Here is a 113,403-nt window from a genome sequence, read left to right as displayed (position 1 = left end):
CGGCCTGCGTCCAGCACGAAGCCCTGATCAACCGGGCGTTCGCGGGACGGGACGTGACGATCCTGTGCCCGTACGACGCGCGCTCCCTTCCCCAGGGGGTCATCGCCGACGCCCACGCCACGCACCCCGTCGTGATCAGCGCGGGCCGCCGGAGCGCCAGTCTCTTCTACGACCCGGACGCGGTCCTGGCCCGGTTCAACCGGCCGCTGCCCCACCCCCCGGGCGCGGCGACGCTCCGGTTCGACGCGGAACTGCTCCCGGCGGCGCGCGACTTCGCGCTGGCCGAGGCCCGGGACCGGGGGATGAGCGCGCTCCGGCTGCAGGACCTGAACCTGGTCGTCGCGGAGCTGACGACCAACAGCGTGGTGCACGGGGGTGGTTCGGGCACCGTGAGGATCTGGGCCGAGAGCGAGCAGATCGTGTGCGAGGCGCAGGACACGGGCCTGCTGAGCGATCCGCTGGCCGGCCGGCACCCGGTCCGCCCCGACCAGATCGGCGGACGGGGCCTGTTCCTCGTGCACTTCCTCTCGGACCTCGTGCGGGTGCACACCGACGGGACCGGCACGACGGTGCGCAGCTACCTCGCCCGCGCCTGAGCGATCCGGCCGAGGCGGGGCGCCGCCTGTGAACCGGTCGTCGTACCGGTCGCGGCACCGGTCTCGCCACCGTTCGTGGCGCGGGAATCCGGCAGGGGAATCGGAGCCGTCCTGAGGCCACATTGGGCCACATAGGTTGTCTGGGGCGGCTGTTGTGAATGAATCCGTGCGAACCGGGGCACAGGGACGAAAACTCGAGAGAGGAGCACTCGCCGTGCTCGTGCCCGACCCCAAGGTTGTCCGGAGGCTGCTGACGCGTTACGCGGCCCTGAAGATCGCGTACGCCGAGAAGGAGACGCCGGAGACGGCCCGCAGTCTGGAGGACGTCACCTACACGTTGTGCGTGATGACGGGAACGACCGGTGTGCGCGACGCCGTGGCCGCCGCCGACGCGCTGCTCGTGGCCGCGGAGCAGCGGCGGGACGCGCGGCAGGCCGCGTCGCTGGCGGGCGGGACCGCCCCGGCGCCCTCGCCGAAGGCGGTGTCCGCCGCGGCTCCCCGGCTCGCTCAGCCGGGCACCGAGGTGCGGACGCTGCACAGCCGGGGTCTCGGCGTTCCGGGGCCGCTCCGCTGAGCGCCGCGGGCGTGGGCCCGGGGGTGCCGACCGGTCCGGGCGGCACCCCGTACGCACACCGGGCGCCGGCCGCGTGTCATTCGCCCCGGTGCCGCCAGTACCAGACGAGGCCCGCGACGAGGGCGCCCAGGAAGACCAGGGGCAGGATCAGTCCGGGGACGCGGGCCGCCGTCATGACGGGACTCCCCGTGGAGAACAGGCCTTCGGGGTAAAGGTGTTGAGCATCGCCCTACCGCTTTCGACGTGCTGCCGGCCGCTTGGGCGCACGTCGGCCGAACCCGTCCCGACGGCGCCCGTGCCCGGATGGTGAGGGCTCCATGATGACGGGTTCCTGTCCTTCGAACGGCTGAACTACCTAGTCGACTCCCGCTCGTTGTCCTGCTGTGAGCATCGTCGAGGCGGAGATGAGGAATCGATGAGCCGACACAGCAAAGGCCGCAGGCACCGCAAGGTGAACATGACGCCCCGTCCGGCCGGACCGAGGAGATCGCCGCACGAGGCCCGGGAGCAGGCGGGCGCGCTCGCCGCGCCGCCGGCCGGGGCCAGGCCCCCCATTCCCGGGCAGGACACGGACGGCGAGAGGGCCGAGGCCGTGTCGAGGACGGTCAGCCGGAGCGGGTTGAGCCGTCATGCCGTGCGGACGTGGGAACGGCTGGCGGAAGCGGGCGCCGACGGGGTCGAGGTGGACGAACTCACCGAGGCCGTGGGCTTCACGCGTTCCACCGTCCTCGGGCATCTGAAGGGCCTGGCCGGACTGGGACTGGCCGAGGACCACGAGAGCGTGTGGCGGGCGACGGCGGGCCCGGCGGAGACGGAGGCGGCCGAGCGGGCCTCGGCCGTGAGCATCTCCTAGGCCTCCTGGGCCTCCTGGGCCTCCTGGCCCCCTGGGCCGATCCGCGGGGCCGGATCGAGGCGGCGCTCGCCGGGCGAACACCCGGGCCGAGCGCCGCCGGCGTTTCCGGCCGGCCGCGCGGGCGCCGGCAGCGCGGGCGCGAGCCGCCCGGGAGCACCGGTCGGTCGCCCCGTCGGGTGCCGTCCGGAGGGCACTGATCTGGCGGCCACTGATCGACCGCTCCGGTGAGGACCGCCGGGGGAGTACCGCTCAACCACCCCGGTGCGAGCCCGTGTTCCCCGTCACCGCCTGCGGGGCGGGCCGGGGCGAGCCCGCCGGGAGTGCGCCTCCCGGAGCGCCCCGGCGGTTCCGGGCGAGGGACTCCCGGGCGGCCTCGCGCGGATGGCGGCGCTTCCAGTACGGATTGTCGTGCGACAGCTTGCTCGACACGCGCCCGTACATCCCGAACGTCAGGATCACCAGCCCCATCACGAAGCTGAAGACGACGTTCGTCATGCCGAAACCGAGGACGTTGGCGGGCCGGTCCAGGATGAAGATGTGGACGAATCCGCTGAGCAGGAACAGCGTGCCCACCGCCATGTTGAGCGTGGAGGCCACGTTCCCGCCGACGACGGCACCCGCGATCAGGACCAGGCCCACGACGACCGAGATCAGGCTGAGGGCCCCGTTCGTGGACATGCCCGCGATGCTGTCCCCGTCCGTGTCGAACGGACTGAGCTCGTCCGCGAAGCCGAGGGCGCCGAAGACGAGCAGGACCACCCCGCAGAACGCGGAACCCCAGCGGTAGACGGCGGCCAGATGGTGGTCGAGGGGGAGTTCGTCCTGCAGCTTCATCGCCCGTCCCTTCGTGCACCGGGGAGCACGGTCACGATGTGCCCCTCATGTCCCTTTCGTCCTCCTCTTCCGTCGAAGGGTGCCCGGCGGTTGCACCCCTTCCGCCGGGCGCGGACCCGGCGGAACCGTCGCGCGGACCGGTGTCGAACCGCGGTCCCGGGGCAACCGGACCCCATCGTCCGGTCACCGGACCTTCACGAAGGAGTCATCATGCTCGGCATCGCTGCCGCCGTCCTGCTGTTCATCGCGTTCCTGATCAACGCGGGTGACGTCGCGACCAACCACGTCTTCACGTCCACCAACGTCATGCTGATAGGGCTCGCCCTGCTCGCCCTGCACCTCTCGGGGGTCGGCGGTGGCTGGACGACGCGCCGCCGCCGCTGACCGGTGCCGTCCGCCGGAACGGTCCCCTTTCGTGCGACTTCGCCCGGGCGACTTGCCTTGGCGGGGTCCGCCAGGAGATGGTTGTCGGACGGAAACAGTCTGTCGTCCGGAAAGGTGGTGGGCCCGCGGAGCGGGCCCGTGCTCGTGGATATCTCCCAGCAACCTTCCGCCGGCCCCCGTGGCGCCGGGGCGGGCGCCACATGGGGGTCCGCCCCCTGCCCCGTGGTGGTCGCCGACCCGTCCGGAGGCGTGGTCGGCACCAACGCCGCCGCGGCCGTGCTCTTCCCGGACGCGACCGCCGGCACGTGGCTGCGGGACGTGGTCCCCGCCTGGATCGCCGACGCCCACGCACGGCTGCGCGGCATCGTCCCCGCCCCCCGGACCGCCGGCCCCGGCCCCGGCACGATCGTCCACGGTACGGTCGGCGACCGTACCTTCGAGGCGCACCCGACCCCCACCGGCGACGGCGACGTCATGTGGTGGCTGCTCGACGACACCGACCGGCGCCTCGCGGAGGACGCCCTCAGGACCGAACGCGAACGCGCCGCCTTCCTGGCCGGCGCGTCCAGCGCGCTGCTGTCGTCGCTGAACCTCGAACGCTGCATGGAGGTCACGGCGGAGCTCGCCGCGCAGCACCTCGCCGACGCCGCCGTCATCGTCGCCCCTCCGCGCGGCCGGAAGGTCCGGCTGACGTTCTGCGGGCCCGACGGCGAGGTCGTGCACCGGACGGTCCAGGACGACGTACGGCACCTGCCGGGGCTCGCCGAGGCGCTGCGCGGATTCCCGCCCGTACCGTCCCGCTGGATCGATCCGGCCGCCGTTCCCGCATGGGCCGTGCCCGAGGGGTTCACCGGACCGGTCGGATCGGCGGTCGTGACCCCGCTGCCCGGCCACGGCGTGCCCGCGGGCGCCCTGATCCTGCTCCGGTCCGGCCGCCACACCGCCTTCACCGAGAGCGAGGAGATCTTCGCCCGGCTGTTCGCCTCGCGCGCCGGAGCCGCCATGTCCGCGGCCCGGATGTACGCCGAACAGGCCGCCATCACCGCGACGCTGATGCGTGAGCTGCTGCCGCCCCGGCTGCACGCGGTGCACGGCGTCGAGTTCGCCGGACGGTACCGCCCGGCAGGCATGGCCGAACGCGTCGGCGGGGATTTCTACGACGTCCACCCCGCGGCGGAGGAGGGACAGGAGACCCTCGTCGTCCTCGGCGACGTCTGCGGCAAGGGACTCGAGGCCGCCGTGCTCACCGGCAAGATCCGCAACACGGTGCAGGCGCTCCTGCCGCTCGCCGAGGACCACCAGCGGTTGCTCGGACTGCTCAACGGCGCGCTGATGAACTCCCACCACACCCGCTTCGCCACGCTCGCCATGGCCTCCGTCGTACGCCGCGCGGGCGTCGTCCGGCTGCGGGTCACCAGCGCGGGACACCCCGCGCCCCTGATCGTGCGGGCCGACGGCACCGTCGAACAGGCCCGGACCCGCGGCACGCTCATCGGCGCCTTCTGGGACGTCAGTTCCACCACCGCCCAGGTCGAACTCGCGCCGGGCGAGACCTGTCTCTTCTTCACCGACGGCATCACCGAGGCCAGGGGAGGACCGCTCGGGGACGAGTACTTCGGCCTGCCGCGCCTGGAGTCGGCGCTCGCGCGATGCGCGGGCATGCCCGCCGAGGCCGTCGTGGAGCACGTCCAGATGCTCGCCGCGCAGTGGGTCGGACGCGGCGGCCACGACGACATGGCCACGGTCGCGGTCACCGCTCCGCATCACGCGCACCTGAGCGCGGTGAACGGCCACACTCGGGGCAGGTACACAGCATGACCCCACCCGCGAAGTCCCCCGGCGCCGTGGCGCTCGGTCCCGCCCGGGACCTTCTGTGGTCGGCGGTGCGCGGGGGCGACGAGCACCGGGCCGCGACGATCGTCGTCGACGCGCTGGAGACGACGGCCGACGCCGAGACCGTCCTGCTCGACCTGATCGCGCCGGTGCAGGCGAAGGTCGGCGCCGAGTGGGCCGCCAACCGGCTCACCGTCGCGCAGGAGCACACCGCCACCGCCATCCACGAACGGGTCATCGCCGTCCTCGCCCACCGGCCCGAGTGCCGCGGCGGGACCCCGGACGGCCCCCGGGTCACGGTGGCCTGCGTCGACGGCGAATGGCACGCGCTGCCGGCCAGGCTCCTCGCCGAGGTGCTGCGGCTGCGCGGATGGCGGGTGGACTTCCTCGGCTCCCACGTGCCCACGCCCCATCTGATCGCGCACCTCCACCAGACGGGACCGCGCGCGGTCGCGCTCTCCTCCTCGATCCCCACCCATCTGCCCACCGCCCACATGGCCGTCACGGCCTGTCAGGCGGCGGGCGTGCCCGTCATCGCGGGCGGCGCAGCCTTCGGACCCGACGGCCGCTACGCCCGCGCCCTGGGCGCCGACGGCTGGGCCCCCGACGCCCGGAGCGCCGCGGCCGTCCTCGCGCGGGGCCTCGACCGCCCCGGCCCCCCGGGCGTCGACCGGGGCCTGGACGACCTGCCGCACCTGGCCGACCAGGAGTACACGATCGTCGCAGCGACGACGCACCAGCTCGTCAAGCAGACGCTGGCGGACCTCGAGGACCGGTTCGAGCCGCTGCGCGGTTACACCGAACGGCAGCGCCGGCACACCGCCGAGGACCTCGCCCACATCGTCGAGTACCTGGCGACCTCGCTGTACGTCGCGGACGAGGACCTGTTCACGCGGTTCATCCTGTGGACCGCGGACATCCTCACCGCCCGCGGAGTCCCCGCCCGCGGTCTGGACCCCGCGCTGGACCTGCTGGCCCTGCAACTCAAGGACTTCCCGCGCGCCTGCCACACCCTGGCCCGCGCGCGGGAGGCGCTCGGACACCGAACGCCGCCCCCCAAGACCCCCGGCCCCGGAAAGCCCGCATGACCACTTCGCATCCCCCCGCCTTCACCCTGACCGTCGACGTCCAGCCCGGAACCGTCGTCGTCCACGTCGCCGGAGACCTCGACCACGAGACGTGCGACGAGCTGACGAAGGCCGTCGACCGGAACCTCGCCGGCCTCCGCGGTCCTGAGGGACAGCCGCTCGAACTGCGCCTGGACTTCGCCGGTCTCGACAGCATCGACTCCATGGGCCTGGCCGCCCTGCTGATGGTCAGGCGCCGCACGGACGCCATGGGTGTCCGCCTGCACCTCGACCGGCGCACCCGCGGCCTGGACCGGCTGCTGGAGATCACGGGAACGCTGGAGCACCTCACCGCGCCCCGGGACGAGAACGGCGGCGCGTACGGTCCCGAGGCCGGCCGGGCCGGCGCCGGGCCCGGTGGTCCACCCGGGTGAACGGGGTCCCGGCGGCGTGGATCATTCCGCCGGAATCCGTCGAATGCCCGCCGGACAGCAGGGTATTGGGGGTCTGTGAGAGACGGCGAGCCGACGGAGGAACACATGACCATCGACAGAATCTGGTCCTACGCACCGCAGTTCGACCACCCCGAGGCGCACGAGCTGGCCGGCTACAGCGTCGAGGCCACCGACGGGACCATAGGGCATGTCGACCGGCAGGCCGACGACTCGGGCATGCGCCATCTGGTCGTCGACACCGGTATCTGGGTGTTCGGCAAGAGCGTCCTGGTTCCCGTGGGCGTCGTAGCCGGGATCGACACCGCGGGCCAGAAGATCACCGTCGCCTGCACCCGCGACGAGATCAAGTCGGCGCCCGTATTCCGGACCGACCGGGAGACCTCCGACCCGGCCTACCTGACCAGCGTCGGGTCCTACTACCGGAGCCTGCCCCCGAGGCAGCCCGCGTGAGGCGCCGAAGACCGGCCCACGCCAGTGGTGTCCGGCGGCCGGCCGCCGCACCCCGACCATCAGGCTCCGTGACGGGAGCGCACGAGAAAGAGTGTCCACATGTCCGACGGGGCCGAAGCCACCGTGACCCGAGGGACGGCGCGGGACGCCCTCGTCGTCCGCGTGGGCGGCGACATCGACCACGCGAGCGCGTTCCGGCTGGAGGAGGCCCTGAGCCTGGCGCACCGGACGGGCCCGGAACGCACCGTGGTCGATCTGTCGGCGACCGACTTCGCCGACTCCTCGATCCTGCACGTCCTGCTCGAGGCGCAGCGCGCGCACCGGGCCCGCGGCACGCTCATGGTGGTCTGCGGGCCGTTCAGCGACATCGTTCGGAGGCTGTTCGACGTGACAGGGACCGAGGGCTTCTTCGTCCTCGCGGACAGTGTCGGGGCGGCACTGGAACTCCCGGACCCGGCGACCGGACGATGAACCCGGCCAACAGCACCCCCGCCGCCGACCGCGGTCCGGGAACAGGTGCCGCGGTCACGAGCGCCGCGGCCGCACGCGACCACGTCCGGGCGCTGCTGCGCGCTCACGGCCGGACCGGCGGGCCGAACCCGGACGCGGTCATCGACCTGCTGCTCGTCGTCTCGGAACTCGTCACCAACGCCATCCGGCACGGCGACGGGCTCGCCGGATTCGACGCGACGCTGACCGACGCCGGCGTGCGCCTCGCCGTCCGCGACCACAGCGACGCCCTCCCCGCCCGGACCCACACCACCGGAGGGATACCGGGCACGCACCGCACCAACGGATACGGCTGGCCCCTGATCGTCCGTCTCTGCGACTCGGTCGTCGTCGAACCCCGCCCCGGCGGCGGCAAGACGATCCGGGTGTTCGTCCCCCTCGCCTGAACCGTGCCCCACCCCTCTCCGCCGTGCACAAGCGTCCCGTACGGCCGTGACCTCCCCGGTCGGCAGGCGTAGGGGCCATCGGGCGTGGAAGAAGAGCCTCGACCGGCACCGCCGGACAGCGGACCGGGAACGCCGGGGGGACCGGCGCGGAGAGGTGAGGCATGAACAGACGAATCGACGCGAGGTTCCCGCTGCCGTGGGGCATCGCCGGCCCGCGCCGAGCCGAACCCGGGTACGGGCCGGCACCCACCGGAGCGCACGACTCCAGCGGAGCCCGGAACTCTGCCGAGGCACGGAACTCCGCCGAGCCACGGGACGCCACCGCGGCGGTGCCCCCCGCCGGACCGGGGCCGGACGGGGCCGTCGGGGCCTTCCGGCCGGCCCGGCCCGGTCGCCGGTACGGACCGCGGGGGTCCGCCCACTGGTGGCCCGCACTGCGCCGCACCCCGGTGTCGATGTGGAACGACGACGTGTCCGACTGGGCGGCCGCCCTGACGTACTACGCGATCCTGGCGGTCCTGCCCGCCCTGCTCGTCATGGTCGTCGCGTTCGGCCTGATCAGTCCGGACACCGCCGAGAAGCTCGTCGCGCACGTCACCGCGTACGCGCCCGCGCAGTCCGGGGCCGAACTGCACCAGGCGCTGGGGGAGATGCTGCGCCGGCGCTCCGCCGCCTGGACGCTGCTGATCACCGGGGCGGCGAGCGCGCTGTGGTCCGCGTCGAGCTACCTCGCGGTGTTCCGCCGTGCGCTGCACCGCATGCACGACACGGCGGACCACCGCTCGGCCTGGCGCACCGCGCACCGGCTGGTGCTGACCGCGCTGGCGCTGCTCGGACTGCTCGTCGTGAGCGCGCTCGTCCTGCTGCTGACCGGCACCGTGGCCGAGGCCGCCGGCCGCGTCGTCGGGGTGGACGGCCAAGTCGCCCTGGCCTGGAACCTGCTGCGCTGGCCCGTGCTGATGTGCCTGGTGGCCCTGCTCGTGCTGGTGGTCTTCCACACGGGGCCGCCGTCCGCCCGGCGTCGCCGGCACAGCCTGCCCGGCGGCGTCCTGGCCTCCTTCCTCTGGCTGGCCGTGTCGGCCGGATTCGCCCTGTACGCCTCCGTCATCGGCGCCTACAGCCGGCTGTACGGCTCGCTCGCGGGCCTCGTCGTCTTCCTGGTGTGGCTGTGGCTGTCGAACCTCGCACTGCTGGCCGGCGCGCAGTTCACGGCCGAGCTGAACCGGGCCGCCGAGCCGGTGGACCGCCCGGTTCCGTGAGGTTCGCAGGTTTGTTCCGGCCGGGACGGCGCACACGGACTGAGGAACACCTCGTGTACGGACGGACGACGGAGGAACCGTGGGCATCATCGCTTGGATTCTGATAGGTCTGCTGGCCGGCGCCATCGCCAAGCTGCTTCTGCCCGGCAAGGACCCGGGCGGCATCATCGTCACCATGCTGATCGGCGTCGCCGGCGGCCTGCTGGGCGGCTGGCTGGGCAAGGTCCTCTTCGGCGTCGACTCGATCGACGGGTTCTTCGACCTGTCGACCTGGATCGCCGCCATCGCGGGATCGCTGATTCTCCTGGTCCTGTACCGGGTGCTGACGGGCAACAGCCGCTCGCACCGCCACGCGTGACGGGCCGGGGCCCGCACGACGCGTCACGACGTACGGCCTGGGGCCGGCGACCGGAAGCATCCGGTGCCGGTCCCAGGCCGTACGTCGTCGGTGTTTCCTCCGTCCGGGGGCGGCGCGGCCCGGGGAGCGCGCCGGGTGTCCCGTGCCGCCTTCCCCGGTGCCGGGCCTCCTGCCATGATCACCGAAGAACGCGCAGGCCCGCCCGGTCACGAGCCCTGTTCCGGGCCGGCCGGCCGGACCGCGCCGCCGCCAGTGAGGAGCCCCAGTGACGTACGACGTCGGCGCGCTGCGTGCCGAGATCCCCGCCCTGCAGTCCGGTGTCGCCCACTTCGACGGGCCCGGTGGCACCCAGACCCCGGCCCGGGTGGCCGCGGCGATCGCGGACGCGCTGACCGGCCCGCTGTCGATCCGGGGGCGGCTGACGCCGGGGGAGGTGAACGCGGAGAACCTCGTCCAGGGCTTCCGGCGGGCGGTGGCCGACCTGGTGGGCGGCGACCCCTCGGGAGTCGTCTTCGGCCGCAGCGCCACCCAGCTCACGTACGACGTCGCCCGCACCCTCGCGAAGGACTGGTCCCCCGGTGACGAGGTCGTCGTCAGCCGTCTCGACCACGACGCGAACATCCGGCCCTGGATCCAGGCGGCGGAGCGGGCCGGCGCCCGGGTGCGCTGGGCGGACTTCGACCCGCAGACGGGTGAGCTCCCGCCCTCGGCGGTCGGCGACCTGCTGACCGACCGCACCCGGCTGGTCGCGGTCACCGCCGCCTCGAACCTGCTCGGCACCGTTCCCGACGTCGCCGGGATCGCCCGCCTGGTCCACCGGCACCCCGGGGCGCTGCTGCACGTGGACGGCGTGCACTACGCGGCCCACGCCTTCGTGGACCAGCCGGGGCTCGGCGCCGACCTCTTCGTGTGCTCGCCGTACAAGTTCCTCGGCCCGCACCACGGCGTTCTCACCGCCTCCCCGGAGCTGTTGGAGCGGCTGCGCCCGGACAAGCTGCTGCCGTCCGCCGACACCGTTCCGGAGCGCTTCGAACTCGGCACGCTGCCGTACGAGTCGCTCGCCGGGACCATCGCCGCGATCGACGTCCTCGCGGGGCTCGCCGGGCTCGCGGGCGATGGTCCCGGCGGACGCAGGGACCGGCTGCGGACGGCGTTCGCGGCGATCGAGCGCCACGAGGGGGCGCTGCGGGAGCGGTTGGAGGCGGGCCTCGCCGGACTGCCCGGTGTCACGCAGCGTTCCCGGGCGACGGAGCGCACGCCCACGCTGCTGCTGACGTTCGACGGCCGGACGTCCGCCGACGCCTCGGTGTTCCTCGCGGCCCGGGGCGTGCACGCGCCCGCCGGTTCGTTCTACGCGGTGGAGGCGTCCCGGCACCTCGGCCTCGGCGACACCGGCGGCCTGCGGGTCGGGCTCTCGCCCTACAACGACGAGAACGACGTGGACCGGCTGCTGGAGGGACTCGAGGCCTTCCTGCGGTCGTAGGAGCGGGGCGGGTTCCGGCGGCCGGGCGGGACTTGGGGGGGCCGGGACGCACCTGGCGTCCGGCCGGATCTCCCGGCGCGCGGCGAGCCGTGCGGATGTGCCGTCGGTCGCGCCCGCGTGCCTCCGGTCCTTGTGACGCGCGGCCGGTCCGGTCCACGTGCCGCGGCTGCCTGAGAGGGGCGGGCGGTCTTCGCGACGAGGCGCGGCCGGTGGGCCTGATGTGCCGTGGGTCGCCCGACATGCCGCCGGTGGCGTTCGGCATCCGCGCCGTTGACGCCCGGTCAGGGGCCCGTCGGAGCGGGCGTGTCGGCCGCCGGGTCCCCGGGCGCGGTGATCAGGTGAAGTGCCTCGGCGAGATGGCGGGGGCGCAGCAGCCCGGGGACGGGCTCGGTGCCCCAGCCGGGGCCGCCCAGCAGGACCCGGCTCCGGGTGCGGGCTCCCTTCACTCCCCGACGCGTTCCTGCGATGTGCCGGGCGAGCGGGAGGTTCGCCGAGGTCCACGTCTGGGACCACAGGACCACCGCCGGGGGGCCGACGCGCCGCACCGCGGCGGTGAGCGCCTCGGGCGGGACGGACGCCCCGAGCATCAGCACCGGCACCCGCCGTTCCGCGAGCGCCGCGTTGAGCGCCTCCAGGGACAGGGTGTGCCGTTCGCCCGGAACGCAGGCCAGCAGCACCGGGGACACCGGCGAGGGCGGTTCGTGTCCGGCGGCGGACATGTACACGTGCAGCAGGGTGGCGGAGACGTGCCAGGACATGAGGTGCTCGACCTCGACGTGCCGGTCTCCCGAGGTCTCCCATCTGCGGCCCACGGCCCGCAGCGCCGGCACCATCACCTCCTCCCACGCCTTGGTCAGCCCATGGGCGCGGACCGCCGCCGCCAGCAGTTCCTGGACGGCGAGGGCGTCCAGCCGGACGGCGGCCCGGGCGAGGCCCCGGCACTCCCGGGCCACGTCTGCGGGCAGGGGCCCGAGGTCCGGCGAGGGCCCGGTCCTGGGTGATGGCCCGGCAGCCGGCGAGGGCGCGGCACCCGGCGTGGGCCCGGTCCCCGGCGATCCGCCCTGGCCCGGTTCCGTCGGGAGCACCCGCTCCGGGACCCGGACGTCGGCCCACGTACGCTCCGCGGTCCGGGGCCGGGAGGCGAGCGCCGGGGAAGCCGCGACCCGGCGGCCGGCCGCCTCCTTCGCGGCGCGGGCGGCCTCGGCGGGCGGCAGACCGGCGGCGGTGAGCCTGCACATCTCCTGGACCATGGCCACGTCTCCGGGGGACCAGCGCCGGTGCCGGCCGTCCGCGCGGACCGCGGGTCCCAGACCGTAGCGCCGGTCCCAGGAACGCAGCGTCGTGGGCGACACCCCGAGCCGGCGCGCCAGGAATCCGGTGGTGACTCCCACTTCCACGGTCCGCGTCTCCCCGCCGGCGCTCAGTTCCACGGCGCCGCTCCCGGGACGGGGTGCGTGATGGCGGCCGCGTCGCGCGTGCCGGAGACAGGGACCGATGCAGGGCTGGGGCCGAGCATGACGGGCCTCACCTCGATTCCCGAGCCGTCGTGCACCCGGCCGGTCCGCCGGGCTCACCCCTGCTTCGGCGCCGGACGGCCCCCCGGATGCAGCCCGCCCGATGCGCCTCGGGAACCCGCCCGCCGTCCCTCAGGAATCCCCGCGGGGACCGTCGAGCAGGCGGTGCAGGACCGTCTCGGGGTCGCTGAGGGACGAGACCAGCAGGGCCCGTTCGTAGCCGTCGTCGCCGAGGAGGGATCGGGCCGTGTCCTCGTAGCGTTCGCGGACCGGGCCCAGCTCGGGGGTGCCGCGCTGGGGATGGCCCACGGCGCTCCAGTACGTCTCCCCGGCGCCGTACGCGGCGACCGCCCGTTCGCCCGCCCCCTGCGCGGCCAGGGCCGAGGCCAGCAGATCGAGACCGAGCGCGATGCCGAAGCTGTCCCCGATGTGCCGCTTGCCGTCCAGCATCGACAGGGCGTGGGCGGTGGCGTCCTCGGCCCGGTCCTCGAAGAGGGCGATGAGCGCCAGCTGGTAGTCGGTGTACGAGCGGGTCCACCACTCGCCCCGCGCGACACAGCCCCGCCGCAGCTCCTCCGCCTCCCGGCGTGCCGTCTCCAGGAGTCCCTCCCCGGTCAGGGAGAACACCCGGACCAGATGGCACAGGACGTGCCCCGCGGAGGTGAACGCCGAGCCGCCCGCTCGCCGCAGAGCGGCCTCGACCTCGTTCCGGGCGGCCATGGGCCGGCCCTGCAGCAGATGGGTCAGGCCCAGGAGATAGGCGGCGTGCAGCGTTCCCTGGGCGTCGTCCTGGACGTCGGCGCGGTCGCGGCAGAACGCGGCCAGCCGGCCCGCGTGTTCGTGTTCGCCGCGCAGGACCCGGGTGATGCCCAGCGCCCACAGGGCCCGCGTCCTGACCGGGCCGGCCGCGGCGGACAGCGCCAGCGAGTCCTCCAGGTAGTCCGCGGCCTCCCGCAGATGTCCGCGGCAGCTCCACGGGAAGGCGAGCAGACCGATCAACTCGACGGCGGAGTCCGGCCGTTCGGAGAGCAGATGGTCGAGCGCCGCGCACAGGTCGGCGTGCGCCGAGCCGAGCCGCTCGTACCACGCTGCCTGCCGCTCGCCGAGCCAGCCGCGGTCGGCGTCGCGGGCCACCTCCACGAAGTGCGCCGCGTGCCGGTCCGCGAGCGCCCGGCCCTCGCCCACCTGCTCGAGCCACATGCGGCCGTACTCCCGGACGGTGTCGAGCATCCGATACCCGGAGCCGTCGCGCGAGAGCACCGACTTCCTCGACAGCCCCTCCAGGGTCCCCGGGACCTCGTCCGCGGGCAGCGGACCCCCGGCGCACACGACGCGCACGGTGTCCGCGTCCACCGGCTCCCGGAACACCGACATCCGAGCCCACAAGAGGCGTTCGGCGGGCGCGCACAGCTCGTGGCTCCAGCCGATCGTGGTGCGGACCGCCCGGTGGCGCGGCGGACCGGGGGGACTGCCCTCCGCACTGATGTCCAGACGGGGGCCGAGTTCCAGCTCGGCCTCCTCGACCGTGCGGTGCGCCAGCTGTCCCGCGATCAGCTCCACCGCCAGCGGCATGCCTTCGAGCCGCGCGCACAGACGCGCCACGGCGACCAGGTCCGCGGGGGAGGACACCGGGGTGCCCCCCGCGGCCGCGCGCAGCCGGAACATCTCCACGGCGTCCGTGGCGGCCGGCAACGGCTCCACGGCGATCACGTGTTCACCGGATACGCCGAGCGCCTCCCGGCTCGTCACGAGGACGGTCAGGCGCGGGCAGGCCGAGGTGAGCCGGGCGACGAGCCGGCGGCAGGGGGCGACCAGATGCTCGCAGGAGTCCAGGATCAGCAGGGCGTCCCGGTCGGCCAGCCAGTCGGTCAGCGAGTCCAGCGCCTGGTGCGTGGTGTGGTCCGCGAAGTCGACCGCGTCGGCCACGGAGGCGACGAGCAGCCGGTCGTCCGGCAGCGGCCACAGGTCGGCCCACGCCACGCCCCGCTCTTGCGCGCGCAGGACCCGGTCCGCCGCCTCCAGCGCCAGCCGGCTCTTGCCCACACCGCCGGCCCCGGTCAGGGTGACGACTCGCTCCTCGGTCAACGCGTCGTCCAGATGGGCGAGTTCGCCCTGGCGTCCGACGAAACCGGGAGGAACGTTCGGCAGGTTTCTCAGCACACGCACAGTCTTTCGGGCCGGGGCCCCGCTGTGTGCCGACTTCGCCCGATCGGTACCGGGTTCGTGAGCCGGTGAGGGAGGGGCGCCCCGTACGAGGAACGGTGCCCGAGGTGGTCAGGCGACCGCCTGGACCGTGCGCGCCCGCTGCGGCGCCATCGCCCAGCGCACGGCGGAGGTGAAGGCGCACCCCAGCGGCCTCACGCACACGCTGTCCACCAACGGCAGCCGGGGCAGCCGCAGTTCGGCCGCGGCCCAGGAGGGCAGCAGGGACACGGCGTTCGCGGCGAGCACCCCGTACGGCAGCCGGGCGACGAGCGGCACCGGCGGGTTCAGCAGCAGGAACCGGGCCGCTGCGCGCGCCTCCGGTGACGTGCGGACCTCGCCGCGGTAGGAGTTCAGCCGCGCCGCGAGTTCGGCGCGGTTCGTGGGCGGGTCCAGGACGCCCAGCGCGGTGGCGACGCGGGCCGTGTCCGCCACGTAGCCGTCGTATTCCGCCGCGGACAGCGGCCGCGCGCCGTACCGCCGGTGCGCGCGTAGGAAGCTGTCGACCTCCGCGACGTGGACCCAGCCGAGGAGATGCGGGTCCGCCGCGTGGTACGGGACCCCCTCGGAGGTGACGCCCCGCACCCGTTCGTGGACGGACCGGACCCGGTCGCAGGCGTCCTCGGCGCTGTCGGCCGTCCCGTACGTCGTCACGGCGAGGAACGTGCTCGTGCGCTGGAGCCGGCCCCAGGGGTCCCCGCGGAAGCCGGAGTGCGCGGAGACGGCGGCCATGGCGAGCGGGTGCAGCGACTGGAGCAGCAGCGCGGAGAGGCCGCCGATGAACATCGACGCGTCCCCGTGCACGGTGCGGATGGGGCGGTCCGGGCCGAACCAGCGGGGTCCGGGCGTGCCGTGGATACGGGCGCGGTTCTCCGGCCCGTCCGGGCCCGCGACCCGGCTGAACAGGGCGCTGCCCAGCCGTTCCCGTACCCCGCCGCCGTCCGCTCCGGTCCGTCTCATGGGGCGCCGGTCTCCCTTCGCGTCGTGTCCCGCCGGGTCCGGGCCCGTTCCCGGACCGCGTGCCCGGGGCCGCGATCCGGCCCGTGACCGGGAGGTGCGGGCCCGCACGGACCGGCGGAAGCACCTTTCAGCATGGCCGAACCGGGGGCGGAAAGTCCACGGAGCCGGCGACCCCGGCCGTCGGCTCAAAGGGCCACGCGAGTGCCCCATCCGTGCGCCCGGGCGACGGCGTCGGCGACATGGGCCGCGGCGACGTCCAGTGCGGCGTGACCGGTGGACTTGAACAGAGTGATCTCCTCGTCCCGCCGCCGGCCGGGGTGGTCACCGCCGAGGACCGAGCCGAGCAGCGTGACCCGCCGCCCGTCCGGGAGGTCCTGGAGTTCGTGGGCGCCGGAGGGCGGCGGGGTCGTGGCGGCGCCGGGCCACTCGGCGAAGAGGGAGGCGTCCCGGACCGTGTCCGCGTCCAGCTCGGGTCCGTGGGAGCCGCCCACCGAGCTGACGTGCGTGCCGGGGGCGAGCCAGGCGCGCCGGATCACCGGGCGCACCGCGCCGGTGCAGCAGAACACCGTGCCCGCCCCGCGCACGGCCTCCTCGATGCTGTTCGCGGCCCGGCCGGCGGGGTGGAGTGCGGCGGTGCTTCCGGCGCGTTCCGGATCGCGGCCGGCGACGAGGACAGGGGTGCCGGGGTCCACGGCGGCCAGCAGCGCGACCTGGGCGCGGGCCTGGGCACCGGTTCCGACGACGGCGACGGGCCCGGCGTCCGGACGGCCCAGGGCGCGGGCGCTCAGCGTGGCGGTCGCCGCGGTGCGGATCTCGGTGAGGGGCTCCGCGTCCATCAGGGCCAGCGGGCGGCCGTCCCGCTCGTCGAAGAGCGCGACGAGGCCCCGGTGGCTGCTGCGGCCGGGGCGCGCCGGGTCGGCGAACACGGAGACCAGCTTGGCCGCGAGCCCGAGACCGGGCACATGACCGGGCATCGCGCCGAGCAGGCCGTGCGGGGTGTGCGCGGCGATCCGCGGCGGCACGGACACCTGGTCGCGGGCGACGGCGACGAGGGCCGTGGCCACGGCGTCCAGGACGCGGTGCGGTTCGAGCGCGGCGCGTGTCCGCGCCCCGTCGAGGAAGAGGATCTCGCTCATGCCGGGCCTTCGGTGGAGGGGGTCGTGGACGGTGACGCGGACCCGGTTGCCGCTTCGGAGGTCCGGGCCTCGGAGGGCCCCGGGCCCAGGAGGATGCGTGCCAGGTCGTCCGTCGCCTCGCGCAGCCGCTCGCGCAGGTCCGGGAGCCGGGCCTCCTCGAAGTCCGGACCAAGGCCGACCAGGGTCAGGGCGCAGACGGGTGCCCCCTGGGGTGTGACCACGGCCCGGGCGAGCGAGGCGACCGGCTGTTCGTTGCGCCCGTACTCGACCGCGAATCCGGTGCGCTCCGCGTCCTCGATGTCGACCAGCAGTCCGTCGGGCCCCTCCAGCGGGTACCCGGCCTCCTCCGCGGCGCGCAGATAGGGGACCCGGTCCGCCGGGGTGAGGGCGGCGACGAGGGCGAGCGGGCCGGCGAACCGGTGAACGGGAAGGGCCTGCCCGGTCAGACTGCTGATCATCGCCAGCCGGTCGGGACGTACGACGTCGATCACCCGGGACCGGTCGACCTCGGGCACCTGGAGGTTGACCATCATGCCGGTGCGCTCGGACAGGGCCGCGAGGACCGGCCGGGCCAGGGCGCCGAGCGAGTTCCTGGCAGCGGAGGCCGACAGCTGCAGCACCGCGGTGCCGGGCAGATAGCGGTCGCCGGCCCGCAGCACCCAGCCGCGCCGGACCAGGTCGACCAGGACCCGGTAGGCGGTCGCGCGATGCAGGTCGACCTCCTCGGCGAGGTCGGTCAGACGCGGCGGCTGGGACGCGCGGGCCACGGCCTCGACCAGGTCCAGGGCCTTGTCCACCGCGGTACGGGGTGCCTCGGGCACGTCCGGCCCCTCCTTGTGACGTCGTGAGCGGTGCGCGTACGGTAGCGCATGTTGCGAGAGATGATACGTGTGTTACGTAGAGCGTAACAAGATCGATCGAGCGGCCCATCGGTCCGGACCGGACTGCTCCGGTCAGAGCTACTGCTGAGGTGAAGATGACGGACGAGACTTCGGGCGCACCGGCCCCGCACGCGCCCGCGGCGAAGGGAACCGTCGCGGTATACCGCGGCGCCACGCTGTTCGACGGAACCGGGGCTCCGGCCCGTGGTTCCACGTCGATCGTGATCGACGGCCCGGTGATCCGCGCCGTCGGCGACGACGTCGAGATCGCCGCGGACCTGCCCGCCGACGCCCTGGTCTTCGACCTCGACGGCCGCTTCGTCATCCCCGGTCTCATCGACTCCCACCAGCACATCGCGACGCCGCCCGACCGGCCCGTCGCCGAGGCGGTGCTGCGCCGGCTCGTCCACAGCGGGGTCACGGCCATCCGCGACATGGCCGACGACCTGCGCCAGGTCGGCGACCTCGCGCGGGCGGCGCTCGTCGGGGAGATCCCCGGCCCCGACATCCGCTACGCCGCGCTGATGGCGGGACCCGGCTTCTTCGACGACCCGCGCACCCACCAGGTGTCCCAGGGCGAGACGCCCGGCGCCGTGCCCTGGATGCAGGCGGTCACGAAGGACACCGACCTCAGGATCGCCGTCGCACTGGCCCGGGGCACCCACGCCAGTGCGATCAAGGTGTACGCGGACCTCGACCACGAGACCGTCGCCGCGATCGCGGAGGAGGCGCACCGGCAGGGCGTCCCGGTCTGGGCCCACGCCACCGTCTTTCCCGCCTCGCCCGGAGAGATCGTCGCGGCCGGCGCGGACAGCGTCTCGCATGTCACCCTGCTCGCCTTCGAGGGCACGGACGAACCGCTGACCAGCTACAAGACCAAGCCGAAGGTCGACCACGAGCGGTTCGCGGCCGGTGACGACCCCCGGATCGAGGAGCTGTTCGCCCTCATGAAGCAGCGTGGCACGGTCCTCGACGCGACCGCGGGCATGTGGGCGAGCGAGGCTCTCGCGGGCGAGGGGCCCGAGGACGCCGAGCGCGCCGCGGCCAACACCGCGCTCGCCGCCGTCCTCACCGCCCAGGCCCACCGGGCCGGTGTCGAGATCGCGACCGGCACGGACTACGAGACCGACGCCGGGGACCCCTTCCCCGCGCTCTACGACGAGCTGGCGTTCCTCGTGGAGCGCTGCGGGATGTCCCCGGCGCAGGTGCTCCGCTCGGCCACGCTGATCGGTGCCCGCAGCGCCGGCGCCGAGGACGTCATGGGCAGCGTCGAGCCGGGCAAGCTCGCCAACTTCGTCGTCCTGGAGGACGATCCGCTGCGGGACATCGCGAACCTGCGCAGCGTCACGCTGACCGTCAAGCGCGGCCGGCGCTTCGAGCGCCGGGACTTCGCTCCCGCGGCGCCCGGAGCGGCACGCCCCGAGGTCGCGAGGGAGTCCGGCGGGGACGAGCCCACCGCCGAGAGCGCCTCCGCGACCACCCTCGCCGCGACCGTCCAGGTCACGCCCCCCGCCCCGCACGCCGCCGAAGCGACCCACCCCGTCGAGGAGACCCGATGACCGACCTCCCCATGATCATCAACGCGCTCGGGCAGCTCGACAATCCGAACGCCCCCGGGTCGGCCGAGGCCGCCTCGCAGCTGAACCCCTCCAGCGAGCAGCTGACGATCGACGCCCGGACGCTGGCGGACGCCCGTGCCTCGGGCCTCACCGCCGTCAACGTCACCCTCGGCTACACGATGGGCGACATGCCGCCATACGAGCACACGCTGCACGAGATCGCCGTCTGGGACGGGATCGTCCGGGACAACGCGGCCGACCTCCTCAAGGTGCGGACGGCGGCGGACATCCGCCGGGCCCGGGAGGAGGGCCGGATCGGTGTGATCTACGGCTTCCAGAACGCCGTCGCGGTCGGCGAGGACGCCGGGCGCGTCGCCACGTTCGCCGACCTCGGCGTCCGGGTCGTCCAGCTCACGTACAACCAGGCCAACCACATCGGCGACGGCTCCATGGCGCCGGAGAACCGGGGGCTGACGGACTTCGGCCGGACCCTCGTCGAGGCCCTCGACGAACACCGCCTCATGGTCGACCTCTCCCACAGCGGTGAGCGCACCTGTCTGGAGGCCGCGAAGATCGCGCGCCGACCGGTGTCGATCAACCACACCGGCTGCCGGGCCCTGGCCGACCTGCCGCGCAACAAGACGGACGAGGAACTGCGCCTGGTCGCCTCGCGCGGCGGCTTCGTGGGCATCTACTTCATGCCCTTCCTCAACGTGTCGGGCCACGCCACGGCCGCGGACGTCGTGGAGCACATCGTCCACGCGGTCGACGTGTGCGGCGAGGACCACGTCGGCATCGGCACCGACGGGACCGTGACGTCCATCGACGACCTGGACGCCTACCGCGCGCATCTCGCCGAGCACGTGGCCCTGCGCCGCGCGGCCGGTGTCGGGGCGGCGGGGGAGCGCGACGACACCCTTCCCTTCGTGATCGACCTGCGCGGGGTCGACCAGTTCCGCGAACTCGTCCGCCTCCTGGAGCAGCGCGGCTACCGCTCTGAACGCATCGAGAAGATCCTCGGAAAGAACTTCCTGGACTACGCCGACCGCGTGTGGGCGCCGGAGGTCTCCCGGTAACCGGAGCGGCTCCCGTCCGCCCGGTCCGCCGGGACGGACGGGAGCGCCTCGCGGGCGTGCGCGGGGAGCCGGGCGGGGTGGGAGCGCCTCGCGGGGGTGCGCGGGGTGCCGGGCCGGGTGGGAGGCGGTGACCGCCGTTTCGGGCGCGGCGACAGCTGAATCGATTGTTCAGGCGACGGAATCCATCGCGTTTCCTTGCCTCGGAGACATATTCATTCGTACTCTTGCGGCATCCGCTCGTCGAACCCGGTGTCCGCCGAGCCCACCGACAGAGGAGCCTCGATGGACCGCACCCGCCTGCAGCAGCTCCTGGTGCGCGAGAGCGCCGAGGCCGAGCGCCGCAACCCGCGCTCCAGGGCCGCGTACGAGCGGGCCGAGCACCTGTTCGGCCGGGTCCCGATGACGTGGATGAACAAGACCGCCGGAGCCTTTCCGCGCTATCTGGACAGCGCGCGCGGCGCCCGGGTCACCGACATCGACGGCCACGAGTACATCGACTTCTGTCTCGGCGACACCGGCGCGATGGCCGGTCACTCGCCCGAGGTGGTGGCGGAGGCGGTGCGGACCCGGTTCGCCGTGAGCGGCGGCGCCACCGCGATGCTGCCCACCGAGGACGCCGAATGGGTGGGCGCCGAACTGACCCGCCGCTTCGGGCTCGCGCGCTGGAGCTTCTCGCTGACGGCCACCGACGCCAACCGCTGGTCCATCCGTCTGGCCCGGGCGGTCACCGGCCGCCCGAAGATCCTGGTGAACAGCTACAGCTACCACGGCAGCGTCGACGAGTCGCTGATCGTCGTCGGCCCGGACGGTCACGGCACGGCCCGCCCCGGAAACGTCGGCGCCCCCTGTGACGTCACCCTCACCAGCCGTGTCGCGGAGTTCAACGACCTGGAGCAGTTGGAGCGCGAGCTCGCCCACGGGGACGTCGCCGCCGTCCTCATGGAACCCGCGCTCACCAACATCGGCATCGTGCTGCCCGAACCGGGCTACCTGGAGGGCGTCCGCGACCTGACGCGCCGGTACGGCACCCTCCTGATCAACGACGAGACGCACACCTTCTCCGCGGGCCCCGGCGGCTGCACCGCCGCCTGGAACCTGGAGCCGGACATGCTCACCATCGGCAAGGCGATCGGCGGCGGGATCCCGGCCGGCGCCTACGGCCTCTCGGCCGAACTCGCCGACCGGCTGCTCGGCCGCGACGACCTGGACCTGATCGACATGGGTGGCGTCGGCGGCACCCTCGCCGGCAACGCCCTCTCCACCGCGGCGACGCGCGCGACCCTGGAGCACGTCCTCACCGACGCCGCGTTCGACGCGATGGCCAGGCTCTCCGAACGCTTCGAGGCCGGGGTGCGGGCGGGCATCGACGCCTTCGGCCTGCCGTGGTCCGTGAGCAGGCTCGGAGCCCGTACGGAATACCGGTTCGCCGACCCCGCGCCGCGCACCGGAACGGAATCGGCCGCGGCCGCCGACACCGAGCTGGAGGACTTCCTCCACCTGTACCTCGCCAACCGGGGCATCCTGCTGACCCCGTTCCACAACATGGCGCTCATGTGCCCGGCGACCACCGAGCAGGACGTGGACCGGCACACCGAGGTCTTCGCCGCCGCCCTGGCCGAACTGGCCGGCTGAACGGCGCCGTTAACCTGGGACCGGTCAGCCGGAGAGGAACAGCGTGGACGACATCGACCGGGCCATCCTGCGAGAACTGCAGATCGACGGCCGGATCGCCTATGCCGAACTGGGCCCGAAGGTCGGACTGTCCGCCTCGGCGGCCCGCCAGCGCCTCCAGCGGCTGCTCGACTCGCAGGCGGTCCAGGTCGTCGGCGTCACCGATCCGATGGGTATGGGCGGGCAGGCGATGGGCCTGCTCGGCATCGCCGTGGACGGGGATCCGCGAGCGGTCGCCGACCAGCTGGCCGAACGGACCGAGGTCGTCTACGCGGTGCTGACCTCGGGCGGCTTCGACCTGTTCGCCGAGGTCGTCTGCCCCGGACCGCGGGACCTGCTCGACTTCGTCAACGACGTCGTACGGCAGATCGAGGGCGTCCGGCAGGTGCAGTCCTTCCCCTACTTCGGGATCCACACCCACCGCTTCCTGTGGAACGTGGGCTGAGCCCGCTCCCGGCACCGCGAGTGGGCTGAGCCCGCTTTCGGCACCGTGAGTGGGCTGATCCCGCTCCCGGCACTGCGACGGCGGCTCGGGACCGGCTCCCGAGGGCGGCGCGCGGCGGCTACCGTGCCCCGCTCTTGGCCGGTGTCTTCTTGCCCGGCGTCGAGACCCGCACCCCCAGCGGCCGGGCCAGTCCGATCACCCCTTCGTCCAGGCGCTGCAGATGCCGCAGGACCCGGCCCGTGACCCGGTCGTGGCGGGGCGCGTCCGAGGTCCCCGGCTCCAGCATGGCGGCGAGGCTCGCCCCGGTCTCCGCCACACCGTCCGGGACGTCGTGGGCCACCCGGGCGACCAGCGCGTCGATGTTGTGGCCGATGCGGACGCCCGCCACCTTCAGCCGGGGGTCCGCGGCGACCGACTTGCTGTACGGGAGGAGTTCGGCCGTCGCCGCCAGCGACCGCGCGTGATAGGCGCACGTCTCCAGCAGGGCCACGATGTAGCGGGCGGTCTGACGGCGGGCCCGCCAGGGCGTGATCGGATGGGTCAGCGGTTTGGTCGAGCCCCGCAGCTTGTCCAGCGCCGTGTCGAGTTCGCGGGCCTTGTCCAGCAGGTCGAGGGCGATCCCGCCGCTCAGCTGCTCCACGGCCGCGCTCGTGACGTCCCCGAGCCGGACGAGCACGGCGGCCAGGAGCTCGTCCGTACGGCGGTCGGTGTGGACCGGCAGGACCAGGACGGCCGCGACCATCCCGCAGATGGCGCCCAGTGCCGTCTCCTCGATCCGCAGGACCAGCACCGCCGGGCTGTAGGTGTTGAGCACCGTGTACAGCAGCCCCAGCATCGCCGTCACGAAGAAGGACATCAGGACGTACGACACGGGGGCGGTGAAGTACATCGCGAAGATGAACAGCAGCACCAGCGCGAACGCCGTCCAGGTGTGGTTGCCGATCACACCGGCCAGGATGACGCCGGCGACCACGCCGAGGACCGTCCCCAGCAGCCGCCGGTAGCCCTTGACCAGGATCTCCCCGGTCGAGGCGGTGTTCAGGAACACGACCCAGCAGGTCAGTACCGCCCAGTACCACCGCTGGGGGGAGAGCAGTTCACCCCCGACGATGGCCAGCGTCGAGCCCACGGAGACCTGCACCGCCGCCCGCGTCGTGGGCCGGTCGAGTCCGGTGGGATCCGGCTCCTCCTGCTCCTCCCCCTCGGCGGCGATGGAGGCGTCCTCGGCCTCCAGCTCCTCGCGGGAGCGCTGCGTCTCGGGGGAGTCGTCCGCCTCGTCCTGGGGGCCGTCGAGCGCCAGCCGCAGTCCGAGGGCCGCGCGGGCCGCCTCCCCGATGCCACGGAAGACGTCCTGCACGGCCGCCGGGGCGCGCGGCAGGTTCTCCTCCTCCCGGTAGCCGAGCAGCCGGTTGCGCAGCTGGGCCACTCCGGCGCCGCGCTCACCGGAGGCCGGGCCGGCCACGAGCACTCCCAGGGCCTCGAGATCGCGGTGCAGCGTCGCGATGGTGTCGTCACGTTCCTGGAGCCGGTCCCCGGGCTCGGGCAGTGGCGCGTGCGGCAGATGCAGGGCGAGCGTGTCGGCCTGTTCGGCGCTGCGCGCGGTGAGGATGAGGACGCCGAGCCGCTCGGCGGCGATCTCGGCCTCGGCGACCCGTCGCTGGAGCAGCGAGGCGGTCGCACCGTCCGACGTACCTCCGTCCAGCCGGTCCTGGATCATCATCGCGCTCTCGTGCAACCGCGCGGTGTGCAGCCGTACGTCGTCCAGCGCCTTCTCGACGTCGTCGGGACCGGCGTCGAGCAGATCGATCTGGGCGGAGACCAACTGGGCCACGCGGGCCCGGAACGCCTTGCGCAGCCGGCGGAGGACCCGCTCGGTCGACTCGGCGACCACGCCGAAGCGCACCACGGCACTGCACGCGAAGGCGATGATGAGTGCCACGCACAGGTCGGGCAGCGTGGAGTAGGCGGCCCCGCCGAACAGGGACAGGAAGTAGATCTGGAAGGCGATCAGACCGAGCGCCGTACCGCGGTCGCCGTACCGGCGGCAGTAGACCGCGACGAAGATCAGCACGATGAAGCACACGTCGCCCGCGAGGGTGTGGGTGTTCAGCACGGCGCCCAGCGTCATCGCCATGAGGGCCACGGGCAGTCCGAGCGCGAGGGTGAGGGCCTGGGAGCGCCGGCGCCTCTCCTTGATGGAGAAGGTGGCGACCATGGCGGTCATGGCTCCGCTCACCATGAGGCTGGGACCGGCTCCGCGCAGACCGAGCACGACGAGCGTGAGGGCGATGGCGCCGACGGTCCGCAGTCCGGCCATGAGCCGCAGCAGGCCCGGGTCGGACGCCACGAACCGGTTCCAGATCGCCGCTCGATTCGGCCGTGTCACTGTCCTCACGCTGCCGTCGTTCCCTGCTTCCCAGGTCATGATCCGGTACTTCAGCATCGCACCATGCGGCTCGCCTCGCGCGTCCCGGCGCCGGGACCCGTGAGGGTGGGCGGCGACCGCGGGGCAGGCGGCCACGACCCCTTGTGGGAGCGCTCCCAAGGCGTCAGGATGCGGTCATGAAGCCATCGCCGTTCATCCGCGCCTACCGGCCCGCCGATCGCGCCGCCGTCGCCGACGTGTGCGTGAGCACCGCCGACGAGGGAGGGGACTCGCGGGCCCTCTACCCCGACGAGGAGCTGATGCCGACCCTCTTCGCCGCCCCCTACTGCCATCTGGAGCCCGGACTCGCCTTCGTCCTCGACGACGGGAGCGGACGCGCCGTCGGCTATGTGGTCGGCACCGGCGACACGGCGGAGTTCGTCGAGCGGTTCCGCGACACCTGGATCCCGCGCGTGGCGCACCGCTACCCGGCACCGACGACGGAGCCCGGCACGCCCAGCGAGGTGATGGTCGAACTCCTGCACACCCCCGAGCGCATGATCCTCCCCGAACTCGGTGACTACCCGGCCCACCTGCACATCGACCTGCTGCCGGACTTCCAGCGGCGCGGCCACGGCAGAAGGCTCATGCACACGTTCCTCGCCGCACTGGGCGCCCGCGGGGTACCGGCCGTCCACCTGGGCATGGTCACCGCGAACACGGCCGCGCGGGCGTTCTACGACCGCCTCGGCTTCCATGTGATCCCCGTCGCCGACCCGGGACCGCTCACCTATCTCGGCCGGACGACGGCGGTGGACGGTGCCGACGACCTGGCGGGAGCCTCGGCGGTGTCCGTTCCGGGAGCGCCAGGACGTCCGTAGTCAGTCCGTCCCGGGCCCGCTCCCGGGGGCGGAGGTCAGGCCCCTCCGGGCTCCGGGGGCGGCGGGCAGCGGGTAGTCGTCCACGGTCACCGAGTCGTGGAAGCGCGCGCTGCGGGTGGTGAGGCGCAGGAGGGCGCGCCCGGGCCCGGTGGGCAGGGCCGAGATCAGACGGGCGCCCTGGGCCAGCCCCCACACGCCGAGGCGGGAGGTCGGCAGCAGGGTCCCCGCCGCGCTCAGCGCGACGGCGCGGCTGCCGCGCACGTGCTCCGCCATTTCCCGTTCGTAGGCGGGGAAGGCGCGCCGGTGGTCACCACCGGCCCGCGCCAGCTCTCCGGCGAGGACGTACGCGCCGACGACGGCCAGACTGGTGCTGCCGCCGACGACGGCGCCGGGGCAGTAGCCCGCGTCGCCGACGAGCGTCACCCGTCCCCGTGACCAGGTGTCCATGCGAAGCTGGGTGATGGAGTCGAAGTAGAAGGCCGGGGTGCGGTCGAGCTCGTCGAGCCAGCGGTCCACCTGGGGGTGCAGCCCGGTGAACGCGCCGCGCAGCAACTCCTTCTGCCGGCCGACGTCGTGGTGATCGCCCTCGGGCTCGCGCTCGCTGCGGAACAGGAACAGCGCCCGCGCGTCCTGGATGTGCCGCGCGCCGTACAGCCCCGCCGTGCGGCCGACACCGACGTGCATGACGAGTTCCCTGTCGAGACCGGAGGCGTTCGGCAGGGTCAGCACCCCGAAGCAGGCCCCGATGAAGGAACCGAGGCGGGACTCCTCGCCGAAGACGAGGCGGCGCACCCGGGAGTGGAGCCCGTCCGCGCCGACGACGAGGTCGAAGCGGCGCGGCGCGGCCCTCTCGAACGTCACCTCGCCGTCGGGCGAGACCGCGGTGACCGAGTCGCCGAAGAGGTACTCGACGTCGTCGCGCGTGGCCTCGTAGTAGATCTCGCTCAGGTCGTCCCGCATGATCTCGGCGTGGCGGCCGGAGGCGTCGTCGAAGATCTTCGAGAGGTCCGCCCGGACGGGGTGCCGTGAGCCCTCCGGGTGGACGGTCAGCCGGTTCGTCCCGGTGGCCCGTTCCGCGATGCGCGGGAGCACCCCCATCCTCGCCGAGATGTCCAGGGCGGGCCGGAACAGGTCGACCGCGTGTCCGCCGGTCCGGCGCGGACCCGGCGCGCGCTCGACGACGGTGACGGAGAAGCCGTTCCTGGTGAGCCAGTAGGCCAGCACCGGACCGGCGACGCTCGCGCCGGAGACGAGGATCCGCATGGCAGCCCTGCCTTTCGTTCGGTCCGCCCGCGCGGCGTGCGCCGCGGCTGAGGGGCATGGGCCCACTGTCCGCGCCCCCGACCGCCGGTGGATTGGACGAATGTTCCCCCTCAACGGGCCTCCGTAGAATGGGAGGATGCGAACCTTCGCGCACGGTGGGGCCACGTGGGGCGTCGTGTGTCCGCCTTCGCCGGGCCGGATCGCAGGGGTCACGATGGCCGGGTTCCGGGTCGGTGATCTGGACGCGCTCCGGATCGTCCCGCACCCGGCCGTGACGCTGCTCCTGGAGTTCGGCGCCGGCTCGCCGGTCGTCGACGGGGCCGCGGGACGGTGCCGGGGAAGTGTCGTCGCCGGGCCCGGACTCGGGGCGGCGGGCGCGGTCCGGGCGCGGGGAGTGGACCTGGAGTGCGTGCAGGTGCGGCTGTCCCCGGTCGTCGCTCGGTCGGTGCTGGGCGTCTCGCCCGCCGGCCTCGCCGGATCGGTGGTGCCGCTGGAGGATCTGTGGGGCCGGGAGGTGTCACGGATCCGTGAGCGACTCGCGGAAGCCTCGTCGTGGGATCAACGCTTCGCGCTCACGGAGGCGTTGCTGGCTCGCCGCCACGGCGCGGGGCCGCCGGCGGACCCGGAGGTGGCCCGGGCCTGGCACCGGATCGTCGCCGGCCGTGGCCTGGTCCGGGTCGACGACCTCGCGGCGGAGGTCGGCTGGAGCCGCAAGCGGCTGTGGTCCCGGTTCGGGTCGCAGGTCGGTCTGCCGCCCAAGCGCGCGGTGCGGCTGGTCCGCTTCGACCACGCCGCCCACCGTCTGGTCGCGGGCGAGGGCGCGGCCCGGGTCGCGGCCGACACCGGCTACACCGACCAGTCCCATCTGCACCGCGACGTCATGGCGTTCACCGGGACGACCCCGAGGGCGGTGGCGGCCGAGCCGTTCCTCGCCGTCGACGATCTTGCGTGGCCGGGCCGCGGGGCGGCCGACGGAGCGCGAACTCCCGTGCGGGAAGGGCTCGTTCGCAACTGAGCCACGGCGCGAGTGCGCCGTCCCGGCCGTCGGCCGAAGCCTTGTCCCCGTGTCGGAGTCGCCGTGGGAAACGCGGGCGCACCGGCCCCGGCGGATGCGACCGCCGGGAACCGGTGCGGGGAGTGCGGCCTCGGCGTGTGGCCGCGGCCTTTCGTGCGGGCGTGTAGTCAGCGCGTGGCCGCTGCCGTCCCGTGGTGCGGGCGTGAAGTCAGCGCGTGGCCGCTGCCGTCTCCGGCGTGGCCGTCGGGCCCGCCTTTTCGTCACCTGCGGCGGCGCGGGCCGCCGGGATCAGGGCGGCGATGGCCGCGGCCACCAGGGCGACACAGCCGCCGATGACCAGACCGGTGCGGAAGCCGCTCTCGGAGGTGAACGTGTAGCCTCCCGCGCTGGTCGTCATCTGGGCGAGGACGACACCGACGACGGCCGAGCCGACCGAGGTGCCCAGGGAGCGCATCAGCGTGTTGAAGCCGTTCGCGGCGGCGGTCTCGGAGAGCGGGACCGAGCTCATGATCAGGGCCGGCATCGAGCCGTAGGCCAGTCCGACGCCGCTGTTGATGACCATGCCGGTGACCATGAGGCCCCAGGCCGAGCCCATGAGGACCAGCGCAAGACCGTAGCCGAGGGCGATGACGAGGACACCGCAGACCAGCGTGAACTTGGGGCCCCGGGCGTCGGTCAGCTTTCCGCCGAGCGGGGAGACGATCATCATCATGATGCCGCCGGGCGCCATCCACAGGCCCGCCGCGAGCATCTCCTGGCCCAGCCCGTAGCCCGTCGCCTCGGGGAACTGGAGCAGCTGCGGGATGATCAGCATGCTGGCGTACATGCCGAAGCCGACGAAGATCGAGGCCACGTTGGTGAGCAGGACCCGGGGGCGGGCCGTGGTGCGCAGGTCGATCAGCGGGTCCTGGGTGCGCGTCTCCCAGACGGCCCAGCCGATCAGCACCGCCACGGCGGCGGTGAACAGGCCGAGGGTGGTCGCGGAACCCCAGCCCCAGTCGGCGCCCTTGGAGACGCCGAGGAGCAGACAGACCAGTCCGGCACCGAGCCCGAGCGCGCCGAGGAGGTCGAAGCGCTGACCCTTGGCGCCGGCCGGCACGTCGGGGACCAGGAACCAGATCAGGGTGCCGATCGCCACCGCGAGCACGGCGGAGCCCCAGAACAGCACGCGCCAGTCGGCGTACTGGGCGACCGCGGCGGAGATGGGCAGGCCGAGGCCGCCGCCGATCCCCATCGAGGCGCTGACCAGGGCGATGGAGGAGCTCAGCTTCTCCGCGGGCACCACGTCGCGCAGCAGGGCGATGCCGAGGGGCACCATGCCCATGCCCATGCCCTGCAGACCCCGGCCGACGATCATCGGGACGACCGACGAGGAGAGCGCGCACACCACCGATCCGGCCACGAGCGGGACGGAACAGGCGAGCAGCATCCGCCGCTTGCCCAGCAGGTCGCCGAGGCGCCCGGACACCGGGACGCAGACGGCCGCGACCAGCAGGGTCACGGTGATCACCCAGGCGGAGTTCGCCGGCGTGGTGTGCAGGATCTGCGGCAGCTCCGCGATGAGCGGGGTGACCAGTGTCTGCATGATGGCCGCCACGGTGCCGGCGAGGGCGAGCGTGGCGACCACGCCGCCCGCTCGGGCGGAAGGCTGGGGGGCGTCCATGGGGGACTCCTCGGGTTCTGTCTTCGGGGCAAGGGATGTGCATCGTACATGTCCTGTGCATAACGCATGAGGTATGGCCCATGCATGTGATGTGGGCGGTGCATGAGGGTGTGGGACCATGGGCAGGGCCGCACCCGCGTGCGCGGGGCGCGCGGCTCACGAGGACGGCGGGAGGCGGCAGGCGGATGGTCAGGCCCACACACGAGGTCGAGTACGAGCAGATGCTGCTCAGCCGCCATGGATGGATGAACCACCGGGGCGGCCGGACCAAGGACGGTGTCCTGGAGCGCAGCGCGTACATCCTGCTCAGCCGGATCCGCATCCAGGGGCCCATGTCGATCGGCGAACTCAGCGACGCGTTCGGGCTCGACGCCTCCACCCTCAACCGGCAGACCGCCGCGGCGATGCGGGCCGGGCTCGTCGAGCGGATCCCCGACCCCGAGGGCGGCATGGCCCGTAAGTTCCGCATCACCGACGAGGGGGCGCGGCTGCTCGACGAGGAGCGGCAGGGTCTCATCAGCTCGCTGGACCGGGTCATGGCCGACTGGCCGGAGGAGGACATCGCCGCCTTCGCCGGTTATCTGCGCCGGTTCAACACCGACATCGAGCGCATCGGCGGACGTCCCTGGCCGCGCCCCTGAGGCACCGGCCGGCGGCTCGACGCCTCTCCGGCGCGTCCGGCCGTCCGCTCGACGCCTCTTGGGCGCGCGGAAAATCCGGTGACGTGTCCGCACGCCGCCCCCTACGCTCCCCCGCATGAACAGAACAGGGGGATTGATCAATGTGGTGGACGTCGAGGCGACCTGCTGGGAGGGCGCGCCTCCGCCCGGCGCGGTGAACGAGATCATCGAGATCGGCTTGACCGTCGTCGATCTGGACGAGGGCGTCCGGCTCGAGAAGCACCGCATCCTGGTGCGGCCCGCGCGCTCGACCGTCAGCGCGTTCTGCACCGAACTCACCGGGCTGACGCAGGAGGAGGTCGACGGGGGACTCGAATTCCGCGAGGCCTGCCGGGTGTTGGCCGCACAGCATGCTGCGGGGGAGCGGCCGTGGGCGAGTTGGGGTGACTACGACCGCAATCAGTTCACCCGTCAGTGCGCCGCGACGGGGACCGCGTACCCCTTCGGCCGCCGTCACACCAACGCGAAGGCCGTCTTCACCGACGCCCACCGACTGCGGCGACGGCCCGGGATGGCGCAGGCCCTGCGGGTGGCCGGACTGCCGCTGGAGGGGCGCCATCACAGCGGCGAGGACGACGCGTGGAACATCGCCGCACTCGTCCTCGGCCTGGCGAAGCGTGGTTCCTGGCCGGACGCCTGAGGACCGTCGCCGCCGGGACGCCGTCCCGACGGTTCCTCCCCGGCGGTCCCTGATTCTCTGAGGCCGTCCCGCCGCCGCCGTCCCGCCGCCGCCGTCCCGCCGCCGCCGTCCCGCCGTCCGGCCGTCCCGCCGTTTCCCGACGCCCTGAGGTCGATGCGGTCCCGGTGGCCGTCGCCCGCGCCGTCGCCCGGTGTCAGCCGTTCTTGTCGGCGTCCCGCGCGGCCCGCTCCAGCCGGGCCCGGTAGTCCTCCCACCACGCCGCGTCGCCCGGCATCACGCTGTCGTTCTCCGCGTTCATCCCGACGGCGCCGTCCATGAGTTCACGGACGATGTCGGCGTGCCCCGCGTGCCGCTGGGTGTCGGCGATCACGCGGACGACCGCGTGATGCAACGTCACCTCGTCCTTGCCGGCGGGCCACCACGGCACCCTGCCGGTCGCCTCCAGCGGCAGCGCCTCGATCGTCGCGTCCGCGTGTGCCCACGCCCGGTGGTAGAGGTCCACGACGAACGCGCGCGACTCGTCGGCGGTCGCCCACATGTCGCCGTTGGTCTCGGCCGCGTTCTCCAGCCAGGGCAGCGGTTCACCGGACGGCCGTCCGAAGACGTCGCCGAGGTAGCCCAGTTCCATCGTCGCCACGTGCTTGACCAGCCCGAGAAGGTTGGTCCCGGTCGGGGTGAACGGGCGGCGGACGTCGTACTCCGAGAGGCCGTCGAGCTTCCAGACCAGGGCGTCGCGCGCCGACTGCAGATAGCGGTGGAGATCGGCCTTGGCGTCCGGGGGAGTCATGGCGTCCAGTCTGCCGCTCCTTCACGTCCCGGCGGCCGTTTTCCCGTTTCCGGGCCGGTGCGGATCGAGTAGGGTCACGTGACATGAACACCGGACCGGCCTCGCGCCATGCACGGAACGGCGATCCGGTGGAGGGCTGATCGGGCGACGGGTGCGCCGACGGCCGCCCGCGGATCCGGCACGCGGACCTCCTGGTGCCTCGGCACCTCGAGTCCCTTTCCGTGTCGAGCAGAACCGAGGCACTCCACCATGAGCGTCAGCTTCAACCACACCATCATCGCGTCCAAGGACCGTCACGCGTCGGCCCGCTTCTTCCGGGAACTGCTGGAACTGCCGGAGGCGCCCTCCTGGGGGCCGTTCGTCAACATCCAGCTCTCCGACGGTGTCCTCTTGCAGTTCGCCGAGCCGCCGGTGGACATCCAGATGCAGCACTACGCCTTCCTGATCGACGACGAGCTGTTCGACCGTGCGTACCGGCGCCTGTGCGACGACGGCGTGGAGCACTGGGCCGATCCCCAGATGCGGCGCGCGGGCGAGACCAACACCGAGCACGGCGGCCGGGGCGTCTACTTCAAGGACCCGGCAGGTCACGCGATCGAGCTGATCACCCGCCCGTATCTCTAGGCGGTCGTTTCGCTGGTCAGTTGCTGCCCGGCCGGGGGTGCCGAGGACGGCACAACCGGCCGGGCACCGGGCTGCCGGGCCAGCGGGGCAGCCGGGCAGTGGGGACAGCCAGGCAGTCGGTGCGCGGTGCGCGGTGCGCGGGGCGCGGTGCGCGGTGTCCCGCGCGCCGGAGTGCGGCCGGTTCACCCCGAAGGGTTGTTTTGTGGCGGGTTGCGGTGAACAGGGCGTGGATGTCGGAGTCTTGGGGAGAACCTGGGCGTACGCGAATCGCCGTTGCCGAGGAGGCCCGCCGTGTCCGATGTCGTCTTCACGGCGGATTTCGCCTCGACCCGCCAATGGGTCGCGGGGCACTCCTGGGCCTATCCCGACGGCGGTCCGGTCAATCCGGACGACGGCAAGCTCGACCACCTGGTGACCGACCCGTCCTACTGCCGGACCGGCCGCTTCCGGGCCACCCGGCGGCCGGACGGCGACTGGAACGCGGGCCTCCTCACCACGGAGGGCAGCGCGGGCGGCTTCATGGTGCGTACGGGCGACGTGCTGGAGACACGGGTCAAACTGCCGACGGTGACGGGCGCCTGGCCGGCCGTCTGGACCTGGAGGGACGGCGGTCAGGAGATCGACGTCTTCGAGTACCACCCCGACAACCCCGACCTGCTCGAACTCTCCAACCATGTGCACAACACCCACCGGTACTACCGTCATCCGGACATCGCGCCGGGTGCCTGGGTCGACCTCGTGGTCGAGTTCGGCGCCCACAACGTCGTGTGGTGGGTCAACGGAGTCCGGGTCTTCGACGACCGTCGGGGAGTCGGCCGGTCCTGGCACGCCTACCTCATCGTCAACCTGTCCGTGTGTGCCGGGCGGTACCACCCGCCGCCGCCACCGGAGGCCACGGAGATGGACTTCGAGGTGGCCCGGCTGACGGTTCGCAGACCCAGGGTCGGGCTGCCCTTCCCCGCGACGGCGGAGCACGAGGCCGGCGTCCTCGACTGACGTGTGCCGGGAGCCCACGCTCCGGATTCGGACCCGGGAAGGTGCATCCGCCGGGGCGCTCGGCGCCGAAGCACGGCATCAGAAGCGACGCCGTGCTCGTGCGCGTCGCGCCGACAGGTGCCGAGGATCATGCCGAATCCGCAGCCGGGGCGGGACGCCCCCGAGACCGCCTACATCAGTCACGTCGGCAACTGCCGTACGTGCCAACGGGAGTCGGGGCGCTGCCCACAGGCCGCCCGTCTCTGGCGCCACTATCAGGAGTGGCGCAGCAGCTACCGGGCCCGGCCCGAGAGCACCGACTGAGAGCGCAGGCCGAGGGCCCCGGCCGAGGGGGCCGGTGGCCGGTGGCGGGCGGTCGGTGAGACGATCCCTCCTCACGGTCCGGTGCGCGGCGCGGAGAAGCGCCGCGAAGGTGGAGAGGTGTCATGCGAGGCTCTGCGCGGATGTCCGCCGATGACGTGTCCCGGACCGGAACGGCCGGCGCGCCGGCGGCGCTGCGGCCGTGCCGCGTTCCCCCGCCCGGTTCCGGTGCGGCGCGCGCGGCCGTGCTGGTCCTGCACGGCGGCACCGTGGACAGCAAGGCCCCGCTGCGGCCGTGGAACGTCGCACGCGCCCGGATGCAACCCTTCGTGCGGTCCGTGACCCGGGCCGTGCCCGACGCGAGCACCTTCGTCGGGCAGGTGCGCTACCGCTACCGGGGGTGGAACGGCACGGACGCCGACCCCGTCGCCGACGTCCTGCGGGCGCTGGACGAACTCACCGATCTGGTGGGGGAGGTGCCGGTCGTGCTCGTGGGCCACTCGATGGGCGGGCGCGCCGCCCTGCGGGCCGCGGCCTCGCCGCGGGTCCGGGCCGTGGTGGCGCTGGCGCCCTGGTGCCCGGACGGGGAACCGGTGGCCCATCTGCGGGACAAGCGGGTGATCGTGCTGCACGGCGACCGGGACCGGGTGACCGATCCGGCGGAGTCGTTCGCACTCGTCCGGCGGGCCGCGGAGGCGGGCTCCTCGGCCAGTGCCGTACGGGTGGAGGGCGGGGACCATGCGATGCTCCGCCGTGCGCGGACCTGGCACCGGGCCACGGGCGCGACGGTCGCCGGTCTGGTGGACCGGATCGCCGAGGGGCTCGCCCCGCTCCCCGCCGAACGGCCGGGCGGGGAGCCGGGCGTGATCTAAGGGGTGTCGAGCCGATCGTCGGGGTCGGGACTGGGGGAGAACGGGCGGCGCGATCCGGAGGGGCCGGGGGCCGGACGGGCGGCGGACGCGGGAAGCGGGGCGCCCGTCGACGGATCCCAGCTCAGGATCCACTCGAAGTCGCGTTGCAGCCGACGGGCCTCGCTGCGCACGAGCGTCGGTATGTCGCCGCGTTCGGAGATCAGTTGGGCATAGATCGGCGCATCGTGCACGTGGGGATCCTCGACTCGCTCTCGTGGTCTGACGTGCTTCGACGGTACGGCCGGGGCGCGTCCGCAGCGGTGATCCGGCCAGCTCGGCCAGAACCGGTCAAGGTGTGACCAACGGGTGCCGCCGATGCCGAACGACATGCCAGGGAAAGCCAGTTCTGTGCACACTTCCGACACATCCAGGACGCATCGAGCGTGACCGGCCGGCCGGGGCGGGCAGGGGTGGGCCGGGAGGGTTCCGGCTGCCGGGAACCCGGGCGCGCCGCCCGCTCGCACGGCGCGCGGGGGAGCAAGAGCCGTGGTCCCGGCGGGAGTCGGCGCCGGGCCACGTCAACGGGCCTGCCCGGCCGCCGTTTCGAGCACGCCCCGTGTCCTCACCGTCGCACTGCGGGACAGTGCGATGAAGGTCACGAAAATGTATCGGACATCTGGGACGTCGATCTTCACATCGGGTGCACATCATGGCTAAGTTGGCGACCTGGTCGCCCGATTCCCTCCGGCGGAGCTCGCCGGGCGGTGCGACCTCCGCCGAGTCCTGTCTGTCCTCGTGGCAGCGGGAGCCGGGGACCCACCGAACCTGGGGTGAATCGGCCAACTGCCTTACGAGGCAGAGGCCGTAGGGCATACCTTCCGGAGTCGTCCGCCCGAACCCGACAGCTAACCCGGTAGGCGGACGACGGAAGGAGCACCACTCCATGGCGCCGGAACGCACCCCGCCCAGCGGCGAAGAAGTCGCCCGACGGCTCTCGTCCCTCTACGACCAGGCGGAGCTCGCCACCGGTAACTTCAACGGGACCCGGGCCTCGGCGAACCTCAATCGCGGGCCGGCCCGCCGGGGCGCCGGTCAGGGGGGCGGGAGTTCCGATCCCGGCCAGGACGACCTGATGCGCAAGTGGTTCAACGGGGCGCGCTCCCGTTACGGACCCTCGGCTCCGGCCGCGCTTCCGGCCGACCGGCTGCCGGACCGCGGCGGTCAGGCCCCCCGCCCGAAGGAGAGCGGCCGGGGCTCCAAGGGTTCCTCGGACCTTCCCACCGTGTACGAGCTGGAGCAGATCATCCGGCCCGTCGCCGAGCTGACCGCGGCCCCGATGCGGGAGCTGACCGCTGGTCCGGCCGCGGAACCGGCCGCGCGCCCCGCCCTGGAACTGACCGCGGGAACGGGCGGCGACGCCATGACCGGTCGGACGCCGGCGGTGCAGGGGGCCGGGACGGCGGTCGCGGCGCTTCCCGCGGGGCCCGCCCCGGCCGCCACGTCCGGCAGGTCCACGCTGAACGACAGGAAGCAGACCGCACGACGCAAGATCGCCGCCGCCCAGCAGTTGATGGCGCGGCACGCGGCCCGGCAGAGCATGCCCGTCGCGTTCCAGCCGGCTCCTCAGGCACCGGCCTTCCAGACGGCGCCCATGCCCGGGGCCTTCGACACCGGGTCGATGCCCCGTGCGTACGAGGCGGCGCCTCAGGCGGCGGCGTTCCCGGCCGCCGCGATGCCCGGGCCCTTCGACACGGGGTCGATGCCCCGCGCCTACGAGCCGGCGCCCCGGGCCGCCGCGCTCCCCGCCGCGCCCATGCCCCGGACGGCCTTCGACACCGGGTCCATGCCCCGTGCATACGAGGCCGCGCCTCAGGCGGCGGCGTTCCCGGCCGCGGCGATGCCCGGGGCCTTCGACACCGGGTCGATGCCCCGTGCGTACGAGGCGGCGCCTCAGACGGCCGCATTCCCGGCCGCGCCCATGCCGCAGATGTACGAGACGGGCTCCATGCCCCAGGTCTTCGAGACAGGCTCCATACCCCAGGTCGCCCAGACGGGTTCCATGCCCCGGGTCTCCCAGACGGGTCCCATCCCGCAGGTCTCCCAGACGGGTCCCATCCCGCAGGTCTCGCAGACGGGTTCCATGCCGCGGGTGCCGGAGCAGGCGCTCCTTGTCCCGGAGTCCAAGTCGGTGGTGCTGCCCCGTTCGTACGAGGTGCCGCAGCCGGAAGCCGAGTTCAAGTCGGTGCTTCTGCCGCTCTCGTACGAGAAGCCGACCCGTCCCAGCGGCTATCAGCCGCCCCCCGCGCCCCCGGTGAGCGAACCGGCGCCCCAGATGCCCGCGTACGAGTCTGCACCCCAGATGCCCGCGTACGAGTCCGCACCCCGGGCGGCCGCGTACGCGTCGGCGCCCATGCCGCCGATGAGCGAGCCGGCGTCCCAGATGCCCGCGTACGAGTCCGCGCCGCGGGCGGCCGCCTTCCCGTCGGCACCCATGCCCCCCGCGAACGAGCCGGCGGCGGCGCCCGCCGAGGACGCCTGGCGGCAGTCGTTGCGCCAGACCGGCTCGCAGCAGGCGTGGCCGGCCGCCGGTGCCGTCGACACGAGCCCCGGGTTCGACATCGACAGTCTCGTCGCCGCCGCCCCGCCGGTCGCCGCGCTCGACAGCAGGGCCGCGCAGGCGGTCGCCTTCGCCCGCGCCCAGGTCGGCAGACCGTGCGTGTGGGGAGCCTCCGGACCGGGCTCGTACGACCCCTCCGGTCTCACCCAGGCGGCCTGGAAGAGCGCCGGGGTCATGCTTCCCCGGGCGATCCAGGACCAGGCGCAGAACGGCCCCGCGATCGACCTGGCCGCCGTCCAGCCGGGCGACCTGGTGTTCTTCCACGCCAACGTGAGCCACGTCGGCATCTACGTGGGCGACGGCATGATGGTCCACGCGCCGAGCCCCGGAGCGGTGATCACCGAGGAGTCCGTCGACCACGTCGGGCGGGCGGCCGTCCACAGCGTCGTACGCCCGGTCTGAGTCCCGCCCCGGGCATCGCAGCTGTCCGGGAAGGCGGGCGTCCTCGGAGGCGCCCGCCGGGCCGGTCCCTTTCGGAACCGCTCAGAACTCCCGGTCGATCCCGGTGACGGCGGCGGGCCCCAGGGGCGCGTCGTCGGCGGACAGCCCGCTGTCCTGGAGCGCGCCGGAGACGAGCCGTACGGCCTCGGCCTCGGCGCTGCGGCGGTCCGCCGCCTCGACCTCCAGCCGGACGGAGAACCTGTTGTCCTCGTCGACGGTCAGCAGGCTCAGCTCCTCGGTCTCGCCCAGATCCGTGTTCTGCGGGTCCTGGGGGCGGAGCCTGCGCTCCACGTCGGCACGGGAGGCGTCCGGGAGGCCGTGGACGAACGTCCCGGGAACGGTGATGACGTAGGTGGTCACAGGAACTCCTCGTGCGGATGGCGCGCGGGCCTGACGTGCGCCCGGCGGTGTGATCGCCCGTCTACCCCGCATTGTGCCGGGCATCCGGATCATCTTCGCGCCGGACACGTCCCACCGTGCGGTGACCGTCACCGACGGTGCCTGCCGCCCGGTGATCGCCTGGCGATACGGTCGCCCCATGGCTGACGCTCGGTTGACCACCGCCTCGTATCTCGTCCTCGGCATCATCGACAAGCTGGGCGAGGCCAGCGCGTACGACGTCAAGGGGGAGGCGGCGCGGACGGTCGCGCCCTTCTGGTCGGTGCCGCACGCGCAGGTGTACGCGCAGTGCGACCGACTCCTCGACGCCGGACTCCTGTCCCAGGTGCGGCAGGAGAGCGGCCGCAACCGCAGGGTGCTGGCCCTGACGGACGAGGGCAGGGCGGCCCTGCGGGGCTGGCTCGACGACTCCGAGTTCGTCCCGGTGGAGGCCCGTGAGCGCGGCATCCTCAAGCTGTGGTTCGGCGGCGAGCCCGGCGTGCTCGGCCCCGTCCAGCTCGGCGAACACCGCAGGACCCTGGCCGAGTACGAGGAACTGGCCGAGACCGTAGGGGAGTTGCTGACGCGCGGCCAACGGGACGCCCTGGAGTTCGGGATCCGGTACGAACGGATGATGGTCGACTTCTGGGGATGGGTGCAGCGCCGGGACGAGGACACGCCGGACCGTTGACCCCGGCGGTCGACGGCCCTACCGTCTCGATAGTCCAAACGAGACAGTCCAATCGAGACAGTCCAATCGAGACTATCGGTGGCCGGGTCGCGGCCACGGGCAGGGAGCCGTCGTGCGTCGTCCCGCGGGCACCACCTGGCGCCGCCTCGCCGTCATCGCCGTGACGGCGGTGTGCGTGGGCTACGCCCCGATCGCCATGACCGAGCTGTGGCCGTACGCACACCCGGGCGCCCCGGCGTTCGGCGAGTGGATCCTCGCCCACGTCGTCTCGCCGCGGTACGTGGCCGACGCGCTGGCCACCCGGATCGGGCCGTACCGCCACAGCCTCGTGCCGATGATCGTGCACTCCGTGCTCGGCGGTGTGCTCATGCTGCTCGGCCCCGCGCAGGTCCTCACCGCCGTACGCGGGCGCGTACGGCTCCACCGGGCGCTCGGGGTCCTCTTCGCGGTCACCGTGTACGCCTCGATGGCGGCCGCCGGGCTGTATCTGGCCCGCACGGCACCCGAGGACGCGTTCAGCGGCGCCGCCTTCTGGATCGTGCTCGCCACCATCCTGGTGGGCACCGTCATGAGCGTCACCTTCGGCGTGCTCGCCGCCGTCGGCCACCATCCCGACCTGCACCAGCGCTGGATGCTCCTCTGCTACGGCTTCCTGCTGACCGCCCCGCTGCTCCGGTTCGAGTGGGGCGGCCTGCCGCTGTTCCTGCCGGGGCTGTCCATGGCCGAGATCAACCAGCTCGCCACCATGCACCTGGGGTCCGTGGTCGCCTTCGGCGCCCTGATCGCCTCGCGCTCCCTCGACCCGCGCAAGACGGTCGCCGGGATGTCCGGCTCGTGGGCCCCCGTACCCGTCCTGGTCCTCGCGCACCTGGCCGGAGCCGCCGCCCTGGCCTGGATCACCCATGCCTCGCTCGGACACGGCGCCCAGGGGCGGCGGCTCCTGCTCGCCTATCTCCTGCCCTACGCCGTCACGTACGCGGTGATGGCCCTGCGCGCGCGGCGCGCCGGCCGGGAAGGGCGTCTCTGGGCGCGTGAGGAGTGGCGGTTGCACTGGTTGGCCCTGTGCCTGGCGCCGGTGCTGTCGGTCGGGGCCGCCCCGCTGTTCGAGCGTTCCCTGGGGCTCGACGGACTCACGGCGCTGGCCGCGGGGGCGGCGATCGGCTGCGGCATGACCGCGTTCGCGGCGACCGTGGCGGTGAGCGTCCGCGTCATGTACGCACGGGAGGTGCTCAAGAGGGCCGTGCCCGCCGCCGGTTCGGCCGCCCGGCTCTCGACGCCGCTCCTGTAGCCCGTCGTCCGTCGACGCCGCTCCCGTAGTCCGTCGTCCGTCGACGCCGGTCCCGTAGCCCCTTGTCCGTCGGCGCGGAGGTTCCTCGCCGCCGTCCCCGCCCGTCCCCTCGCCGCCCCTCATCGTGGACCCCGTCCGGAACGGAATCCCCATGCCGAACGCGACCGATCCGCCCCGGCCCGACGAAGCCGCTCCCGCCCCGGACGGCCGGCACCTGACCGCGGGAGTGGCGATGCTGGCCACCGCGGTCGCCGTGGTCAGCCTCCTCGTCGGCGGCCTGCTGTGGGCCGTCGCCCTCACCGGGCACGTCTTCGGCGCGTGGCACTCGGCGCAGTCGCTGACTCAGGGACTCGTCGGCGCGGCCATGCTCGGCACGGCGCCCGGACTGTTCGCGGTGGGCCGGGCCCGCGCCTGGCACGAGGTCCGCTCGCTCGTCCTTCCGCTGGCCGTGGTCCTCTGCGGGCTGTTCACGGTGAGCCTGCTCAACGCCGGCAGCCTCTACATCGCCCGCGGCGGCCCCGTCGTCCCGGTGCTGTTCAGCCTCGGCTGGCTCTTCGTGCTGGGCCTGCTGTGCGTCTTCGCCCTGATCACGCTGACCTGGCAGTACCTCACGCCCGGCCGGCCGGGCGGCCCGAGCGCCGCGCCGCTGCCCGCCTGGTCGAAACCGGCGCTGGCCGTCCTCGGCTCGGCCTGGCTCGGCATCGGTACGGGGCTGCTCGTGCGTCCCGGATTCTGGTCGGGCTTCGTGCCGTGGAGCGTCGGACGCCTCGACGCGCAGGCGCTCGGGGTGTGGGCGCTGGCCCTCGGCGTCGGCGTCCTCGCCGCGCTGGCCGAGGACGACCTCGGGCGCACCGGGCCCGCGCTGACCGCCCTGCCCGGCACGGGGGTCGCCTTCGCCGCCGTGCTGGCCTGCCGGGCCTCCGCCGTCGACTGGTCCTCGGGGCCCGCGCTGTCCCTCGTCGCCATGGTGGCCGGGCTCCTGACGGCCGGCCTCGGCGGGCGGGTGCTGCTGGCGCGGTCCGCGGCGGCCCGGCCCCTTGAGATCTCCGGAACGTGACGGCAGGGTCGACAACTCGCCCTGCACGCAACGTAAGTGATGAACCGTCATGTCGGTTCATCGGCCATACCCGTCGCTCCGTGGCGCCGGGGCTCCCGGGAAGCTGCGCGAGGGCTCCCGGGGAACGTCGCGGGGCGACGGCTTCGCTGCCGACTCCCGGAAAGGTTGTCCACCTCATCTGTTCCGGACGGAGGCAGCGCCCCGGTCCGTACCAGGGCGGCAGGATACGAGGCGCCGACAGACGGGGAACGTCGCTGGGGGTGGTACGGGTATGCGCCGGTGGGGACGTCCTCCGGCCGTGCAGGAATCGGACCTGACGGCGTATCTGCGGAGCACGGTGTGGGGGCCCGCCGAGTTCGCCGGGTGGCCGCCCCGGCGGCTGGTGGGGGAGGGGATCCTCGTCGGGGGGCTCGGGGCGGGGGCCATCGTGGGCGCCGGGGCCGTGGGGGACCGCACCGGAGTGCCCGTCCTCGTCAGCGGTGAGGCCGGGCTCGTGTGCGCCGGGGCCCTCGTCCTGCACCTGGTGTACCTGCGGGCGGGCCGGGCGCTGGTCGGGATCGTCGCCCTGCTCGGCGTCTGTCTCGCCCTCCAGGCCCCGCCGGCGGCGGCCGACGTGGTGCCGGCGGACGGCGAGCGGGTGGCACCCACGGTCGTCAGGTCCGTCGGGGGAGGCGGAACGGGTGACGGCGGCCGCGCCCGTCAGCTCTGCTCGCCGGTCGTCCGGGCCGGCGCCCCGGTCCAGGTCCGCGTCCTGCGGGGATGCGGGCGCGGCACCCGGCCGGGGGACGTGCGCGCCGCCGTCCACCCCGGAGGGCGGACGCCGCCGCGCGCCGTGGCGGCGGGGCCCGTGACGACGGGGCCGCTGCGCGAGCTGGCCGCCCTGGCCGCCGCGCTCGTCGCCGCCTGCGCCCTCGCGGTGGTCCGCTCCCACCGGCTCGGCCCGTCGCCTCCCACGGCGTGACACCGGCCCGCCCGGGCCGCGGGCCCGGGGCACTCACAGCGGGAGGACGAGCAGGGCCGTGTCGTCGGTGACGCCGCCGGGCGGGAGCAGGTCCGACAGCAGGGCGTCGGCGAGGGCCTCGTGCCCGGCCCCGCGGTGCCGGGTCAGCGCCGTGGCCAGGCGTTCCAGACTCACGTCGATGTCCTCGCGACGCCGTTCGACCAGGCCGTCGGTGTACAGGACCAGGGTGTCGCCCGGGGCGAAGTCCGTCGCGGCCTCGGGCCGGTCCACGTGCTCGGGCCGGGCCCCCAGCGGCGGGTCGGTCGCCCCGTCCAGGAATTCCACCTGCCCGTCGCCGCGCAGTAGGGCGGGCGGAAGGTGCCCTGCGCTGCTGTACCGGATGGTGTGCGCCTCCCAGTCGATCCACGCCGTCACGGCGGTGGTGGACTCGGCGCCCTCGACGGAACGCGCGTACAGCCCCAGCACCTCGAGCGCCCGGGCGGGACCGGCGGCGGCGCGGGACGCGGCGCTCAGGGCGCTGCGCAACTGGCCCATGACGCACGCCGCGGACAGCCCGTGGCCCACGACGTCGCCCACGGCGACGGCCATCCGGTCGCCGCTCAGCGCCGCCAGGTCGTACCAGTCCCCGCACACGTTCAGCGAACTCGTCGCCGGCCGGTAGCGCACGGCGGCCTGGTGCGTCCCGACCAGGTTCGGCGAGGGCAGCAGCGCGTCCTGGAGCGCGACGGCGACCTCCCGTTCGCGGGCGTGGGCGCGCCGCAGGCGCTCGTTGAGCTCCTGGAGCTCCCGGGCCCGTGTGTACAGCTCGGCCTCCAGCACCGGGTTCCGCTCCTCCTGCCCGAGGCCGCCGCGGGCGCGGATCAACTGGGTCACCTCCTCCACCCGGTGGACCACCAGCACCACGGCGCCGTCCTCGTCGAGCACCGGCACGTTGACCGGGCTCCAGTAGCGCTCCTCCCAGACACCCGGCCGTTCCAGGGACTCCACGTCGTACCGCTGAAGGGCCATGGCGTCGCGCTCCCCGGTCTCCACCACCCGGCGCAGCGAAGCCGCCAGGTTCCGCATCCCGGTGGAGGCGGGGTCGCCCGGCCGGTCGGGAAACACGTCGAAGAGGTACCGGCCGACCAACTGCTTCCGTGAGCGGCCAGAGTTGCTCAGATAGTCGTCGTTGGCGTCCAGGAAGACCATGTCCGGGGTCAGCAGCGCGACCATGCCGGGCAGGGCGTGGAAGACCTCGCCGAAGTCGATCTCCGCTCCGGTCACCCTGTTCACCCGCCTCGCGCCGCTGTCCTGGCCGTGTCCACGGGGGAAGCGGCGGAGCACCCTGCCCTGTCCCACCGGCCCGGGGCGTGACCGGGGACCGCGTCGGCCCGCGTCGGGCGTACCCGTGGTGCAGTGTTCCCATCAGGCCACCGGTCCGCGCCTCGTGCAACCGCACGGGCGGACGCGGCCCTCGAACCGACCCCCGACAGCCGGGGCGGGTGTGGCCCTGGATACTCCTTGAGGCGCCCTTGTGCCACTGCTCCATACGGGATCGCTGTGAATCCGCAAGTCGGTTGAACACAATGCGACGCGCGTGCGTATAGGGCCGGGGGATTTCCATGTCGAGCCGACCACGACGCGTAGGAGCACCACCTTGGGACGCAACAAGCGCAGACGCCCAACAGGCGCACGCCGCGCGACCTCTGCAGCTTTCGCACTCATCCTCGGCGGAGGCGGACTGGTAGCAGTCAACGTCTACGCATCGGCGAGCGAGACCGGGGCGGGCGGTGAGGCGGGCGTGCACGTGCTGTCCGCGGGATCCGCCACCATCGACTGCCCCGATGTCGGCGAACAGTTGAAGACGGTCCCCGACGCCGCGAAGCCGGACGTCGACAAGGAACTCGCGAACCTGGACCAGCAGATCGCCGAGGCCTACCGGCAACTCCAGGCGAACGCGGACCAGATGCAGCAGAGCGGTGACAGCGGCGCCGACGCCGTCATGAACCCGCTGAAGGAGAAGCGTTCCGAGTCGATCGGCCGCATCGTGGCCGCCATCGACGCCGCGGGCGACCCGCCGAGCGGGCTCGACGGGTTCGCGGCCTGCATCCTGCGGCCCTCCGGCAACCAGCCGGGCACCGGCGCGGACGCCGGCCAGAGTTCCGCGCCGCAGGACCAGCAGAGCGCCTCGCCGAGTGCGAGCGGCGCGGGCCAGAACCAGGGCGGCGGCCAGCAGCAGGGCGGCGCCGCTCCGGCCGGCAACGGTCCCGTGGCCGCGGACTTCGCGGACATCAAGTCCGTCCAGCCCAACGTGCAGAACCCGCAGCCCCAGGCCGACGCCTCCCGGGGCGAGTTCGCGTCCAGCTGCGGCGTCAACGCCAACGGCCTGTTCAACTCGGACAACGTGATCGTGGCCCCCGGCGTCAGCAACGGCGCCCACCACTTCCACGACTACGTGGGCAACCAGTCCAACACCGCCTTCGCCAGCGACGAGGACCTGGCCAAGGCCGACACCTCCTGCCAGGACAAGGGCGACAAGTCCTCGTACTACTGGCCCGTCGTGCGCCTGCAGAACGGCAAGCAGGAACGCGACGCGGGCGCGCCCGGAGGCGGCACCGAGGGCAACTCCGGCCAGATCGTCACGCCGAAGCAGGTCACGCTGACCTTCGTCGGCAACGCGAAGAGCAAGGTCGTGGCGATGCCCCGGCTGCTGCGCATCATCACCGGTGACGCCAAGGCCTTCGTCAACGGCCCCGCGAACGCCAACGCCTCCTGGAGCTGCACCGGCTTCGAGGACCGGCAGTTGAAGGACAAGTACCCGCTCTGCCCGCAGGGCAGTGACGTGGTCCGCACCTTCAAGTTCCAGAGCTGCTGGGACGGCGCGAACATCGACAGCGCCAACCACCGCACCCACGTGGCCTTCCAGGACGCGCAGGGCAACTGCCCGGCCAACTTCAAGGCCATTCCGCAGCTGGTGCAGCGCATCGTCTACGACATCGACGCGCCGAGCCTCCAGGACGGCGGCCGTACGACACCGCTGTTCGCGGTCGACTCCTTCCCGGAGAACCTCCACAAGCCGATCACCGACCACGGCGACTTCATCAACGTCTTCGACGAAGGCACGATGAACAACATGGTCGACTGCATCAACAGCGGCCGTAAGTGCGGCGCAGGCGCCGGCAACGGCGGCGGGGGCAACGGCGGCGGGAACGGCGGCGACAACGGCGGGAACGCGGGCGGCAACGGCGGGAACGGCGGCGGCAACGGCGGAGGCCAGCAGGACGACCCGCCGGCCACCGAGAAGCCGACCCAGAGCGCCGACCCGAACCCCTCCGAGGCGGACCCGAACCCGTCCGAGGCGGACCCGAACCCCTCCGAGAACCCCTCCGAGGAGCCGGCTCCCACCGCGGACCCGTCCGACGGCAAGGGTGGAACGGGCGCCGGTGACAACGGCAACGGCGGCGACGACAACGGCAACGGCGGGGGCCAGGCCACCGAGCCGGCGGGCGACGACGCGCCTCCCGCCGCGACCGTGGAGCCCAAGTCCGACGTGACGTCGTCGGCCGGCGGCGGCTCGTCCGCCGCGCAGGAGACCCCGGGCGACGACCAGGGCGGCGAGGTGGGCACCCCCGCGCAGACCGAGCCCGCGGCCGGGACCTACCCGCCAGCGACCTCGGGGATCGAGCCGCAGGCGGTCGGCACCGGCGGGCTCGCCGAGACCGGCGCGAACCTGTGGCCCGGCGTGATCGGCGGCATATGCGTGATCGCCGGTGCCTTCGTGCTCTACCGGATCCGGCGCACGTACGTGTGATCCGGACCGTCCGGACGGACCCATCCGGCGGATGAGTCCTGAGTGACGACTTCGAGGGGGCTCGTGACCTGTGAGGACAGGGCACGGGCCCCCTCGGGCGTGCGCCGGACGGCCGTCTCGAACGGCGGCGCGCGCCGATTCACAGCATGCTTGTGGAAGACGCGATCATGTCGTCCACATTGGGGAAGGCGAAGCTCCATGGACGCATCAGAGCAGGCACCGGATGACCGGCCCCTCGACCTGTACCTCGAAATGCTCCGCCTGCGTATGGCTCCGGCGGACTACGCGCTCTTGCTGCGCATGGTCGAGCCCGTACTCGAAGCGATCAGGGAGGAGAGGGTGGGAGCGATCGAACTGTGCCTCGACGGCGCGGAACCCGAGAGCGTCCCGCAGGAGGTACGTGACGAGGCGTCCCTGGTGGTCGCCGTGGCCGTCACGGGACGACTGGACAACCGGATCGTCGAGCTGGAGACCGAGGAGATCGGGGTCGTCCGGGTCGTGACGGATTCGGGCACCGCGGACGATCCCGAGCGCTGCAGGGAGATCGCCGACTTCATCGGAGAGCGGCACCGCCAGGACGAGGAACTGCGCGGCATCGCCGAGGTGAGCGGTCTGCCGACCGACGTCTGACACCCTCGGAGCGGCCCGGTCGCCCGCTCGCGGGCGATCATGGTCGTGGGCCCGGAAAAGATGACGTAGAGTTGTGTTCACCGACGCGGGGTGGAGCAGCTCGGTAGCTCGCTGGGCTCATAACCCAGAGGTCGCAGGTTCAAATCCTGTCCCCGCTACTCGAAACCGGAGGGGCCGACGCCATGCGTCGGCCCCTCCGGCGTGTGCCCCCGGCCGCGTACAGGATCCGCTGTCGTGCGCCTCCGGCCGCGTACGGGCCCTGCTGTCGTACGGTGCTCCAGAACCGCCGGGGGTCGCCGGTCATCGGAACATACGAGTGTGCGCATTCGGCGGAGCCCGGTTGGTTGATGCCGCCACAATCACCCCATGACGAAGATCGATACAGTCGCGGAGCGCGTGGTGGCAGCCGCCCGCGCCCGCGGCGACCAAGGACTGGTGCTGATCGCGGTCGACGGCATGGGCGGTTCGGGCAAGTCGACCCTGGCGTCCGCGGTGGCCCGGCTCGGTGACGCCGTGGTCGTGCACGGAGACGACTTCTACCGTCCGATGGACGCGGACGAACGCGCCGCGCTGACCCCGGCCGAGGGCTACGACCGCTATTTCGACTGGGAACGGCTGCGCGACGAGCTGCTCACCCCGCTCGCCACCGGTCATGACGCGTACTACCGGCGCTACGACTGGCCGAGCGGATCGCTGGCGACGGACGAGGTGCACTCCGTCGCCTGTGCCGGCATCGTTCTCGTCGAGGGTGTCTACACCGCCCGCCCCGAACTCGTGGACCACTACGACCTGGTGGTCTACGTCGACACCCCGCCCGAGGAGTCGATGCGCCGGCTGCGGGCCCGGGGCGACGACCACGGGCCCGTCGACTGGGAGGCCCGCTGGCGCCTGGCCGAGGAGCACTATCTGAGCACGACGCGCCCCCATGAGCGGGCGGATCTCGTGGTCCCCGGACACTGACCGGGAAGACACGCCGGCACGGCACGGGCAAGCCATCGGGAGCCGGCCGGACCGCCGGTCTCGCACCAGGGGCCGAACCCGGCGAGGCGAGGCGTCGCACCGCACGAAAAAAACACCGCCTCCGGTCGTACGACCGGAGGCGGTGCTCATGGAGCGCCGGGCAGGCCTTGCACCTGCATCTCCCCGCAGGAAGCGGGACGTCTTTCCTTGGACCACCAACGCCTGGCTCGACACCGAGTGTTCGGTGCGGGCTCGAGAGTGAGCATATCAGCAGTTCAGCGGGTCACCTGTCAGGGCCGCCGGGCGTGTCGCCGCGCTGTCGGACGTGCGACGCACTGCGGGGCCGGACCAGCGCACTACGGGGCCGGGCCGACGGGCGACCGCTGGGCCACCGGCTGTGACCCGGGCCCACTCCGTGGCGGGCGCCCGCCACGGTCACACCGCGTTCAGACCGTGCGCCGTGAAGGCGGAGCGGGCCCGGTCCACCTGGGCGGAGGTCGGGACCGGCGTGTCGGCCAGGGTGAACTCCTTGCCCAGCTCCTCCCACTTGGCCGCGCCGAGCTTGTGGAAGGGCAGGACGTCGACCCGGCTCACGTTGCCGAGGGACCCCGCGAACGCGGCCACGCCCTCCACGTTCTCCGGAGCGTCGGTCAGGCCCGGAACGAGGACGAAACGGACCCAGACCTCCTTGCGCAGCGCGGCCAGACGGTGGGCGAACGCCAGCGTGGGCTCCAACTGCCGCCCGGTCAGGCGCAGATACAGCTCGCGGTCCCAGGACTTGATGTCCAGCAGCACCAGGTCGACGTCCGCGAGGAGCGCGTCGGAGGCGCGGGCCCCGAGGAAGCCCGAGGTGTCCAGAGCGGTGTGCAGCCCCAGCTCCTCGTGGACGATCCGCAGGATCTCCCCGGTGAAGTCCGGCTGGAGCAGCGGTTCGCCGCCGCTGATGGTGAACCCGCCGCCCGCGGCACGGATGAACGGCACGTACTTGTTCACCTCGGCGACGACCGTGTCGACCGTGGTGCGTGTGCCGTTGCGCATCCGCATGGTGTCCGGGTTGTGGCAGTACAGACAGGCCAGCGGACAGCCGGCGACGAACACGACGAAGCGCGTGCCGGGCCCGTCCACCCCGGTGGACAGGTCCCAGGAGTGCACGGAGCCGCTGACCGGGCCGATGCCGCGCAAGGTGGCCGCCTGCTCGGCGGGGGTGTCGGTGCTGACGGGGACGAGCGGCAGCAGCTCGCCCGGGTGGATCAGGGTCATGACGGAGCCTCCCGGCCTCCAGACGTCCGGGGCTCGCCGCCGTCCTCCCGGGGAACGCCCAGCGCGCTCCCCGGGAGGAGTGATGGCTACAGCGAGCCGTGGAAGGTGCGGCCCAGGACGTCGAGCTGCTGTTCGCGCGTCAGCCGGACGAAGTTGACCGCGTAGCCGCTGACCCGGACGGTCAGCTGCGGGTACTTCTCCGGATGGTCCATCGCGTCGATCAGCGTGTCCCGGTTCAGCACGTTGACGTTCATGTGGAAGCCCTGGCAGGTGACGAAGCCGTCCAGGACGCCCGCCAGATTGCGGATGCGGTCCTCGGGAGTGCGCCCCAGCGCGTCCGGGGTGATCGTGTTCGTGAGCGAGACCCCGTCCTCCGCCTGCTCGTAGGGCAGCTTGGCCACCGACAGCGCGCTGGCGACGTAACCGTGGGTGTCACGGCCGTTCATCGGGTTGGCGCCCGGCGAGAACGGCTCGCCCGCGCGGCGGCCGTCGGGCGTGTTGCCGGTCTTCTTCCCGTAGACCACGTTGGAGGTGATGGTCAGCACGGACTGGGTGTGCTCGGCGCCCCGGTAGGTGGGGTGCTTGCGCACCTTGCGCATGAACTCCTCGACCAGCCACACCGCGATGGCGTCGGGGCGCTCGTCGTTGTTGCCGTACGCCGGGTACTCGCCCTCGATGCGGAAGTCGACCGCGAGCCCCGTCTCGTCCCGCACGGGAAGGACCCGGGCGTACTTGATCGCCGACAGGGAGTCCGCCGCGACCGAGAGCCCGGCGATGCCGCAGGCCATGGTGCGCCGGATGTCACGATCGTGGAGCGCCATCTCCAGCCGCTCGTAGGCGTACTTGTCGTGCATGTAGTGGATGACGTCGAGGGCGTGGACGTAGGTCTCGGCCAGCCACTCCATCTGCCGGTCCAGGCGCCCCAGCACCTCGTCGTAGTCCAGCACCTCGGCGTCGATCGCCCCGGTGTCCGGTCCGACCTGATGGCCCGACAGCTCGTCGCGGCCGCCGTTGATGGCGTACAGCAGCGTCTTGGCGAGGTTGACCCGGGCGCCGAAGAACTGCATCTGCTTGCCGACCTCCATCGCCGAGACACAGCAGGCGATGGCGGTGTCGTCGCCGAAGCGCGGACGCATCAGTTCGTCCGACTCGTACTGCAGGCTGGAGGTGTCGATCGAGACCTGTGCGCAGAACTCCTTGAACCCCTGCGGCAGCGCCGGCGACCAGAACACCGTCATGTTGGGCTCCGGCGCGGGCCCCAGGTTGTACAGGGTCTGCAGATAGCGGAAGGAGGTCCGGGTGACCAGGGTGCGGCCGTCCGAGCCGATGCCGCCGATGGACTCCGTGACCCAGGTCGGGTCGCCGGAGAACAGCTCGTCGTACTCCGGGGTGCGCAGGAACCGCACGATCCGCAGCTTGATGATGAAGTCGTCGACGATCTCCTGCGCGGCGCTCTCGTCGAGCATCCCGGCGTCGACGTCCCGCTGGAGGTAGACGTCGACGAACGTGGAGGTGCGGCCCAGCGACATCGCGGCGCCGTTCTGCTCCTTCACCGCCGCGAGGTAGGCGAAGTACAGCCACTGCACCGCTTCGCGTCCGGTGCGCGCCGGGCCCGAGACGTCGAGTCCGTAGGCGGCGGCCATCTCCTTCAGCTCGGAGAGGGCCCGGATCTGCTCGGCGACCTCCTCGCGCTCGCGGATCACCTCCTCCAGCCGCGCGGCGTCGCGGGGCAGGGCGTCCAGGGAGGCCTTCTCCTCCTCCTTGGCCTCGATCAGCCGGTCCACTCCGTACAGCGGTACCCGGCGGTAGTCGCCGATGATGCGGCCCCGCCCGTAGGCGTCGGGCAGGCCCGTGACGATGCCCGCCTTCCTGGCGGCCCGGATCGCCGGTGTGTAGGCGTCGAACACCCCCGCGTTGTGGGTCTTGCGGTACTGGGTGAAGACCTTCTCCAGTTCGGGCGAGACGGGATAGCCGTACGTCTTCAGCGCCCCGGCCACCATCCGCCAGCCGCCGAAGGGCATGATCGCCCGCTTCAGCGGGGCGTCGGTCTGGAGCCCGACGATCAGCTCGCGGTCGCGGTCGATGTAGCCCGGCGGATGCGCGGTGATGGTGGAGGGGACGTCGTAGGACACGTCCAGGACGCCCTTGGCGCGTTCCTCGGGGAACAGGTCGGTGATCTTCTTCCACACGGCCGTAGTGCGCTCGGTGGCACCGGCCAGGAAGGAGCTGTCGCCTTCGTACGGGGTGTAGTTCTGCTGGATGAAGTCCCGTACGTTGATCTCGTCCCGCCACAGACCTCCCCGGAAGCCGTCCCAGGCGCTGCGGACGGGCCGCTGCTGCTGCGTGGTCATCGGTGCCTGACTCCTTCGCGGTCGTTCGGGATCGCCCCGCGGGGGCGGGTGGTCACACCGCGTCGCCGTAGTAGGCGCGGCGCATCAGTTCCTGCATGTCGGCCAGCATCGGCAGCCTCGGGTTGGCGGGGGCGCACTGGTCCTCGTAGGCGTTCATGGCCTGCTCGGGCAGCGCGTCCAGGAACGCCGCCTCGTCGACCCCGGCGTCCTTGAACGACCGGGGGATGCCGACCTTCTCGCGCAGTTCCTCCAGCGCGTGGGCGAGGGACTCCACCCCCTCCTCCGGGGTGTCGGCCGGCAGGTCCAGCATCCGGGCGACGGTCTGGTAGCGCTCGGGGGCGATGTAGCTGTGGTACTTCGGCCAGCTCGTGACCTTGGTGGGAGGCGATCCGTTGTAGCGGACCACGTGCGGCAGGAGCAGCGCGTTGGTGCGGCCGTGGGCGACGTGGAAGGTCGCGCCCAGCGTGTGCGCCATCGCGTGGACCACGCCGAGGAACGCGGACCCGAAGGCCATGCCCGCGATCGTGCCGGCGTTGTGCATCTTCTCCCGGGCCACCGGGTCGGCCGCGCCCTCGTTGACGGCCTTCTCCAGGTTGTCGAAGATCAGCCTGATGCCCTGCAGCGCGAGTCCGTCGGTGAAGTCGTTGGCGTACACCGAGACATAGGTCTCCAGGCAGTGGGTCAGCGCGTCGAATCCCGAGTCGGCGGCGACACTCCGGGGCAGGTCCAGGGTCAGCGCCGGGTCGCAGATCGCCACGCTCGGGGTCAGCGCGTAGTCCGCGAGCGGGTACTTCTGGCCGGTGGCGGTGTCGGTGATCACCGCGAACGGGGTCACCTCGCTGCCGGTGCCCGAGGTGGTCGGGACGCACACCAGGCTGGCCTTCTCCCCCAGGTCGGGGAAGGTGAAGGCGCGCTTGCGGATGTCGAAGAACTTCTCCTTCAGATCGGCGAACTCCAGCTCCGGGTGCTCGTACATGAGCCACATCACCTTGGCGGCGTCCATCGGCGAGCCGCCGCCGAGGGCGATGATGGTGTCCGGCTCGAAGTGGCGCATCATCTCGGCGCCCTTCTGCACGGTGTCCAGGCTGGGGTTGGGCTCGACGTTGTCGATCACCCGGATCTCGGGGATCTCGGAGCGGCGGCTCAGAACGTTGCGGACCCGCTCCAGGTGCCCGATCTCCACCATCGTCTTGTCGGTGACGATGACGAACTTGCGTGAACCCCGCACATCCGCCAGGTACTTGATGGAGTCGCGCTCGAAGTAGATCTTCGGCGGCACCTTGAACCACTGCATGTTGTTGTTCCGCCGCCCGATCCGCTTGATGTTGATCAGGTTGAGCGCGGTGACGTTCCCGGAGACCGAGTTGCTGCCGTACGAACCGCAGCCCAGCGTCAGCGACGGCATGAACGCGTTGTAGACGTCACCGATCCCGCCCTGCGAGGTCGGCGCGTTCCAGATCACCCGGCAGGCCTTCACCGCATGCCCGTACTCCTCGGCGAAGGCCGCGTCCTCGGTGTGCACGGCCGCCGAGTGGCCCAGACCGTTGAACTCCACCATCTCGGTCGCCAGCCGGACGCCCTCGTCCCGGCCGTCCACCGTCAGCACGGCCAGCACCGGACAGAGCTTCTCCCGGGTCAGCGGCTCCTCGACGCCGACCTCGGAGACCTCGACCAGGAGAACCGAGGTGTCCTCGGGCACCTCGAAGCCGGCGCCCTCGGCGATGGCCACCGAGCTCTGTCCGACGATGTCGGCGTTGAGCCGGGCCCCCGCGCAGTCGCGTCCGCCCTGCTCGTCGGCGGCGACACCGAAGAGATACGCCTCCAGCAGCGCCTTCTCCCGGTCGTCGACCGTGTACGCCTTGAGTCGGCGGAACTCGGAGATCGCCTCGTCGCGGATCTCCCGGTCCAGGATCACGGCCTGCTCCGAGGCGCACACCATGCCGTAGTCGTAGGTCTTGGAGAGCACCACGTCGTTGACCGCACGCCGGATCTGCGCGGTCTTCTCGATGTACGCGGGCACGTTGCCGGCCCCGACGCCCAGCGCGGGCTTGCCGCAGCTGTAGGCGGCCCGGACCATCGCGTTGCCGCCCGTGGCCAGGATCGACGCCACTCCGGGGTGGTTCATCAGCGCGCTGGTCGCCTCTTTCGAGGGCCGCTCGATCCACTGCACGCAGTGGGCCGGAGCACCCGCCCTGACCGCCGCGTCCCGCACGATCCGGGCGGCCTCGGCGGAGCACTTCTGCGCGGCCGGATGGAAGCCGAAGATGATCGGGTTGCGGGTCTTCAGCGCCATCAGGGCCTTGAAGATGGTGGTGGACGTGGGGTTGGTGACGGGCGTGACGCCCGCGATCACCCCGACCGGCTCGGCGATCTCCACGATCCCGTCGATGTCGTCGCGACGGATCACGCCGACCGTCTTCACGCCCTTCATCGAGTGGGTGATGTTCTCGCACGCGAAGATGTTCTTGACGGCCTTGTCCTCGAAGACACCGCGCCCGGTCTCCTCGACCGCCATCATGGCGAGCCGGGTGTGCTCGGCGAGCGCGGCCAGACTGGCCTTCTTCACTATGCGGTCGATCTGTTCCTGGGTGTAGTCGGAATACTCTTCCAATGCCTCCAGGCCGCGAGCCACCAGGTCGTCCACGTCCTGCTCGACCCCGGGGGAGCCGGATCGAACTGTGGACACGGCGGCCGCGCCGGCCCCGGAGGAGTGCTGGCCGTCCTTCTTTCGGCGGCTGGTCATCGGATCACCCTTCGGTCGCGGTGTGCCGAAACAGCCGGGCTCCAGCGGCTCCGGATTACCTCCAGCCTGGCATCGCCCGCCGGATGACGCAGCCGGACGGGGCGGCGCCTGCGGGGCGTCCGCCGGGGGTGACGGACGGTGTGCGCATCTGGAGTCCGCGCAGGTGAGCGGCGTTGCCGACACCCGGACTTGACCGTCTGTGACGGGACCCACCCCGGTGCGCTCCCACGCGGTCGGCGGGTGACCGGCGGGTCAACACCCGTCGGACCGGGGCGGGTTGGGGCGGGAGGCCGGGCTCCTCGGGCCGGAGCCCGCGTCGGGGCCCGCGTCGGTGTTCGTGATGGTGCCCGGGCGGTGCCCCTGGTGGTGCTTGCGGTGGCGGCGGGCCGCGGGGCAGGGTGCGGGGTGTGCCTACTCTCCTGATCGTGCATCACACGCCCTCGCCCAACTGTCAGTCCCTGTTCGAGGCCGTGCTCTCCGGGGCGACGGCGCCCGAGATCGAGGGCGTCGAGGTGGTGCGGCGGGCCGCGCTGGCGGCGACCGCCTCGGACGTGCTCGCCGCCGACGGCTATCTGCTCGGCACGCCGGCCAACCTCGGCTACATGTCGGGAGCACTGAAGCATTTCTTCGACCAGGTCTACTACCCGTGCCTGGACACGACCGCCGGGCGCCCCTTCGGCTTCTACGTGCACGGCGGGAACGACGTCACGGGAGCGGTGCGCGCCATCGAGTCCGTGACGACGGGCCTGGGCTGGCGCCGCGCGGCCGAGGCGGTGAAGGTGACCGGCGAGCCGGGCAAGGCCGACACCGAGGCGTGCTGGGAACTCGGTGCGACCCTCGCGGCCCAACTCATGGACTGACACTCATGGACTGACACGGACTGTCGAGGCCGGCGCCCCGCCCACGCCGTCAGCCGGCGGAGCCGGCCGGGGCGAAGACACGGGCGAGGTGCGCCGTCAGCCCCTCCGCCGACGGCGGGGACAGCCGGGCGCCGAGGTATCCGTCCGGCCGGACCAGGAAGGCGGTCGTCCCGTCGGAGACCCCGTAGAGCCGGGCGAACTCACCGAGCGAGTCGACGTAGACGGGCGGGACGGAGGACTCCACGGCGGTGCCGGAGGGCCGGATCACACAGGTGCCGATCCGCCCGCCGGAGACCGCGTCGGCCGCCTCGGCGAGCGGACCGGCCTGCTCACCGTCCCCGTACACCAGCAGCACGTGCCCGCGGCCGCGCAGCAGGTCGTACAGACGCAGCGGGAAGGCGGCGATGTGCGCCGCGAGACCGGCGCAGTCCGGTGCCCGGTCGCCCGGCCGGGGCCCGGGGCCCTCCGAGGACGGGTCCACCAGCGGGCTGCCGCGGTAGCCGACCAGGAGCTGGGCCTCGCGGAGCATGAGGGTCTCGGGGTCTGCCCGGTCGGCCTGGATGCCCTGGTTCGCGTGGCGGACCGTGCGCTCGACGACCTCCTCGCCGACGGGCCGCCGCTCGGCGTCGTAGCTCGCCGTGAGCTCGGGTCGCGTCCCGCCCTCGACGGCGAGGGCCAGTTTCCAGGCCAGGTTCCAGGCGTCCTGGATACCGGTGTTCATGCCCTGGGCGCCGGTCGGGGGATGGATGTGCGCCGCGTCGCCCGCGACGAAGACCCGGCCCTCGCCGTAGCGGTCGACGATCCGGTGGCTGATGCGGAAGACCGAGGCCCAGCGCAGCCGGGAGGCCGTCGTGGGCTGGGGGGACAGCCGGTCGAGCACGGCCTGGATGTCGGCGAGCGCGGGGCCCTCGCCGCCCTGCAGGCCGTGGACGACGCCGTCGGCCGGCCCGTCGGCCCGCCCGGCCGCGGAGAGCGCGGGCGGGACCATCATCGACATGCGGTAGCGGTTCCGGCCGGGCAGCGGGATGCACACCAGGATGTCGACCAGCTCGCCGTTCTCGTTGCGGTGCATGGCGCGCACGCCGTAGCCCTGCGGCATGTCCCAGTCCACCTCGACGTCCCCGAGCATGTACTCCTCGGGGAACGCGCTGCCCTCGAAGGTCAGCCCCAGGTGCTTGCGCACGATGCTGTGCGCGCCGTCGCAGCCCACCAGATAGCGCGCCCTGACCTCTTCCTCGGCTCCGGAGGCCGTCCGCAGGGCGACGGTCACCCCATTGGCGTCCTGCGCGAACGAGACCAGTTCCGTGCCCCGCTCGATCGCGGTCCCGAACCGCGCGAGGTGCTCCTCGAGGATGCGTTCGGTCTCGTACTGCGGCAACGCCGCGAAGCGGTACGGCACTTCGGGCGGCAGGACCAGATCGATCCGGGGCTGCTCGACGCCGTTGAGGTAGGCCAGCTGCCCGTACATGGGGACGGCCGCCTCCAGGACCGTGCGCGTGAGGCCCATGTGGTCCCAGATCTCCAGCGTGCGCGGCTGGATGCCCACCGCCTTCGCGTACGGGAGCCGCTCCGGGAGGCGGTCGACGATACGGCAGCGGACCCCGCGTCGGCGCAGTTCCGCGGCGGCGGTCAGCCCCACGGGGCCGGCGCCCGCCACCACGACGTCGGTTGCGAAGGTGTGCGCCACGGGAGCCTCCCGGTGTCAGCCCCCTGTGTCGCGTCGATCCCTCCCTATCGTGGCCCGGCCGCGACCGGCCCCGCTACTCGGGCCGGTCGCGGCCGGGCCTTCCCGCGGCGCGGGTCCGGTTCGGTCCTGCGGCCGGGCGAGTCCCGCCGCGCGGGCCCGATGGGGCCGCGGCGGGGTGCGGCCGGTTCAGCGCGACGCGGGCGGCGCGGAGCCGTCGCTCCCGAGCCGGTGATGGCCGTCCACCGGGAGGTGCGGGAGACGGAGGTGGTGCGCGGGGGTGCGTTCGACGATCAGGAAGGCCGCGTCGTCGCCGGGCTGGTCACCGACGTGCCGGACGAGGTCGTCGTGGATGTGGCGCAGCAGGACGTCGGGGCTGGTGGCCGGGAAGCCGGCGACCCGTTCGGCCAGCGGGTAGAAGGCGCCGTCGGGGGAGCGGGCCTCGATCACGCCGTCGGTGTACAGCAGCAGGAAGTCGCCGGGCTCGAAGACGAAGGGATCGGTGTGGTGGCTGGCGGCCGGCAGCTCGCACATGCCGAGCGGGGGCACGGGATGCCGAGCGTGCAGGACGGTGACCCGCCGGTCGCGCAGGAGCAGGGGCGGCGGATGACCACAGTTGATCATCTCCACCTGGCTGCCGTCGTCGGGGATGTCGAGGACGAGTGCGGTGATGAAGTGCTCGCCCGGGTCGTGCTCGGTGTCGGCCACCTCGTCCAGGTCCCGGCACACGCTCACCTCCAGCGCCGCCGTCAGCTCCGGCAGCGTGGCGTAGCGGTGGGCACCCTCGCGGAAGGCGCCCAGCACCACCGAGGCCTCGCCGATGGCGGCCAGCCCCTTGCCCCGGACGTCCCCGATGATGGCGCGGGTGGACGCCCCGGCGGCCCGGGTGACCGCGAACAGGTCGCCGCCGATCTGGGTGTCGTCCTCGGCGGCCAGATACAGCCAGGCCACGCGCAGCGGGCCGATGCGCCGCGGGGGAGGCCGCAGCAGCACGCGTTGGGCCGTCTCGGCGACCGAGCGCGCCCGTACCAGCTCCCGGGCGCGCCGCTCCCGGACGTGGCACACGAACACCACCAGCGCGGTCAGCACCACCAGGGCGATGAGCTGCGCGATGTGGTTGGTGGTGCCGAGTCCGCCGTGCAGGGCGCCGATCACGACCTGTGCGGCGATGGCCAGGAGGCCGACCAGGGCGGTCAGCCCCGGGCCTGCCAGCGAGGCCGTCAGGGTCGGTGCGATGACCAGCAGGGGGCCCAGATGGACGTCGGTGGGGGAGCGGATGTCCACCACCGTGATCACGACGATCAACGCCAGGGGGATCGCCACCAGGCCGCGGCTCGACGGCTGCTCCACGAGACGGTCCACTGACATGCGCCGCATTCCCACATGCCCCATTTTGTACCTGTTTCCGTGGCTGCGGGATTCCGGACGGTGGTCACCGTCGCGCGTCCGGCGCGAGCCTCGGTTCCGGGACGCCCCGGCGGGCCGCGGTCGCGGCCGTCAGTGCGGGGTGCCGGGTCCGCCGAGGGCCGGCGTCAGTTCCACAGCGGGTAGCTGACCTTGTGCGCGTACCCCTCCGGGTGGTCGTGCGTGTAGACCAGTGTCATCCGCGTGTAGTGCTGCAGGCGCGGCTGCTTCTTCCACTGCTGCGGGTGGTCCAGCACGACGACCACCGGGTACGAGTGGAACTTGCCGGCCGCGCAGTACGGCTTGCAGTCGTTCACGAGGTTGACACCCCGGGCCACGGCGGAGTTCGCGTTCCAGTGGGACCAGTGGAGCGAGGTCAGGCGGCTGTTGCCGTCGCCGCAGGCCAGGATGAAATCGGCGGGGCGCACATCCGGATGCCAGAGGCAGTCCACGAGTACGGGGGTCGCCTGCCGCTGCTTCGCGGGGTGGTGCGAGGCGGTGTGGGCGGCGGGAGTGGCGGAAGCGGTACCCATCACCGCTGTGAGCGCCGCGGCCGCGAGGACGGTGAACGCGGTCCGGATCCAGTTTGTGCGCATATCAGCTCCGTGCGGGACGCTCTGTCATGTGGCCGTCAGCGTGTCGGCTCTGCCTCGACGCTACGGCTTCGATGTGTGATGTACCACTCATCCGGATTAACGATGCCATTTCGTAAGAAGTGTCCTGCATCGGTACGCAGGGTGACGCACCGGAACACACGGCGACCCAGGGACACGCCCTGCGACCCGTCCGTGCGGACGGTGACGCGACCGGACTCCGGGTGTCGGTACCGGGACGCGCGGTTATCCTGCCCCGGTCGTAGAATTCGTCCGTGATGAATAAATCCGGGTCGCAGCGCGGTCGCCGGCCGGGAAGCCCGGACACCCGGGCCGCCATCCTGGACGTCGCCCGGCGCCGCTTCCTCGAGGACGGCTACCACGCGGTGACCCTGCGCTCCGTCGCCGCCGAGGCCGGGTGCGACCTCGCCCTCATCAGCTACTACTTCGGGTCCAAGAAGGGCCTGTTCGGCGCCGCCCTGGCACTGGGTGCGAACCCGGCCGAACTGCTCGCCAGGGTCGTGGAGCAGGGCGACCTCGCGACGGTCCCCGAACGGGTCGTCCGCCAGGTCCTCGCCGTGTGGGACGACCCCGTGACCGGCCCGCCCCTGATCGCGATGCTGAAGAGCGCGGTCGACGACGAGGCGCTCGGCGCGCTGGTGAAGGAGGCGGTCGAACGCGAGATCGTCGACCGGATCGCCGGCCTGGTGCCCGGGCGCGACGCCGGACACCGTGCCGCCGCGTTCACCGCCGTGGTCGCCGGACTGATCACCACCCGCTATCTGCTGCGCCTGGAACCGGTGGTCTCCATGTCGTCCGACGACGTGGTCCGCAGTCTGGGCCCGCAACTGCGTCTCGCCCTGATCGGCCCCGCACGACCGGTCCGCAGGGTCCGCCCCGAGGGACGCCCGGTGCCCCGCCCCTGAGCTGCCGGCCGGTTCGGTCCCTCAGGGCAGGACCCGCGCCCCCGAACCCGTGCCCTACGCGCCGAGGACCGGCGCCTCGCGAGGCGAGGTGCCGGTCCGGGGGATCGTGGCCGTTTCGAGGGCCCGCTCAGTGGTACGAGGGCTGCTTCCGCGTGTCGGTGTCCGCCGCCGCCACTTCCGCGGGCGCCTCCGGCCGCCGGGCCGAGCGCAGCAGGGCCGCGACGGCGAGGGCGGCGAGCAGGGCGGCTCCGGCCGCGCCCAGGAGCGCCAGGTGCATGCCGTCGACGAAGGCCGTCGTCGCCCGGGCAGAGACCGGGCCGCCCACGGCGTGGGCGGCGGCCAGCGAGGAACGGGCCGCCTCGGCCACCTGCGGGGGCAGACCCGGCAGGCTCAGGTGGCCGCGGTAGGTGGCGCTGAGCAGGCTGCCGAGGACGGCGATCCCGAGAGCGCCGCCGAGCTCGCGCGCCAGGTCGTTCATGGCCGAGCCGACGTTCTGCAGCGAGCGCGGCAGGGCGTCCGTGATGGCGGTCGTGGCCGGCGTCATGGCCAGGCCCATCCCCGCGCCCAGCGGCACCAGACCGGTCGCGATCAGCCAGTACGGGCTGGACGCGTCGAGCCGGGAGAGGACGCCCATGCCCACCGCGACACCGACGAGTCCGGCCACCCAGGGGCCCCGGAAACCGAACCGGCCGACCAGGACCGGGGCGGCGCGGGAGACCGGCACCATGGTCAGGGCCATCGGCAGCATCGAGGTCGCCGCCATCAACGCGCTGTCGCCCCGCACCAGTTGCAGGTACTGCATCATCACGAAGATGAACCCGAAGAACACGAAGAACTGAAGCATGATCGACAGCGAGCCCGCGGCGAAGGGGCGGTTGCGGAACAGCCGCGGGTCGAGCAGCGGGTTCTCGCGGCGCAGTTCGAAGACCACGAACCCGGCGAGCACGGCCAGTCCCAGTCCGATGCCCGTGAGGGTGACCGGGTCGGCCCAGCCGCGGGTCGGCGCCTCGATGACCGAGTAGACCAGCAGGACCAGCCCCGCCACGGACAGGAGGGCGCCGCCGGTGTCGAGCCTCGGCTGCTTCGGCTCCGCGGACTCCGGCACGAACAGCAGCGTCCCTACGAGGGCGACCAGGGCCAGGACGACGTTCAGCAGGAACACCGAGCGCCACGACCAGCCTTCCAGCAGGGCCCCGGTGGCGAACAGGCCCACCAGGGCGCTGGCCCCGGCGACCGCCGCCCAGACGCTCACCGCCCGGGCCCGCTGAGCGCGCGGGAACGTACTGGTGATGGTCGACAGGGTGGCCGGCATGACGAGCGCCGCCCCCACGCCGAGGACGCCCCGGAGCGCGATGAGCGTGGCGGGGTCGCTCGACAGCGCGGCGGCACCGGACCCGGCGCCGAAGATCGCCAGTCCGGCGAGCAGGGCCCGCCTGCGGCCGAAACGGTCGCCCAGGGCGCCGGCCGGCAGCAGGAGCGAGGCGAAGACCAGGCTGTAGGCGTCGATGATCCAGGACAACTGCGTCTGCGTGGCGTGGGTCTCGCGGGCGAGGTCGGGCAGCGCCACGTTGAGCGACGCCATGGCGGCGACCACCGTGCCCAGGGCGAGGCAGGTGACCACCAGGACCAGGTTGTGACGCGCGGCCGGTGCGGGTCCGGCGGCGGGGGTGAGAGTGGAGGACATGGGCTCCGTCCTTAGTCCGAGCGGTCCGGGAGGTTCCCGGTGCCTGGATCCAGAGTCGGGAGTCGGCCCTGCGATTTCCATGGTGATGAATTAGGGGAGCGGGGCGGTTGACCTCGCCGAGGGGGTGCGTGAGGGTGCGGCCCCTCGGCGGGAATCAGGGCGAAAGGGCAGGTCGGATCGCTGTCGGTGTCGGAGTGGCGGTCTATCGGGAGTGGGCGGGCGAGGGCCGCCGGCCCAGGATTGGCAGGGTCTGCCAGGACTTGTTGAATTCCTGGCCCGCGCCCGTGGCCGCGCCCGTGCCCGTGGCCGGGCACGGCCGTTGCCGAGCCTGCGCTGCCCGGGCCGTCAACCCCCGGCCGAGCGGGCGTGCCCGTTGTCCCATGCCCATGCGCGCAAGGCTCCGTACCGTACCCGGGGCTGCAAGGCTCCGGCCCTGGGCCCGTGCCCGGGACCGGCCTTGTGCTCGCCACCGCGCTTGCCGTCTGCCCGGCGACGCCATGCACGCCCTCTCGCCGCACCGGCCCCAGACCCGAGTACATCCAGTACGCAGGTCTGGGGCCGGCACGCCGAGAGCACGCTCCCCCGAGCTCTCGGCTTCGCTCGAGCAGGGGGCACCCCCAATGACGCCGCCGGGCCGCCCTCCGGGCGACGACGCGAATTGCCAGACAGGCCCTAGGAGGACCCGAAGGCTAGTCCGTCCCGGTGGTTCCGGGCCGGTTCAGGAGGTCCGTCACCTGGCGGTCGACGAGTTCCCACGCCGGGGCGGGAAGCCGGCCGAGGGAACCCTCGCGCAGGCCGCGCAGGACGTCCTCGGATCCGCCCTCGCACACGGCGCTGTCGCTGAACACCTCGTCGTCGCAGCGGACCGCGACGCGCAGGAGGGTCCCGCCCTCGTCCAGGGCGTGCAGGGCGGCGGCCACGACCAGCGGCGACGCCTCGCCCGGCGCGGCCGCGGCCTTGTGGTGGCTGCTGGCGACCGGCGTCCGCCAGCGCAGGCTCAGCAGCAGCTGACGCTTGGCGAGCACCTCGGCCAGATCGGTCTCGGTGACCCCCTCCGGTTCCAGGATCACCGCCCGGGCGTCCAGGACGAGCGCCGCGGGCAGCAGACACCGCAGCGTGCTGCCGACGATGTTGCCGCCGACCGTGGCGGTCCTGCGGACGGCTCCGGTCCCCACGCCGGCCGCGGCACGGCGGAGCACCTCCGGCACCCGGTCGTCTATCCGGTTCAGCACCACGGCGGCACCCAGGACCTCGTGCCCGATCGTGTTGGCCTCGGGGAGTTCGCGCAATGACATGGCACGGTCGGGGAACCCGTCCCGTTGCCAGGTGGCCCACACGAGCGTGGCGCCGCCGATCGGCACCGCCCCTTCGGCCAGACACTCCTGCGCTTCGGACACGGACGTGGGCAGACGCAACAGCACGACAGCCGACCTGCTTTCCTGGTGACTTGGCGGCGGGGTACGGGCCTTGGCGAAATCGCCGTCGACAGGCGCATTTTCACCGTACGGACGGGGGCGCGTACAGGGCACACCCCTTCGGTCGGTGCGCCCCGTGTGCGATGTGGTCCCACGGGTCCGCACGGAACGTCCGCGCTTCGCGGGCGACCGGAGCGACCGTCACTTTCCCTTCCCGCGCCGCGAGTTGCTTCGTACCGCTGTCAACTACCCTGGTGGGAGCCGGAATAGGCCGCCCATCGGCCACCGTGCCGGGCCACGGTGATCCGGCGCCCGAAGCAGTGCGTCATCCAGGAGTCGGTCAGGGTGACGTCGACGGGACCCCGCGCGAGGACGCGCCCCTCGCGCAGGAGCAGGGTGTGGCTCACCGCGGGCGACAGCTCCTCCAGATGGTGGGTGACCGTCACGGTGGCCAGGTCCGGCCGGCTCGCGGCCAGCCGCTGCATGGCCTCGACGAGGTCCTCGCGCGAGGGCAGGTCCAGGGCGTTGAACGGCTCGTCGAGCAGCAGCAGGGCCGGCTCGGCCATCAGGGCCCTCGCGATCAGGATCCGGGCCCGCTGTCCGCCCGAGCAGACCCCGTAGGGCCGGTCGGCCAGTTCCTTGATGTCCAGCTCGGCGAGCAGTTCGAGTCCCCGCCGGCGCACCTCGGCGTCGTACTTGCGCCAGAGCGGCTGGACGGTGCCGGTGTGGCCGGTCAGGACGACGCCGTGGGCGTCGAGGTCCTGCGGCACGCGCTGGGCCGTGCTCACATGGCCGATGCGGGTCCGCAGCTCGCGCACGTCGACCCGGCCGAGCCGGGAGCCGAGCACCTCGACGCTGCCGGTGGTCGGATGCATCAGGGCGCCCAGCAGCCGCAGCAGGGTCGTCTTGCCCGCGCCGTTGGCGCCGAGCAGCGCCCAGTGCTCACCGGCCCGGACCGTCCAGTCGATCTCCGAGAGGATCACCTGGCGGGTGGTGTGACGGTGGACGCTCACGTCGGTGAGCGCGACCACCGTCTCCCTGTCCACGACGTCCGACTCGGTCCGCACCACGGTCATGTCCGGGCTCCCCTCGCTAGGTCGACGCACCCCGCACATTAGATGTGGTGGGCATCTTGTTGCCGGTCCGTCCGCTCCGTGGACGCGGTCACTTGAGGATGTTCACGGCCCGGGCCACCACCAGCACCACGGTCATCAGGGAGACGACGGACTGGAGCATCATCAGCATCTTGGCCCAGCGGGACAGCGGCATCACGTCCGTCGGGCTGAACGCGGCGGAGTTGGTGAAGGACAGATACAGATAGTCCAGGAAGGCCGGTTCCCAGTCCGGCGGCGCGGACTCGGGGCTCTGCATCTGGACGAACAGGAAGTCGGCGAACTGGTGGTGGCCCATCATCCGGTTCGCCGGTCCGCCCCGGTCCAACTCCCAGTACCACAGGGCGAACACGATGACGTTCGTCAGCCAGATGTTGCCGCCGGTGAGCAGCAGCGTCGCCGGGCCCGACGACTCGGTGCCGTGCACGAGACCCCGCACCAGCTGGGCCGCGGCCCAGCCGTTGGCCAGGCTGATCAGGCCGATGAGCGCCAGGCCCAGCGACCGCAGCCGCTTGTTGCGGGGCTCGACCCGGCGGGGGTTCGCGGCCACGAGGCCTATGAGCAGGACCGCCTCCAGGCCCGGCAGCACCCCGAACGGCAGCAGCGTCAGATGCTCCGGCAGCCGCAGCTGGAGGGCGACCGCCACCAGGATCGCGGCGGTCACCGCCCAGCGCGGCTCACCGTGTGTCGCCCTCCGCCAGGCGGGCGCCACCTCGCGCCCGCCGGACTCCAGGAGCCGTTCGATCCTGACGAGCCGGCTCTCGGTGTCGTTCGATCCTTCATCCATACGGGTGATTGTCGCGGGTCACATGTTGATCATGTGACCCGCCAGCCCGTGGATCGCCTCCTTGACCGCCTCGCCGAGCGTCGGGTGCCCGTGCACATTGCGCGCGACCTCGTGCACCGTCAGGTCCCACTGCTGGGCGAGCGTCAACTCCGGGAGCAGCTCGGTGACTTCGGGGCCGATCAGATGGGCGCCGAGGAGTTCGCCGTAGCGGGCGTCGCTGAGGATCTTCACGAACCCGGCCGTCTCGCCGAGACCGTGGGCCTTCCCGTTCGCCGTGAACGGGAACTTCGCCACCTTGACGTCGAAGCCCCGCTCGCGCGCCTGCGCCTCGGTCCAGCCGAAACTGGCGATCTGCGGCTGGCAGTAGGTCGCGCGGGGGATCATCACGTAGTCGAGTTCCATCGTCTCCGCGTCGCCGATCGTCTCGGCGGCCACGATGCCCATCGACTCGGCCGCGTGGGCCAGCATCAGCTTGGCCGTCACGTCACCGATGGCGAAGATGTGCGGCACGCTCGTACGGCAGCGGCCGTCGATGTCGATCGCCCCGCGGTCGGTCAGCTTGACCCCGGTGTTCTCCAGCCCGTAGCCCTGCACACGCGGCTGGAAGCCGATCGCCTGCATCACCTTGCCGGCCTCCAGCGTCTGCCTCTGGCCGCCCGTGGTCACCATGATCTTGACCTTGTCCCCGGAGTCGTCGATCGCCTCGACCCGGGTGGAGGTCAGCACGTTGATGCCGAGCCGCTTGTAACGGCGGGCCAGTTCGGCGGATACCTCCTCGTCCTCCAACGGCACGATCCGGTCGAGGAATTCGACGAGGGTGACCTGCACGCCGTAGTTGTGCAGGACGTAGGCGAACTCCACGCCGATGGCGCCGGCGCCCGCGATGACGATGCTGTCCGGAAGGGTGTCGGAGAGGATCTGCTCCTCGTACGTCACCACCCGCTCGCTCAGGGAGGTGCCGGGGAGCAGCCTGGTGGTGGCGCCGGCGGCGATGATGCAGTGGCCGAACGTGACCGTCTCCGTGCCGCCGTCGGACAGGGCGACGTCGAGGGTGCGGTCGTCGCGGAAGGTGCCGCGGCCGTCGTATTGGGTGATTTTGTTCTTCTTCATCAGGTAGTGGACGCCCTTGACGCGGCCGTCCGCCACCTTGCGGCTGCGGGTGAAGGCGGCCCCGTAGTCGAAGCTCACCTCGCCGTCCACCTGGATGCCGAAGGTCTTCGCCTCCTGGGTGAAGATGTGGGCCAGCTCCGCGTTGCGCAGCAGCGCCTTCGACGGGATGCACCCCACGTTCAGGCACACACCGCCCCAGTACTTCTCCTCGATGATCGCCGTGCTGAGTCCGAGCTGGGCGGCCCGGATCGCCGCTACATATCCTCCCGGGCCGGCGCCCAGGACCACCACGTCAAAGTGTGCGCTCATGGCGGCCAGCCTAGAACGCGAGCGCCCCCGGCGACGGGACGGGCGCGGCCGTGGGGCCCGGGGCCGCCGGTGGCGTGGCACGCGAGAGGGCCGGCCCCGGGTGGGGCCGGCCCTCAGGCCGAGCGGGGGACTCAGACGAGGTCGAACCGGTCCAGGTTCATGACCTTGTCGAAGGCGGCGACGAAGTCCTTCACGAACTTCGCCCCGGCGTCGTCACTCGCGTAGACCTCGGCGAGCGCGCGCAGCTCGGAGTTCGAGCCGAAGACGAGGTCGGCACGCGTGCCGGTCCACTTGACCTCGCCGGTGGCGTCGTCGCGGCCCTCGAAGGTGGTCGCGTCCTCGGAGGTCGCCTTCCACGTCGTGCCCAGGTCGAGCAGGTTGACGAAGAAGTCGTTGGTGAGCTGTCCGGGCGTCGCGGTGAGGACACCGTGCGAGGACTGCCCGTGGTTCGCGCCGAGGACGCGCAGACCGCCGACGAGGACGGTGAGCTCGGGCGCGCTCAGGGTCAGCAGGTTGGCCCGGTCGAGCAGCAGGTACTCGGCCGGAAGCCGGTTGCCCTTGCCGAGGTAGTTGCGGAAGCCGTCCGAGGTCGGCTCCAGCGCGGCGAAGGACTCGGCGTCGGTGTGTTCGTCCGTCGCGTCGACGCGGCCCGGGGTGAAGGGAACCTGGACGTCGTGACCGGCGTCCTTGGCGGCCTTCTCGACCGCGGCGACGCCGCCGAGGACGATCAGGTCGGCCAGCGAGACGTGCTTGTCGCCGGCGTTGAAGTCGCGCTGGATGCCCTCCAGCGTGCGCAGCACGCCCGCCAGCGTGTCGGGGTCGTTGGCCGCCCAGCCGCGCTGCGGCTCGAGACGGATGCGGCCGCCGTTGGCGCCGCCGCGCTTGTCGCTGCCGCGGAACGTCGAGGCCGACGCCCAGGCGGTGGAGACGAGCTGGGAGACCGTCAGGTCCGAGGCGAGGATCTTCGCCTTGAGGGCGCTGACGTCCTCGGCGCCGATGACCGGGCCCTCGGCCTCCGGCAGCGGGTCCTGCCACAGCAGGGTCTCCTCGGGAACCTCGGGGCCGAGGTAGAGGGACTTGGGGCCCATGTCGCGGTGGGTCAGCTTGTACCAGGCCCGCGCGAAGGCGTCCGCGAACTCGGCCGGGTTCTCGTGGAAGCGCCGCGAGATCGGTCCGTAGATCGGGTCGACGCGCAGCGACAGGTCCGTCGTGAGCATCGAGGGGGCGATCTTCTTCGACGGGTCGTGCGCGTCCGGGACGGTGCCCTCGCCCGCGCCGTCCTTCGGCTTCCACTGGTTGGCGCCGGCGGGGCTCTGGGTGAGCTCCCACTCGTAGCCGAAGAGGTTGTCGAAGAAGCCGTTGCTCCACTGGGTCGGCGTGTTCGACCAGGTGACCTCGAGGCCGGAGGTGATCGCGTCGGCGCCCTTGCCGGTGCCGTACGTGCTCTTCCAGCCCAGGCCCTGGGCCTCGATCGGGGCGGCCTCGGGGTCGGCGCCGACGCTCTCCGCCGGGCCCGCGCCGTGGGTCTTGCCGAAGGTGTGACCGCCCGCGATCAGGGCGACCGTCTCCTCGTCGTTCATCGCCATCCGGCGGAACGTCTCGCGGATGTCGCGGGCCGCGGCGATCGGGTCCGGGTTGCCGTTCGGGCCCTCGGGGTTGACGTAGATGAGGCCCATCTGGACGGCGCCGAGCGGGTTCTCGAGCTCACGGTCGCCGGTGTAGCGCTCGTCGTCGAGCCAGACCTTCTCGGGACCCCAGTACACGTCCTCCTCGGACTCCCACACGTCCGCGCGGCCGCCGGCGAAGCCGAAGGTCTCGAAGCCCATCTGCTCCAGGGCGACGTTGCCGGTGAGGATCATGAGGTCGGCCCAGGAGAGGCTCTGGCCGTACTTCTTCTTGACGGGCCACAGCAGACGGCGGGCCTTGTCCAGGTTGCCGTTGTCCGGCCAGCTGTTCAGCGGCGCGAAGCGCTGCTGACCGGCGCCGGCGCCGCCGCGGCCGTCGCTGATGCGGTAGGTGCCCGCGCTGTGCCAGGCCATACGGATCATGAAGGGGCCGTAGTTGCCGAAGTCGGCGGGCCACCAGTCCTGCGAGGTCGTGAGGACCTCGGCGATGTCCTGCTTCACGGCGGCGAGGTCGAGGGCCTCGAAGGCGGCGGAGTAGTCGAAGTCCTCGCCGAGCGGGTTGGCCACGGCGGGGTTCTTGGCGAGGATCTTCAGGTTGAGCCGCTCCGGCCACCACTGACGGTTTCCGCCGCCCTGGGTCGGGTGCGGAGCGCGCTCGTGCGCGACGGGGCAGCCGCCTGCGCCCTCCGTTTTCGCGTCGGTGACGATCGCGTCATGGTTCTCAGACATGGGAATCCTTCCGGAAGGGCCGATCTCGGTGCTCAGCGACTGCGGGTGGGGGGAACGACCGGGGCGGAGCCCCGGCGGTGGGCCTCGGAACCGCCGACGGGGTCGACGGGGAGGCCGCGGTCTTCGGGTGGAAACGGACGAAGGGGCCGGCCGGCCGCACGGCCGGGGACGCGGACGGCGTACACGGCACGCCCCGGACCGGCTGGGCCGGTCCGGAACGGGGTACGCATCCCGCCACGGCGAGCGGACGGAGGGCTGTGCGGGTCGTGCGGGGAGGTACGGCGCCGAGGCGCCCGCCACGGCGGCGACGGTGTCGTCGCCGAGGGGGTCCGGGGTTCCGGGAGGGTCCCGGGCTGCAGGTCACGACGGCCGTCACCCGCAGACCGGCGCCGTGTGGTTCCACGGCGGTGGTCCCGACATCTGTGTCTCTCCTGCCCGTACCGAAGTGTTCTTGTCCCTTGGCCAGTGCCAAAACCGATCCTACGATGGACAGAGTCCAAGTCAAGAAGGACACCAGACCCATATCCGATCGGACCCAGGATGCGCACAGATAAACTGCGGGTTCCCACTGATCCCGAAAAGGTGAACCGATATGAGTGACCTGCTGGAACGACTGCGAGGGCGCGGCTGGCGCATGACCTCCCAGCGGCGAGTCGTTGCGGAGGTCCTCGACGGCGACCACGTGCACCTCACCGCCGACGAGGTGCACGCCCGCGCGGTCGAGCGGCTGCCCGAGATCTCCCGGGCGACCGTCTACAACGCCTTGGGAGAACTGGTCTCGCTCGGTGAGGTCATCGAGGTCTCCACCGACGGGCGGGCCAAGCGCTACGACCCGAACGCGCACCACCCGCACCAGCACCTGGTGTGCTCCAGCTGCGGCACCGTCCGTGACGTCCACCCGACCGGCAACCCGCTGGCCGACCTGCCGGCGACGGAACGCTTCGGATTCACCGTGGCCGCCGTCGAGGTCACCTACCGGGGGCTGTGCCCGTCCTGCGCCTAGCATCCGCCCGGAACCCGGCCGACGTCCGACCATGGACACCGACGGGCCGGCCGGCTCGCCGGCGGTGATCCTTCCGGCGACAGGACCTGTGGCGGCCCACCCGTGCCGCCTAGGCTTCCGGCGTGAACGAGACAGAGCGGAACATCTCGCGGGAGATAGGGATCAGGCCGGGCGGCCCGTCCGACGCACCGGCGATCCTGGACATGCTCGACGGAGCGGTGGTCTGGATGAACGCCCGCGGCAACACCGAGCAGTGGGGCACGACCCCGTTCTCGACGTCGTCGCGCATGGTGGAGCTGGTCCACCGGTACATGACCGAGAACGCGGCCTTCCTCGCCGAGGCGGACGGGACGCCCGTCGGAGCGGTGGTCCTCGACAACGGGCCAAATCCGCAGATGCCGATCGAGCCCGCCGGGGAACCCGAGCGCTACGTCAGGCTGCTGGTGTCCGACCGCCGGTACGAGGGCCGGGGCATCGGGGCCGCCCTGCTGGCCCACGCCGCCGAGGAGACCCGGCGGGCCGGCGTCGAGCTGCTGCGGGTCGACTGCTGGGCGGGCGGCGGAGGCGAACTCGTGGCGTTCTACGAGCGCCAGGGATTCACCCCCACCGAGCCGTTCCTGTCCGGGGCCTGGCCGGGCCAGGTGCTGGCCCGGCGGGTCGGCGCGCCCCGCGGGGGCTTCGGCCGCAAGGAATAGCTCCGCACGGGTGGCGGTCGCGAGGGATGGCTCCGCGTGGTTGGCGGCCGGGAGGGACAGCTCCGCGCGGGCGGCGGTCACGAAGGACGGCCCCGTGGCCCGCGGCCGCGAGGCACAGCTCCGGGTGGGTGGCGGCCGGGAGGGGGCGAACCCTCCCGGAGAGCTGGCGTCAGGAGAGGAAGTCGGCGATCAGCTCGGCGAACTCCTCCGGCGCCGCCAGCCTGATCCCCAGGGTCTCGGCCTTGGCACGCTTGGACCCGGCGCCCTCTCCCGCGACGACCAGGGTCGTCTTCTTCGACACGCTGGAGGAGGAGCGGCCGCCGGCCCGCTCGATGAGCTCGTTCATCTGGTTGCGGCTGAGCTGTTCCAGCGCCCCGGTCATCGCGCCGGTGACCACCACCGTCATCCCGGCCAGCGGACCGCCGGCCGCCCCGCCCTCCGCCGCCTCGGCGCCTTCCTCGCCGGGTGCGGGCGGCGGGGTGGCCCCGGGCTCGGTCATGTTGACCCCGGCGGCGACGAGCCGGTCGATGAGCGGCGCGAGCTCGGCCAGTTCCGCCACGATCGAGGGCGCCTTCTCCGTGCCGATGCCCTCGACCCGCTGGATCGTTTCCGCGTCCGCCGCGCGGATCGCGTCCATCGTCGCGAAGTACCGGGCGATGCGCCGGGACATCGACCGGCCCGTGCCGCGCACCCCGAGCGCGCACAGCACCCGGGACAGCGGCCGGCCCTTGGCCGTCTCGATCGCCGCGAGGAGGTTGTCGGTGCTGGTCTCGCCCATCCGCTCCAGACCGAGGAGCTGCTCGCGGGTCAGAGCGAAGAGACCGGCGAGATCGGTCACCAGACCGCCCTCGACGAGCTGCACCACCCGGGTGTGGCCGAGTCCCTCGATGTCGAGCTGGTCGCGGCCCGCGGCGTACGAGAGCGCGGCGACCAGATGGCAGTTGCGGCCCTGCTCGCAGCGCCAGCGCTGCTCGCTGGTGTCGATGCCGGAACCGCAGTTCGGGCACGACTCGGGGAAGACGATGGGCTGTTCCTCACCCGTGCGCAGATGGGCCACAGGCGCCTCGATCCGGGGGATGACGTCCCCGGCGCGGTGGACCATCACATGGTCGCCGAGCCGCAGATCGCGCCGCGTGATGTCCGCCGGGTTGTGGAGGGTCGCGTACGTGATGGTCGAGCCGTCGATCTCGACCGGCTCCAGCACGCCGCGCGGGGCGATGATGCCCGTACGTCCGACGTTCCACTCGACCTCGAGCAGCCGGGTGATCTTCTCGACGGCCGGGAGCTTGTAGGCGATCGCCCAGCGCGGCGCGCGCGAGCCGGACCCCGCGGCCCGCTGGTCGGCCGCCAGGTCGGCCTTGACGACGATCCCGTCGATCCCGAACGGCAGCTCGGCGCGCAGCGCCGCGATCTCCTGGACGCGGGCCAGCACCTGCTCGACGGACGCCGCCGTGATGCCGGGGACGGCCGTGCTCGCGGTGGTGTTCACGCCCAGCCCGGCCGCCCGCGCCATCAGTTCGCTGTGCGCGAGGTCGTCGAGCCCGGCGGCCGTGTCCGCGTCGGTGCCGGGCACCGGCAGCAGTCCGTAGCCGAAGAAGGTCATCGGAACGGTGTAGGCGCGCTCCTTGGCCCGCAGTGTGCCCGCCGCCGCGTTGCGCGGGTTCGCGAAGGGCTGCCCGCCGTGCGCGGTGCGCACCTCGTTGGCGTGCTCGAACTGCGCCGTCGTCATCAGGACCTCGCCGCGTACCTCCAGGGTGAGGGGCTCGGCGAGCTCGCCGGGCAGGCCCTCGACCGTGCCGATCGCGTGCGAGACGTCCTCACCTGCGGTGCCGTCCCCGCGGGTGATCAGTCGGGTGAGCCGGCCCTGGTGGTAGCGCGCGGCGATGGCGAGGCCGTCGAGCTTGGGCTCGACGCTGAACCGCTCCACCTCGTGACCGGTACGCCGGGCCAGCGACGCCGTCCAGGCGGTGAACTCCTCGGCCGAGAAGACGTTGTCCAGGCTGAGCATCGGCACCGTGTGCGGAACGTCCCCCTCGACGGCGCCGCCGGCGACCTTTCCGGTCGGCGACTCGGGCAGCACCTGATCGGGATGGGCGGCCTCCCACGCGGCGATGCCCCGCACCAGCCGGTCGTACGCGTCGTCGTCGAGCACGGAGGTGCCGCCCGCGTAGTAGGCGGCGGACGCCTTCACCGCGTCCTCGACCGCCTGCGCGTAGGCGACGGCGTCCACGATCACTGCAACAGGTGTTGTCATACCCGCCATCCTGCCTGCCACCACTGACAATGCCCCTTCGGCGGCCTCGTCCGGACACACACTTCGGGCGATGCGGGCAACTGCCTCACGCGGAGGTGACAGGGGCCCCGGCGGTGAAGTAGACCTGGGGAGCGAGCGGAACGCGTGCCTCCCCGGCGGCGCCCCGCCCGGCCCCCACCAGCCGACTTCAAGGAGTGGCCCATGCTCGCCGCGCTCGGTCTCGGTCCGGCCGAGGAGGAGATCTACCGTCTCCTGGTGGCGCGCGGACGGGCGGCCGTCGCCGAACTGGCGGTCCACAGCGGCCGTCCCGAGCCCGAGACGCACGACCTGATCACCGCCCTGGCCGAGCGGGGCCTCGTCGTGCCCCAGCCGGTCGAGGGCTCCGAGACGCTGTTCGTGGCCGCGCCTCCCGCGGTCGCGCTGGGTGGCGAACTGCGGCGCCGCCGCGACGAGTTGAGCGCGGCGGAGCATGCGGTGCTCACCCTGGCGGAGCAGCACCGCACCGGAGCCGAGGGCGGCGTGGTGGAGGTGATCAGCGACATCGACGCCGTGCGGCACCGGTTCCGGCAGCTCCAGGAGTCCGCCCGGCACGAGGTGCGCTCGATGATGGTCCCCGAACAGCGCGTCGTCACGCGCGACGACAACACCGCGGAGGGGGCCGGGATCCGCCGGGGCGTGCTCTACCGGACGATCCTGCACCGGGACGCGCTGACCGAACCGGGCGTGGTCGCCCAGGCCCTCGCCGTGCTGGCCGAAGGACAGCAGATCGGGGTCGCCGACGAGGTGCCGGTCAAGCTGATGATCGCGGACCACGACCTGGCCATGCTGCCCCTGTTCAGCGGCCGCAACACCGCCGCGGACTCGGTGCTGGTGCACCCGGGAGGGCTGCTGGACGCCCTCGTCGCCTATTTTGAGCTGGCCTGGGAGCAGGCGTACCCCCTGTCGCCGCACACGGCGGGAGACGGCCTCGTGGAGCAACGCCCGGACGAGATAGACGAGTTCGACGCCCGGATGCTGGCCCTCGTGCTCGCTGGGCTCACCGACCAGGCGGTGGGGGCCCGTCTCGGAGTGTCCCGGCGGACCGTGCAGCGGCGGATCGGTGAGCTGATGGCGCGGGCCGGTGCCGAGAGCCGCATCCAGCTCGGCTGGCACGCCGCGCGCAAGGGCTGGGCCTGAGGGGCCCCGACGGCGCGTCCGGGGCGGCCGTCAGCGTCCGCGCACGGCGGGTGAGGGCCGCGCGGAGCGGGTGACGACGAGGTCCGCCTCGCGCGGACCGGGGGGCAGGACCGGGTCGTCGTCGGCCTGCCGCAGCTCGGCCAGCAACTCGGTCTGTCCGGCGAGCAGTTCGGTGAGAATGCGGCGGGCGGCGCGCAGCAGTTCCGCCACGTCGCCGCCCGCGAGCGCGTAACTGACGGTCGAGCCCTCGCGGATGGACACCACGATGCCCGAGCGGCGCAGCACCGCCAGTTGCTGCGACAGGTTGGACGGTTCGACCTCGATCTCGCTGAGCAGGTCACGCACGGACACCGGGCCGGTCTGCAGCAGTTCCAGGACGCGGATGCGCACAGGGTGTCCGAGCATGCGGAAGAACTCGGCCTTGGCCTGGTAGAGGGGAACCTGCCTGGTCAAATCGTTCGCTCCCTGCCGCCTGGGGACGGGCTGTTTCTCCGGCTCGTGCGGTGGTCGTCCGCCCGCCCGCCGCGAACCGTGCCCGAAGACCGATCCTGGCGGCTCCGCCTCCGCATGCCCACGTGATTGACTCGATCTGGATTTACCTAATTGAAGAAGTCTTCAAGTCGTGGGCATGCGAAGGCGCGGAGGACGTGGCTGTCTACACCTCTAGTTCGGCTTCGATGCGCGCGAGCTGGTGGCGGGCCATGGCGAGGTTGGACGTCGCCTTGTTGAGCACGAGGTACAGGAACAGGCCGTTGCCGTCGCGGCCCGTGAGCGGCCGGATCAGGTGGTACTGACCCGAGAGCGTGATGAGTACGTCCTCGATCTTGCTCTTGAGCCCGAGGTGCTCCATGGTGCGCACCTTGGCACGGACCACGTCGGTGTTGCCGGCCGCGGCGACGTTGAGGTCGAGGTCCTTGCCGCCCCCCAGCGTGCCCAGGGCCATGCCGCTCGTGTAGTCGACGAGGGCCACGCCCAGCGCGCCCTCGATCGACGTCATCGTCTCCTTGAGGGAGATCTCCACATTTGCCATACCGATGTCTCCTTCGGGTCACCGCGCGGACGGAGGAGTTCCCGACCGGCCGGTGACCCGGACCCTACGGACCGTCCGCAGTGGGCGGCCGGGTTGTTTCGGGACTGGCGGAAGGAGCGCCGAAGAGCACTTCGGGAGGCGTTGAATTGATCGCCTTTGACTGGTGGATGATCACGAATGTCGTTCACGAGCGAAGCCGCCCCGCACCCGCCTCGCGGGCCGCGAACTCCGCGAACCACGTCAGCATCTCCGGATGAGTGACGGACCCGGGGCTGCTCACCTCGCCGGGGCGGGCGCCCTGGAGGACCCGCTTGACCGGGACTTCGAGCTTCTTGCCGGTGAGCGTGCGCGGGACGGCCGGGACCCGCACGATGACGTCGGGCACATGGCGCGGGGACAGCCCGCTCCTGATGGCCGAGACGATTCTCGCGCGCAGGGTGTCGTCCAGCTCCGCGTCGTCGGCGGGCACGACGAACAGCGGCATGAAATAGGCGCCGTCGGGCTGTTCGACGCCGAGGACGAGACTGTCGGCGATCTCGGGGAGCCGGTCGACCACGGCGTAGATGTCGGCGGACCCCATGCGCACGCCCGAGCGGTTCAGGGTGGAGTCGGAGCGGCCCGCGACGACGACCGAGAGGTCGGCGTCCACGGTGACCCAGTCACCGTGCCGCCAGACACCGGGGTAGGTGTCGAAGTAGCTGGCCCGGTAACGGGCGCCGTCCGGGTCGCCGACGAAGTGCAGCGGCATGGACGGCAGCGGTGCGGTCACCACCAGCTCGCCCTGCTCACCGGTCAGCGGGCGTCCCTCCGGGTCCCAGGAGGCCAGGGCGACGCCGAGGGCGGGGGCCTGGATCCGGCCGGCCCGCACGGGCAGCAGCGGGGTGCTCCCCGCGAGGACCGAGCACACGTCGGTGCCGCCGCAGATGGACTGGAGCCGCACCCCCGGTGTCAGCCGTTCGTGGACCCAGTGCCAGGTGCTCGGCGGCAGCGTCGACCCGGTCTGCAGGACGGTCCGCAGGTTCCCGAGCCCGTAGGTGTCCGCGGGGCGGCTGCCCGCCTTCTCCGCGGCGGTCAGATAGGCCGCGCCCAGTCCGAGCACGGTCGCGCCCGTCCGCTCGGCGATCTCCCAGGCGCCGTCGACACCGGGATACGTCGGGCTGCCGTCGTACAGGACGACGGTGCTGCCGTGCAGCAGTCCGCCGACCAGGAAGTTCCACACCATCCAGCTGGTGGAGGTGATGAAGAGGTAGCGGTCCTCGGGGCGCAGGTCGACGCCCAGGCCCAGGGCCTTGAGCAGCTCCACCACGATGCCTCCGTGACTCTGCACGATCCCCTTGGGGATGCCCGTGGTCCCCGAGGACCACAGGATCCAGAGGGGATGGCCGAACGGCACGTCGGCGAAGGCGAGCGGGCCCTGCGCCGTCGGCAGCGCGGACCAGGTGTGCCGGCGCACGTCCGGCCGGGCGGACCACGGCTCGGTGGGCGCCGGGAAGAGACTGTCGACGACGAGGAGATGACGGAGGGTAGGCAGGCCGTCCACGAGTTCGGCGACGTCGGGGCGTTTGTCGTAGGTCCTGCCGCCGTGGCGGCAGCCGTCCGCCGCCACGAGGACGGTGGGCCGGGCCTGCTGGAGCCGGGCGAGCACGCTCGGGGTGCCGAAGTCCGGGGAGCAGGCCGTCCACACGGCGCCGACCGCGGCCGTGGCGAGCAGTGCCACCACGGTCTGGCGCAGGTTGGGGAGGTAGCCGGCCACGCGGTCGCCGGGCTCCACGCCCATCCCGCGCAGCGCCGCCGCCACGTCGGCGACCTGCCGCCGCAGTTCCTGCCAGGAGGTCTCCTCGGGCGTGCCGTCCTCGGTCAGGCAGACGAGGGCGGGGCGGGTGTCCGTGGCCCGGGCGAAGCAGCGTTCGGCGAAGTTCAGCCGGGCGCCGGGAAACCAGTCGGCGCCGGGCATCGAGGCCTCGCCCAGCACCCGGTCGTAGCCGCTGACCGCGTCCAGCCCGTAGAACTCCCACACCGCCGACCAGAAGCCCGCGAGGTCGGTGGAGCTCCACCGCCACAGCTCGGCGTAGCCGGAGAACCTGAGTCCCCGGGTCTCGCCCACCCAGGTCATGAAGTCCGCGACGTTGGAGTGCTCCAACTCGCGGGGACCGGGGGACCAGAGCAGGTCGGTGTCGGTGTTCATCGGGGTGCCTTTCTGGGCTGGACGCGGCGGGTCAGCCGGCTTCCAGGCCGCTGAGCAGTTCTTCCGCCCGCGGCCAAGAGCCGTAGCCGGACGCGGGGTTGAGATGGCCGACCTCGCCGAGTTCCACCAGGGCGGCGCCCCAGTCGGTGGCCAGCGCCGCCACCCGCTCGGCGCTGCCGAGAGGGTCGTTCGCGCTGGCCGCGACGACACTCGGGAAGGGCAGCGGGGTCCGGGGGACCGGTGTCCAGCCGTTCTCGCCGAGCACCTCGGGCGTCGGATAGCCCTCGGGCAACGGGGTGTCGAAGTCCGGCGGGGTGACGAGCAGCGCTCCGCGCACCTGTGCCGTGCTTCCCTGGGCCCAGTGGACCGTCGTGATGACCCCGGCGCTGTGCGCGACGAGCACGACGGGTCCTTCGGCCTCGGCGACCACCTTGTCGAGCACCGCGACCCGGGCCTCGCGGCTCAGTCCGTCCTCGGTGAGCGGCGGGACGGTGCGGACGGTGCGGCCGGCCTCGGCCAGCCGCTCCGCCAGCAGGGTCTGCCAGTGCTCGGCCACGTGATCGCGCAGTCCGGGGACGATCACGACCACCGGTTCCGGCGAGGCGCTCACGCGGTCACCACCGCCTCCTCGGGCCGCGCCTCCGGGGCGGGTCCGCTCGTCAGCCGGAGCAGGTCGCGCTCGTAGAAGTGGCGGCCGACCAGGAAGGCGAGGGTGGCGGCGAGCGCCGTGAGCGGGACGATCCGCAGGGCGCCGAGCAGACTCGAGCCGTCGGCGAGCGCACCCGTGACGGCGGGGCCGGGCGCGAGTCCGAGCAGGCTGTTGGCGAAGGTGAGGGTGGCGAAGGCGGTCGCCGAGATGGACGCCGGGGTCAGGTTGGCGACCATCGCGGTCGCGGGGCCCGCCGTGCCGGCCGACAGCAGGGCACCGGCGGCCAGGACCGCCAGCTGGAGCGCACCGGTCGGCAGCCGGAAGGCCGCCATGAGCAGGACGAGGGAGCCCATGCTGAACCCGATGGCGACCATCCACTTGCGGATGGGGAACGCCCGGCTGAGGCGGTCGGAGACGATGCCGCCGCCGATCATGCCGACACCGATGACGAGGATGAAGATCCCGGCGGTCGCGCCGGCCTTCGCGGTCGGCATGTCGTAGTAGCGGTTGAAGTAGCTGGGCAGCCAGGCCATCAGTGAGGCGGCGACGAACAACTGGAGTCCGCTGCCCACGTAGGCGCTGATCACCGAGACGGAGGAGAACAGCCGCGGCAGCAGCGCGCGCAGCCGTCCCTGGGGACCGGGCTCGGCGTCGGTCGAACCGCCGGGCGGGGTCAGCCTCTTCTCGGTGACGACGACGCCGTAGACCGCGGCCAGCACCAGGCCGAAGACGCCCATGGCGCCGAACGCCCAGCGCCAGCCGAAGTGCTGGGCGACCGCGCCGCCGATCGACACACCGAGGACCGAGCCGAAGGCACCGCCGGCTATGAAGGCGCCGGACAGGGTGGCCCGCAGGCCCATGGGGAAGATGCTCAGGACGACGGCGATGCCGACACTTCCGTAGGCCGCCTCGCCGATGCCGACGAAGAGCCGGCCGACGAACATCTGGTCGTAGCTCGCCGAGACCGCGCAGCCGAGCGTCGCCACGCTCCACAGCACCGCGGCCAGCAGCAGGCTCTTGACCCGGCCCCAGCGGTCGGCCATCAGGGACATCGGGAAGGTGAGCAGGCCGACCATGAGGGCGACGACGCTGCTGAGGGTGCCGAGCTTCGCGTCGGTGAGCAGCCACTCGCTCTTGAGGTCCGGGAAGACGGCGTTGAGGACCTGCCGGGACATGTAGTCCGACAGCAGCAGACCGAAACTGAGGGCGAAGACCACCCAGGCGTAACGACGGGACACGGGCCATCCGGACGAGGCGGTCGGGTCCGTCCCGGGGATGGGGCCGGCAGTGGTGTGCAACTCCATTGTCATCACCTCACGCGCTGTTGGAAAAAGGGGGTCAGAACGGTCTGTCGCCGACGATTCCCGCGCGCTCCATGCGGCGGACGGCGGGCCAGTAGTCCTGCACGGCGTAGTGCTGGGTGGAGCGGTTGTCCCAGATGGCGACGCTGTTCGGGGTCCAGCGCCAGCGCACCTGGTACTCGGGGACCGCGGCCTGGGCGATCAGGTAGTTGAGCAGGAGGCCCGCGCCCGGGGCGAAGTCCTGTCCGAACCGGACGTTCTCGGGCGTGTGGTAGTTGACGAAGTGGGTGGTGAACGCGTTGACGAAGAGGATCTCCTCGCCGGTCTCCGGGTGGACGCGCACCACCGGGTGCTCGGCGTCCGGGAACTGCGCCTTGAGGGCGTGCCGCTTCTCCTCGGGCATCACGGCGCCGAAGGTGGCCTCGATGCTGTGCCGGGCCCGCAGCCCCCGGACCTTGGCGCGGATGTCCTCGGGCAGCCGTCGGTACGCCTCGGCCATGTTGACCCAGATCGTGTCCCCGCCGACGGCCGGCCCCTCGATGCAGCGCAGCACCGCGCCCATCGACGGGTTCTCGCGCCAGGTGCCGTCCGTGTGCAGGGCGTTCTCGTAGTGCTCGGCCGGGCTGTCCAGATCCTTGTAGATCCGCACCAGGCCGGGGTGCTCGGGATCGCTGCCGGCCACCGGGTGGTCCTCCAGCGCGCCGAACCGCTCGGCGAAGGCGACGTGTTCGGCGCGCGTGATGTCCTGGTCGCGCAGGAACAGCACCTTGTACTGCAGCAGCAGGGACCGGATCTCCTCGAAGAGGTCGTCGTCCCGTGCGGCGTCGCCGAGGTTCACGCCGGACAGTTCCGCGCCGATCGAGCAGGTCAGCGGTTCGACCCGGATGGAGCCGCGGTGATGGGCGCGGACCGGCGCGCCCTCGGGGGGAGCGAGGGTGTGTTCCATGGTGCTTCCTCCTGGTGGCAGTGGAGTTGACCGCGGGGGAGTGGTGGGTTCAGAGCACGAGGACGGACGACCCGGTGGTCGTGCCCGCCTCGAGTTCGCGGTGCGCCCGGGCGGCGTCCTCGAGCGCGTAGCGCTGGTTGACCTGGATGCCGATGCGTCCGGACAGGACGTGGCCGAAGAGTTCGTCCGCGAGTTCCGCCCGCTCGGCGGGGTCCGCGATGTAGTCGGCGAGCGCGGGCCGGGTGACGAACAGCGAGCCCTGGACGGCGAGTTGCATGGCGTCGATGGGCGGGACCGGCCCGGAGGCGGTGCCGAAGCAGACGAGCAGTCCGCGGCGGCGCAGCGAGGCGAGCGAGGAGGCGTAGGTGGTCCTGCCGACGCTGTCGAAGGCGACCGGGACCCCGGCGCCGTCGGTGAGTTCGCGCACCCGCTCGGCCACGTTCTCGCGCCGGTAGTGGATGACGTGGTCGCAGCCGTGTGCCCGGGCCAGTTCGGCCTTCTCCTCGGTGGAGACGGTGCCGATGACGTTCAGTCCGAGGAGCTTGGCCCACTGGCAGACGATGAGGCCGACGCCGCCCGCCGCCGCGGTGAGCAGGACCGTGTCGCCCTCCTTGAGCGGGTGGATCCTGCGCACCAGGTACGCGGAGGTCAGACCGCGCATGGTCATGGCGGCGGCGGTCTCGAAGGGGATGCCGTCCGGCAGGCGGATCAGGGAGCCGGCGGGCATCACCCGCTCCGTGCTGTACGCGCCGAGCGGGCTTCCGGTGTACGTGACCCGGTCGCCCTCGGCGAATCCGGTGACGCCCTCGCCCACTGCCTCGATCACACCCGCCGCCTCGACGCCGAGACCGGCGGGCAGCGGCGCGGGGTAGAGACCGGTGCGGAAGTAGGTGTCGGCGAAGTTGAGTCCGACCGCGTGGTGCCGGATCCGGACCTCGCCGGGGCCGGGGTCGCCGACGACGACCTCCTCCCAGCGCAGGACCTCGGGACCGCCGGTCTCCTTGAATCGAATGGCGTGGGCCACGGGGGCGCTCCGTAGTTCGTGTCGGATGGATGAGGGGAGGAAGGGACCGCCGGGGCCGGGGGGTCTGGCCCCGGCGGTCCCGGGCCGCGGGGACCGGGCCGCGGGGACCGGGCCGCACCGCTGCGGGCTCCGCCGTGGTCCGGCGTGCCACGCCGGGCGGGCCCGGTGGGCGGGGGCCGGTCGGCGGGGTCCGGAGAGGTGGGTCCGGTGGGCCGGGTCCGGAGGGCGGGGCGGGGCGTCGGGTCAGGCGTCGCGGAGCATGAAACCGCGCTGTCCGGGACGGCGGTTGGGCACCATGCCGAGCTGGGCCAGCGTCTCGTCGGTGCTCGAGAAGGTCTCGCCGATCCTGTAGATCTTTCGGGCCTCCGCGCCGGTCGCGATGTCACGGCCGAGAGCCTGCGAGATCTGCACCATCTGCTCGACCTGCTCGACGCTGGACATCCGCTCGCCCTTGCGGCGCCACAGGTTGTCCTCGTTGCCCACCCGGACGTGCACACCGAGCGCGATGCCGATCGCGTTCATGGGCGCCACGGCACGCATCGAGCTCTCGATGGTCAGGACGGCGCCGTCGGGCACGCGGCGGACGAACTCGATCAGGTCGGCGGGGTGCCGGCCCGCGAAACCGCCGCCGATCGCCACGTAGTTGAGGACCAGCGGGCCGGTGTAGACGCCGGAGCGGATCAGGCGCTCCACGGTCTCCAACTGGGCGAGGGTCGCGAGCTGGAAGTGCGGCTGGATGCCGCTCTCGCCGAGGCGCTTGAGGTGCTCCAGATAGAAGTCCGGACCGGCCTCCAGGTACATGTCCCGGTACGCCTTGTAGTAGTCGGGCTTGGCGATCGAGGTGCCCTCCAGATCGTCGTCGGTCATGATCTCGACGATGTTCATCTGGCTGGTGTTGATCGCGATGGTGACCTGGTCCGGCTTCGGGTCCAGGTCGGCGAGCATGTGCCGGCTGTCGAAGTCCAGCCACTTGGCCTCGGAGCCCTCGCCCTCCGGGGCGAAGGAGATCGATCCGCCGATCTGCAGGACCATGTCCGGCACGGCCTCGCGCAGTCGTCCGATCAGCTCGTTGAACATGGACAGGCGCTTGGAGCCCTTGCCGTCGAGCTCGCGTACGTGGATGTGGAGGACGGTGGCACCGGCGTTGTAGCAGTCGACGGCCGCCTGCACGTGCTCGTCCATCGTCAGGGGGAGGTCGTCGGCGTCGCCGGGGAGCCATTCGGGGCCGTACGGGGCGGCCTGGATGACGAGCTTTTCCTGGTTCTCGGGGAAGAGCGAGTCGTCGTGGAAGTGCACGGTCCGTCTCCTTCGTCGGATCTGCGATCACGTGCCGGGGGCGTCGCCGCGTACGGCGCGGGGCCTCGGGAATCCGGCGGGATCGATGCGGGTCACCGGTGACAGCGGGCGCGGGCGGGGCCCACTGCGATCGGCCGGTCCGGAGGGAGCCAGGGGGAGTGTGCGGCTCCCTCCGACGGCCGACCGCGTCTTCTGTGCGGTGGTGCCAAGGTAGGGCCGAGTCAGGAGGCGTGCTTGCCCTCAGGGGACGGATGATTTGTCATTTGGGGACATCGCCCACGCGGAGGCCGGCTTGGGCCGTCACCGGGCCGCGGTGCGGGCCCGGCCCCGTGATTCCGGGCGCGTAAAGGGAGTTGCTACGGCGTCCTGCTGCCGCGCCACGCTCGCGGGCTGCATCCGAACTGCTCGCGGAACCACCGGGAGAACCCGCTCAGCGACGAGAACCCGAGCAGGTCGGAGATCTCCGTCAGCGACCGCCGGGGATTGGCGACGAACTGCTCGGCGAGATGCCGGCGGGTGACGTTCAGGAGCGAGGAGAACGTCTCCCCCGAGGCGGCCAGATGACGGTGCACGGTGCGCCGGTCGACGCCGAGGCTGCGGGCGACCTGCTCGATCGAACAGCGCCCCGTCGGCAGCAGGATCTCGATCAGTTCGCGTACCCGGTCCGCGGCGGTGGTGTCCTTCGGGACGGCGATCGCGTCGAAGTACTGACGGGCGTACTCGCGCATCAGCGGGTCCGCCATGGCGTTGGGCGCGTCCAGGTCGTCGGCGTAGAAGACGATCCCGTCGATCTCGCGGCCGAACTCCACGACGGTGCCGAAGGCGGCCTCGTGCGCCGAGGTGTCCGCCGGCGCGGAGTGCCGGAACCAGACCGAGAGCGGCTGCCAGCGGGCGTGCAGGAAGTCCGTCAGGATGCGGTGGTACGCGGAGACGGCCAGCTCCGTGGCCTGCCGGGACTCCATCGCCTCACCGAGCCGCAGATCCACCTTCAGCGTGGCCAGCCCGTCCCCCTCGGAGAGCCGGGTGTGCAGGATCTCGTTGTACATGTACTGGTGGCGGATCAGCATCTCGAGCGCGCTGCGCACGTCCGGTTCCTCGCGGACCACGAGGCTGATGGGGCCGAGCGTGGAGAAACGGCGGAACTCCGCGAGCAGGACCCCGAAGTCCTCGTGACCGGACTCGGCCGCCGACAGTTCCAGCACCTGGACGGCCGCGGTGCCGGAGATCCACCGGTCCTGGACCGTGAGGGCGGCGGTGTCCAGACCCACCCGCTTCAGGAGTGCCTGCGGATCGATCCCGAGGGAGCGGCACAGCTCGACATAGCCGCTCAGGGCGGCGGTGCGGACCAGCGGTCTCATGGGCACGCTCCAGGAATGTCCCGAAAAGCAAAGTCTCCTGTCCCGCCAGAACAAGCGCGGCGGTGGTCGAGGAACCTAGCATGACGCCGTTCACCGGCAGGGTCCGAGCGGGGTGACCCCTCGTCCACGGGTGAACACCCGACGGATGGGAGGCGAACATGACGGGAACGGCGGACCGGGCACCGTCCAATCCCCGGCCGGGCGCGGATCAGGCAGCATCCGCTCTCCGGCCGGGCGCGGATCAGGCAGCATCCGCTCCCAGGCCGGGCACGGACCGGGCGGCGTCCGCGCCCATGCCCCGCCCGGACCCCTCGGTGTGGAAGGGGCCCGAGCTGGGCGGGCCCGAGGAGTGGCGGCTCGACCTGTCGGAGACCCGGCTCGCCGAGATCGACGCCGCCCTCCAGGAGACCCGCCGACGGGATCTCACCCTGCTCAGGCTGACCGCCGCCGACTTCCCGCTTCCCGGCCTCGCCGCCGACCTGGCGCGCCTTTCCGCGGTCCTGGACCAAGGACGTGGGTTCGCGGTCGTCCGGGGCATCCCCGTCGAGCGGCTCGGCGAGAGTGCCGCGAGCACCGTGTTCTGGGGGATCGGCCGCCATCTGGGGCACCCCGTGCCGCAGAACGCCGACGGTGTCGTCCTCGGCCACGTCCGGGACACCGGCCGGAGCCTGGGCGACCCCGCCGTACGCGGCTACCAGACCCGGGAGGCCCTGCCCTTCCACACCGACCCCACCGATCTGCTCGCCCTGATGCCGCTGCGCGAGCCCCGTTCCGGCGGACAGGTCTCCCTGGTCAGCTCGGCCGCGGTGCACGACGCCGTCCTGGAGCTGCGCCCCGATCTCGCCGGGCGCCTCCACCGCACGTACCACTTCGACCGCCGCGACGAACACGCCCCCGGAGAGCCGCCCTGCACCAGCGCCCCGCTGGTCACCCGGCCCGGCGGGCCGGCCGGGGCGCCCGGCATGCGGTACAACCGGTGCTACCTCGAATCCGCCCAGCGCTTCCCCGAGGTGCCCCGTCTGGAGCCCGAGGACCGGGAACTCTTCGACCTCATCGACTCCGTGGCCGCCTCCCCGGACCACCGGCTCGACCTCGACCTCCGGGTCGGGGACCTGCTGCTGGTCAACACCCACCGGGTGATGCACGCCCGCTCGGCGTTCGAGGACCACCGTCCACCGGAACCCGGGCGCCACCTGCTGCGACTGTGGCTGGCCTCACCCCGGGGTGCCGGTAGCCAGGACACACCCCCCTGGGTCACGCTTCGCGATGTGATCCGACCGCGCGCCACCGCCGCGCCCCGCGCGACGAACTCAAGGAGAAAGCCGGCATGACCAACCTCGTCACCCTTCTGGCCGCCACCACCCGGGCCCACGGGGAGCGCGTCGCCGTCCGCCACGACGACAGCACGCTCACGTACGCCGAACTCGACGACGCCAGTGCCCGGGTGGCCTCGCTGCTGCGGGACCGCGGCGTCGCGCCGGGCGACCGGGTCGCGCTGACCATGCCCAACGTCCCGCTGTTCCCGGTCCTCTACTACGGCATCCTGCGGGCCGGCGGTGTCGTCGTCCCGATGAATCCGCTGCTCAAGGCCCGCGAGGTCGCCTTCACCCTGCGCGACTGCGGAGCGCGGGCCGCCCTGGTCTTCCCGCTCTTCGCCGAGGAGGTGACCAAGGCCGCCGCCGAGACGGGCACCGACTGCCTGGTGACCGACCCCGCGACCTTCGACGCCCTGCTGAGCGGACACGAGCCCCTGCACGACACCCCGGACCGGGCCGACGACGACGCCGCCCTGATCCTCTACACCTCGGGCACCACCGGCACGCCCAAGGGCGCCGAGCTGTCCCACCGCAACCTGGCCCGCAACACCCTCACCACGGCCGAGACCCTCCTCCAGGTCGGCCCGGAGGACGTGCTCTTCGGCGGCCTGCCCCTCTTCCACGCCTTCGGCCAGACGTGCGCGCTCAACGTGGCTGTGGCGACCGGAGCCACGCTGACCCTGCTGCCCCGGTTCGACCCGGTGAGCGCCCTGGAGGTCATCGCACGCGACAAGGTCACCGTCTTCCTCGGCGTGCCCACCATGTACGCCGCCCTGCTGCACGCCGAACTGCCCGAGGGCTTCGACGCCGGCCTGCTGCGCCTGGCCGTCTCGGGCGGGGCCGCGCTTCCGGTCGAGGTCCTGCACGGCTTCGAGCGGCGCTTCGGCGCCGCCGTCCTCGAGGGGTACGGACTCTCCGAGACGTCACCGGTCGCCGCGTTCAACCACCCCGACCGGCCGCGCAAGGCGGGCTCGATCGGCGTACCCATCCGCGGGGTCGAGATGCGGCTCGTCGCCGAGGACGGCGGTGTGGCCGCGCCGGGCGAGGTGGGCGAGATCGCCATCCGCGGCGAGAACGTCATGACCGGCTACTGGAAGCGCCCCGAGGCCACCGCGGAGGCGATCCGCGACGGGTGGTTCCACAGCGGCGACCTGGCCCGTGTCGACGAGGACGGGTTCTACTTCATCGTCGACCGCAAGAAGGACATGATCATCCGCGGTGGCTACAACGTCTACCCGCGTGAGATCGAGGAGGTGCTGTACGAGCACCCCGCCGTCGCCGAGGCCGCCGTCGTGGGCGTGCCGCACCCCCTGCACGGCGAGGAGGTCGCGGCCGTGGTCACCCTCAGGCCCGGGGCCGAGGCCACGGCCGAGGAGATCCGCGCCCACGCCAAGGAGCGGGTCGCGGCGTACAAGTACCCCCGGATCGTCGAGATCACGGCCGAACTGCCCAAGGGCCCCACGGGCAAGATCCTCAAGCGCGAGATCGTGGTCGACGGCGCGTGAGCTCTTGAGGACGGGGGCGTGAGCCCTTGAGGACAAACCCGTGAGCCTTTGAGGAAGAGGATCCCGGTGACGACGGCCACCCCGCCGCCGTCACCGGGACCCGGAGCCGCCCCCCGCCGCCGGCGCCGGGCCCCCAAGCCGCCCCCCGCCGTCACCGCTCCCGCTCCCGATCCAGCTCCCGAGTCCGCCCGGGTCCCGACGGGCTCACCGCCCCCGTTGCCGCGGCCCCGCGAGGATCAGGCTCTCGACGCTCTCGTACACCCCGCGTTCCCGGTCGGCCGCGCGGCGCCCGGAGAGCAGACTGCCGAGCCAGCCGAAGAGGAAGCCCAGCGGGATGGACACCAGGCCCGTGGTGGTGAACGGGAACCAGTTGAAGTCGGCGGCCGGGAAGGCGGACGTCGGGGAGCCCGACACGAGCCGGGTGCCCGGCATCAGGACCAGGACGGCGAGGGTGCCGCCGACGAGGGTGCACAGCAGACCGGCGCGGGTGTAGCGGCGCCAGAAGAGGCTGTAGACCAGGGCCGGGGCGATCGCCGAGGCGCCCACGCAGAAGGACATGGTGGCCAGCGGCTGGAGGCTCCTGTTCTGGACGACCACCGCGAGCGCGATCACGGGCGCGCCGACGACCAGCGCCGAGCCGCGGGCGAAGGCCGTCTCGCGCTGGGACGACATGCCCTTGCCGCGGCCCGCGAAGACGTCGTGGGCCAGGGAGTTGGCGCAGGCGAGGGTCATGCCGGCGACCGAGGCCAGCAGCGTCAGGAAGATCGCCGTGGTGACCGTGGTGAACACCAGGGTCTCCGCCCGGGACACCACGGGGCCGAACGCGGCCCGTGAGCCCAGCAGATAGGCGGTGTGCCCGCGCGGATCGGCGGCGGTGACGCCGGACCGGCCGATCATCGCCGTCGCGCCGACGGCCACGACGCCCGCCACCAGCATGAACAACGCCACCGACGACACCGCCCAGGACATCGAACGCCGCACCTGGCGGGCGCTGTTGGCGGTGAACATCCGCATGGTCACGTGCGGCAGACAGGCTCCGCCGAGCACGATGGCGAACTGCGTACTGATCATGTCGAGCCGGGGATGCGGGCCGCCGGCGAACTGGAGCCCGCCGTGCAGGAACGCCTCCGGCGCGCCGCTGCGGTGCGCGGCGGTGGTGAACAGCTCACCGGGGTCCCAGTGGAACCGGCCGAGGATCAGCACGGAGACGGCGATCCCGGAACCGAGGAGAACGACCATCTTCAGGAGCTGGATCAGCGCGGTGCCCCGCATGCCGCCGATGGCCGCGTAGGTGATCATCAGCGCCCCGACCCCGACGATGCAGCCCGTCTTCATGGAGCTGTCCGTGAAGCCGAGGATGAACGCCAACAGCTGCCCCGTGCTGGCCAGTTGGACGAGCATCATCGGCACGAGGGCGGCGACCGTGACACCGCAGCCGGTGATCCGCACCGCCCGCCCGGGCATGCGGCGGGCCAGGACGTCGCCCATGGTGAACTCGCCCGTGTTCCGCAGGGGTTCGGCCAGCAGGAACATCAACACCAGCAGCGACAGCAGCGTGCTCAGGGCCAGCACGACACCGTCGAAACCGCACAGGGCGATCACGCCCCCGATGGTCAGCACGGTCGCGGCGGAGATGTAGTCGCCGGCGATGGCCAGTCCGTTGCGCAGCGGGGACAGCGAGCGGTAGCCGGTGTAGAACTCGGCGAGATCGTCGCTGTCGGGGCCGGTCAGCACGCACAGCAGCAGGGTGATGGTGACGGCGATGGAGAAGGCGACGAGCGACCAGGACTGGGTGGTGCCGGCGAAGGCGCTCACCGGTTCCGCTCCTGCTCGCCGCCGGCCCACGGGACGCTCCGGTTCACCCGGTGTGCGAGGGGATCGACGTAGCGGCGGGCGGTGCGTTCGTAGACGAGCACGGCGAGCCAGGTGGCGGGGATCTGGGCGAGGGCGACGACCAGGCCCGTCGGGAGACCGCCGGTGACGGGCCGCTCCATCAGGGAGGGGCAGCCGGCGGTCAGGCCGAGGAAGAGAGTGAAGCAGCCGAGCACCACGAACGTGGTTACGCGCCGTTGCCGGCGGTAGGCGCGGCGCAGGATGCGCAGATCGCGGTGGTGCCCGGTCCGGGCGCGGGGTGATGCCCCGCCGCGTAAGGGTTCCGCCGCGGCCGGGTCGGGGACGTGGCGGGCGAAGGAGCTGGGGTGTCCCCGCGGCGCTCGCGCGGGCCGGGGGGTGGGACTGTCGTACGACATGCCGGTCTCCTGGTGGGGTGCGGGCCCGGCGTGCACGGACCGCGGGACGGTGGGGGACGGCTCGGGTCCTCGCACGCTATTCGGCTCCTCGGCCCGTGCGAAGGGCTTTCCTCCAACTGCCTGGTCGGAGCATTGGCATGCCTCTGACCTCGTCTGTTGTCGAAGAAACCGCTGTTGCGCCCGGGCTCGGAGTGAGGGCTGAGGCGCGCTGGGGGACGGACGGACGGTGCACGCGGCGGCGGCACGGGACCCGCCGTGAGGCGGTGCGCCGAGTGCGCTGGTGTCGGTCGACGAGGTGGTCCGGGCGGCCGACGGAGGCAGGATGCGGCCGGTGTCCCCGGCGCGGGAGGGCGCGTGTCGGTGGTACGGGGTGGCGCGTGTCGCCGTACGGGACCGCGGGCGTCCGCGAGCGGGTCCGGTGCGGATCCCGGACTCCGGGCGTGCGCCCGGCGTGGCTCTCGACTCCGACGACGGGCCGGTGCGCGTTCGAGGACCCGGCCGGCGTTCAGGAGGAGTCGCGCAGTTCGCTGAGCGGAGTTCCGTGCGCCCAGCGCCGCAGGCACGAACCGTCGATCAGCCGCACGCCCCCTTGGCGCCGTGCCCACAGGACGTCACGCCGGGTGAACGCCCCACGGTGCACCACGAGACGCAGCGGTGGGCCGGGACCGCCGGGCCGCGCCGGACGCGAGGGGGTGTCCTCGTCGGGAAGGGGCTCGGCCACGGGCCGGAACGCGACCTCGAGCCGCCGGCCGTGCCCGTCCCGTGCGCGGACCCGGACCCGGTCCTCGGCCCGGCGCTGCGGGAACACGCGCCAGCCGTCCCGGCGCAGCATCCTCGAGACGGCCAGGGCCAGCCCCTGCGTGTCGAGCTCCGCCAGTTCCTCGGGGGTGTAGATGCCCCCGCGCCGAAGGGCCCGCGGACGGTAGCGCCGGATCGCGGCGGGCGTGGTGACGGCCACGAGGGCCAGGGCACCGAGGGGTACGGCGACGCCGGCCACGCGGTAGCCGACGGCGAGTCCGGCGACGACCGCGCAGATCACGACGACGAGCGCCGTGAGCGCGGGCAGCACCTCACGCAGTGCGGGCCCGTAGGCCCCTTCCGCACGCAACCGGCGGACGGCCGACCGTCGCCGCGCGCGTCCGGACAGGCGTTTTCCCGGTGTCCGCCCCCTGCACCCCACCCGGGCCCCCAACCCTCGCGCGCCTCGGCGCGTTCGGGGAGGGGTACCCCTCGGGGGCGGGACGGTCCCCTGGTGTACGGGATCCGGCCATGAATCCGGCCGAAGTCTTTCGGGGCGCCGCGACGCGTGGGGCGTGATCGAACCAGGTGGCGGCGGAGTCCCGTGCGGCGGGCACTTCTGCGGGCCCCGATGACCTGTGGGCGGGAGCGGGGCGGGGGCGGCGGATGGGTGATCCGCCGCCCCCATAGGCAGGTTGTCCGCGGGAAGACCCCCGGACCGGCTGCCGGACCGATCAGACGGTGCCGCTCTTGGAGACGACGATCTTCGCGCTGGTGCGGCCGGAGTCGCTGCCGAGCGCCTCGATCTTCTTCACCACGTCCATGCCCTCGACGACCTCACCGAAGACGACGTGCTTGCCGTCCAGCCAGTCGGTGACGATGGTGGTGACGAAGAACTGCGAGCCGTTGGTGTTCGGACCCGCGTTGGCCATCGACAGCAGACCCGGCTTGGTGTGCTTGAGCGTGAAGTTCTCGTCCGCGAACTTCTCGCCGTAGATGCTCTTGCCGCCCGTGCCGTTCTGGCGCGTGAAGTCGCCGCCCTGGAGCATGAAGCCGGGGATGACGCGGTGGAACGGCGAGCCCTCGTAACCGAAGCCGTGCTTGCCGGTGGCGAGCTCGCGGAAGTTCTGCGCGGTCTTCGGGACGACGTCGTCATAGAGCTTGAACTCGATGCGGCCCAGCGGCTTGCCGTCGGCGGTGACCTCGAAGAAGACGTTCTGGCTCATTGCTCTGCTCCTCATGGATACGATGCTTCGCCTCCGAGCATAGAGAAGCTGAGCCGGTGGGCGCGTGACCGGGGGTGATCATCGGGCAGGTGGCCCGGAGCGGGGCGGCGAGTGGCCGCCGGTGACACGGACACCGGGGACCGGCGGTCCGCCGCGGCGGGCGCGGGGTTCGCGGCCGCACACGCGGAGGGCCGTGACGGGCTCCGGCCCCGGACACACAGGGTGCCCGGGGCCGGACGGAACGTCGCCGGTCACCGGTGGGACCGGTGGGTCCCTCCTATTCCACTTTCGCCCAGTCGAGCGTGCGCTCCACCGCCCTCTTCCAGTCGGCGTAGCCCTGTTGACGCCGGTCCTCGGACCACTCGGGCTCCCAGCGCTTGGACTCCTGCCAGTGGGTGCGCAGTTCGTCGGTGTCCCGCCAGAAGCCGGTGGCCAGCCCGGCCGCGTACGAGGCGCCGAGCGCCGTCGTCTCGGCGACGACGGGACGGCTGACCGGTACGCCGAGGACGTCGGCCTGGATCTGCATGCACAGGTCGTTGGCGGTGACGCCGCCGTCGACCTTGAGCACGTCCAGATGGACTCCGGAGTCCTGTTCCATCGCCTCGACGACGTCGCGGCTCTGGTAGCAGATGGCCTCCAGCGTCGCCCGGGCCAGGTGGGCGTTGCTGTTGTACCGCGCGAGTCCGACGATCGCGCCGCGGGCGTCGGAACGCCAGTACGGGGCGAACAGGCCGGAGAACGCCGGGACGAAGTACATCCCGCCGTTGTCCTCCACGGTGCGCGCCAGGGTTTCGCTGTCCGCCGCGTCCGTGATGACCTTCATCTGGTCGCGCAGCCACTGCACCGCGGAACCGGTGACCGCGATGGAGCCCTCCAGTGCGTAGACCGCGGGGTCGGCGCCGAACCGGTAGGCCACGGTGGTCAGCAGGCCGTGCTGCGAACGGACCAGTTCCGTCCCGGTGTTGAGGACCAGGAAGTTGCCGGTGCCGTACGTGTTCTTGGCCTCGCCCGGCGCGTAGCAGACCTGCCCCACGGTGGCCGCCTGCTGGTCGCCGAGCACTCCGGTGATGGGGATCGGGGCGCGCAGCGGCCTGGACGTGCGCGTCGTGCCGTACGCCTCGCGGTCGGACGAGGAGTTGATGCTGGGCAGCATGGACCTCGGGACACCGAAGAAGCCCAGCAGTTCGTCGTCCCAGTCGAGGGTCTCCAGGTCCATCAGCATGGTGCGGCTGGCGTTGGTCACGTCGGTCGCGTGGATGCCGCCGTCGGGACCGCCGGTCAGGTTCCACAGGACCCATGCGTCCGTGTTGCCGAACAGCGCGTGCCCGTCCTCCGCCGCCTTGCGGACCCCGTCGACGTTCTCCAGGATCCACTGGATCTTGCCGCCCGAGAAGTAGGTCGCCGGGGGCAGCCCCGCCTTGCGGCGGATGACGTCGCCCTGGCCCGACCGTTCCAGGGCCGCGGCGATGGAGTCGGTCCGGGTGTCCTGCCAGACGATGGCGTTGTAGTAGGGACGCCCGTTGCGCGGGTCCCACACGACGGTGGTCTCCCGCTGGTTGGTGATCCCGATCGCCGCGAGGTCCTCGGCGGTCAGGTTCTTGTGCCGCAGGGCGTTCTGGATCACGGAGTTGGTGCGTTCCCAGATCTCCACCGGGTCGTGCTCGACCCAGCCGGATCGCGGAAGGATCTGGGCGTGCTCCAGTTGGTGCTTCGCCACCTCGTTGCCGGCGTGGTCGAAGATCATGAATCGGGTGCTGGTGGTCCCCTGGTCCACCGCGCCCACGAAGTCAGCCATGGGTTGCCGCCTCTGCCGAGGGTGTCAGTCTGCCGGGGGTGTCAGTCCTTGGGGACCGGGATGCGTCCCGCGGGCTCGGGTTCCGCCGTCGGCAGGAACCGGCCGACGAAGAGCTTGTACGCGCCTGCTCCGAGCACACCGCCGATCAGCGGACCGATGATCGGCACCCAGAAGTAGAAGTTGCCGTACTGATCTCGCCAGGCCCCTCCGTATCCCGTGAGGAAGCTGGCCAGTCGCGGTCCGAAGTCACGTGCCGGGTTGATGGCGTAGCCCGCGTTGGTGCCCCACGCCATGCCGATGCCCACGACCAGCAGGCCGATGATGAACGGGCCCAGGTTCGCGCCGGGCGGGGTGTTGAGCAGGTCCGTGACGGCGAGGATCACCAGCAGCAGGATGGCGGTGCCGATGATCTGGTCGCGGAACGCGCCCCACTCGTGGACGGGCAGGTTCGGGTTGCCGTTGGCGGGCAGCGTGGAGAACACGCCCTGGGTCTTGATGGTGTGGCCGGGGTCGGCCTTCGCCAGGGCCTCCGTGTAGTTCCAGCGAACGATCATGGCTGCCACGAACGCGCCGATGGTCTGGGCCACGACGTAGGGAGCCACCTTGCGCCACGGGAATCCCTTGAACGTGGCGAGCGCGACGGTGACCGCCGGGTTGAGGTGCGCGCCGCTCAGCCGTGCCGCGACGTAGACACCCATCGTGACGCCGATGCCCCAGGCCCACGCGATGCTGTCGTGGTTGCCGAGGCCGCCCGGAGGTGTCGTGAGTGCGCCGCCGGCGACCACCTGGGCCACCACGCCGCAACCGAAGAGGATGAGAATCATCGTGCCGAGGAACTCGGCCGACATCTCGCCGATGATCCCCGCGTTCTTGAACCGATCAGTCATGGAAGCCCGCTTCCCGCCGGTTCTGGACCGGCCGTTGACCGCCGCCCGAGCCCCCTCCTCATCTCACAATAGGATGATCAAGGATGAATTGCACCAAATCTGGAGACATCCCTTTAACTCGACCATATGTCGATCCGGTCGTGCAGGCGCGGGGATGCGATGGGTGCCGTGCGGGCCGGGCCCCCGAAAAATCGAACGGAAAACTTACCGAGGTCTATCCTGGTTCATGCCTTTTGTCGCTTATCGGAGAAGGTGAGATCCGATGGCCACACGCGTCAACGCACGGCGTCTGCTCGCCGGTGCGGCCGCGACGGGCCTGCTGGCCTCCGGGGCCGCGCTCGGCATGACGGGCGTCGCCGCGGCGACCCCGGCCCCCTCGCCCACGCCCTCCGTGACGGCCCCGAGCCATCACGGCCACCACGACCGGTGCGAGTGGAAGAAGGGGCACTGGGAGAAGAAGTGGGTGCCGGGCCACTGGGTCAAGAAGTGGGTGCACCAGGACTCCTGGCGCCACGGTCATCACCATCACGGCTGGGTGATGAAGTGGGTCTACGTCCCCGGGCACTGGGACCACGTCTGGGTCAAGGGCCACTGGGACTGCCGGCACCATCACCCCGTCCACTGAGTACTCCCGAGCGGTGAGCGCACCGGAAACGTGGTGGAGCGGTGCTGGACGGGCCGGTTAGGCTCGCCCGATGACCACACGCACTTTCCGCGTCACCGTTCGCGGAGTCTTCGACGGGCTCGACGCCGACCAGCGCGCCGAGCTGCTGGCGCGCGCGCCGGAACACGACGTCCTCCGGGCCGCCTTCACACCCGAGGGGCACCTCAGCTACGACCTGGCCGCGCGGCCGGCCTTCACCTTCCGCTTCGTGGACTCGGGTGAGGCGGAGGAGGACATCCTCGAGGCGGTCGAGCGGGCCGAGGCCGCCGCCACGGCCTGGCTCACCGAACGGGGCTACGGCTTCAAGCGGCTGAAGTCCCAGGCGGAGGATCTCTCCCAGGCCCCCCTCGGCAAACGCCAGAAGCGGGCCATCGCGCAGAACACCCCCTGATCCGCCGAGGGTTTCAGGCGCTTCCTTTTTCCCATATGCTTGAGCAGTCAAGGAGATGTCAATGAATGGAGGGCTGGACGCCGTCCTGCGTCTGGTGCGGGCCCAGGCCGTCCTGGTGAAGCGGTTCGACGCGAGCCTCGGCGGACTGCACGGGGTGAGCCTGGCCGACTTCACGCTGCTGCTGCGGCTGTCCGAGGCGCCGGGCGACCGCATGCGCCGGGTGGACCTGGCGGAGGCGCTGGGGCTCACCGCCTCCGGGGTCACCCGTGGGCTCGTACCGCTGGAACGCATCGGCCTGGTCCGACGGGACCCGGACGCCCGGGACGCGCGGGTCGCCTACGCGGCGCTGACGGACACCGGCCGGGAACGCCTGGCGGAGATGCGGGCCACCGCCGGCCGGGTCGCCGAGGAGGTCTTCGCCGAGCCGGCGTGGACCGAGGAGGACACGAAGCTGCTCGCCGGGCTGCTCGGCCGCCTCGGGGGCACGGGGATCGCGGGGCAGGGGCCGGCCGGCTCCTGAGCCGGTCAGGTACGGGTCGGCCGGCTCCTGAGCTCATCGGGTACGGGTCGGCGGGCTCCTGAGTCGGTCAGGTACGGGTCGGTCGGCTCCTGAGCTCATCGGGTACGGGTCGGCCGAGCTTCCGGGCCCGGCCGACCCCTACCGCGACTTCCGGCCGTCTCCCGCCCGCCCGTGCGTCGGTCGGCTCGGTCTCTCGCCCCCGAAAAAAGGACGCGCGCCCGGCGGGCCCGCTTCGGTACGGTCCGGCGATGGCTATCGACGATCAGAACGATCAGGACGGCTACTTCGGCGAGCGGGTCGCGGCGACCTACGACGATCCGTCGGGGGAGATGTTCCAGCCAAGCGCCATCGACCCGGCCGTCGACTTCCTCGCGGACCTGGCCGGAGACGGCCGGGCACTGGAGTTCGCCATCGGGACCGGCCGCGTGGCGTTGCCGCTGGCGGGGCGGGCGGTGCCGGTCCACGGCGTCGACCTGTCACGGGCGATGGTCGCCCGGCTGCGCGCCAAGCCCGGCGGTGACGCGATCGGCGTCACGATCGGCGACTTCGCGACGACGAGCGTGGACGGGACGTTCTCCGTCGTCTACCTGGTCTACAACACGATCATGAATCTCACGACCCAGGCCGAACAGGTGGCCTGCTTCCGCAACGCGGCGGCGCATCTGGAACCCGGTGGCTGCTTCGTCGTCGAGGTCGTGATCCCCGAACTGCGCAAGCTCCCGGCGGGACAGAACGTCGTGCCCTTCCACGTGAGCCCGACCCGCTGGGCCTTCGACGTCTACGACCCGGCCACGCAGGCGACGAGCTCGAACTACGTCGAGGTCGTCGACGGCCGCGGCTCGTACCGGTCGATTCCGTTCCGGTACGTCTGGCCCTCCGAGCTCGACCTGATGGCCCAGCTCGCCGGGCTGCGGCTGCGCGAGCGGTGGGACGGCTGGACACGGGAGCCCTTCACGAGCGACAGCGCCCGGCACGTCTCGGTCTGGGAGAAGCCCGCCGACGCAGCGTGACCTGGACCGGGACCTGGACCGGGACCTGGACCGGGACCGAGGGCGAGGCGGGCCGCGGAGCCGGGCGGGGTTCGTGACGTCTTGCCTGTCCCGGGAGCTCGGCGCAGGCTGGTGGCATGGGAGCTCGGGACGGGCCCACGCTGATCACCTCCGTACAGCGGGCCTTCCGTCTGCTGGAGGCGGTGAGCGCGCACGAGAACGGCGCGCCCGCCAAACAGCTGGCACGCGAGACCGAGCTGCCGCTGGCCACCGCCTACCACCTGCTGCGGACCCTCGTCCACGACGGATACATACGCAAACTTGACGACGGTGGCTTCATCCTGGGTGACAAGATGCAGACGCTCCAGGTCCAGGGCCGCGGCCAGGCACTCCTCAGCCGTGTCCGTCCCACGCTCGCCGCCCTGCGGGACGAGCTGGCCTCGGCCGCCTACCTCACCTTCTACGAGGAGGGCGAGATCAGGGTGGCCGAGATCGTCGACGGGCCCCGGGCGCCCCGGGTCGACCTGTGGGTCGGGTTCGAGGACGCCGGGCACGCGACCGCGCTGGGCAAGTCCGTGCTGCGAGAACTGGACGAGGAGTCCCGCAACGACTACCTCGCCCGGCACACCCTCCCGGACCTCACCCCGCGGACCATCACCAGCCGGCGGCAACTGCTGCGGAGCCTGGCCTCGTCGCCGGTCGCCCCGGCCGTCACGGATCTGGAGGAGTACTCTCTCGGAACGGTGTGCGTGGCCGTACCCGTCTACTGCGGGGAGACGCTCGGCTCGCTCGGCGTCTCGCTCCCGGCGGAGCGGCTGTCCCGGCTCGACGAGGTCCTGACCCGGCTGATCCCGACGGCGAACCGGGTGACCAGGGGCCTGTCGCTCACTATCTGAAATCTGCGTTCTTGTGGTGCCCGCCTCGAACGTCTTTCCTGGTCCAACCGGACATTTCGGGGATGAACCCAGGTGAGGACTACGCACAAGCATGAGTCGGGCCCGAGAACACGTTAGCCAGAAGTGGCACGGACGGACCTTCACGAGCCGAGCCGTCGGATTCGGGGCGGCGGGCCGCAGGGCCGCCGCCCGTCTCGCCCTCGGCACCTCGATGCTCCCCTTTCTGATCGTCGCCACCATCGTGCTCATCGACCTGGCGGGCGGTGCGGGGGTCATCTGGCTGCCGCTGCTGGCCGCCGGACCCGCGCTGGCGGCCACCACCAGCCGGCCGTGCGGGGTCCTGGGCGTCGGCTTCCTCGCCGCGGCGCTGAGCGCTGTCCTCGGCCTCCGGGACGGCGTTCCGGGCGGCGAACTCACGGCCGTGCTGTCCGCGCTGGCGGCCGTCACCCTGGCCAGTGCCCTGGCCAGCGCGCTGCGCTGGCGGCGGGAGCGGGTCCTCGCGGCCGTCCGCTCGGTCGCGGAGGCGGCCCAGCACGCGCTCCTCGCGCCCATACCCGCGAACGTCGGACCGTTCCAGGTGGCCGTCCGCTACAGCGCCGCCGCCGCGGAGGCCAGGATCGGCGGGGACCTGTACGCGCTGGTGCCGACCCCGTACGGCGTCAGGATGATCATCGGCGACGTCCGGGGCAAGGGACTCCCGGCCGTGGGCACGGCCGCGCTCGTGCTCGGCGTCTTCCGCGAGGCCGCCTACGACGAGCCCGACCTGCTGGCCGTCGTCGCCAGGATCGAGCGGAGTCTGGCGCGCAACCTCGGACACGACGACTTCGTGACCGCGGTGGTCGCCGGGTACCCCGAGCCGGGCCGCCTGGAGGTCGTGAACTGCGGGCACGCGCCCCCGCTGCACGTCCGCGCCTCCGGCGACGTCGCCTCCGTCGACCCCGTCCACCCCGCTCCGCCCCTCGGGCTGCGGGCCCTGACCGGGGAGACCCCGAGCCTGCAGGTGCTGCCCCTGGCCGACGGCGACCAGCTGCTGCTGTACACCGACGGCGTCACCGAGGCCCGGGACCACGGCCGGGAGTTCTACGCCCTCGCGGAAGGCCTGGCCCGGCACGTGTCCGACGAGCCGGCCACCACTCTCGCCGGGCTCGAGGCCGAGCTCCAGGCCCATGTGGGCGGCACGCTCCACGACGACGCGGCCCTGCTGCTGCTCCGCAAGCCGGCCGCCGCCGAACCGGCACCCGCGGTCGTCGTGAGCGGCGGCACCACCGGCGTCCCCGCCCCGCCCGCGCCCGCCGTCGCGGAAGCGGCGTGCCCCAGGGGCGCGCGCTAGGGGGTACGGCGAGACCGCCTCTCGCTTCGGCTGCGCTCCGGAGTACGCGGGGCGCATCCGGCGTCCGGCGGTGCATCCGGTGTCCGGCATCCGGCGGGTGCATTCGGCGTTCGGCCGGGTGGGCTTCCCGGGCTTTCGAGGCTTTCCGGAAGTGGGTCAGTGGCGCGCGAACTGGAGCCGGGTCGACTGGACGGTGTCGGGGCGGACCGCGATGCCCTCGACGGTCAGCCGTTCACCGTAGATGTCGGTGATCCTGATCGTGCCGCCACAGCCGCCGCCGTCCTCGGCGAGGAAGTAGTTGTACTCGGTGCGGGGCAGCTGCCGCCAGCCGCCGCCGGCCCGCAGTTCGAGCCGCGCCACGGGGTTCCGGTGGCCGATCACCTGGAGGGCGCACCAGTAGCGGCTGGACCCGGTCTTGTAGCGGAGAGCGACCGTGCCGGAGTCGGCGGGGCTCAGCAGGTTCCAGGTGATCGGGATGCGTCCGGCCGACAGGTTCGCGAGCCGGGCGAACGCCTGCGCGCTGAGGTCCAGCTGCCCGGGGGCGCAGCCCGTGGGGCATTCGTTGGTGATCCGGACCGTGACGGTCGCCCCGCCGGCCGCCCGGACGCGTACGTACGCCCCGCACGCCTTGGACGTCTCGTAGTCGGTGTGGTTCATCGCCGCGGTCAGCAGGTCGGTGCTCGGTCCGTAGGAACATGAGCCGCCGTCGCCGGTGCCGGCGTCATACGTGGTCGCCACTCCCCGGTAGTCGGCTCCCGGGCGGATGCGCCCCGCGAGGGAAGCGGTCGCGGCCGTGGTCCGGGAACCCTGTGCGGCCGACGGCCGCGCCGAGGTGGCGGAGGGACGGACCTTCGCGGTCGCGGAGGCGGCCGGGCTCGGCGGCCGTGACGCCGAGGGGTCGGCCGAGGGGGAGGCGGATCCGGCCGGCGTCGACCGGTCGGCAGCCGGGGTCCCCCGGGAACCGGTGGCCGCCGAGGCCGCGGTGTTGCTCGCATCGGCCGCCCGGTCACCGCCACCGGGCCGGAACGCCACGACCAGACAGACCAAGGCGCCCGCCGCTATCAGGGCGACCGGGGCGACGAACCGCATCCTCGGCCGGGGTTTCTGCCGACGCGCGCCCTGCCTCGTCTTCTTCATGTGCATCCGTTCGGGTGATCGAGCCGGTGGTATGCCCGTCAGTCGCCGCGGGGAGCGAAAAGGTTGCCGCGCGTGGAGAGTGACATGGCCGCGGCCCGTCCCGAGGGGAAACCGGTGAAAGGGCCGACGGGGTCACGTCGGGCTCATCCCGTCGATCCGGTCGATCCGGTCGATCCGGTCGGTCCGTTTCCGGCCCCGGACCAGAGCCGGTAGCTCGATCAGGCGGTACGTCAGCGCGGACAGCGGCAGGAGGACGGCGAAGAATGCCGCTTCAAGGAGGGGACGGTCCTGCCGGTACCGGCCGAGCACGCCGTCGCTCACCGCCAGCAGGACCGGATGAACCAGGTACACCGAGTAGCTGATCGTCCCCAGCCGGGTCAGCACGCGTGGGAACCTCCGGCTGCGCAGGGCGAGGGCCGCGCCGAAGGTGAGCGCGGCCAGCAGGAAGGCCGTGATCCAGCCGCGCCGGGCGAACCCGGCCGCCCCGCCCTGCCCGTACGCGGTCCCCACCGCGCAGATCAGCACCACGACCGCCGAGCGGGCCGTGCTCGGCCAGGTGCCCCGCCCGCTCTCCGCCCGCCGGACGGCGGCTCCCAGGAACATCACGGCCAGGATCACCAGGCCCTCCCAGAGCGGGACGGTGCCGTTGAAGGCGACCAGGACCAGAGCGAGCACTCCTCCCGTCACGGCCCCGAGAACCCGCGGCGCGGACGACCGGCAACCCGCGCCGAGAACGGCGATCACCAGCGCCACCGTGACGAGCGCGACGAGCGGGCCGGTGCCGACCGCGCGGGACAGCGCCGAGGCCCGGGGCACGAACCCCACCGCCGCACTCACCGCGGCCGCAACCGCCAGCACCACCGAGACCTTCGCCGGCCGATGGTCCGGCCGGACCGTGAACAGGGCGACGACCAGCAAGTAGAAGGCCAGCTCGTACGACAGCGTCCACAGAACGCGTACGACACTGGGCGTCCCCAGCAGTTCCTGGAGCAGGGTGACGTGCGCGACGACGACCGTGACGGGGTCCTGGCCGGCGAAACGAGTGCCGAGACGCGTGACGCCCAGCAGATCCAGGACCAGGGCCGAGCCCACCACGGCGGCCCACAGCGGATAGATCCGTAACGCCCGGCCGACCCAGAAGGTCCGCACGCGGCCCCGGCGCTCCAGCGAGGCGGGGATGACATAGCCGCTCACCAGGAAGAACAGCATGACGCCGTACCGGCCGATGTTCAGCTGGGGCGTCAGCAGCTCCCGGGTCTGGGCCATGAACGAGTACGAGGAGTGCTCGACCGCCACGAGGAGTGCGGCGAGCCCGCGCAGCGCGTCCAGCCAGCCGAGCCGCGGGGGACCGGCGGATCCGGCTTGCGCGGGTGAGTCCGCGGCGGACAGCGGGTCGGGAACGGGAGGTGCGGTTGCCATGGAGTCGCCTGCCTGGACCGCGTTCCCGGGGAAGGCGGGAACGGCGGACGGGGTGAGTGGAGGGAGGGGTAGGTGTTCAGGAGAGGGCTGGGGGCGGCCGGGAAGCGGGCACGGCCAGGGGAGTGGCTTGGGGCAGGTGGCCTGGCGGAACCCGGTTCGTGAGGTGGCGGCGGTGTGCCGGGTCGGCGCTCGCTGCGCGGGGCCGCGGGTGCCGCGCAGCGGATTCCCCATGGAAGTGCGGGCGCCCGGCGGCACGGCACGGGACACGCCCGCCCGGGACGGGGTTCGCCGGGATTGGCTACGTGGGGGCGGCGGGGCCCGCCCGCTGAGGCTGGCTGGAGCCCCCGGGCCGGGGAGGAGTGTCCAGCCGGTCGGGGTTCCGGTCCGTCGCCGTACCCGGGCGGGCGGAGATCCCGCCGTCGCGGCGGAGGATCCCGGTGTGCCGCAGAGCCGGTTCACCTGTTGTTGGGCGCGGGTGCGGAAAGCGTTACGGGCGAGCAGGTCGGCCGGCGAGGAGTACGGGGGCGGAGCGACTTCGGGTTCAGCCGCCGTCGGTCGCCGGGACCTCCACCGCGCCCCGCCCGCTCCTGGCGCCGTGGGGCAGCAGCGCCGCCGCGGCCAGGCCGAGGAGCCCGAGAAGGGCGAGGGTGACCATGGCCGCGGCGTAGGAGCGGGTGGTGAAGCCGGCCACGAGGATCGTGCCGGCGACCGCGGTGCCCAGCGACGAGCCGAGGTTCGACACGCTGCGGGACAGCCCGGAGATCTCGCCCTGCCGGTCCTCGGGGAAGCTCGACTGCACGATGTTGACCGACGGGGTCAGCATCACGCCCAGGCCCAGCCCGACCAGGAGCAGTCCGGGCGCGAAGGCCCAGGCACTGTCGAAGCTGTTGACCATCGCGATCAGGACGACGATCCCGGCGATCGTGACGACGAACCCCGTGATGATCAGGGTGCGCTGAGGCCGTCTCTCCGCGAGGCGCTGGGCCGCCAGGGAGGTGGCGAGCAGACCGAGCGTGGCGGCCGTGAAGATGACGCCGGTCTCGATCGCGTCGTAGCCGCGTACGACCTGGAGATAGGCGGCCACGGTGAACGAGGTCCCCATGAGCAGCAGCCATTGAAGGTTCTGGGTGATGAGCCCGAGGTTCGAGGTGCGGTCCTGGAACAGACCGACCGACAGCAGCGGTTCCTCGCCCGCCGACTCGCGGGCACGTACGTGACGGAAGAACCACAGCAGCACCAGGGCACCCAGGACGAGCAGACCCGCCATCAGCCATACGTTGTTGTCCGCGGCCAGGATGCCCATGACCACCAGGACGAGCCCCGCGGCCGACAGGACGGCTCCGACGGTGTCGAAGGGGCGCTCGGGATCCGGCGGCAGCGGGTCCTCGAGGTGCCGGCTCAGCACGACGATGAGCACGATGATCAGCGCCTGGAACACGAAGGCGGCGCGCCAGCTGATCCAGGAGGTGATCAGCCCGCCGATCAGCGGGCCCGCCGCCGCGCCGATGCCGCCGAGCGCCATGATGACGCCGAAGGCCCGCGCGCGGGAGGTCATGTCCTCGAAGAGGAGCGTCGTGAGGATGTAGACGGGCGGGATGAGCAGGGCCGTTCCGATGCCTTCGAGGATCGAGTTGCCGAGGATCAGGACACCCAGACCGGGGGAGACCGCGCTCAGCAGCGCGCCGACGCCGTACACCGTCAGACCGGCGAGGAAGCAGCGCTTGCGGCCGTAGCGGTCCGTCAGTTTTCCGCCCGGGATCATCAGCGCGGCCATGACCAGCAGGAAGATCGTGATGGCGACCTGCACGCCCTGCACCGTGGTGTCGAGGTCCTCGCTGATGTCGTTGATCATCACGTTCATGTTGGAGCCGGCGAAACTGCAGATGAACTGGGCGAGGGCGAGCGGCGCGAGAACGCGGCGCTGTGCCGCCGACGGCCGCTTCGCGGGGCCGGATTCAGCCATCGTCATTCCTTCAGGCCGCCGGACGTGTGGTGCGGGACGCGAGCTCCTACGGTCACAGCCTGCGCCGAAGGCCGGTGGACCGCACGCGGACGGGGGCGGGCCGGTGGAACGCTCCGTGCCCCCGCGCAGGAGGCCCGGGGCATCCGGCATGCGACGGTTCCGGGGATGGGACACAGTGGTGCCATGGGCCGTCTGTGGATGACGTGGTCGATCGACGGGGTCGGATCGGCCGGCCAGAACGTCGAGGACGTGGAGGCCGCCTGCCGCTCACTGGTCGGCTCGGTGGAGCGCTCCCGGCGGGCCTTCGAGGCCCCGGAGCCGTGGGAGGAACTCCTGGAGTCGGCGCTGCTGCTGCAGGACCGGATACTGGCCGACGCCCGGGCGGTCCTCGACCAGGGCCGGCAGTGGGCCGCGACGGTCAACGGGGTGAGCATTCTGCTGGTGCCGCGCGAGTGAACCCCGGGGGCGCCGGCAGGCCCGGCACCCCCGCGGCCGGACGCCGACCCCAAGGCGCCGGGCGCCCCTCCCGGTGTCAGACCCCCGTCGCCCGGGGCCGGGGCCCCACACCGGCCGCGCCGTGGAACGCGGGGTGCTCGCCCAGACGGCGTACGTAGGCCGGCAGCCGGGGACGTGCGCCGAGGGCGGCGCAACGGCCCAGGCCGGTGAGTGCCACCCACACGTCCACGTCCGCGGCCGTCAGGGCGTCGCCCAGGACGTAGGCACGCGAGGCGAGCTGACAGTCCAGCAGGTCCAGGGCTGCCGCGAGCTCCGAGGGCGGGGCGGACGGTGTGACATCGCGTTCCAGCAGGTCCCGCAGCGCGTCGATGTCGCCGGCGAGGGCGGGAGGGCACAGCGCGGAGGGCCGGGTCGTCGTGTGACCGGAGAGCAGCCCCGCCAGGTCGCGGAGGATGTCGGGCGTGTGGTTGCTGACGATGCGTCCGCTCCACCGGTCGCACAGCGCGGGCGCCGTCAGCGGACCGTCGAAGTGATGCTCGGTGGCCTCGTAGGCACGGCGCAGCGACGCGAAGGCGTCGGGGGTGCGGGCGGTGTCCGTGAGGAGCGTGGTGGCGACCGAGTCGTTCAGGCCGAGCAGTCCGAGGGTGATGGCGATCCGCAGCGAATGCGGACAACTCTGCGCCAGATACAGCTCGTAGCGGTGCGGGGCCGGGTAGAAGCCGCCGGCGAGGCCGACACCGATGCGGCTGTCGACGCGGTGGGGGAGTGCGGGCGCCGGGGTCACGGGCCTGAGCCGGGGGGCCGAGGGGATCGAGATCTGCTCACAGGGACGGGGATCGGTGGTGCTGGACGTGCGCGAAGCTGTCTCGGGCATGACTCTCCCTGGGGGGAAGACGGAAGCCACCGCCGCTTCGTGGGCACCGGCGGCCGGAGAACGGGTCGACTGCGCTGGTCGCACCGGTCCGGATCGAACGGACCGGCAGCGGATCAGTAGGCGCTGGAGACACGCAACAGATCGATGTGCAGGCGCCTCGTCAAGCCGTTCCTTGGCATTCCCACCGGTCCCGACCTCAGGGCTCGCGAGACGCGAGACCACGCTTGCCCCGCCGCACCGGCGGGACCCGGTCGTCACCCGGGGCACCCCGTCGCGGCGGAAGGGTTGCCTGTCAGCGGGCCGGGGCCGATGACCACAGGTGCGGGGGACCCGCACCGTGGGCGCTGACAATCGTGACCGTCCCCGCCAGTCTCGGGGCGCTCTGTTGCGCCGTCAAGAAGGCCGGGCGCGCGGTCTCACCTGGTGGTCACGCGCATTGACATTCTTTTCCGGACAGTTCTAACGTGCGGGCCACGACAGGATGCCTTCCGACCGGAGACGAAAAGGTGACGGCGATGCACACAGCTGAGGGGACGGCCGCATGGCGGCGCCTCGGCCGCGATGTGCTCTGCGCCGACCGCTCCGTCGACCTGCTGCGCGTCAACAGCGCGCTGTGTACGGGCCCGTGTCGCTCCGTCAGCCAGGGCTGACGCCTCCTTCACGTCTTTGACGACCGCCGCTCTCGCGGTGCGTCCCTTCCTGTCCAGCCCCCGTCATGCCTGCGACCGCGCACCGCCGTGCCTATGGCCGTCCTCCGGCCGGCACGGCGCTGTGCGCCCGCACGGCGGCGGGGAGTCCGCATCCGCTGGAGCTCCTCATGAGTCAACCTCCTGGCACCGCCTTGTCCTTGGGCGCGGCGACGCCCGCCGAGGCCGTCCCCCGCATCGACGTCCCCGCCCCGCCCGAACCCCTGGCGGCCCAGCGGGTCCTTCCGCTCCGGCGTCCCGGCCGCTGGATCGTCACGGCCGTCGTGCTCGTCCTGGTCGCCCAGACAGCCCACGGCCTGGTGACCAATCCCTTCTACCAGTGGGATCGGTTCCAGTACTGGTTCCTCCGTCCGACCATCCTCGACGGCCTGCTCATCACCCTCGAAGTCACCGTCTACAGCGCTGTGTTGGGACTGCTGGGCGGCATCCTGCTCGCCCTGGCCAGGCTCTCCCCGAGCCCGGTGCTCCGCGCGGTGAGCTGGGTCTACACCTGGCTGTTCCGGTCGGTGCCGCTCATCGTGGTCCTGCTGTTCCTCTACAACTTCAGCGCGCTCTACCAGACGTTGAGCGTGGGCGTGCCGTTCGGGCCGGCCTTCCTCACCTTCGACGAGTCCCGCCTCGCCACCGACATGGCCGTCGCCGTCGTGGGACTGAGCCTGAACGAAGCGGCCTACGCCTCCGAGGTGGTACGCGGCGGTCTGCTGTCCGTCGACCAGGGGCAGCACGAGGCGGCCTCCGCCCTGGGCCTGCCCAAGCGGTACCAGTTCGCCAGGATCGTGTTCCCGCAGGCGCTGCGCTCCATCACCCCCAACTACGTGAACCAGCTCATCGGGCTGATCAAGGGCACCTCGCTGGTCTTCTACGTGTCCCTGCTGGACCTGTTCGGCTCCGTACAGAGCATGGGCAGCACCTACCCCGGAGACATCGTTCCGCTGCTCCTCGTCGCCACCGCCTGGTACCTGATCCTCACCAGCGTCGTGTCCGTCGTCCAGTTCTACGTCGAGCGGTACTACTCGCGGGGCGCGCTGCGCACCCTGCCGCCGACCCCGTTGCAGAAGGTACGAAGCGGCCTGCGCGATGCCCGCGCCCGGGTCCGGAAGGAGACGGCGGCATGAGCGTGCCAGCCACCGCCACGGAGCCCGCGGCCGTCGACGTGTTCGACGTCCACAAGTGGTACGGCGCCCAACACGTGCTCAAGGGCGTGCGGTTGACCGTGCGGCCCGGGGAGGTGACCGTCGTCGTCGGCCCGTCCGGCTCCGGCAAGTCCACCCTGCTGCGCGTGATCAACCATCTCGAGAAGCCCGAGAGCGGTCACGTCAGTCTGAACGGCGAGCTCATCGGCGTACGACGGCAGGGCACGCGTCTGAAGGAACTGAGCGAGCGGATCATCCTGGCCCAGCGCAGCCGCATCGGGTTCGTGTTCCAGAACTTCAACCTCTTCCCGCATCTGACCGTGCTGGACAACGTGGCCGCGGCTCCCGTGGCGGTCGGCAGGCTCTCCAAGCCTCAGGCCCGGGACCTGGCGAGCGATCTGCTCGCCCGGGTGGGCCTGGCGGACAAGACCCTCGCCTACCCGCGCCAGTTGTCGGGCGGACAGCAGCAGCGGGTCGCCATCGCCCGCGCCCTCGCCCTGCGGCCCGGAGTCATCCTCTTCGACGAACCGACGTCGGCGCTCGACCCCGAGCTGGTCGGCGAAGTCCTCGCCGTCATCAAGGACCTGGCCCACAGCGGCACGACACTCGTCATCGTCACCCACGAGATCGGCTTCGCCCGGGAGATCGCCGACCGGGTGGTCTTCATGGACGACGGCCGGATCGTCGAACAGGGCACGCCCGCCGAGGTGTTGGACCATCCGCGGCAGGAACGGACCAGGGACTTCCTGAGCAAGGTCCTCTGACCCGCGCCGCCACGGCGAAGCCCCTCCGACCCGCCCGACCTTCGTCCCGCGCGCCGCCACGGCAAGGTCCCTTCCGACCCGCCGGTGCCACAGCAGGGTCCCCGACCCGCGCGGCGCCACGAGGCGTCGTGCCCCGAAGACCGCGGTCCACCGGGACCGTTCCCCCCACATCTCCCACCGCACACCCGAAAAGGACAGCCATGCGCACCCTCAGCCCCAGCAGCAGGACCCTCCGCGGCGTCGCCGCGACCGCCGCCGTCGCCTCCCTCGCCGTCTCCCTCGCCGCGTGCGGCGCGGACAGCGACGCCGCCACCCGCACCCGGAGCGACGCGGCCGGAACCGTGACCGTGGGCGCGCTGTCCAACGGCGCCGCCAAGGAGACCACGCTCAAGGTGTCCGAGGTGAAGGCGATCAGCGCCGAGCTGCCCAAGTCCATAGCCGCCAGAGGCACGTTGGTGGTCGGCATCGGCGCACTGCCCGCCGGATCACCGCCGTTGAACTTCGTCGGCCAGGACCAGAAGACGCTCACCGGCAGCGAACCCGACCTCGGCAGACTGGTCGCCGCGGTCCTCGGGCTGAAGCCCGTGGTGAAGAACTCGACCTGGGAGAACCTGTTCGTCGGGGTCGACAGCGGCAAGGTCGACGTCGCCTTCTCCAACGTGACCGACACCGAGGAGCGCAAGCGAAAGTACGAGTTCGCCTCCTACCGCCAGGACAACCTCGCCTTCGAGGTGCTGAAGAAGAGCACCTGGAATTTCGCCGGCGACTACCGGAACCTTGCGGGCCGGACGATCGCGGTGGGCGCCGGCACCAACCAGGAGAAGATCCTCCTGGAGTGGAAGGCGAAGCTGGCCGAGGAGGGCAAGAAGCTCACCGTCAAGTACTACCAGGACAACAACGCGACGGCCCTGGCCCTCAGGAGCGGGAAGATCGACGCCTCCTTCGGCCCCAACCCCGCCGTCGCCTACCACGTCACCCAGAACGCCAAGTCCCCCGCCCCGACCCGCAACGCGGGTCAGTTCTCGGGCGCGGGCGCGACGATCCAGGGTCTGATCGCGGCCACCGCGAAGAAGGACAGCGGGCTCGCCAAGCCGGTCGCCGACGCCATCAACCACCTCATCGAGAACGGCCAGTACGCCAAGTGGCTGGCCGCCTGGAACCTCTCGAACGAGGCCGTGAAGACGTCCGAGGTCAACCCGCCCGGCCTGCCGCTCGACAACTCCTGAACCACACCGCCCGCGCAGGGACTCCGCCGCGCCTGCGGCGGAGTCCCCCGGGCGCGTCCGGCAGCGTTCCAGATACGGAGACCCGCACCGCCATGTCCACCAGCGTCCACTCCGCCCCCTCCCCGGCCCCGGCCGCATCCCACGTCCTCGACAACCCGGCGTGGGCCGCGCTCACCGGCCCGCACGCCCATCTCGCCGAGCGCCTGGGGCGGGCCGCCCGCTACCCCGGGGACGTGTCCCCGTTCGCCGCCCTCGCCGACCCCGACGACCCCCGCTCCTGGGACGACCTGGCCGAACTCGTCGGTCCCGGCGCCCTCACCCCGGTCACCGGGGCCCGGACCGTCCCGGTCGGCTGGGGCGTCGAACACGCCGGTGAGGGAGTCCAGTTGACCGCCACAACACTTCGCGCCGAGCCCGCGCCCGACGCGGTACGCCTCGGCCCCGCCGACGTGCCCGAGATCCTCGACCTGATCGCCGTCACCCGGCCGGGCCCCTTCCTGCCCCGTACGGTCGAACTCGGCACCTATCTCGGCATCCGCGAGGACGGCCGGCTGATCGCCCTGGCGGGCGAACGGCTGCGGCCGCCCGGGTGGACCGAGATCAGCGCGGTGTGCACCCGTCCGGGACACCGGGGCCGGGGGCTGGCCACCCGGCTGGTCCGCGCCGTCGCGGCGGGCATCGTGGAACGGGGGGACACCCCCTTCCTCCACGCCGCCGCCGACAACACCGGCGCCATCCGGCTCTACGAATCGATCGGCTTCACCCTGCGCCGCCGCACCCGGTTCCAGCTCGTCCGCGCCCCCGGCGGACAGCAAGTCCGGCGGGGACGACGGGAAGAAGCCCGCCGGCCGGAAGAAACGGCACAGCCGTGAGGTTGCCTCTGTTCAGGAGCACCCGGCGCCCCGGCCGAGACCCGCGGCCGCCGGAAGGCGAGGCAACCCGGGCGCACCGGGCCGAGCGGGCGGAGGCGAGGTACATGCACCGGGTGTCCCACCGCGTGCCGAGCCCCGTCGCGCCCCGCCGCCCGCGCCTGTACGGCCGTCCGCACATCGATCTGCTGCGGACCGCCGGCGCACTCTGTCGCCCCTGACCCGTTCCCCGCAGCCGCGCCCCGCCGTCCGGGGCGGGCTTTCCCGTACGGTCGATCAGGAAGGCACCTCCGTGTCCTCGTCACCCTCCCCGCTGCACCTCGCCGTCGCCCTGGACGGCGCCGGCTGGCATCCGGCCGCCTGGCGCGAGCCCGTGGCCCGCCCGCACGACCTGCTGACCGCCGGCTACTGGGCCGGTCTGGTCACCGAGGCCGAGCGCGGTCTGCTCGACTTCGTGACCATCGAGGACGGGCTCGGCCTCCAGTCCTCCTCGCCCACCGGTCCCGACGGGCGCACCGACCAGGTCCGCGGCCGCCTCGACGCCGTCCTCGTCGCGTCCCGGGTCGCGCCGCTGACCCGCCACATCGGCCTCGTGCCGACCGTGGTGGCCACCCACACCGAGCCCTTCCACCTGTCCAAGGCCATCGCCACCCTCGACTACGTCAGCTCCGGCCGTGCCGGACTGCGCGTCCAGGTCAGCGCGCGCCCCAACGAGGCGGCGCACTTCGGACGGCGCACCTTCCCGCCGTTCCGCATCGAGGACTACGACACACCTGCCACGCAGGAACTGGTGACCGAACTCTTCGACGAGGCCGCCGACTACGTCGAGGTCGTGCGCAGGCTCTGGGACAGCTGGGAGGACGACGCGGAGATCCGGGACCACGCCACCGGCCGCTTCGTCGACCGCGACAAGCTCCACTACATCGACTTCGAGGGCAGGCACTTCAACGTGAAGGGCCCCTCGATCACTCCCCGGCCGCCGCAGGGACAGCCGGTCGTCAGCGCCCTGGCCCACGCCACCGTCCCCTACCGGCTGGTGGCCCGGGCCACCGACATCGGCTACGTCACCCCGCACGACGCCGCCCAGGCCCGGGCCGTCGTGGCGGAGATCCGCGCCGAACAGGCCGCGGCCGGGCGGCAGGAGGACACCCTGCACGTCTTCGGCGACCTCGTGGTCTTCCTCGACGACGTTCCCGGAGCCGCCGCGGCCCGCCGCGAGCGGCTGGACACCCTCGCGGGCAGCCCGTACGCGAGCGACGCCCGCATCTTCGCCGGCACACCGGCCCAACTCGCCGATCTGCTCCAGGAACTGGGTGAGGCGGGACTGTCCGGCTTCCGGCTGCGTCCCGCCGTCGCCGGGCACGACCTCACCGCCGTCACCCGCGCCCTGGTGCCCGAACTCCAGCGCCGGGGCGCGTTCCGGCGGGCCTATGAAGCGGACACCCTGCGCGGACTGCTCGGACTGTCCCGCCCCGCGAACCGCTACGCCACGACCGCCTGAGCCGGAAGGACCCCGACCATGAGCAAGCCGCTCAAGCAGATCCACCTCGCGGCGCACTTCCCCGGCGTCAACAACACCACCGTGTGGAGCGCCCCCGAGGCCGGCAGCCACATCGAGTTCAGCTCGTTCGCGCACTTCGCGCGGACCGCCGAGCGCGCCAAGTTCGACTTCCTGTTCCTCGCCGAAGGGCTGCGGCTGCGTGAACAGGGCGGAAAGATCTACGACTTGGACGTCGTGGGCCGGCCCGACACCTTCACCGTCCTCGCCGCGCTCGCCGCCGTCACCGAACACCTCGGGCTGACCGGCACCATCAACTCCACCTTCAACGAGCCCTACGAGGTGGCGCGCCAGTTCGCCAGCCTCGACCACCTCTCCGGCGGACGCGCCGCCTGGAACGTCGTCACCTCCTGGGACGCCTTCACCGGCGAGAACTTCCGCCGCGGCGGCTTCCTTCCGCAGGAGGAGCGCTACTCCCGGGCCAAGGAGTTCCTGAGCACGGCGAACGAACTCTTCGACTCCTGGCGCGGGGACGAGATCGTCGCCGACCGGGACACCGGGACGTTCCTGAGCGACGCCAAGGCCGGAGCCTTCGTCCACGAGGGCCGGCACTTCGACATCGAGGGACAGTTCGACGTTCCCCGCTCCCCGCAGGGCCGCCCGGTGATCTTCCAGGCCGGCGACTCCGAGGAGGGCCGCGAGTTCGCCGCGTCGAGCGCCGACGCGATCTTCAGCAGGTACTCCACCCTCAAGGAGGGCCAGGCCTTCTACACCGACGTCAAGGCGCGCCTCGCCCGCCACGGCCGGCGGCCCGAGCAGCTGCTCATCCTGCCCGCCGCGACCTTCGTGCTCGGGGACACCGACGCCGAGGCCGAGGAACACGCCCGCGAGGTGCGGCGCCTCCAGGTCAGCGGCGCCACCGCCATCAAGCACCTGGAGTTCGTCTGGAACCGCGACCTGTCCGCGTACGACCCGGACGGACCGCTCCCCGAGATCGATCCCGACCTCGGCGAACACACCGTCTCCCGGGGCCGCGCCCAGGTCCGCATGTACCGCGACCCGCTGGCCACCGCCCGCGAATGGCGGGAGCGGGCCGCCGTCAACAACTGGTCCATCCGCGACCTCGTCATCGAGACCGGAAGCCGGCAGGCCTTCGTGGGCAGCCCCGAGACGGTGGCGCGCACCATCGACCACTTCGTCCAGGCCGACGCCTCCGACGGCTTCATCCTCGTCCCGCACATCACGCCGGGCGGCCTGGACGCCTTCGCCGACACCGTCGTACCGCTGCTCCAGGAGCGCGGCGTCTACCGCACCGAGTACGAGGGCTCCACCCTGCGCGACCACCTCGGACTCGCCCACCCCGACGCCGGGACCCCGGCCGACCGGGTCGCCTCATGACGCTCCGGACCCCCGCCCGGGAGCCGCGCCGCGGCCGCCCCGGACCACCACGCGCCACCGCACCCCTGTCCGCAGCCCGCTGAGGAGGCCCCGCACATGTCCGACATCCCACTCGGCGTACTCGACCTGGTTCCGGTCTCCTCGGGTTCCACGGCCACAGACGCCCTGCGCAACTCCGTCGACCTGGCCCGGCGGGCCGAGAGCCTCGGATACACCCGCTACTGGTTCGCCGAACACCATCTCAACCCCGGCGTCGCCGGCACCTCGCCCGCCGTCGTCATCGCGCTGACCGCGGCCGCGACCTCCACCATCCGGCTGGGCGCCGGCGCCGTACAACTCGGCCACCGCACCGCCCTGTCCACCGTCGAGGAGTTCGGTCTGATCGACGCGCTGCACCCCGGACGCGTGGACCTCGGGCTCGGGCGTTCCGGCGGCCGGCCTTCCGGCAAGCCGGCCGCCTCACCCGCGACCGTGACCCCGGTGGTCGACGGCCGGGCCCCGAACGGGCTGCGCATCCCGCCCCGGTTCTCCTTCGAGCACCTCCTCGGCTCACCGCGGGTCGCCCTGCAGCGCACCCTTCTCCAGCAGCCCGGTGCCGGCTCGCAGGACTACGGGGAGCAGGTCGACGACATCCTCGCCCTGCTCGCGGGCACCTACCGCTCCCCGGAGGGCGTCGAGGCGCACGTCGTCCCCGGTGAGGGCGCCGACCTGGAGATATGGATCCTGGGCAGCAGCGGAGGGCAGAGCGCCGAGGTGGCGGGCCGGGGCGGCCTCCGGTTCGCGGCGAACTACCACGTCAGCCCGGGCACCGTACTGGAGGCGGTGGACGGCTATCGTGCCGCGTTCCAGCCCTCGGACGTCCTGGAGAAGCCGTACGTCAGCGTCAGCGCGGACGTCGTGGTCGCCGAGGACGACGAGACGGCCCGCGAACTCGCCACGGGCTACGGCCCCTGGGTCCGCAGCATCCGCACCGCCGAGGGAGCCATCCCGTTCCCCACCCCGGACGAGGCGCGCGCCCATGTCTGGTCGGACGCCGACCGGGCGCTCGTCCAGGACCGCCTGGACACCCAGTTCGTCGGCTCGCCCCGGCACGTCGCCGACCGGCTGGCACAGCTTCAGGAGGCAACGGGAGCTGACGAGTTGCTCATCACCACGATCACCCACGGACACGAGGACCGGGTGCGGTCGTACGAGCTGCTGGCCGAGGAGTGGCACCGACGCTGAGCACCCGGCCCCGCCGGCCCTCCCATGATCGTCTCCCGACCGGTAGCGTGCGCCCATGTTCTGGGAGATACCGACTTATCGGATGGTGGACGGAGAGAGGATCGACGGGGCCTGGTGTCACGTCTGGCGGCGGCACCGGGTCGACAGCCGTTACTTCGTGGCGGACTTGACCGTCTACGCGGACGGGGCGATCGGCTGCGGAGGGCGCACGGACCTGGACGGCCTCGGGAGGCTGCTGGCGAAGGACCTGCTGGCGCCGACCGACCCCGAGGCGCCGCCGTTCCCGCGGGAACCCTCGAAATGGGCTTCGCGAAACGGTGAACCGCTGACACCGGAGGGATTCCTCCAGGAGGTCGCCGACCGCGTCGAGCAGCTCAACGGGCGGCCGACCGCCGCGCAGCGCTGCTGGGACGCGATCCGGAGCTTTCAGCAGGACCCGGGGGAGGCCGGCCGTGAACGTCTCCGGGCGGCCTATCTCGCGGTCCCGCCGCACCTCCGGATCTATGTCCTCGGCGACATGGACCGCCAGGACCGGCCGCTGCGGATCCTCTTCACGGAGGTCGGCGAGCGGGCCGACGGCGACGGCCCCGTGGTGACGGCGGAGATGCACCAGGAGGTCCTGGAGTACTTCGACCGAGGAGACCGGGGAGTGGAGAGCGAGCGGGAGCGGCGAGCCGTCCAGCACTCCGACGATCCATCGGGACCCGGAAGGCCGGTACTCGTCTCCCTGGAGACCGTCCACCCCCGTGGCTGGCCCGAGGAGCCGGGGCCGTTCATGCTCCGCAACGACTTCCCGGCGCGGATCGAGTTCGCCGGCGCCTCGTATGCCTCCGTCGTGCACGCCTATTGGGCGCTGGCGGCGGCCGAGGACGCCGACAGGGAGAGGATCCGCGAGGCGGCCACCGGGCGAGAGGCACGGGACCTGGGCGGTGCGGTGAGGCACCGCAGCGACTGGGCGGACGTCCGCCTCGCGGTCATGGCGGGGCTCCTGCGCGCGAAGTACACCCAGCATCCCGGACTCGCCCGGGTCCTGCTCTCCACCGGCGACGCCAGGATCAGCTACACCGGTCTGTGGGACGCCCCCTTCTGGAGGGACGTCCCCGACGGCCGGGGACGGAACTGGGTGGGCCGACTGCTCGAACTGACCCGCTCGGAACTCCTGGCGGAGCAGCTCTTCCCCGCCGAGGAGAACGGCGCGGCCGTCCCCTAGGGCGTGTTGCGAAAGTCCCGCCTGCCGCGCGACGCCACGCACGCACTCTCGCCGCACCGGGCGAAAGCCCAAGTACATCCAGTACGAGGACTTCCGCCCGGCACGCCGAGAGCACGCTCCCCCGAGCTCTCGGCTCCGCTCGAGCA

103 protein-coding genes, 1 tRNA gene and 2 riboswitches (1 of these 106 only partly in view) are annotated in these 113,403 nt (G+C 72.4%); of the genes, 58 read left to right on the top strand and 46 right to left on the bottom strand.

The genetic code is table 11. From position 1 onward, the window contains the following. From IO36_RS30515 to IO36_RS47125, 3 genes are all read left to right on the top strand, one after another. Positions 1-596: the 3' portion of a sensor histidine kinase gene (locus tag IO36_RS30515; protein ID WP_037624369.1), read on the top strand. 340 nt of this gene lie to the left of the window's left edge; the window shows 596 of its 936 coding nt (coding positions 341-936); the start codon falls outside the window, past its left edge; its stop codon occupies positions 594-596. Positions 597-810: 214 nt separating this feature from the next. After that, positions 811-1,170 (top strand): DUF5133 domain-containing protein, encoded by a 360-nt coding sequence (locus tag IO36_RS49445; RefSeq protein WP_078943536.1) that lies wholly within the window; start codon positions 811-813, stop codon positions 1,168-1,170. A 415-nt stretch (positions 1,171-1,585) separates the two neighbouring features. Continuing rightward, positions 1,586-2,023, top strand: a complete 438-nt coding sequence (locus IO36_RS47125; protein ID WP_078943535.1) for a hypothetical protein — start codon at positions 1,586-1,588, stop codon at positions 2,021-2,023. A 249-nt stretch (positions 2,024-2,272) separates the two neighbouring features. Here IO36_RS47125 and IO36_RS30500 read toward each other — a convergent pair whose 3' ends face one another. Beyond that, the gene (locus IO36_RS30500; protein WP_037624368.1) at positions 2,273-2,857 is read right to left on the bottom strand and encodes a DUF4383 domain-containing protein; all 585 of its coding nucleotides are present in this window, start codon (positions 2,855-2,857) and stop codon (positions 2,273-2,275) included. A 210-nt stretch (positions 2,858-3,067) separates the two neighbouring features. On the opposite strand from IO36_RS30500, the gene IO36_RS47500 reads away from it, so the two are divergent. From IO36_RS47500 to IO36_RS30455, 10 genes are all read left to right on the top strand, one after another. Next, a complete protein-coding gene (locus IO36_RS47500; protein ID WP_167347428.1) occupies positions 3,068-3,241 on the top strand; it encodes a hypothetical protein in 174 nt (57 codons plus the stop codon). A 144-nt stretch (positions 3,242-3,385) separates the two neighbouring features. Continuing rightward, complete coding sequence (locus IO36_RS30495; protein WP_078943550.1) at positions 3,386-5,059, top strand: PP2C family protein-serine/threonine phosphatase; 1,674 nt, start codon at positions 3,386-3,388, stop codon at positions 5,057-5,059. Then, positions 5,056-6,162, top strand: coding sequence for a cobalamin B12-binding domain-containing protein (locus tag IO36_RS30490; protein WP_051901069.1), 1,107 nt, complete (start codon positions 5,056-5,058; stop codon positions 6,160-6,162). Before IO36_RS30495 ends, IO36_RS30490 begins: the two co-directional genes overlap by 4 nt. Further along, positions 6,159-6,575 carry an STAS domain-containing protein gene (locus IO36_RS30485; RefSeq protein WP_051901068.1) on the top strand — a complete coding sequence of 139 codons (417 nt, stop codon included), beginning with the start codon at positions 6,159-6,161 and terminating at the stop codon, positions 6,573-6,575. Before IO36_RS30490 ends, IO36_RS30485 begins: the two co-directional genes overlap by 4 nt. A gap of 105 nt (positions 6,576-6,680) precedes the next feature. Then, entirely contained in the window at positions 6,681-7,046 is a 366-nt protein-coding gene (locus tag IO36_RS30480; protein WP_037624366.1) for a PRC-barrel domain-containing protein, read from the top strand. 99 nt (positions 7,047-7,145) lie between these two features. Then, positions 7,146-7,517, top strand: a complete 372-nt coding sequence (locus IO36_RS30475; RefSeq protein WP_037624365.1) for an STAS domain-containing protein — start codon at positions 7,146-7,148, stop codon at positions 7,515-7,517. After that, a complete protein-coding gene (locus tag IO36_RS30470) occupies positions 7,514-7,942 on the top strand; it encodes an ATP-binding protein (protein ID WP_037624364.1) in 429 nt (142 codons plus the stop codon). The genes IO36_RS30475 and IO36_RS30470 overlap by 4 nt, the downstream gene beginning before the upstream one ends. A gap of 161 nt (positions 7,943-8,103) precedes the next feature. Further along, entirely contained in the window at positions 8,104-9,201 is a 1,098-nt protein-coding gene (locus tag IO36_RS30465) for a YihY/virulence factor BrkB family protein (RefSeq protein WP_078943534.1), read from the top strand. Between the two features lie 79 nt (positions 9,202-9,280). Then, on the top strand, positions 9,281-9,559 hold the full coding sequence (locus IO36_RS30460) for a GlsB/YeaQ/YmgE family stress response membrane protein (RefSeq protein ID WP_037624363.1): 279 nt from the start codon (positions 9,281-9,283) through the stop codon (positions 9,557-9,559). Between the two features lie 265 nt (positions 9,560-9,824). Further along, positions 9,825-11,042, top strand: a complete 1,218-nt coding sequence (locus IO36_RS30455; RefSeq protein WP_037624362.1) for a cysteine desulfurase-like protein — start codon at positions 9,825-9,827, stop codon at positions 11,040-11,042. A gap of 281 nt (positions 11,043-11,323) precedes the next feature. Here the strand turns inward: IO36_RS30455 and IO36_RS30450 are convergent, their stop codons facing one another. The 5 genes from IO36_RS30450 to IO36_RS30430 form a co-directional block, all read right to left on the bottom strand. Next, positions 11,324-12,466 (bottom strand): MerR family transcriptional regulator, encoded by a 1,143-nt coding sequence (locus IO36_RS30450; RefSeq protein ID WP_037624469.1) that lies wholly within the window; start codon positions 12,464-12,466, stop codon positions 11,324-11,326. A 222-nt stretch (positions 12,467-12,688) separates the two neighbouring features. Then, positions 12,689-14,716, bottom strand: coding sequence for an ATP-binding protein (locus tag IO36_RS30445; RefSeq protein WP_037624361.1), 2,028 nt, complete (start codon positions 14,714-14,716; stop codon positions 12,689-12,691). 114 nt (positions 14,717-14,830) lie between these two features. Beyond that, positions 14,831-15,718, bottom strand: coding sequence for an oxygenase MpaB family protein (locus tag IO36_RS30440; RefSeq protein WP_037624360.1), 888 nt, complete (start codon positions 15,716-15,718; stop codon positions 14,831-14,833). Positions 15,719-15,903: 185 nt separating this feature from the next. Beyond that, positions 15,904-16,854, bottom strand: a complete 951-nt coding sequence (locus IO36_RS30435) for an ornithine cyclodeaminase family protein (protein ID WP_037624359.1) — start codon at positions 16,852-16,854, stop codon at positions 15,904-15,906. Then, a complete protein-coding gene (locus IO36_RS30430) occupies positions 16,851-17,675 on the bottom strand; it encodes an IclR family transcriptional regulator (RefSeq protein WP_245173543.1) in 825 nt (274 codons plus the stop codon). The genes IO36_RS30435 and IO36_RS30430 overlap by 4 nt, the downstream gene beginning before the upstream one ends. Before the next feature lie 155 nt (positions 17,676-17,830). On the opposite strand from IO36_RS30430, the gene IO36_RS30425 reads away from it, so the two are divergent. The 4 genes from IO36_RS30425 to IO36_RS30410 all read left to right on the top strand — a co-directional run bounded on the left by IO36_RS30425 (position 17,831) and on the right by IO36_RS30410 (position 22,486). Continuing rightward, the gene (locus tag IO36_RS30425; protein ID WP_078943533.1) at positions 17,831-19,294 is read left to right on the top strand and encodes an amidohydrolase family protein; all 1,464 of its coding nucleotides are present in this window, start codon (positions 17,831-17,833) and stop codon (positions 19,292-19,294) included. Then, positions 19,291-20,370, top strand: coding sequence for a dipeptidase (locus tag IO36_RS30420; RefSeq protein ID WP_037624358.1), 1,080 nt, complete (start codon positions 19,291-19,293; stop codon positions 20,368-20,370). The genes IO36_RS30425 and IO36_RS30420 overlap by 4 nt, the downstream gene beginning before the upstream one ends. Positions 20,371-20,652: 282 nt before the next feature. Further along, positions 20,653-22,002: a transaminase gene (locus IO36_RS30415; RefSeq protein ID WP_078943532.1), complete on the top strand. Its 1,350-nt coding sequence runs from the start codon at positions 20,653-20,655 to the stop codon at positions 22,000-22,002. Positions 22,003-22,045: 43 nt separating this feature from the next. Continuing rightward, positions 22,046-22,486 carry an Lrp/AsnC family transcriptional regulator gene (locus IO36_RS30410; RefSeq protein ID WP_037624357.1) on the top strand — a complete coding sequence of 147 codons (441 nt, stop codon included), beginning with the start codon at positions 22,046-22,048 and terminating at the stop codon, positions 22,484-22,486. A gap of 118 nt (positions 22,487-22,604) precedes the next feature. On the opposite strand, the gene IO36_RS30405 is transcribed toward IO36_RS30410, so the two are convergent. Next, the gene (locus tag IO36_RS30405) at positions 22,605-24,911 is read right to left on the bottom strand and encodes an FUSC family protein (protein WP_425535559.1); all 2,307 of its coding nucleotides are present in this window, start codon (positions 24,909-24,911) and stop codon (positions 22,605-22,607) included. Between the two features lie 137 nt (positions 24,912-25,048). Between IO36_RS30405 and IO36_RS30400 the strand changes: the two genes are divergently transcribed. Beyond that, positions 25,049-25,732, top strand: coding sequence for a GNAT family N-acetyltransferase (locus tag IO36_RS30400; RefSeq protein WP_037624356.1), 684 nt, complete (start codon positions 25,049-25,051; stop codon positions 25,730-25,732). On the opposite strand, the gene IO36_RS30395 is transcribed toward IO36_RS30400, so the two are convergent. Next, positions 25,733-26,995: an FAD-dependent monooxygenase gene (locus IO36_RS30395; RefSeq protein WP_037624355.1), complete on the bottom strand. Its 1,263-nt coding sequence runs from the start codon at positions 26,993-26,995 to the stop codon at positions 25,733-25,735. It lies immediately after the preceding gene. 136 nt (positions 26,996-27,131) lie between these two features. Between IO36_RS30395 and IO36_RS30390 the strand changes: the two genes are divergently transcribed. Then, positions 27,132-28,010, top strand: coding sequence for a helix-turn-helix domain-containing protein (locus IO36_RS30390; protein ID WP_037624354.1), 879 nt, complete (start codon positions 27,132-27,134; stop codon positions 28,008-28,010). Between the two features lie 208 nt (positions 28,011-28,218). Here IO36_RS30390 and IO36_RS30385 read toward each other — a convergent pair whose 3' ends face one another. Continuing rightward, positions 28,219-29,673, bottom strand: coding sequence for an MFS transporter (locus IO36_RS30385; protein ID WP_037624353.1), 1,455 nt, complete (start codon positions 29,671-29,673; stop codon positions 28,219-28,221). Positions 29,674-29,858: 185 nt separating this feature from the next. Here IO36_RS30385 and IO36_RS30380 point away from each other — a divergent pair, with 185 nt between their 5' ends. Both IO36_RS30380 and IO36_RS30375 read left to right on the top strand, forming a co-directional pair. Beyond that, the gene (locus IO36_RS30380) at positions 29,859-30,314 is read left to right on the top strand and encodes a MarR family winged helix-turn-helix transcriptional regulator (protein WP_037624352.1); all 456 of its coding nucleotides are present in this window, start codon (positions 29,859-29,861) and stop codon (positions 30,312-30,314) included. A 115-nt stretch (positions 30,315-30,429) separates the two neighbouring features. Then, complete coding sequence (locus tag IO36_RS30375; protein ID WP_037624351.1) at positions 30,430-30,993, top strand: 3'-5' exonuclease; 564 nt, start codon at positions 30,430-30,432, stop codon at positions 30,991-30,993. Between the two features lie 193 nt (positions 30,994-31,186). On the opposite strand, the gene IO36_RS30370 is transcribed toward IO36_RS30375, so the two are convergent. Continuing rightward, positions 31,187-31,780, bottom strand: coding sequence for a DinB family protein (locus tag IO36_RS30370; RefSeq protein WP_037624350.1), 594 nt, complete (start codon positions 31,778-31,780; stop codon positions 31,187-31,189). Between the two features lie 249 nt (positions 31,781-32,029). Here IO36_RS30370 and IO36_RS30365 point away from each other — a divergent pair, with 249 nt between their 5' ends. The 4 genes from IO36_RS30365 to IO36_RS30355 all read left to right on the top strand — a co-directional run bounded on the left by IO36_RS30365 (position 32,030) and on the right by IO36_RS30355 (position 34,572). Beyond that, positions 32,030-32,404 carry a VOC family protein gene (locus IO36_RS30365; protein ID WP_037624349.1) on the top strand — a complete coding sequence of 125 codons (375 nt, stop codon included), beginning with the start codon at positions 32,030-32,032 and terminating at the stop codon, positions 32,402-32,404. 291 nt (positions 32,405-32,695) lie between these two features. Then, a complete protein-coding gene (locus IO36_RS30360; protein ID WP_107065841.1) occupies positions 32,696-33,400 on the top strand; it encodes a LamG domain-containing protein in 705 nt (234 codons plus the stop codon). Between the two features lie 129 nt (positions 33,401-33,529). Then, the gene (locus tag IO36_RS47120; protein ID WP_158997597.1) at positions 33,530-33,703 is read left to right on the top strand and encodes a hypothetical protein; all 174 of its coding nucleotides are present in this window, start codon (positions 33,530-33,532) and stop codon (positions 33,701-33,703) included. 122 nt (positions 33,704-33,825) lie between these two features. Further along, complete coding sequence (locus IO36_RS30355; RefSeq protein ID WP_078943530.1) at positions 33,826-34,572, top strand: alpha/beta fold hydrolase; 747 nt, start codon at positions 33,826-33,828, stop codon at positions 34,570-34,572. Here the strand turns inward: IO36_RS30355 and IO36_RS30350 are convergent. After that, on the bottom strand, positions 34,569-34,802 hold the full coding sequence (locus tag IO36_RS30350) for a hypothetical protein (protein WP_037624348.1): 234 nt from the start codon (positions 34,800-34,802) through the stop codon (positions 34,569-34,571). The genes IO36_RS30355 and IO36_RS30350 overlap by 4 nt on opposite strands. 513 nt (positions 34,803-35,315) lie before the next feature. Beyond that, positions 35,316-35,487, top strand: a riboswitch (cyclic di-AMP (ydaO/yuaA leader). A gap of 7 nt (positions 35,488-35,494) precedes the next feature. Here IO36_RS30350 and IO36_RS48500 point away from each other — a divergent pair. Continuing rightward, a complete protein-coding gene (locus IO36_RS48500; RefSeq protein ID WP_051901065.1) occupies positions 35,495-37,570 on the top strand; it encodes a C40 family peptidase in 2,076 nt (691 codons plus the stop codon). An 81-nt stretch (positions 37,571-37,651) separates the two neighbouring features. On the opposite strand, the gene IO36_RS30340 is transcribed toward IO36_RS48500, so the two are convergent. Beyond that, positions 37,652-37,969, bottom strand: coding sequence for a hypothetical protein (locus IO36_RS30340; protein WP_037624347.1), 318 nt, complete (start codon positions 37,967-37,969; stop codon positions 37,652-37,654). A 178-nt stretch (positions 37,970-38,147) separates the two neighbouring features. Here IO36_RS30340 and IO36_RS30335 point away from each other — a divergent pair, with 178 nt between their 5' ends. The 4 genes from IO36_RS30335 (at position 38,148) to IO36_RS30320 (ending at position 41,984) form a co-directional block, all read left to right on the top strand. Then, positions 38,148-38,678 carry a PadR family transcriptional regulator gene (locus tag IO36_RS30335; protein ID WP_037624453.1) on the top strand — a complete coding sequence of 177 codons (531 nt, stop codon included), beginning with the start codon at positions 38,148-38,150 and terminating at the stop codon, positions 38,676-38,678. Between the two features lie 112 nt (positions 38,679-38,790). Continuing rightward, positions 38,791-39,966 (top strand): DUF2306 domain-containing protein, encoded by a 1,176-nt coding sequence (locus tag IO36_RS30330; protein WP_037624346.1) that lies wholly within the window; start codon positions 38,791-38,793, stop codon positions 39,964-39,966. A gap of 151 nt (positions 39,967-40,117) precedes the next feature. Further along, positions 40,118-41,023, top strand: a complete 906-nt coding sequence (locus IO36_RS47115; protein WP_037624345.1) for a hypothetical protein — start codon at positions 40,118-40,120, stop codon at positions 41,021-41,023. A 298-nt stretch (positions 41,024-41,321) separates the two neighbouring features. Continuing rightward, on the top strand, positions 41,322-41,984 hold the full coding sequence (locus IO36_RS30320; RefSeq protein ID WP_245173542.1) for a hypothetical protein: 663 nt from the start codon (positions 41,322-41,324) through the stop codon (positions 41,982-41,984). A gap of 33 nt (positions 41,985-42,017) precedes the next feature. On the opposite strand, the gene IO36_RS30315 is transcribed toward IO36_RS30320, so the two are convergent. Further along, positions 42,018-43,247 (bottom strand): PP2C family protein-serine/threonine phosphatase, encoded by a 1,230-nt coding sequence (locus IO36_RS30315; RefSeq protein ID WP_037624449.1) that lies wholly within the window; start codon positions 43,245-43,247, stop codon positions 42,018-42,020. A gap of 373 nt (positions 43,248-43,620) precedes the next feature. Between IO36_RS30315 and IO36_RS30310 the strand changes: the two genes are divergently transcribed. The 4 genes from IO36_RS30310 (at position 43,621) to IO36_RS30295 (ending at position 47,364) form a co-directional block, all read left to right on the top strand. Next, the gene (locus tag IO36_RS30310) at positions 43,621-45,774 is read left to right on the top strand and encodes a DUF1996 domain-containing protein (RefSeq protein WP_078943529.1); all 2,154 of its coding nucleotides are present in this window, start codon (positions 43,621-43,623) and stop codon (positions 45,772-45,774) included. A 198-nt stretch (positions 45,775-45,972) separates the two neighbouring features. Continuing rightward, positions 45,973-46,404: a hypothetical protein gene (locus IO36_RS30305; RefSeq protein WP_037624344.1), complete on the top strand. Its 432-nt coding sequence runs from the start codon at positions 45,973-45,975 to the stop codon at positions 46,402-46,404. An 84-nt stretch (positions 46,405-46,488) separates the two neighbouring features. Next, positions 46,489-46,562: transfer RNA gene (locus IO36_RS30300), tRNA-Met, on the top strand. A gap of 208 nt (positions 46,563-46,770) precedes the next feature. Further along, the gene (locus IO36_RS30295; RefSeq protein ID WP_051901063.1) at positions 46,771-47,364 is read left to right on the top strand and encodes a uridine kinase family protein; all 594 of its coding nucleotides are present in this window, start codon (positions 46,771-46,773) and stop codon (positions 47,362-47,364) included. A 435-nt stretch (positions 47,365-47,799) separates the two neighbouring features. Here IO36_RS30295 and pflA read toward each other — a convergent pair whose 3' ends face one another. From pflA to adhE, 3 genes are all read right to left on the bottom strand, one after another. After that, positions 47,800-48,624, bottom strand: a complete 825-nt coding sequence (gene pflA / locus IO36_RS30285) for a pyruvate formate-lyase-activating protein (protein ID WP_037624342.1) — start codon at positions 48,622-48,624, stop codon at positions 47,800-47,802. An 86-nt stretch (positions 48,625-48,710) separates the two neighbouring features. After that, positions 48,711-50,975 carry a formate C-acetyltransferase gene (pflB, locus tag IO36_RS30280; RefSeq protein WP_037624340.1) on the bottom strand — a complete coding sequence of 755 codons (2,265 nt, stop codon included), beginning with the start codon at positions 50,973-50,975 and terminating at the stop codon, positions 48,711-48,713. Between the two features lie 52 nt (positions 50,976-51,027). Further along, positions 51,028-53,718 carry a bifunctional acetaldehyde-CoA/alcohol dehydrogenase gene (gene adhE / locus IO36_RS30275; RefSeq protein WP_037624339.1) on the bottom strand — a complete coding sequence of 897 codons (2,691 nt, stop codon included), beginning with the start codon at positions 53,716-53,718 and terminating at the stop codon, positions 51,028-51,030. Between the two features lie 407 nt (positions 53,719-54,125). Between adhE and IO36_RS30270 the strand changes: the two genes are divergently transcribed. Then, complete coding sequence (locus IO36_RS30270; protein ID WP_037624338.1) at positions 54,126-54,578, top strand: flavodoxin family protein; 453 nt, start codon at positions 54,126-54,128, stop codon at positions 54,576-54,578. 49 nt (positions 54,579-54,627) lie between these two features. On the opposite strand, the gene IO36_RS30265 is transcribed toward IO36_RS30270, so the two are convergent. The 3 genes from IO36_RS30265 to IO36_RS30255 all read right to left on the bottom strand — a co-directional run bounded on the left by IO36_RS30265 (position 54,628) and on the right by IO36_RS30255 (position 58,262). Continuing rightward, positions 54,628-56,265: an FAD-dependent monooxygenase gene (locus tag IO36_RS30265; protein ID WP_037624337.1), complete on the bottom strand. Its 1,638-nt coding sequence runs from the start codon at positions 56,263-56,265 to the stop codon at positions 54,628-54,630. 186 nt (positions 56,266-56,451) lie between these two features. After that, positions 56,452-57,630 carry a PP2C family protein-serine/threonine phosphatase gene (locus tag IO36_RS30260; RefSeq protein ID WP_051901079.1) on the bottom strand — a complete coding sequence of 393 codons (1,179 nt, stop codon included), beginning with the start codon at positions 57,628-57,630 and terminating at the stop codon, positions 56,452-56,454. 164 nt (positions 57,631-57,794) lie between these two features. Further along, a complete protein-coding gene (locus IO36_RS30255) occupies positions 57,795-58,262 on the bottom strand; it encodes a hypothetical protein (RefSeq protein WP_037624335.1) in 468 nt (155 codons plus the stop codon). A gap of 275 nt (positions 58,263-58,537) precedes the next feature. Between IO36_RS30255 and IO36_RS30250 the strand changes: the two genes are divergently transcribed. Further along, the gene (locus IO36_RS30250; RefSeq protein WP_037624334.1) at positions 58,538-59,185 is read left to right on the top strand and encodes a TetR/AcrR family transcriptional regulator; all 648 of its coding nucleotides are present in this window, start codon (positions 58,538-58,540) and stop codon (positions 59,183-59,185) included. Between the two features lie 127 nt (positions 59,186-59,312). Here the strand turns inward: IO36_RS30250 and IO36_RS30245 are convergent, their stop codons facing one another. The 6 genes from IO36_RS30245 to katG form a co-directional block, all read right to left on the bottom strand. Continuing rightward, positions 59,313-60,869 carry an MFS transporter gene (locus tag IO36_RS30245; RefSeq protein ID WP_063764919.1) on the bottom strand — a complete coding sequence of 519 codons (1,557 nt, stop codon included), beginning with the start codon at positions 60,867-60,869 and terminating at the stop codon, positions 59,313-59,315. Between the two features lie 689 nt (positions 60,870-61,558). Continuing rightward, entirely contained in the window at positions 61,559-62,290 is a 732-nt protein-coding gene (locus IO36_RS30240; RefSeq protein WP_037624333.1) for an FAD binding domain-containing protein, read from the bottom strand. A gap of 236 nt (positions 62,291-62,526) precedes the next feature. Then, positions 62,527-63,360: an ABC transporter ATP-binding protein gene (locus tag IO36_RS30235; protein ID WP_037624332.1), complete on the bottom strand. Its 834-nt coding sequence runs from the start codon at positions 63,358-63,360 to the stop codon at positions 62,527-62,529. 88 nt (positions 63,361-63,448) lie between these two features. Continuing rightward, a complete protein-coding gene (locus IO36_RS30230) occupies positions 63,449-64,183 on the bottom strand; it encodes a DUF1345 domain-containing protein (protein WP_037624331.1) in 735 nt (244 codons plus the stop codon). Between the two features lie 18 nt (positions 64,184-64,201). Beyond that, the gene (gene lpdA, locus IO36_RS30225) at positions 64,202-65,602 is read right to left on the bottom strand and encodes a dihydrolipoyl dehydrogenase (protein ID WP_037624330.1); all 1,401 of its coding nucleotides are present in this window, start codon (positions 65,600-65,602) and stop codon (positions 64,202-64,204) included. Positions 65,603-65,733: 131 nt separating this feature from the next. Continuing rightward, positions 65,734-67,956, bottom strand: a complete 2,223-nt coding sequence (gene katG / locus IO36_RS30220; RefSeq protein WP_037624329.1) for a catalase/peroxidase HPI — start codon at positions 67,954-67,956, stop codon at positions 65,734-65,736. 592 nt (positions 67,957-68,548) lie between these two features. Between katG and IO36_RS30215 the strand changes: the two genes are divergently transcribed. Continuing rightward, positions 68,549-68,959 (top strand): Fur family transcriptional regulator, encoded by a 411-nt coding sequence (locus IO36_RS30215; protein ID WP_037624328.1) that lies wholly within the window; start codon positions 68,549-68,551, stop codon positions 68,957-68,959. A gap of 203 nt (positions 68,960-69,162) precedes the next feature. Further along, positions 69,163-69,654, top strand: a complete 492-nt coding sequence (locus IO36_RS30210; RefSeq protein ID WP_209441292.1) for a GNAT family N-acetyltransferase — start codon at positions 69,163-69,165, stop codon at positions 69,652-69,654. Positions 69,655-69,823: 169 nt separating this feature from the next. On the opposite strand, the gene ligA is transcribed toward IO36_RS30210, so the two are convergent. After that, positions 69,824-71,917 (bottom strand): NAD-dependent DNA ligase LigA, encoded by a 2,094-nt coding sequence (ligA, locus tag IO36_RS30205; RefSeq protein WP_078943527.1) that lies wholly within the window; start codon positions 71,915-71,917, stop codon positions 69,824-69,826. Between the two features lie 192 nt (positions 71,918-72,109). Here ligA and IO36_RS30200 point away from each other — a divergent pair, with 192 nt between their 5' ends. Next, positions 72,110-73,084, top strand: a complete 975-nt coding sequence (locus IO36_RS30200; RefSeq protein ID WP_037624325.1) for a helix-turn-helix domain-containing protein — start codon at positions 72,110-72,112, stop codon at positions 73,082-73,084. Between the two features lie 30 nt (positions 73,085-73,114). Here IO36_RS30200 and IO36_RS30195 read toward each other — a convergent pair whose 3' ends face one another. The 9 genes from IO36_RS30195 to IO36_RS30155 form a co-directional block, all read right to left on the bottom strand. Then, complete coding sequence (locus IO36_RS30195; RefSeq protein ID WP_051901078.1) at positions 73,115-73,489, bottom strand: ArsR/SmtB family transcription factor; 375 nt, start codon at positions 73,487-73,489, stop codon at positions 73,115-73,117. A 250-nt stretch (positions 73,490-73,739) separates the two neighbouring features. After that, positions 73,740-74,114, bottom strand: a complete 375-nt coding sequence (locus IO36_RS30190) for a hypothetical protein (RefSeq protein WP_037624324.1) — start codon at positions 74,112-74,114, stop codon at positions 73,740-73,742. A gap of 184 nt (positions 74,115-74,298) precedes the next feature. After that, on the bottom strand, positions 74,299-76,299 hold the full coding sequence (locus tag IO36_RS30185) for an acetoacetate--CoA ligase (protein WP_037624323.1): 2,001 nt from the start codon (positions 76,297-76,299) through the stop codon (positions 74,299-74,301). A 31-nt stretch (positions 76,300-76,330) separates the two neighbouring features. Continuing rightward, positions 76,331-76,909, bottom strand: a complete 579-nt coding sequence (locus IO36_RS30180) for an RBBP9/YdeN family alpha/beta hydrolase (protein ID WP_037624322.1) — start codon at positions 76,907-76,909, stop codon at positions 76,331-76,333. Continuing rightward, a complete protein-coding gene (locus IO36_RS30175; protein WP_245173541.1) occupies positions 76,906-78,186 on the bottom strand; it encodes an MFS transporter in 1,281 nt (426 codons plus the stop codon). The genes IO36_RS30180 and IO36_RS30175 overlap by 4 nt, the downstream gene beginning before the upstream one ends. A gap of 100 nt (positions 78,187-78,286) precedes the next feature. Continuing rightward, the gene (locus IO36_RS30170; protein WP_037624320.1) at positions 78,287-79,195 is read right to left on the bottom strand and encodes a TauD/TfdA dioxygenase family protein; all 909 of its coding nucleotides are present in this window, start codon (positions 79,193-79,195) and stop codon (positions 78,287-78,289) included. A gap of 49 nt (positions 79,196-79,244) precedes the next feature. Further along, positions 79,245-80,219 carry a quinone oxidoreductase family protein gene (locus IO36_RS30165; protein WP_037624318.1) on the bottom strand — a complete coding sequence of 325 codons (975 nt, stop codon included), beginning with the start codon at positions 80,217-80,219 and terminating at the stop codon, positions 79,245-79,247. 243 nt (positions 80,220-80,462) lie between these two features. Then, positions 80,463-81,515 carry a beta-keto acid cleavage family enzyme gene (locus IO36_RS30160; protein WP_037624317.1) on the bottom strand — a complete coding sequence of 351 codons (1,053 nt, stop codon included), beginning with the start codon at positions 81,513-81,515 and terminating at the stop codon, positions 80,463-80,465. A gap of 356 nt (positions 81,516-81,871) precedes the next feature. Beyond that, positions 81,872-82,873, bottom strand: coding sequence for an AraC family transcriptional regulator (locus tag IO36_RS30155; RefSeq protein ID WP_037624316.1), 1,002 nt, complete (start codon positions 82,871-82,873; stop codon positions 81,872-81,874). Positions 82,874-83,166: 293 nt separating this feature from the next. Here IO36_RS30155 and IO36_RS30150 point away from each other — a divergent pair, with 293 nt between their 5' ends. Then, positions 83,167-84,204 (top strand): TauD/TfdA family dioxygenase, encoded by a 1,038-nt coding sequence (locus IO36_RS30150; protein WP_051901062.1) that lies wholly within the window; start codon positions 83,167-83,169, stop codon positions 84,202-84,204. Next, the gene (locus IO36_RS30145) at positions 84,201-85,694 is read left to right on the top strand and encodes a long-chain-fatty-acid--CoA ligase (protein WP_037624315.1); all 1,494 of its coding nucleotides are present in this window, start codon (positions 84,201-84,203) and stop codon (positions 85,692-85,694) included. The genes IO36_RS30150 and IO36_RS30145 overlap by 4 nt, the downstream gene beginning before the upstream one ends. Before the next feature lie 204 nt (positions 85,695-85,898). Here the strand turns inward: IO36_RS30145 and IO36_RS30140 are convergent, their stop codons facing one another. The 6 genes from IO36_RS30140 to IO36_RS30115 all read right to left on the bottom strand — a co-directional run bounded on the left by IO36_RS30140 (position 85,899) and on the right by IO36_RS30115 (position 92,589). Then, complete coding sequence (locus tag IO36_RS30140) at positions 85,899-87,509, bottom strand: sodium/solute symporter (RefSeq protein ID WP_037624314.1); 1,611 nt, start codon at positions 87,507-87,509, stop codon at positions 85,899-85,901. Continuing rightward, on the bottom strand, positions 87,506-87,943 hold the full coding sequence (locus IO36_RS30135; protein ID WP_037624313.1) for a DUF485 domain-containing protein: 438 nt from the start codon (positions 87,941-87,943) through the stop codon (positions 87,506-87,508). The genes IO36_RS30140 and IO36_RS30135 overlap by 4 nt, the downstream gene beginning before the upstream one ends. A gap of 505 nt (positions 87,944-88,448) precedes the next feature. Beyond that, the gene (locus IO36_RS30130; protein WP_245173540.1) at positions 88,449-89,051 is read right to left on the bottom strand and encodes a hypothetical protein; all 603 of its coding nucleotides are present in this window, start codon (positions 89,049-89,051) and stop codon (positions 88,449-88,451) included. A 364-nt stretch (positions 89,052-89,415) separates the two neighbouring features. Continuing rightward, on the bottom strand, positions 89,416-89,907 hold the full coding sequence (locus IO36_RS30125; RefSeq protein WP_037624312.1) for a peptidylprolyl isomerase: 492 nt from the start codon (positions 89,905-89,907) through the stop codon (positions 89,416-89,418). A 277-nt stretch (positions 89,908-90,184) separates the two neighbouring features. Beyond that, positions 90,185-91,702, bottom strand: coding sequence for a glycerol kinase GlpK (glpK, locus tag IO36_RS30120; protein WP_037624311.1), 1,518 nt, complete (start codon positions 91,700-91,702; stop codon positions 90,185-90,187). 41 nt (positions 91,703-91,743) lie between these two features. After that, positions 91,744-92,589 carry an MIP/aquaporin family protein gene (locus IO36_RS30115; RefSeq protein ID WP_037624310.1) on the bottom strand — a complete coding sequence of 282 codons (846 nt, stop codon included), beginning with the start codon at positions 92,587-92,589 and terminating at the stop codon, positions 91,744-91,746. A gap of 262 nt (positions 92,590-92,851) precedes the next feature. On the opposite strand from IO36_RS30115, the gene IO36_RS30110 reads away from it, so the two are divergent. The 6 genes from IO36_RS30110 to IO36_RS30085 all read left to right on the top strand — a co-directional run bounded on the left by IO36_RS30110 (position 92,852) and on the right by IO36_RS30085 (position 97,379). After that, on the top strand, positions 92,852-93,214 hold the full coding sequence (locus IO36_RS30110; protein ID WP_037624309.1) for a hypothetical protein: 363 nt from the start codon (positions 92,852-92,854) through the stop codon (positions 93,212-93,214). Between the two features lie 70 nt (positions 93,215-93,284). Continuing rightward, positions 93,285-93,644 carry a DUF6204 family protein gene (locus IO36_RS30105; protein WP_037624308.1) on the top strand — a complete coding sequence of 120 codons (360 nt, stop codon included), beginning with the start codon at positions 93,285-93,287 and terminating at the stop codon, positions 93,642-93,644. A gap of 61 nt (positions 93,645-93,705) precedes the next feature. After that, positions 93,706-94,164 carry a MarR family winged helix-turn-helix transcriptional regulator gene (locus IO36_RS30100; RefSeq protein ID WP_037624307.1) on the top strand — a complete coding sequence of 153 codons (459 nt, stop codon included), beginning with the start codon at positions 93,706-93,708 and terminating at the stop codon, positions 94,162-94,164. A 248-nt stretch (positions 94,165-94,412) separates the two neighbouring features. Further along, entirely contained in the window at positions 94,413-95,174 is a 762-nt protein-coding gene (locus IO36_RS30095) for a class I SAM-dependent DNA methyltransferase (RefSeq protein WP_037624306.1), read from the top strand. A 116-nt stretch (positions 95,175-95,290) separates the two neighbouring features. Further along, positions 95,291-96,049 (top strand): IclR family transcriptional regulator, encoded by a 759-nt coding sequence (locus IO36_RS30090; protein WP_037624305.1) that lies wholly within the window; start codon positions 95,291-95,293, stop codon positions 96,047-96,049. A gap of 211 nt (positions 96,050-96,260) precedes the next feature. Beyond that, a complete protein-coding gene (locus IO36_RS30085; protein WP_051901077.1) occupies positions 96,261-97,379 on the top strand; it encodes a PP2C family protein-serine/threonine phosphatase in 1,119 nt (372 codons plus the stop codon). 156 nt (positions 97,380-97,535) lie between these two features. Here IO36_RS30085 and IO36_RS30080 read toward each other — a convergent pair whose 3' ends face one another. The 3 genes from IO36_RS30080 to IO36_RS30070 form a co-directional block, all read right to left on the bottom strand. Next, the gene (locus tag IO36_RS30080; protein WP_037624304.1) at positions 97,536-98,516 is read right to left on the bottom strand and encodes an expansin EXLX1 family cellulose-binding protein; all 981 of its coding nucleotides are present in this window, start codon (positions 98,514-98,516) and stop codon (positions 97,536-97,538) included. Positions 98,517-98,648: 132 nt separating this feature from the next. Then, entirely contained in the window at positions 98,649-99,935 is a 1,287-nt protein-coding gene (locus IO36_RS30075) for an acyltransferase family protein (protein WP_078943525.1), read from the bottom strand. A gap of 541 nt (positions 99,936-100,476) precedes the next feature. Then, positions 100,477-101,898 (bottom strand): MFS transporter, encoded by a 1,422-nt coding sequence (locus tag IO36_RS30070; protein ID WP_051901061.1) that lies wholly within the window; start codon positions 101,896-101,898, stop codon positions 100,477-100,479. 165 nt (positions 101,899-102,063) lie between these two features. Between IO36_RS30070 and IO36_RS30065 the strand changes: the two genes are divergently transcribed. Then, positions 102,064-102,354, top strand: coding sequence for a hypothetical protein (locus IO36_RS30065; protein ID WP_158997595.1), 291 nt, complete (start codon positions 102,064-102,066; stop codon positions 102,352-102,354). A gap of 76 nt (positions 102,355-102,430) precedes the next feature. Here the strand turns inward: IO36_RS30065 and IO36_RS30060 are convergent, their stop codons facing one another. Together IO36_RS30060 and IO36_RS49440 are read right to left on the bottom strand one after the other, a co-directional pair. Further along, positions 102,431-103,228 (bottom strand): glutathione S-transferase family protein, encoded by a 798-nt coding sequence (locus IO36_RS30060; protein ID WP_051901060.1) that lies wholly within the window; start codon positions 103,226-103,228, stop codon positions 102,431-102,433. Positions 103,229-103,341: 113 nt separating this feature from the next. Beyond that, positions 103,342-103,407, bottom strand: a complete 66-nt coding sequence (locus tag IO36_RS49440) for a putative leader peptide (RefSeq protein WP_351121255.1) — start codon at positions 103,405-103,407, stop codon at positions 103,342-103,344. 36 nt (positions 103,408-103,443) lie between these two features. Next, a riboswitch (SAM riboswitch) is annotated at positions 103,444-103,587 on the bottom strand. 156 nt (positions 103,588-103,743) lie between these two features. On the opposite strand from IO36_RS49440, the gene IO36_RS49050 reads away from it, so the two are divergent. From IO36_RS49050 to IO36_RS30020, 10 genes are all read left to right on the top strand, one after another. Next, positions 103,744-103,878, top strand: a complete 135-nt coding sequence (locus tag IO36_RS49050; protein WP_280923761.1) for a hypothetical protein — start codon at positions 103,744-103,746, stop codon at positions 103,876-103,878. Between the two features lie 167 nt (positions 103,879-104,045). After that, positions 104,046-105,050, top strand: coding sequence for an amino acid ABC transporter permease (locus IO36_RS30055; protein ID WP_037624302.1), 1,005 nt, complete (start codon positions 104,046-104,048; stop codon positions 105,048-105,050). Next, complete coding sequence (locus tag IO36_RS30050) at positions 105,047-105,832, top strand: amino acid ABC transporter ATP-binding protein (protein WP_037624301.1); 786 nt, start codon at positions 105,047-105,049, stop codon at positions 105,830-105,832. Before IO36_RS30055 ends, IO36_RS30050 begins: the two co-directional genes overlap by 4 nt. Before the next feature lie 200 nt (positions 105,833-106,032). After that, on the top strand, positions 106,033-107,058 hold the full coding sequence (locus tag IO36_RS30045; RefSeq protein WP_037624300.1) for an ABC transporter substrate-binding protein: 1,026 nt from the start codon (positions 106,033-106,035) through the stop codon (positions 107,056-107,058). Positions 107,059-107,150: 92 nt separating this feature from the next. Next, on the top strand, positions 107,151-107,930 hold the full coding sequence (locus tag IO36_RS30040) for a GNAT family N-acetyltransferase (RefSeq protein ID WP_078943524.1): 780 nt from the start codon (positions 107,151-107,153) through the stop codon (positions 107,928-107,930). A gap of 104 nt (positions 107,931-108,034) precedes the next feature. After that, positions 108,035-108,148 (top strand): putative leader peptide, encoded by a 114-nt coding sequence (locus tag IO36_RS49435; protein WP_425535558.1) that lies wholly within the window; start codon positions 108,035-108,037, stop codon positions 108,146-108,148. 71 nt (positions 108,149-108,219) lie between these two features. Then, positions 108,220-109,428, top strand: a complete 1,209-nt coding sequence (locus IO36_RS30035; RefSeq protein ID WP_037624299.1) for an LLM class flavin-dependent oxidoreductase — start codon at positions 108,220-108,222, stop codon at positions 109,426-109,428. A gap of 18 nt (positions 109,429-109,446) precedes the next feature. After that, positions 109,447-110,823 (top strand): NtaA/DmoA family FMN-dependent monooxygenase, encoded by a 1,377-nt coding sequence (locus IO36_RS30030; protein WP_037624298.1) that lies wholly within the window; start codon positions 109,447-109,449, stop codon positions 110,821-110,823. A gap of 96 nt (positions 110,824-110,919) precedes the next feature. Further along, positions 110,920-112,047, top strand: a complete 1,128-nt coding sequence (locus IO36_RS30025) for an LLM class flavin-dependent oxidoreductase (protein ID WP_037624297.1) — start codon at positions 110,920-110,922, stop codon at positions 112,045-112,047. A gap of 55 nt (positions 112,048-112,102) precedes the next feature. Beyond that, positions 112,103-113,257 (top strand): NADAR family protein, encoded by a 1,155-nt coding sequence (locus tag IO36_RS30020; protein ID WP_078943523.1) that lies wholly within the window; start codon positions 112,103-112,105, stop codon positions 113,255-113,257. The last annotated feature ends 146 nt before the right edge of the window (positions 113,258-113,403 follow it).

Source organism: Streptomyces aureus, from assembly GCF_000725495.1.
Classification (GTDB): domain Bacteria; phylum Actinomycetota; class Actinomycetes; order Streptomycetales; family Streptomycetaceae; genus Streptomyces; species Streptomyces aureus_B.
The sequence above is the reverse complement of the archived record's forward strand: the minus strand, read 5'-3'. Positions and strand labels throughout refer to the sequence as shown.

Bases quoted from the DNA above. Each gene is read 5' to 3' on its own strand.
- lpdA (WP_037624330.1), bottom strand. From the start codon at position 65,602: ATGAGCGCACACTTTGACGTGGTGGTCCTGGGCGCCGGCCCGGGAGGA.
- IO36_RS30020 (WP_078943523.1), top strand. From the start codon at position 112,103: ATGTTCTGGGAGATACCGACTTATCGGATGGTGGACGGAGAGAGGATC.
- IO36_RS30260 (WP_051901079.1), bottom strand. From the start codon at position 57,630: ATGTCAGTGGACCGTCTCGTGGAGCAGCCGTCGAGCCGCGGCCTGGTG.
- IO36_RS30390 (WP_037624354.1), top strand. From the start codon at position 27,132: ATGCGAACCTTCGCGCACGGTGGGGCCACGTGGGGCGTCGTGTGTCCG.
- IO36_RS30030 (WP_037624298.1), top strand. From the start codon at position 109,447: ATGAGCAAGCCGCTCAAGCAGATCCACCTCGCGGCGCACTTCCCCGGC.
- IO36_RS30135 (WP_037624313.1), bottom strand. From the start codon at position 87,943: ATGTCGTACGACAGTCCCACCCCCCGGCCCGCGCGAGCGCCGCGGGGA.
- IO36_RS30435 (WP_037624359.1), bottom strand. From the start codon at position 16,854: ATGAGCGAGATCCTCTTCCTCGACGGGGCGCGGACACGCGCCGCGCTC.
- IO36_RS47500 (WP_167347428.1), top strand. From the start codon at position 3,068: ATGCTCGGCATCGCTGCCGCCGTCCTGCTGTTCATCGCGTTCCTGATC.
- IO36_RS30055 (WP_037624302.1), top strand. From the start codon at position 104,046: ATGAGTCAACCTCCTGGCACCGCCTTGTCCTTGGGCGCGGCGACGCCC.
- IO36_RS30080 (WP_037624304.1), bottom strand. From the start codon at position 98,516: ATGAAGAAGACGAGGCAGGGCGCGCGTCGGCAGAAACCCCGGCCGAGG.
- IO36_RS30230 (WP_037624331.1), bottom strand. From the start codon at position 64,183: ATGGATGAAGGATCGAACGACACCGAGAGCCGGCTCGTCAGGATCGAA.
- IO36_RS30070 (WP_051901061.1), bottom strand. From the start codon at position 101,898: ATGGCTGAATCCGGCCCCGCGAAGCGGCCGTCGGCGGCACAGCGCCGC.
- IO36_RS30250 (WP_037624334.1), top strand. From the start codon at position 58,538: ATGAATAAATCCGGGTCGCAGCGCGGTCGCCGGCCGGGAAGCCCGGAC.
- IO36_RS30485 (WP_051901068.1), top strand. From the start codon at position 6,159: ATGACCACTTCGCATCCCCCCGCCTTCACCCTGACCGTCGACGTCCAG.
- IO36_RS30200 (WP_037624325.1), top strand. From the start codon at position 72,110: ATGCTCGCCGCGCTCGGTCTCGGTCCGGCCGAGGAGGAGATCTACCGT.
- IO36_RS30145 (WP_037624315.1), top strand. From the start codon at position 84,201: ATGACCAACCTCGTCACCCTTCTGGCCGCCACCACCCGGGCCCACGGG.
- ligA (WP_078943527.1), bottom strand. From the start codon at position 71,917: ATGGCGGGTATGACAACACCTGTTGCAGTGATCGTGGACGCCGTCGCC.
- IO36_RS30500 (WP_037624368.1), bottom strand. From the start codon at position 2,857: ATGAAGCTGCAGGACGAACTCCCCCTCGACCACCATCTGGCCGCCGTC.
- IO36_RS30355 (WP_078943530.1), top strand. From the start codon at position 33,826: ATGCGAGGCTCTGCGCGGATGTCCGCCGATGACGTGTCCCGGACCGGA.
- IO36_RS30125 (WP_037624312.1), bottom strand. From the start codon at position 89,907: ATGAGCCAGAACGTCTTCTTCGAGGTCACCGCCGACGGCAAGCCGCTG.
- IO36_RS30385 (WP_037624353.1), bottom strand. From the start codon at position 29,673: ATGGACGCCCCCCAGCCTTCCGCCCGAGCGGGCGGCGTGGTCGCCACG.
- IO36_RS30415 (WP_078943532.1), top strand. From the start codon at position 20,653: ATGGACCGCACCCGCCTGCAGCAGCTCCTGGTGCGCGAGAGCGCCGAG.
- IO36_RS30100 (WP_037624307.1), top strand. From the start codon at position 93,706: ATGAATGGAGGGCTGGACGCCGTCCTGCGTCTGGTGCGGGCCCAGGCC.
- glpK (WP_037624311.1), bottom strand. From the start codon at position 91,702: ATGGCTGACTTCGTGGGCGCGGTGGACCAGGGGACCACCAGCACCCGA.
- IO36_RS30060 (WP_051901060.1), bottom strand. From the start codon at position 103,228: ATGCCCGAGACAGCTTCGCGCACGTCCAGCACCACCGATCCCCGTCCC.
- IO36_RS49435 (WP_425535558.1), top strand. From the start codon at position 108,035: ATGCACCGGGTGTCCCACCGCGTGCCGAGCCCCGTCGCGCCCCGCCGC.
- pflA (WP_037624342.1), bottom strand. From the start codon at position 48,624: ATGACCCTGATCCACCCGGGCGAGCTGCTGCCGCTCGTCCCCGTCAGC.
- pflB (WP_037624340.1), bottom strand. From the start codon at position 50,975: ATGACCACGCAGCAGCAGCGGCCCGTCCGCAGCGCCTGGGACGGCTTC.
- IO36_RS30420 (WP_037624358.1), top strand. From the start codon at position 19,291: ATGACCGACCTCCCCATGATCATCAACGCGCTCGGGCAGCTCGACAAT.
- IO36_RS30210 (WP_209441292.1), top strand. From the start codon at position 69,163: ATGCTCGACGGAGCGGTGGTCTGGATGAACGCCCGCGGCAACACCGAG.
- IO36_RS30075 (WP_078943525.1), bottom strand. From the start codon at position 99,935: ATGGCAACCGCACCTCCCGTTCCCGACCCGCTGTCCGCCGCGGACTCA.
- IO36_RS47120 (WP_158997597.1), top strand. From the start codon at position 33,530: ATGCCGAATCCGCAGCCGGGGCGGGACGCCCCCGAGACCGCCTACATC.
- IO36_RS30085 (WP_051901077.1), top strand. From the start codon at position 96,261: ATGCTCCCCTTTCTGATCGTCGCCACCATCGTGCTCATCGACCTGGCG.
- IO36_RS30470 (WP_037624364.1), top strand. From the start codon at position 7,514: ATGAACCCGGCCAACAGCACCCCCGCCGCCGACCGCGGTCCGGGAACA.
- IO36_RS30335 (WP_037624453.1), top strand. From the start codon at position 38,148: ATGGCTGACGCTCGGTTGACCACCGCCTCGTATCTCGTCCTCGGCATC.
- IO36_RS30295 (WP_051901063.1), top strand. From the start codon at position 46,771: ATGACGAAGATCGATACAGTCGCGGAGCGCGTGGTGGCAGCCGCCCGC.
- IO36_RS30490 (WP_051901069.1), top strand. From the start codon at position 5,056: ATGACCCCACCCGCGAAGTCCCCCGGCGCCGTGGCGCTCGGTCCCGCC.
- IO36_RS30115 (WP_037624310.1), bottom strand. From the start codon at position 92,589: ATGACTGATCGGTTCAAGAACGCGGGGATCATCGGCGAGATGTCGGCC.
- IO36_RS30465 (WP_078943534.1), top strand. From the start codon at position 8,104: ATGAACAGACGAATCGACGCGAGGTTCCCGCTGCCGTGGGGCATCGCC.
- IO36_RS30305 (WP_037624344.1), top strand. From the start codon at position 45,973: ATGGACGCATCAGAGCAGGCACCGGATGACCGGCCCCTCGACCTGTAC.
- IO36_RS30400 (WP_037624356.1), top strand. From the start codon at position 25,049: ATGAAGCCATCGCCGTTCATCCGCGCCTACCGGCCCGCCGATCGCGCC.
- IO36_RS30405 (WP_425535559.1), bottom strand. From the start codon at position 24,911: ATGACCTGGGAAGCAGGGAACGACGGCAGCGTGAGGACAGTGACACGG.
- IO36_RS30045 (WP_037624300.1), top strand. From the start codon at position 106,033: ATGCGCACCCTCAGCCCCAGCAGCAGGACCCTCCGCGGCGTCGCCGCG.
- IO36_RS30105 (WP_037624308.1), top strand. From the start codon at position 93,285: ATGACCACACGCACTTTCCGCGTCACCGTTCGCGGAGTCTTCGACGGG.
- IO36_RS30150 (WP_051901062.1), top strand. From the start codon at position 83,167: ATGCCCCGCCCGGACCCCTCGGTGTGGAAGGGGCCCGAGCTGGGCGGG.
- IO36_RS30440 (WP_037624360.1), bottom strand. From the start codon at position 15,718: ATGAGACGGACCGGAGCGGACGGCGGCGGGGTACGGGAACGGCTGGGC.
- IO36_RS30425 (WP_078943533.1), top strand. From the start codon at position 17,831: ATGACGGACGAGACTTCGGGCGCACCGGCCCCGCACGCGCCCGCGGCG.
- IO36_RS30065 (WP_158997595.1), top strand. From the start codon at position 102,064: ATGGGACACAGTGGTGCCATGGGCCGTCTGTGGATGACGTGGTCGATC.
- IO36_RS30190 (WP_037624324.1), bottom strand. From the start codon at position 74,114: ATGGCAAATGTGGAGATCTCCCTCAAGGAGACGATGACGTCGATCGAG.
- katG (WP_037624329.1), bottom strand. From the start codon at position 67,956: ATGTCTGAGAACCATGACGCGATCGTCACCGACGCGAAAACGGAGGGC.
- IO36_RS30095 (WP_037624306.1), top strand. From the start codon at position 94,413: ATGGCTATCGACGATCAGAACGATCAGGACGGCTACTTCGGCGAGCGG.
- IO36_RS30185 (WP_037624323.1), bottom strand. From the start codon at position 76,299: ATGAACACCGACACCGACCTGCTCTGGTCCCCCGGTCCCCGCGAGTTG.
- IO36_RS30375 (WP_037624351.1), top strand. From the start codon at position 30,430: ATGAACAGAACAGGGGGATTGATCAATGTGGTGGACGTCGAGGCGACC.
- IO36_RS30025 (WP_037624297.1), top strand. From the start codon at position 110,920: ATGTCCGACATCCCACTCGGCGTACTCGACCTGGTTCCGGTCTCCTCG.
- IO36_RS47115 (WP_037624345.1), top strand. From the start codon at position 40,118: ATGCCGAACGCGACCGATCCGCCCCGGCCCGACGAAGCCGCTCCCGCC.
- IO36_RS30050 (WP_037624301.1), top strand. From the start codon at position 105,047: ATGAGCGTGCCAGCCACCGCCACGGAGCCCGCGGCCGTCGACGTGTTC.
- IO36_RS30380 (WP_037624352.1), top strand. From the start codon at position 29,859: ATGGTCAGGCCCACACACGAGGTCGAGTACGAGCAGATGCTGCTCAGC.
- IO36_RS30480 (WP_037624366.1), top strand. From the start codon at position 6,681: ATGACCATCGACAGAATCTGGTCCTACGCACCGCAGTTCGACCACCCC.
- IO36_RS30040 (WP_078943524.1), top strand. From the start codon at position 107,151: ATGTCCACCAGCGTCCACTCCGCCCCCTCCCCGGCCCCGGCCGCATCC.
- IO36_RS30110 (WP_037624309.1), top strand. From the start codon at position 92,852: ATGGCCACACGCGTCAACGCACGGCGTCTGCTCGCCGGTGCGGCCGCG.
- IO36_RS30170 (WP_037624320.1), bottom strand. From the start codon at position 79,195: ATGGAACACACCCTCGCTCCCCCCGAGGGCGCGCCGGTCCGCGCCCAT.
- IO36_RS30245 (WP_063764919.1), bottom strand. From the start codon at position 60,869: ATGTCCTCCACTCTCACCCCCGCCGCCGGACCCGCACCGGCCGCGCGT.
- IO36_RS30365 (WP_037624349.1), top strand. From the start codon at position 32,030: ATGAGCGTCAGCTTCAACCACACCATCATCGCGTCCAAGGACCGTCAC.
- IO36_RS30195 (WP_051901078.1), bottom strand. From the start codon at position 73,489: ATGCTCGGACACCCTGTGCGCATCCGCGTCCTGGAACTGCTGCAGACC.
- IO36_RS30255 (WP_037624335.1), bottom strand. From the start codon at position 58,262: ATGCGCACAAACTGGATCCGGACCGCGTTCACCGTCCTCGCGGCCGCG.
- IO36_RS49050 (WP_280923761.1), top strand. From the start codon at position 103,744: ATGCACACAGCTGAGGGGACGGCCGCATGGCGGCGCCTCGGCCGCGAT.
- IO36_RS30155 (WP_037624316.1), bottom strand. From the start codon at position 82,873: ATGAGACCGCTGGTCCGCACCGCCGCCCTGAGCGGCTATGTCGAGCTG.
- adhE (WP_037624339.1), bottom strand. From the start codon at position 53,718: ATGACCAGCCGCCGAAAGAAGGACGGCCAGCACTCCTCCGGGGCCGGC.
- IO36_RS30370 (WP_037624350.1), bottom strand. From the start codon at position 31,780: ATGACTCCCCCGGACGCCAAGGCCGATCTCCACCGCTATCTGCAGTCG.
- IO36_RS30395 (WP_037624355.1), bottom strand. From the start codon at position 26,995: ATGCGGATCCTCGTCTCCGGCGCGAGCGTCGCCGGTCCGGTGCTGGCC.
- IO36_RS30475 (WP_037624365.1), top strand. From the start codon at position 7,146: ATGTCCGACGGGGCCGAAGCCACCGTGACCCGAGGGACGGCGCGGGAC.
- IO36_RS47125 (WP_078943535.1), top strand. From the start codon at position 1,586: ATGAGCCGACACAGCAAAGGCCGCAGGCACCGCAAGGTGAACATGACG.
- IO36_RS30215 (WP_037624328.1), top strand. From the start codon at position 68,549: ATGAGTGACCTGCTGGAACGACTGCGAGGGCGCGGCTGGCGCATGACC.
- IO36_RS48500 (WP_051901065.1), top strand. From the start codon at position 35,495: ATGGCGCCGGAACGCACCCCGCCCAGCGGCGAAGAAGTCGCCCGACGG.
- IO36_RS30090 (WP_037624305.1), top strand. From the start codon at position 95,291: ATGGGAGCTCGGGACGGGCCCACGCTGATCACCTCCGTACAGCGGGCC.
- IO36_RS30235 (WP_037624332.1), bottom strand. From the start codon at position 63,360: ATGACCGTGGTGCGGACCGAGTCGGACGTCGTGGACAGGGAGACGGTG.